General features: G+C 63.3%; 95 protein-coding genes, 1 tRNA gene and 1 pseudogene (2 of these 97 only partly in view). 55 read left to right on the plus strand and 42 right to left on the minus strand.

The window, feature by feature from the left end:
- Positions 1 to 352, plus strand: partial view of a lipopolysaccharide heptosyltransferase II gene (gene waaF / locus GJA_RS04560; RefSeq protein ID WP_038489217.1) — the final stretch only. Its footprint begins 707 nt before the window's first position; 352 of the gene's 1,059 nt are visible here — the last part of the coding sequence; its start codon lies beyond the left edge, outside the window; its stop codon occupies positions 350 to 352.
- Here waaF and GJA_RS04565 read toward each other — a convergent pair.
- Complete coding sequence (locus tag GJA_RS04565; protein WP_169803235.1) at positions 349 to 1,512, minus strand: O-antigen ligase family protein; 1,164 nt, start codon at positions 1,510 to 1,512, stop codon at positions 349 to 351. The genes waaF and GJA_RS04565 overlap by 4 nt on opposite strands.
- A gap of 263 nt (positions 1,513 to 1,775) precedes the next feature.
- Between GJA_RS04565 and GJA_RS04570 the strand changes: the two genes are divergently transcribed.
- Positions 1,776 to 2,747 (plus strand): glycosyltransferase family 9 protein, encoded by a 972-nt coding sequence (locus GJA_RS04570; protein ID WP_051780286.1) that lies wholly within the window; start codon positions 1,776 to 1,778, stop codon positions 2,745 to 2,747.
- A 93-nt stretch (positions 2,748 to 2,840) separates the two neighbouring features.
- Here the strand turns inward: GJA_RS04570 and GJA_RS04575 are convergent.
- A pseudogene (locus GJA_RS04575) lies at positions 2,841 to 4,079 on the minus strand (malic enzyme-like NAD(P)-binding protein); the annotation flags it as partial.
- A 201-nt stretch (positions 4,080 to 4,280) separates the two neighbouring features.
- Here GJA_RS04575 and GJA_RS04580 point away from each other — a divergent pair.
- The gene (locus GJA_RS04580; RefSeq protein ID WP_038489223.1) at positions 4,281 to 5,318 is read left to right on the plus strand and encodes a LacI family DNA-binding transcriptional regulator; all 1,038 of its coding nucleotides are present in this window, start codon (positions 4,281 to 4,283) and stop codon (positions 5,316 to 5,318) included.
- A gap of 119 nt (positions 5,319 to 5,437) precedes the next feature.
- Positions 5,438 to 5,929: a hypothetical protein gene (locus GJA_RS04585; RefSeq protein ID WP_051780289.1), complete on the plus strand. Its 492-nt coding sequence runs from the start codon at positions 5,438 to 5,440 to the stop codon at positions 5,927 to 5,929.
- Between the two features lie 9 nt (positions 5,930 to 5,938).
- Here the strand turns inward: GJA_RS04585 and GJA_RS04590 are convergent, their stop codons facing one another.
- The gene (locus GJA_RS04590) at positions 5,939 to 6,973 is read right to left on the minus strand and encodes a polysaccharide deacetylase family protein (RefSeq protein WP_051780292.1); all 1,035 of its coding nucleotides are present in this window, start codon (positions 6,971 to 6,973) and stop codon (positions 5,939 to 5,941) included.
- 175 nt (positions 6,974 to 7,148) lie between these two features.
- Here GJA_RS04590 and GJA_RS04595 point away from each other — a divergent pair, with 175 nt between their 5' ends.
- From GJA_RS04595 to GJA_RS04610, 4 genes are all read left to right on the plus strand, one after another.
- Positions 7,149 to 8,078, plus strand: a complete 930-nt coding sequence (locus tag GJA_RS04595) for a LysR substrate-binding domain-containing protein (protein ID WP_038489226.1) — start codon at positions 7,149 to 7,151, stop codon at positions 8,076 to 8,078.
- Between the two features lie 54 nt (positions 8,079 to 8,132).
- On the plus strand, positions 8,133 to 8,348 hold the full coding sequence (locus GJA_RS04600; RefSeq protein ID WP_038489229.1) for a hypothetical protein: 216 nt from the start codon (positions 8,133 to 8,135) through the stop codon (positions 8,346 to 8,348).
- Between the two features lie 59 nt (positions 8,349 to 8,407).
- A complete protein-coding gene (locus GJA_RS04605; RefSeq protein WP_051780294.1) occupies positions 8,408 to 8,968 on the plus strand; it encodes a TetR/AcrR family transcriptional regulator in 561 nt (186 codons plus the stop codon).
- Positions 8,969 to 9,091: 123 nt separating this feature from the next.
- Positions 9,092 to 10,027, plus strand: a complete 936-nt coding sequence (locus GJA_RS04610; RefSeq protein ID WP_206778342.1) for an alpha/beta fold hydrolase — start codon at positions 9,092 to 9,094, stop codon at positions 10,025 to 10,027.
- Between the two features lie 15 nt (positions 10,028 to 10,042).
- On the opposite strand, the gene GJA_RS04615 is transcribed toward GJA_RS04610, so the two are convergent.
- The 13 genes from GJA_RS04615 to GJA_RS04675 form a co-directional block, all read right to left on the minus strand.
- Positions 10,043 to 11,065, minus strand: coding sequence for a hypothetical protein (locus GJA_RS04615; protein WP_038489235.1), 1,023 nt, complete (start codon positions 11,063 to 11,065; stop codon positions 10,043 to 10,045).
- 186 nt (positions 11,066 to 11,251) lie between these two features.
- Positions 11,252 to 12,337, minus strand: a complete 1,086-nt coding sequence (locus GJA_RS04620) for a type VI immunity family protein (protein ID WP_197539780.1) — start codon at positions 12,335 to 12,337, stop codon at positions 11,252 to 11,254.
- 8 nt (positions 12,338 to 12,345) lie between these two features.
- Positions 12,346 to 13,056: a VRR-NUC domain-containing protein gene (locus GJA_RS04625; protein WP_038489238.1), complete on the minus strand. Its 711-nt coding sequence runs from the start codon at positions 13,054 to 13,056 to the stop codon at positions 12,346 to 12,348.
- Positions 13,053 to 13,616: a PAAR domain-containing protein gene (locus tag GJA_RS04630; protein WP_051780296.1), complete on the minus strand. Its 564-nt coding sequence runs from the start codon at positions 13,614 to 13,616 to the stop codon at positions 13,053 to 13,055. Before GJA_RS04630 ends, GJA_RS04625 begins: the two co-directional genes overlap by 4 nt.
- A gap of 212 nt (positions 13,617 to 13,828) precedes the next feature.
- Positions 13,829 to 15,292, minus strand: a complete 1,464-nt coding sequence (gene rng, locus GJA_RS04635) for a ribonuclease G (protein WP_038489241.1) — start codon at positions 15,290 to 15,292, stop codon at positions 13,829 to 13,831.
- Positions 15,293 to 15,347: 55 nt separating this feature from the next.
- Complete coding sequence (locus tag GJA_RS04640; RefSeq protein ID WP_038489244.1) at positions 15,348 to 15,968, minus strand: Maf family protein; 621 nt, start codon at positions 15,966 to 15,968, stop codon at positions 15,348 to 15,350.
- 22 nt (positions 15,969 to 15,990) lie between these two features.
- Positions 15,991 to 16,461, minus strand: coding sequence for a 23S rRNA (pseudouridine(1915)-N(3))-methyltransferase RlmH (gene rlmH, locus GJA_RS04645; RefSeq protein ID WP_038489247.1), 471 nt, complete (start codon positions 16,459 to 16,461; stop codon positions 15,991 to 15,993).
- Positions 16,462 to 16,467: 6 nt separating this feature from the next.
- The gene (gene rsfS / locus GJA_RS04650) at positions 16,468 to 17,169 is read right to left on the minus strand and encodes a ribosome silencing factor (RefSeq protein ID WP_038489249.1); all 702 of its coding nucleotides are present in this window, start codon (positions 17,167 to 17,169) and stop codon (positions 16,468 to 16,470) included.
- Positions 17,170 to 17,823 carry a nicotinate-nucleotide adenylyltransferase gene (locus GJA_RS04655; protein ID WP_051780298.1) on the minus strand — a complete coding sequence of 218 codons (654 nt, stop codon included), beginning with the start codon at positions 17,821 to 17,823 and terminating at the stop codon, positions 17,170 to 17,172.
- Positions 17,820 to 18,734: an oxygen-dependent coproporphyrinogen oxidase gene (gene hemF, locus GJA_RS04660; protein ID WP_038489256.1), complete on the minus strand. Its 915-nt coding sequence runs from the start codon at positions 18,732 to 18,734 to the stop codon at positions 17,820 to 17,822. The genes GJA_RS04655 and hemF overlap by 4 nt, the downstream gene beginning before the upstream one ends.
- 97 nt (positions 18,735 to 18,831) lie before the next feature.
- Positions 18,832 to 20,115, minus strand: a complete 1,284-nt coding sequence (locus tag GJA_RS04665) for a hypothetical protein (protein WP_038489259.1) — start codon at positions 20,113 to 20,115, stop codon at positions 18,832 to 18,834.
- A gap of 152 nt (positions 20,116 to 20,267) precedes the next feature.
- Positions 20,268 to 21,536, minus strand: coding sequence for a phosphoribosylamine--glycine ligase (purD, locus tag GJA_RS04670; protein ID WP_038489262.1), 1,269 nt, complete (start codon positions 21,534 to 21,536; stop codon positions 20,268 to 20,270).
- A 58-nt stretch (positions 21,537 to 21,594) separates the two neighbouring features.
- Positions 21,595 to 22,320 carry a YebC/PmpR family DNA-binding transcriptional regulator gene (locus tag GJA_RS04675; protein ID WP_038489265.1) on the minus strand — a complete coding sequence of 242 codons (726 nt, stop codon included), beginning with the start codon at positions 22,318 to 22,320 and terminating at the stop codon, positions 21,595 to 21,597.
- Positions 22,321 to 22,539: 219 nt separating this feature from the next.
- Here GJA_RS04675 and GJA_RS04680 point away from each other — a divergent pair, with 219 nt between their 5' ends.
- The 4 genes from GJA_RS04680 (at position 22,540) to GJA_RS28470 (ending at position 25,027) form a co-directional block, all read left to right on the plus strand.
- Positions 22,540 to 23,460 (plus strand): DMT family transporter, encoded by a 921-nt coding sequence (locus tag GJA_RS04680; protein ID WP_038489267.1) that lies wholly within the window; start codon positions 22,540 to 22,542, stop codon positions 23,458 to 23,460.
- 70 nt (positions 23,461 to 23,530) lie between these two features.
- On the plus strand, positions 23,531 to 23,923 hold the full coding sequence (locus tag GJA_RS04685) for a methylglyoxal synthase (protein ID WP_038489269.1): 393 nt from the start codon (positions 23,531 to 23,533) through the stop codon (positions 23,921 to 23,923).
- Between the two features lie 10 nt (positions 23,924 to 23,933).
- Positions 23,934 to 24,908, plus strand: a complete 975-nt coding sequence (locus tag GJA_RS04690; protein WP_038489271.1) for a quinone oxidoreductase family protein — start codon at positions 23,934 to 23,936, stop codon at positions 24,906 to 24,908.
- On the plus strand, positions 24,905 to 25,027 hold the full coding sequence (locus GJA_RS28470; protein WP_277914392.1) for a hypothetical protein: 123 nt from the start codon (positions 24,905 to 24,907) through the stop codon (positions 25,025 to 25,027). Before GJA_RS04690 ends, GJA_RS28470 begins: the two co-directional genes overlap by 4 nt.
- 69 nt (positions 25,028 to 25,096) lie before the next feature.
- Here GJA_RS28470 and GJA_RS04695 read toward each other — a convergent pair whose 3' ends face one another.
- Positions 25,097 to 25,729 (minus strand): DUF4136 domain-containing protein, encoded by a 633-nt coding sequence (locus GJA_RS04695; protein WP_038489273.1) that lies wholly within the window; start codon positions 25,727 to 25,729, stop codon positions 25,097 to 25,099.
- A gap of 236 nt (positions 25,730 to 25,965) precedes the next feature.
- Here GJA_RS04695 and pepN point away from each other — a divergent pair, with 236 nt between their 5' ends.
- The 3 genes from pepN to GJA_RS04710 all read left to right on the plus strand — a co-directional run bounded on the left by pepN (position 25,966) and on the right by GJA_RS04710 (position 29,874).
- Positions 25,966 to 28,614, plus strand: a complete 2,649-nt coding sequence (gene pepN, locus GJA_RS04700; RefSeq protein WP_038489276.1) for an aminopeptidase N — start codon at positions 25,966 to 25,968, stop codon at positions 28,612 to 28,614.
- A 42-nt stretch (positions 28,615 to 28,656) separates the two neighbouring features.
- Positions 28,657 to 29,658 carry a class 1 fructose-bisphosphatase gene (locus GJA_RS04705; protein ID WP_038489279.1) on the plus strand — a complete coding sequence of 334 codons (1,002 nt, stop codon included), beginning with the start codon at positions 28,657 to 28,659 and terminating at the stop codon, positions 29,656 to 29,658.
- A 140-nt stretch (positions 29,659 to 29,798) separates the two neighbouring features.
- Positions 29,799 to 29,874, plus strand: a tRNA-Thr gene (locus tag GJA_RS04710).
- A gap of 373 nt (positions 29,875 to 30,247) precedes the next feature.
- Here the strand turns inward: GJA_RS04710 and GJA_RS04715 are convergent.
- Entirely contained in the window at positions 30,248 to 31,030 is a 783-nt protein-coding gene (locus tag GJA_RS04715) for an alpha/beta fold hydrolase (protein ID WP_038498737.1), read from the minus strand.
- A 341-nt stretch (positions 31,031 to 31,371) separates the two neighbouring features.
- Between GJA_RS04715 and GJA_RS04720 the strand changes: the two genes are divergently transcribed.
- The 24 genes from GJA_RS04720 (at position 31,372) to GJA_RS04830 (ending at position 67,645) form a co-directional block, all read left to right on the plus strand.
- A complete protein-coding gene (locus GJA_RS04720) occupies positions 31,372 to 31,632 on the plus strand; it encodes a hypothetical protein (RefSeq protein ID WP_144241423.1) in 261 nt (86 codons plus the stop codon).
- 362 nt (positions 31,633 to 31,994) lie between these two features.
- Positions 31,995 to 32,321 (plus strand): hypothetical protein, encoded by a 327-nt coding sequence (locus GJA_RS04725; protein WP_038489282.1) that lies wholly within the window; start codon positions 31,995 to 31,997, stop codon positions 32,319 to 32,321.
- 56 nt (positions 32,322 to 32,377) lie between these two features.
- A complete protein-coding gene (locus GJA_RS04730; RefSeq protein ID WP_038489285.1) occupies positions 32,378 to 33,025 on the plus strand; it encodes a hypothetical protein in 648 nt (215 codons plus the stop codon).
- Between the two features lie 7 nt (positions 33,026 to 33,032).
- Entirely contained in the window at positions 33,033 to 33,683 is a 651-nt protein-coding gene (locus GJA_RS27715) for a hypothetical protein (RefSeq protein ID WP_051780300.1), read from the plus strand.
- Between the two features lie 64 nt (positions 33,684 to 33,747).
- Positions 33,748 to 34,485 (plus strand): hypothetical protein, encoded by a 738-nt coding sequence (locus GJA_RS28475; protein ID WP_051780302.1) that lies wholly within the window; start codon positions 33,748 to 33,750, stop codon positions 34,483 to 34,485.
- On the plus strand, positions 34,482 to 35,996 hold the full coding sequence (locus GJA_RS04745; protein WP_038489287.1) for a lipase family protein: 1,515 nt from the start codon (positions 34,482 to 34,484) through the stop codon (positions 35,994 to 35,996). The genes GJA_RS28475 and GJA_RS04745 overlap by 4 nt, the downstream gene beginning before the upstream one ends.
- A gap of 11 nt (positions 35,997 to 36,007) precedes the next feature.
- The gene (locus GJA_RS28480; protein WP_051780304.1) at positions 36,008 to 36,967 is read left to right on the plus strand and encodes a hypothetical protein; all 960 of its coding nucleotides are present in this window, start codon (positions 36,008 to 36,010) and stop codon (positions 36,965 to 36,967) included.
- Between the two features lie 48 nt (positions 36,968 to 37,015).
- Entirely contained in the window at positions 37,016 to 46,579 is a 9,564-nt protein-coding gene (locus GJA_RS04755) for a DUF6603 domain-containing protein (RefSeq protein ID WP_038489291.1), read from the plus strand.
- Between the two features lie 20 nt (positions 46,580 to 46,599).
- Complete coding sequence (locus GJA_RS04760) at positions 46,600 to 48,156, plus strand: hypothetical protein (RefSeq protein ID WP_144241424.1); 1,557 nt, start codon at positions 46,600 to 46,602, stop codon at positions 48,154 to 48,156.
- A gap of 51 nt (positions 48,157 to 48,207) precedes the next feature.
- Complete coding sequence (locus GJA_RS04765; protein ID WP_038489296.1) at positions 48,208 to 49,245, plus strand: hypothetical protein; 1,038 nt, start codon at positions 48,208 to 48,210, stop codon at positions 49,243 to 49,245.
- Positions 49,242 to 53,036, plus strand: a complete 3,795-nt coding sequence (locus tag GJA_RS04770; RefSeq protein WP_038489299.1) for a hypothetical protein — start codon at positions 49,242 to 49,244, stop codon at positions 53,034 to 53,036. The genes GJA_RS04765 and GJA_RS04770 overlap by 4 nt, the downstream gene beginning before the upstream one ends.
- Before the next feature lie 45 nt (positions 53,037 to 53,081).
- A complete protein-coding gene (locus tag GJA_RS04775; RefSeq protein ID WP_038489302.1) occupies positions 53,082 to 54,449 on the plus strand; it encodes a hypothetical protein in 1,368 nt (455 codons plus the stop codon).
- A 46-nt stretch (positions 54,450 to 54,495) separates the two neighbouring features.
- On the plus strand, positions 54,496 to 54,768 hold the full coding sequence (locus tag GJA_RS04780) for an acyl carrier protein (RefSeq protein ID WP_038489304.1): 273 nt from the start codon (positions 54,496 to 54,498) through the stop codon (positions 54,766 to 54,768).
- Complete coding sequence (locus tag GJA_RS04785) at positions 54,761 to 56,005, plus strand: beta-ketoacyl-[acyl-carrier-protein] synthase family protein (RefSeq protein ID WP_051780305.1); 1,245 nt, start codon at positions 54,761 to 54,763, stop codon at positions 56,003 to 56,005. Before GJA_RS04780 ends, GJA_RS04785 begins: the two co-directional genes overlap by 8 nt.
- Positions 55,996 to 57,240 (plus strand): beta-ketoacyl-[acyl-carrier-protein] synthase family protein, encoded by a 1,245-nt coding sequence (locus GJA_RS04790; protein WP_051780307.1) that lies wholly within the window; start codon positions 55,996 to 55,998, stop codon positions 57,238 to 57,240. The genes GJA_RS04785 and GJA_RS04790 overlap by 10 nt, the downstream gene beginning before the upstream one ends.
- Before the next feature lie 9 nt (positions 57,241 to 57,249).
- Positions 57,250 to 57,999 carry an aspartyl/asparaginyl beta-hydroxylase domain-containing protein gene (locus GJA_RS04795; protein WP_051780309.1) on the plus strand — a complete coding sequence of 250 codons (750 nt, stop codon included), beginning with the start codon at positions 57,250 to 57,252 and terminating at the stop codon, positions 57,997 to 57,999.
- Between the two features lie 10 nt (positions 58,000 to 58,009).
- The gene (locus GJA_RS04800; RefSeq protein WP_051780311.1) at positions 58,010 to 58,765 is read left to right on the plus strand and encodes an SDR family NAD(P)-dependent oxidoreductase; all 756 of its coding nucleotides are present in this window, start codon (positions 58,010 to 58,012) and stop codon (positions 58,763 to 58,765) included.
- A 117-nt stretch (positions 58,766 to 58,882) separates the two neighbouring features.
- A complete protein-coding gene (locus GJA_RS27120) occupies positions 58,883 to 59,143 on the plus strand; it encodes a hypothetical protein (RefSeq protein WP_144241425.1) in 261 nt (86 codons plus the stop codon).
- Between the two features lie 192 nt (positions 59,144 to 59,335).
- Positions 59,336 to 59,671, plus strand: a complete 336-nt coding sequence (locus GJA_RS04805) for a hypothetical protein (protein WP_038489307.1) — start codon at positions 59,336 to 59,338, stop codon at positions 59,669 to 59,671.
- Between the two features lie 169 nt (positions 59,672 to 59,840).
- The gene (locus GJA_RS04810; protein ID WP_038489310.1) at positions 59,841 to 62,282 is read left to right on the plus strand and encodes a catalase; all 2,442 of its coding nucleotides are present in this window, start codon (positions 59,841 to 59,843) and stop codon (positions 62,280 to 62,282) included.
- Positions 62,283 to 62,465: 183 nt separating this feature from the next.
- A complete protein-coding gene (locus GJA_RS04815) occupies positions 62,466 to 64,163 on the plus strand; it encodes an MFS transporter (protein WP_081905258.1) in 1,698 nt (565 codons plus the stop codon).
- A 2-nt stretch (positions 64,164 to 64,165) separates the two neighbouring features.
- On the plus strand, positions 64,166 to 65,332 hold the full coding sequence (locus GJA_RS04820) for an HlyD family secretion protein (RefSeq protein WP_422567929.1): 1,167 nt from the start codon (positions 64,166 to 64,168) through the stop codon (positions 65,330 to 65,332).
- The gene (locus GJA_RS04825) at positions 65,329 to 66,732 is read left to right on the plus strand and encodes an efflux transporter outer membrane subunit (protein WP_038489313.1); all 1,404 of its coding nucleotides are present in this window, start codon (positions 65,329 to 65,331) and stop codon (positions 66,730 to 66,732) included. The genes GJA_RS04820 and GJA_RS04825 overlap by 4 nt, the downstream gene beginning before the upstream one ends.
- 166 nt (positions 66,733 to 66,898) lie before the next feature.
- Positions 66,899 to 67,645 (plus strand): hypothetical protein, encoded by a 747-nt coding sequence (locus GJA_RS04830; protein WP_038489316.1) that lies wholly within the window; start codon positions 66,899 to 66,901, stop codon positions 67,643 to 67,645.
- 1 nt (position 67,646) lies between these two features.
- Here the strand turns inward: GJA_RS04830 and GJA_RS04835 are convergent, their stop codons facing one another.
- The 11 genes from GJA_RS04835 to GJA_RS04885 all read right to left on the minus strand — a co-directional run bounded on the left by GJA_RS04835 (position 67,647) and on the right by GJA_RS04885 (position 80,362).
- On the minus strand, positions 67,647 to 68,570 hold the full coding sequence (locus tag GJA_RS04835) for a hypothetical protein (protein WP_038489319.1): 924 nt from the start codon (positions 68,568 to 68,570) through the stop codon (positions 67,647 to 67,649).
- 141 nt (positions 68,571 to 68,711) lie between these two features.
- Positions 68,712 to 68,891, minus strand: a complete 180-nt coding sequence (locus GJA_RS04840; RefSeq protein WP_038489322.1) for a hypothetical protein — start codon at positions 68,889 to 68,891, stop codon at positions 68,712 to 68,714.
- A 40-nt stretch (positions 68,892 to 68,931) separates the two neighbouring features.
- Complete coding sequence (locus GJA_RS04845; RefSeq protein ID WP_038489325.1) at positions 68,932 to 72,033, minus strand: efflux RND transporter permease subunit; 3,102 nt, start codon at positions 72,031 to 72,033, stop codon at positions 68,932 to 68,934.
- The gene (locus GJA_RS04850; RefSeq protein WP_038489328.1) at positions 72,030 to 73,178 is read right to left on the minus strand and encodes an efflux RND transporter periplasmic adaptor subunit; all 1,149 of its coding nucleotides are present in this window, start codon (positions 73,176 to 73,178) and stop codon (positions 72,030 to 72,032) included. The genes GJA_RS04845 and GJA_RS04850 overlap by 4 nt, the downstream gene beginning before the upstream one ends.
- Positions 73,179 to 73,211: 33 nt before the next feature.
- On the minus strand, positions 73,212 to 74,627 hold the full coding sequence (locus tag GJA_RS04855; RefSeq protein ID WP_051780314.1) for an efflux transporter outer membrane subunit: 1,416 nt from the start codon (positions 74,625 to 74,627) through the stop codon (positions 73,212 to 73,214).
- Positions 74,624 to 75,316 (minus strand): CerR family C-terminal domain-containing protein, encoded by a 693-nt coding sequence (locus GJA_RS04860; protein WP_038489330.1) that lies wholly within the window; start codon positions 75,314 to 75,316, stop codon positions 74,624 to 74,626. Before GJA_RS04860 ends, GJA_RS04855 begins: the two co-directional genes overlap by 4 nt.
- 368 nt (positions 75,317 to 75,684) lie before the next feature.
- Positions 75,685 to 77,040, minus strand: a complete 1,356-nt coding sequence (locus tag GJA_RS04865) for a hybrid sensor histidine kinase/response regulator (RefSeq protein WP_038489332.1) — start codon at positions 77,038 to 77,040, stop codon at positions 75,685 to 75,687.
- Positions 77,041 to 77,297: 257 nt separating this feature from the next.
- Positions 77,298 to 78,032 carry a 2OG-Fe dioxygenase family protein gene (locus GJA_RS04870; protein ID WP_038489334.1) on the minus strand — a complete coding sequence of 245 codons (735 nt, stop codon included), beginning with the start codon at positions 78,030 to 78,032 and terminating at the stop codon, positions 77,298 to 77,300.
- 86 nt (positions 78,033 to 78,118) lie between these two features.
- The gene (locus tag GJA_RS04875) at positions 78,119 to 78,598 is read right to left on the minus strand and encodes a MarR family winged helix-turn-helix transcriptional regulator (RefSeq protein WP_051780317.1); all 480 of its coding nucleotides are present in this window, start codon (positions 78,596 to 78,598) and stop codon (positions 78,119 to 78,121) included.
- Between the two features lie 76 nt (positions 78,599 to 78,674).
- A complete protein-coding gene (locus tag GJA_RS04880) occupies positions 78,675 to 79,499 on the minus strand; it encodes a sugar phosphate isomerase/epimerase family protein (RefSeq protein WP_038489338.1) in 825 nt (274 codons plus the stop codon).
- A gap of 14 nt (positions 79,500 to 79,513) precedes the next feature.
- Positions 79,514 to 80,362, minus strand: a complete 849-nt coding sequence (locus tag GJA_RS04885; protein ID WP_038489341.1) for a phytanoyl-CoA dioxygenase family protein — start codon at positions 80,360 to 80,362, stop codon at positions 79,514 to 79,516.
- A gap of 131 nt (positions 80,363 to 80,493) precedes the next feature.
- Here GJA_RS04885 and GJA_RS04890 point away from each other — a divergent pair, with 131 nt between their 5' ends.
- The gene (locus GJA_RS04890; protein WP_038489344.1) at positions 80,494 to 81,432 is read left to right on the plus strand and encodes a LysR family transcriptional regulator; all 939 of its coding nucleotides are present in this window, start codon (positions 80,494 to 80,496) and stop codon (positions 81,430 to 81,432) included.
- 11 nt (positions 81,433 to 81,443) lie between these two features.
- Here GJA_RS04890 and GJA_RS04895 read toward each other — a convergent pair whose 3' ends face one another.
- Positions 81,444 to 82,508, minus strand: coding sequence for a M29 family metallopeptidase (locus GJA_RS04895; RefSeq protein ID WP_038489347.1), 1,065 nt, complete (start codon positions 82,506 to 82,508; stop codon positions 81,444 to 81,446).
- Positions 82,509 to 82,735: 227 nt separating this feature from the next.
- Here GJA_RS04895 and GJA_RS04900 point away from each other — a divergent pair, with 227 nt between their 5' ends.
- Together GJA_RS04900 and GJA_RS25990 are read left to right on the plus strand one after the other, a co-directional pair.
- On the plus strand, positions 82,736 to 83,182 hold the full coding sequence (locus GJA_RS04900; protein WP_038489350.1) for a hypothetical protein: 447 nt from the start codon (positions 82,736 to 82,738) through the stop codon (positions 83,180 to 83,182).
- A 107-nt stretch (positions 83,183 to 83,289) separates the two neighbouring features.
- The gene (locus GJA_RS25990; RefSeq protein WP_144241426.1) at positions 83,290 to 85,380 is read left to right on the plus strand and encodes a toxin-antitoxin system YwqK family antitoxin; all 2,091 of its coding nucleotides are present in this window, start codon (positions 83,290 to 83,292) and stop codon (positions 85,378 to 85,380) included.
- Between the two features lie 19 nt (positions 85,381 to 85,399).
- Here GJA_RS25990 and GJA_RS04910 read toward each other — a convergent pair whose 3' ends face one another.
- On the minus strand, positions 85,400 to 86,902 hold the full coding sequence (locus tag GJA_RS04910; RefSeq protein ID WP_038489353.1) for a hypothetical protein: 1,503 nt from the start codon (positions 86,900 to 86,902) through the stop codon (positions 85,400 to 85,402).
- Positions 86,899 to 87,768, minus strand: coding sequence for a hypothetical protein (locus GJA_RS04915; protein ID WP_038489356.1), 870 nt, complete (start codon positions 87,766 to 87,768; stop codon positions 86,899 to 86,901). Before GJA_RS04915 ends, GJA_RS04910 begins: the two co-directional genes overlap by 4 nt.
- Positions 87,769 to 88,163: 395 nt before the next feature.
- Between GJA_RS04915 and GJA_RS04920 the strand changes: the two genes are divergently transcribed.
- From GJA_RS04920 to GJA_RS04935, 4 genes are all read left to right on the plus strand, one after another.
- Positions 88,164 to 89,708 (plus strand): hypothetical protein, encoded by a 1,545-nt coding sequence (locus tag GJA_RS04920; protein ID WP_038489359.1) that lies wholly within the window; start codon positions 88,164 to 88,166, stop codon positions 89,706 to 89,708.
- Entirely contained in the window at positions 89,708 to 91,216 is a 1,509-nt protein-coding gene (locus tag GJA_RS04925; protein ID WP_038489362.1) for a hypothetical protein, read from the plus strand. Before GJA_RS04920 ends, GJA_RS04925 begins: the two co-directional genes overlap by 1 nt.
- A gap of 24 nt (positions 91,217 to 91,240) precedes the next feature.
- Entirely contained in the window at positions 91,241 to 91,708 is a 468-nt protein-coding gene (locus GJA_RS04930) for a hypothetical protein (RefSeq protein WP_051780323.1), read from the plus strand.
- Positions 91,709 to 91,912: 204 nt separating this feature from the next.
- A complete protein-coding gene (locus GJA_RS04935; protein WP_038489364.1) occupies positions 91,913 to 95,566 on the plus strand; it encodes a tubulin-like doman-containing protein in 3,654 nt (1,217 codons plus the stop codon).
- Positions 95,567 to 95,666: 100 nt separating this feature from the next.
- Here the strand turns inward: GJA_RS04935 and GJA_RS04940 are convergent, their stop codons facing one another.
- On the minus strand, positions 95,667 to 96,053 hold the full coding sequence (locus tag GJA_RS04940; protein WP_038489367.1) for a hypothetical protein: 387 nt from the start codon (positions 96,051 to 96,053) through the stop codon (positions 95,667 to 95,669).
- Here GJA_RS04940 and GJA_RS04945 point away from each other — a divergent pair.
- Together GJA_RS04945 and GJA_RS04950 are read left to right on the plus strand one after the other, a co-directional pair.
- A complete protein-coding gene (locus GJA_RS04945; protein ID WP_038489370.1) occupies positions 96,013 to 96,924 on the plus strand; it encodes a hypothetical protein in 912 nt (303 codons plus the stop codon). The genes GJA_RS04940 and GJA_RS04945 overlap by 41 nt on opposite strands.
- Positions 96,925 to 96,948: 24 nt before the next feature.
- Positions 96,949 to 97,641, plus strand: a complete 693-nt coding sequence (locus GJA_RS04950; RefSeq protein WP_038489373.1) for a hypothetical protein — start codon at positions 96,949 to 96,951, stop codon at positions 97,639 to 97,641.
- A gap of 12 nt (positions 97,642 to 97,653) precedes the next feature.
- On the opposite strand, the gene GJA_RS04955 is transcribed toward GJA_RS04950, so the two are convergent.
- On the minus strand, positions 97,654 to 99,810 hold the full coding sequence (locus GJA_RS04955) for a molybdopterin-dependent oxidoreductase (protein ID WP_038489375.1): 2,157 nt from the start codon (positions 99,808 to 99,810) through the stop codon (positions 97,654 to 97,656).
- Positions 99,811 to 100,136: 326 nt separating this feature from the next.
- On the opposite strand from GJA_RS04955, the gene GJA_RS04960 reads away from it, so the two are divergent.
- A complete protein-coding gene (locus tag GJA_RS04960) occupies positions 100,137 to 100,481 on the plus strand; it encodes a hypothetical protein (RefSeq protein WP_038489377.1) in 345 nt (114 codons plus the stop codon).
- Positions 100,482 to 100,498: 17 nt separating this feature from the next.
- On the opposite strand, the gene GJA_RS04965 is transcribed toward GJA_RS04960, so the two are convergent.
- From GJA_RS04965 to GJA_RS25995, 4 genes are all read right to left on the minus strand, one after another.
- On the minus strand, positions 100,499 to 102,628 hold the full coding sequence (locus tag GJA_RS04965) for a tetratricopeptide repeat-containing diguanylate cyclase (protein ID WP_339325648.1): 2,130 nt from the start codon (positions 102,626 to 102,628) through the stop codon (positions 100,499 to 100,501).
- A 190-nt stretch (positions 102,629 to 102,818) separates the two neighbouring features.
- A complete protein-coding gene (locus GJA_RS04970) occupies positions 102,819 to 104,651 on the minus strand; it encodes an ABC transporter ATP-binding protein (protein WP_051780327.1) in 1,833 nt (610 codons plus the stop codon).
- The gene (locus tag GJA_RS04975) at positions 104,641 to 106,392 is read right to left on the minus strand and encodes an ABC transporter ATP-binding protein (RefSeq protein WP_038489378.1); all 1,752 of its coding nucleotides are present in this window, start codon (positions 106,390 to 106,392) and stop codon (positions 104,641 to 104,643) included. The genes GJA_RS04970 and GJA_RS04975 overlap by 11 nt, the downstream gene beginning before the upstream one ends.
- Positions 106,393 to 106,574: 182 nt before the next feature.
- The gene (locus GJA_RS25995) at positions 106,575 to 107,420 is read right to left on the minus strand and encodes a phasin family protein (protein WP_051780329.1); all 846 of its coding nucleotides are present in this window, start codon (positions 107,418 to 107,420) and stop codon (positions 106,575 to 106,577) included.
- Positions 107,421 to 107,719: 299 nt separating this feature from the next.
- Between GJA_RS25995 and GJA_RS04985 the strand changes: the two genes are divergently transcribed.
- The 3 genes from GJA_RS04985 (at position 107,720) to GJA_RS04995 (ending at position 109,879) form a co-directional block, all read left to right on the plus strand.
- The gene (locus tag GJA_RS04985; protein WP_038489379.1) at positions 107,720 to 107,971 is read left to right on the plus strand and encodes a DUF2164 domain-containing protein; all 252 of its coding nucleotides are present in this window, start codon (positions 107,720 to 107,722) and stop codon (positions 107,969 to 107,971) included.
- Positions 107,972 to 108,015: 44 nt separating this feature from the next.
- Positions 108,016 to 109,290 carry an amidohydrolase family protein gene (locus tag GJA_RS04990; protein WP_038489381.1) on the plus strand — a complete coding sequence of 425 codons (1,275 nt, stop codon included), beginning with the start codon at positions 108,016 to 108,018 and terminating at the stop codon, positions 109,288 to 109,290.
- A 70-nt stretch (positions 109,291 to 109,360) separates the two neighbouring features.
- Positions 109,361 to 109,879, plus strand: a complete 519-nt coding sequence (locus GJA_RS04995; protein ID WP_038489384.1) for a GNAT family N-acetyltransferase — start codon at positions 109,361 to 109,363, stop codon at positions 109,877 to 109,879.
- Positions 109,880 to 109,941: 62 nt separating this feature from the next.
- On the opposite strand, the gene GJA_RS05000 is transcribed toward GJA_RS04995, so the two are convergent.
- Positions 109,942 to 110,577: a DUF1109 domain-containing protein gene (locus GJA_RS05000; RefSeq protein ID WP_038489386.1), complete on the minus strand. Its 636-nt coding sequence runs from the start codon at positions 110,575 to 110,577 to the stop codon at positions 109,942 to 109,944.
- Positions 110,574 to 111,137: a sigma-70 family RNA polymerase sigma factor gene (locus tag GJA_RS05005; protein WP_051781363.1), complete on the minus strand. Its 564-nt coding sequence runs from the start codon at positions 111,135 to 111,137 to the stop codon at positions 110,574 to 110,576. Before GJA_RS05005 ends, GJA_RS05000 begins: the two co-directional genes overlap by 4 nt.
- Positions 111,138 to 111,346: 209 nt before the next feature.
- On the opposite strand from GJA_RS05005, the gene GJA_RS05010 reads away from it, so the two are divergent.
- Entirely contained in the window at positions 111,347 to 112,198 is an 852-nt protein-coding gene (locus GJA_RS05010; protein ID WP_051780332.1) for an alpha/beta fold hydrolase, read from the plus strand.
- Between the two features lie 417 nt (positions 112,199 to 112,615).
- On the plus strand, positions 112,616 to 113,350 hold the full coding sequence (locus tag GJA_RS05015) for an iron-containing redox enzyme family protein (RefSeq protein ID WP_038489388.1): 735 nt from the start codon (positions 112,616 to 112,618) through the stop codon (positions 113,348 to 113,350).
- Between the two features lie 33 nt (positions 113,351 to 113,383).
- On the opposite strand, the gene GJA_RS27725 is transcribed toward GJA_RS05015, so the two are convergent.
- Both GJA_RS27725 and GJA_RS05020 read right to left on the minus strand, forming a co-directional pair.
- Positions 113,384 to 113,539, minus strand: coding sequence for a hypothetical protein (locus GJA_RS27725; protein WP_156484112.1), 156 nt, complete (start codon positions 113,537 to 113,539; stop codon positions 113,384 to 113,386).
- Entirely contained in the window at positions 113,521 to 113,760 is a 240-nt protein-coding gene (locus GJA_RS05020) for a hypothetical protein (protein WP_038489390.1), read from the minus strand. Before GJA_RS05020 ends, GJA_RS27725 begins: the two co-directional genes overlap by 19 nt.
- A gap of 359 nt (positions 113,761 to 114,119) precedes the next feature.
- Between GJA_RS05020 and GJA_RS05025 the strand changes: the two genes are divergently transcribed.
- A protein-coding gene (locus GJA_RS05025; protein ID WP_061301581.1) for a putative bifunctional diguanylate cyclase/phosphodiesterase crosses the window boundary here: on the plus strand, positions 114,120 to 115,343 show its 5' portion. The gene runs 648 nt beyond the window's last position; only the first 1,224 of its 1,872 coding nucleotides appear in the window; it begins with the start codon at positions 114,120 to 114,122; the stop codon falls past the right edge of the window.

Consider the following 115,343-nt stretch of genomic DNA (forward strand, 5'->3'; position numbering starts at 1 on the left):
GCGGCCAGGTGTCTCCAACCTGGCCGGCGCCACCAGCCTGGCCGAAGCGGTGGCCTTGATCGCCCAGGCAGGCGCGGTGGTCAGCAACGATTCCGGCTTGCTGCATATTGCTTCAAGCTTGAACCGGCCGGTGATCGCCCTGTATGGTCCGACCGACCCGGATCACGCACCGCCGTTTTCCGACCGCTCGCGGGCGCTGTCGCTGCGTCTCGAATGCGCGCCGTGCCGGCAGCGCGAATGTCCGCTGGGACACCAGAATTGCATGCAGCAGATGGGGGCCGGCATGGTGTGGCTGGAGCTGGGCGCCTTGCTGGAAGCGGCGCCGGCGACAGTGCCGGCCGCCGGCTTTTAAGCTGGTTGGCCGTTAGCCGTGGTCGTCGATTTGCCGGTCAGGCAAAAACCGACGAGGATGCACAGCATCATCACATAAAAGCTTTTCGGAACCATCAGCCAGAACATCACGTCGGTCAAGCCGAATATCATAAAGCAAATCACCAGCACCACGCCGCCCAGTGCCGGTGAATGCAGCTCCGTGTTATCGCTGCGCAAGGCTTTAGTGAAGAAGGCCAGTGGCGCGAAATACATCAACAACAAGAAACTGAAATCGACCAGGCCGCCAGTGGCCAGGAAGTGCAATGCATCGTTGTGGCTGCTGCTATAAGCCAAGGCCATCGACTCTTGCAGCCGGCCTTGATGCAACAATGCATAGAGGCTCTCCTGGAATACGCCGCGTCCCACTCCGAGCAAGGGATGGTCGCTGAACATCATCCACGATGCTTTCCAGAGTTCCAGGCGTGTGCCGACCGAGGTGGCGACTTGATTGTTGGCGTAATAGCCGTGCACATCGCTGAAGACCATGGCGATACGCTGCGCCGCGGTGCTGTTTTTCTCAAGGAGCAACAGCACGATTAATGCCACAGTCGATAAAACTCCATATAGCAACGCTTTTTGATAGCGGATGCGATGGTGGCGCAACAAGGGAATCACGGCAAACGGCAGCGCTACCCATCCGCCGCGCGAACCCGACAATATCGATGCGATGAGCGCGAAAGCAAAGGCGACCCAAGGCAGCCAGGAAATTTTGCTTTTACGAAATTCCGGCCAGCCGCACAGTGCCAGCAAACCGGTGGCGAGCGCCAAGTCACCATAAGTAATCGCATGGCTGGTGAACCCTTCGGCACGCTCCATGCCGAGCCAGCCGCATTGAACTAAAGCAATAATTCCAGCGACGATTGCTGCAAGGCAAATACCTAGCCAAAAAGAGCGGATGCTTGGTTTGAGGAAGCCGACAAAACCGATGCAGCTCAATCCGAACAGTAGCCGTGAAGGGCCGTCCAGCCAATGCACAGATTGTGTGTCGAACAATACACGTATCAGTGAAAGCAGAAAATAGCCGGCAAAACCCGTGACTATCCACACGATTGCCGGCCAATGATTAGCGTAGAATCGGCCCATGCCGCGATGCGCGAGCAAGATTGCAGTAAGCAAAATGATAACTTGCGTCAATGCCATGCCGAATGATGTGGCAAAACATAGTATAGGGAATAAGAATACGACTGCAGAGGCAAATTGCCATGTCTTTTTGTTATTGTTGTGCATTTGATTGATTAGATCGAAATTTATTTGATTCAAAAGTGCCAAGGACAGGCCGTTGACTGTGTATTATATAGAACCGAACTTACTAGGCTTGAATGTCGATACAATTGTTTCATATTATTATTTCCCGAACCGACAATATAGGTGATGTCGTTTTGACATTGCCATTGGCGGGATATTTGAAGCACTTATATCCCGGCGTGCGCATCGATTTTTTATGCCGCGCCTATGCCGCCCCAGTCGTGCGTCATTGTCGTTTTGTGGATCATGTCGTCACGGTCGAATCGCTGGAAGATGATCCGCAGGCTTATTTTGCGGCGTCCGGCGCCGACACCGTGGTGTTCGCCTTTCCGAAGCGTCAACTTGCCCAAGCCGCTAAAAAGGCCGGCATCCTCAACCGCGTCGCCACCAGCCATCGTCTGTATCACTGGTTCTTTTGTAACAAGCTGGCGCATTTTAGCCGCGCCAGATCGATGTTGCATGAAACTCAACTTAATTTGAAGTTGCTGCAAGGACTGTGCATCAAATCCGATCTGGCGCTCGATCGCATTCCGGCTTTTTATGGCTTGTCGGCGCCGTCCAATGCGATGGTTGACGCACTGTTCGACGACCATCCATTCAACCTGGTCTTGCATCCCAAGTCGAACGGCAACGGCCGCGAATGGCCGATTGCGCATTACGCCGAACTGGCCCGGCTGCTGCAGGCCGATGCGGGAATTCATGTATGGATTACCGGCAGCATGGCCGAAGGAGAATGGCTGGCGACGCATGGTACGGCTTTGCTGAGACTGCCAAACGTGACGAATTTATGCGGCAAGTTTGACCTGGACGGCTTGCTTGCCCTGATAGGCGCCAGTGACGGATTGGTGGCCAGCGGTACCGGACCTTTGCATATTGCCGCGGCGCTGGGCCGGCCCACGCTGGGACTGTTTCCACCGATAAAGCCAATTGATATTACGCGCTGGGGGGCGCTGGGCGAGCGCGCGGCATCGATGGAAAGCGAGAACAAGTGCGGGAAATGTCTCGACGTGAATACCTGTTCTTGCATGCAAGCTATTATACCGGCACGGGTGCAGCAGGCGGTACTGGCCTGGCGCCATCAGGCCACGGCGCCGCTGGCGCTGGCTGGCGACGCCGAAGCGACGGTATGACGTCAACCCTGTCCGATCAGGTAGGCAACACCTGATCGGACAGTTTCTTCAAGCTCGGTTCGCGCGTGCCTGATGTCAGGCCGGCTGTTGCGCGCGGGTCGCCACGCCCGAGTTGATTGCCGCCAGCGACACTGCCGGCGCCACGCGGGCGCGCAGGCGCGGATCGAATGGCGACGGGATCAGTTGCAGCGGATTCAGCGCGCTGTGGCTTTCGCCCGGCAGCGGTTCCTTGGCCAGCGCCGCGATGGCGCGCACGCAGGCCAGCTTCATTTCTTCATTGATGGTGGTCGCGCCGACGTCGAGTGCACCGCGGAAGATGTACGGGAAGCACAGCACGTTGTTGATCTGGTTCGGGTAATCCGAACGGCCGGTGGCGACGATCGCGTCGCTGCGCACTGCATGCACGTGTTCCGGCGAGATTTCCGGATGCGGATTGGCCAGCGCGAAAATCAATGGACGTTCGGCCATCGACGCGACCATCGCCGGCTGCACCACGCCGCCTTTCGACACGCCGATGAAAATGTCGGCGCCGACCATCGCATCGGCCAGGCTGCGGTCCGAGGTGTCGTTGGCGTAGCGCGCCTTGTTCTCTTCCATATTCGCATCGCGGCCCGGGTAGATCACGCCCTGGCTGTCGCACACTTTCAGCAGCGACTTGTTCAAGCCCAGCGAGACCAGCAGGTCGAGGCAGGCGATCGACGCCGCGCCGGCGCCGGACACCGCCACGCGCACTGCGCCGATTTGCTTGCCGACCAGTTCCAGGCCGTTCAGGATGCCGGCCGCGACGATGATCGCGGTGCCGTGCTGGTCGTCGTGGAACACCGGAATTTTCATGCGCTTGCGCAATTCCTGCTCAATGTAGAAGCAGTCCGGCGCCTTGATGTCTTCCAGGTTGATGCCGCCGAAGGTCGGCTCCATGCGCACCACGGTATCGATGAACAGGTCCGGATCGTTCTCGGCCAGTTCGATGTCGAACACGTCGACGCCGGCGAATTGCTTGAACAGGCAAGCCTTGCCTTCCATCACAGGTTTGCTGGCCAGCGGGCCGATATCGCCCAGGCCCAGCACCGCGGTGCCGTTGGTGATCACCGCCACCAGGTTGCTGCGCGATGTGTACAGGCCGGCCGCTAGCGGATCGTCGACGATCGCTTCGCAGGCGTAGGCCACGCCCGGCGAATATGCCAGCGTCAGCGCGCGCGCGTCGTCCAGCGGCTTGGTCGGCACGACCGACAGCTTGCCGGCGCGCGGCAAGGCGTGATAAGCCAGCGCGGCTTCTTTTAATGACAGATCGGCGGATGGCAAGGTTTGTTGCGTGGTATCAGAGGTAGACATAAGGATGAGCAGAGCGGTCGCGGGACCGGGGTGAGTGGTAAGTCGAAAGCATGGTATGCAAGCGCTTGCACGCTGTCAAGTACGGATTTCCGTAGCTTGTTATAAGAATGCTATAACTGTGCGGACTTTGGTCGTGCAAGCGTTTGCTGTTCCCGGACCCGCGAGTGCGTTAAAATCGCGACATTGCCATCAGAGAATTCCATGTCCAACAAAATTCCCACCTTAAGCGATGTCGCCAGGGCCACGGGCGTGCATTTTTCGACCGTGTCGCGCGTGATGAACCCGGAAACCCGGCAGATGGTCAGCGCCGAGGTGGCAAAACGGGTGCTGGCCGAAGCGGGGCGGCTCGGCTACCGGCCGAATCGCGCCGCGTCGACCTTGGTCACGCGCAAGTCGCACATCATCGGCGTGGTCTTGCCCGACATTACCAACGCAGTATTCCCGCCTATCCTGCTGGGCATCGAAGAGGGACTGCGCAAGCATGGCTACCTGTCCATCGTCGCCAATGTCGGCGCCGACGAGGAAGAACAACTGTTTGTCATCAACCGCTTGCTGGGCCAGCAAGTCGACGGCCTGATCCTGGCCACGGCGCGGCGCCACGATCCGGTGATCAAGATGTGCATCGGCCAGAACGTGCCGGTGGTGACCGTCAACCGCAGCGACGAAACCGGCATCGCCTCGTGCGTCGTCAGCGACGACGTGTACGGCATGCGGCTGGCGGTGGAACATTTGCTGGGGCTGGGACATCGCCACATCGCCCACATCGCCGGCCCGGAAAACCTGTCGACCGGCCACGTGCGCCGGCTCGGTTTCCTGGCGGCGATCCAGGCCAGCGAACTCGATCCGTCGCAAGCGTTTGTCTTTGAAAGCAGCGGTTATTCGCGCGAATGCGGCAAGGCCGCGTTGCTGGAATTGCTGCGCCAGTCGCCGCGGACCACGGCGGTGGTGTGCGGCAGCGACCTGGTGGCGATCGGCTGCTACGATGCCTTGAAGGAACTGGGCCTGAGCTGCCCGGAAGACATTTCCGTGGTCGGCCATAACGACATGCCGTACATGGACATGATACGGCCGCCGCTGAGCACGATCCGCATCCGCCACCACGGCATCGGCACCGAAGCGGCGCGGCTGATTTTGCAAACCATCGACAACCCCGGCAGCGCCGTGCTCGACGTGCGCCTGAAACCCGAAATCGTGCTGCGCGAATCGACAGCGGCGCCACGGTCTTGCCCCAGATCTTGAGCCCGCCGCACTTGATTTGATCTTTCGCTCTCTTTGTATCCGTATGCCAACAATTGAATAGACTGTGTTCTAATCTGTTTCATATTGATTAAGGTCAAGCGGCTATCCGGGAGTGGAACGTGGTTCAAAAAACACTGCAACAATTACTGCCGAAACATTTCGGCATGCCGGGCAATTCCTGGCGCTATGCGCTGGCCAGCGATTACGGTTATTGTTCGCCGCTGCTGCAAGGCATCGAATTTGAAAACGACTGGGTCACCATCCACGAATGCAATATCCGCATCAGGGCCGGTTATGCGTGGGATGGCTGCTCGCCGTGTTTCAGCGTGCTGGGTCTGTTTTATCTCGGCACGCCGGATGGCGCCCAGCACCTGGGCTTGCCGGCCACTTACCACGCCAGCCTGGTGCACGACGCGCTGTGCCAGTGGCGGACCGAGATTCCGGTGACGCGCGACGTCTCGATCGCCATCTTCCATCAATTGATGAAAGACGTGAAATTTCCGCTGGCCGGCCTGTATGCCGCGGCGGTATTCCTGTTCGGGCCACGGCGCTTTTTTACGCCGCCAGCGTGCAGCCAGGAGGCCGCCGAGCCGCGCCATTTACGGCAATAAGGTAAGGCGTCAGATGGTTTCGCTTTCGCGCAGGCTCAACGGGCTGGTCAGCGTGTAGCGTGCAATCTCGTCCTTGCGCAGGAAGGCGACGCCGGGCTTGCTTTTTGCATAGCGCAAAAAACTGTCCCACACCTTGACCATGTGCGGCGCACCGCTGATGCGGTCGTGCGCGCTGACCGACATCATGCGCCGGCGCGTGCCGGCCTCTTCGTAGAGCTGGTCGAAATCGAACGTGATCTGTTCCAGGAACTGGCTCGGCGAATAATTGCGTCCCTCGATCAGCAGGATGTCGTTATTGCGCAGCGTATAGGGGACGACCACGAAATCCTTGCCGTTGACTTGTTCGATAAACGGTTCGTCGCGGCTGATATCGTCGATATGGTAGAGGTAGCCGAGTTCCTGCAACAGCGCCAGCGTATTCGGGCCGCGCCGCAGCCAGTTGCAGTTATAGCCGACCGGAGTCTGGCCGGTGATGGCCTTGAGCAGGTCGCGCGAATCGGCGATGAACTTCTTTTCCTCGTGGCGGCTCATCGCATACTGCGCACTCCAGCGCAGGCCATGGTCAGCCGCCTCATGGCCGCGCGCAACGATTTCGCGCGCCAGTTCGGGATGGCGCCGCGCCGCCTCGCCGATGATGTGCGACGTCACCTTGACGCCGTGCTTGTCCCACAAGTCGAGCATGCGCGGGATGCCTTCGCGGTAACCGTAGGCGAACCAGGTATTGGTGGCCGGGTCGGATGGCATGCTGGCCGGAAAAACGATGTTCGGGAAGGGACTGTCGGTGCCCTTCGGCGGCTGGCCGCCGGCTTCGAACTGCATCGAAATCGAAATCGGCAGGCGGATGCCATCCGGCCAGAATGGGCCGCCAGCGCTTGCCGCCAGACCTGAAGGCGCTGGCGTTTGCGCCGCTGCGCCAGCGGATGCGCCGAGTGCCGCGCCGGCCGCCAGCAGCGGCAGGCTGGCGCCGGCCCGCGCCAGGAATTGGCGGCGGGATGGCTGGATCGCCGGCTTGTTTTGCTGGTTGAGAATGGTTTGATCGTTCATCGTGGTTTCCTTTGGTGGGTGAAGGTAAATGGTGGTGGCCGCCGCTGAGCCAGCCGATGATCAACCGGCTGACGAAGCCGGATAAATTGGCTATCGAATAATCAAGGAGCGATTATGGCGATGTCTAATTGCAACGTAAAATGATCTATCAAGACGCAATACATAAGGAAAATTTATGCGACAACTGGCCGACCTGCGCCTGCTGAGAAGTTTCATCATGGTGGCCCGGCTGGGCGGCGTAACCCGGGCGGCCAATGCGCTGAACCTGACGCAGCCGGCGCTGTCGCAGCACTTGCGCGAACTGACCCGGGTGACCGGCACGCCGCTGCTGGAAAAAAAAGGCCGCGGCGTCGCGCTGACGCCGGCCGGCGCGCTGCTGTGCGAAGAGGTCGGTCCGCTGCTGGAACAGCTCGACCTGAGCCTGCAATCGATCCAGTCGCGTGGCGACCTCGTGCGCGGCCGCTTGCGCGTCGGCGCCATCGCCAGTTATGCGCGCAGCCTGGTGATCCCGGCGATGGCGCGTTTGCTGGGCCGCTACCCGCAATTATTCATCTCGGTGGTGGAATTGACCGGCGCCGGCATTGACCGCGCGCTGATCGACGGCGAGATCGATATCGGCTTGTCCTTTTCCAATCTGTCCAGCAGCGGCATTTGTCAGCAGCAACTGTTCGAAGAGCGGCTGCTGCTGATCGGCACGGCCCTGCGTCACCGGCGGCTGGCGCCAGCCGAGCTGGCCGCTTATCCGCTGGGCTTGCTGCGTCCCGGCTTCGCGATGCGTCGCCAAATCGACCAGTTTTTCGCCAAGGCCGGCGTGACGCTGGACTTGCGCATGGAAGCCGACAACGTCGACACGCTGCTGCGGCTGGCTGGCAGCGCCAATGGCGCCGCCATCACGACGATTGCCGGTGCGCTGGCGGTGCATGGCATGGGCGGCCTGGATGTGGCGGTCATCGACCAGGCCGGCTTGTCCCGGCTGGCCGCATTGCGCTGGAGAAAGGGACGTTCGCTGAAAGCGGCGCTGGGCGCGTTTATCGATGAGGTGCGTGTACAGGTCGAGCACATGGCGTTACAACAAGGGGAAGACTATTTCCGCAAGACCGGCTAGAGTGCCGGGCCGGCGTGACCGCCAGCAGGGCTATACCCCTATACCCGCTCGTATGTGGTCGATAGCAGCCGCAACGGCAATGGCCCGGTCGAGCACCTGACCGGCGGGCAAGCCGAAATGCAGCTGTGGATCAAGGCTCCCGGCAATGCCGACGGCTGCGCGGCGGCGGGACTCTTCGTTCCCGAACTGGCCTGGCAGCTTGCATGGCGATTGAACCTGATTGGCAAATGCTGCAGCGGCATCGATTGCTCTAAAATGCGCCATACATAAAAAAGAGGAAATCAACGATGTCTGCGAGAGGCCGTCCTGCGGGGTTCGACAGGAATACCGTGCTGCACAAAGCCATGCTGCTGTTTTGGGAAAAAGGCTACCAAGCTACGGCGATGAGCGACCTGGTCGCTTGCATGGGTATCCAGTCCGCCAGTATCTATAGCGCATTCGGCTCGAAAGAACGTTTGTTCAACGAGGTCGTCGAACTGTATTGCCGCTCCGTCGGCAGTCAGATCTGGGGACCATTGCAGCAGCATGCCCAGGCCCGCGACGGCATCGAGGTCATGTTGCGCACCAGCGCCAGACTGATGCAGGCAAGCGCCGGTCCGGGCGGTTGCCTGGTGAACCTGGGCGCCATCGAAGGCGGGGCAGCCGATCCGGTGACGGCAAAGTTACGCGCGCTGCGCCATCGCTCCGAACAACAGATTGTGGCACGGATTGACAAGGCAAAGCATGACGGCGAAATCGCCGCGACCGCCGATGCCGGACAGGTCGGCATGTTCTATGCCGCCATCCAGCAATCGATTGCGCTGCGCGCGCGCGACGGCGCCAGCGCCGCTCAGTTGACGCAGCTGATCGATATGGCCATGAGCGTGTGGCCTCGTATCACTGGCAAATAGTGCTGGAGGTAATTTCTTTGTCGATCGACTAAAAAATGCGTTGACGCAGGTGCCGGCGAACGTGTAGCCTATTTCTTTGTCGATCGACAAAAAATAAACCATTCAACCGCCGAGCAACTCACCATGATCACCATGCGCACGTCACACCTTCAAGAACTCACCGGCTTTGGCACCGTATCCGGCGTCCCCGGCCTTGCCGCAGGCTTCGCCGACATCTTCAACAGCTACCGGATCAAGCTCCCCGATCTTGCGCTGCATGCCGTCATCGGCGGCGACGGGCCGCCATTATTGCTATTGGGCGGCTGGCCGCAGACCTGGTATGCGTGGCGCATGGTGATGCCGGCGCTGGCCCGGCACTACACCGTGATCGTGATCGAGGCGCGCGGCTTCGGCCGTTCGGACAAGCCGCGGGACGGCTACGATTCGGCGACGGTGGCGGCCGATCTGGTCGCCGCGATGGACCTGCTGGGGCATCAGCGGTTCGCCGTGGTCAGCCACGACATCGGCATGTGGGCCGCCTATGCGATGGCCAGCGATTTTCCGGCGTGTGTCACGCGGCTGGCCGTCATCGATGCGACGATTCCGGGCATTTCGCAGTCTCCGCCGCTGATCGCCAACCGGCAGTTAAGCGACTTCCTTTGGCACTTCAACTTCAACCGCGCGCTGGTGATCAACGAGCAGCTGGTGCAAGGCCGAGAAGACATTTATTTTGGCTACCAGTTCGCCACCAAGGCCGCCACCGCGACTGCTATCGCGCCGGCCGCGGTGGCGCATTATGTCGATACGCTCAAGGATAAAGAGGCGCTGCGGGCGAGCTTTGAATATTGGCGCAGCCTCGATCAAAGCATGGAGCAACACATCACATGGCGCCAGAAGACGCTGGCCATTCCGGTGCTGGCGATTGGCGGCGCAAAAGCCGTCGGCGCCAGGGTGGAACAGGAAATGCGCAGCCTGGCCGATGACGTGACCGGGGTGGTGATACCGGACTGCGGCCACTTTGTCGCCGAGGAAGCGCCGCATGCGCTGCTGGCGGCGCTGGAGCCGTTTTTGCGGGCGTAGCTTGGTTATTTATAGCTATCTTACAACAATGACGTAAAGTGCGTGAAGTATGCAGATTGCTAAGCCTACACCAGTACTGGCTAGGCAATATGTCCGGATTTTTAGAGTATCGCGCATCGAATCTCGCTCCTCAGTCAAGGCGGTATTTGCATTTTTCAGGTTTACGATAGTGCTTGCGTCCGTGGTAGTTTGTTTGTTCAGCAAGGTGAGCGTGGTTGTCAGTGATCCGTTGTGACCGGCTAACGCTGCTATTTCACCTCTAAGTCTTCCCAATTCCCTTTTGAAGATTTCTACTTCGTCACTCCGGGCTGCAGCGAGCTTCGTATCTCGAGCCATTTGAGCGTTCATGATCCGTATCTTTTCCTCCAGATACTCCATGGAACTAGGATCACTGATTGCTTTACCAGTCATAAATTCCTCCAGACGCCCTACCAAATAGACGATGTGCTTCTCTTCCCGTTCGGCGTTCGTGGTATCGCCATCGTAACGGTATCTGAAGAATTCGGAGACCTTCACTTCAACAACCGGGACGCGCTTGTCTCGCAGGCCAATGATCTTCATGGGCGGTGCACGATGTGTATGCCAAACCTCAAAGCAGACCTCTCCACCCCATTTTATTGCCAGATAGCCATCGGATTCGAACTTGCAATATACGTCGACGACGCGGTAGCCTACAGCCAACGAAATGGTCTTCTCGAGATCCGCATGCGTGATGCGGATCTCATGAGTCTCGCCATTGGGAAACCGTAGTTGGGTCTTGCTGAGTCGAGCAATTGCGTGCTTGAATAGTACGTGAGACAGAGACTCGCCGCCATCACCTTCATGCGGCATCGAATCATTCATATACGCAAAAAACGGCTTCGTATGCGGTCTCTGCATTTGCTTGACTTTCTTTCGCTCGCCTTTTCGATGCTGGCTCCAATACGTCTTTCCGAGCGGCCCGCCACCGAGTAGGTCGCGCTGCCGTTTTACCTCCCAAGCAGTAATGCGTTGGGGGCCAAACTCGGTTACATACGCCCATCCTTTGGTTTCACTCATTCACGACCCCGTTGTCCATTAGGTTGAGACCTTAGGTCCTCGCTGAAAGTGTTCACAGTTTCAATTCTCGTATGCCCCGTGGAGGTAGGGCGGCGCATTTTGTTCTACTAAGGCAGCACTTTGCGTGAGTCAATCCGCCACAAGCGCTGGCTATCGACAGATCGCCGATTACAGGAGCCTGGTTGCTCAGAGCCGGTTCGGTAGCGTGGTTTCCCTGGTCAGCTTGGGTTCGTCCAGCAGCTTGGTTTTGTAGCTCAGCAGGTCGTCCTCGGAGATATCAAAACGCTTGAGCCACTGTTCCGCAGCCCAGCCAATGATGCGAGGCTCACCATTCTTCGATGCATAGTGCACGCTGATCTTGGGAGCCCGGACTTCTTTCAATAGCATATTCGGGAGCACCAGGCGTGCCGGTTTGGGATCGGCATCGACCGGAGCGGCCTCGGGCTTCGGCCCGGCCTGAATCACCAAGCCGACCCCGTAATCGTACAGCGCGAACCAGTCCATCGGCAATTCCGAGCGGATTGTGCTTAGCCCGCCGATTTTCTTGATCATCTCGTGGTTCACCGCCGTCAGCCAGGAAACAGTTTTGATACCCTCATGGGCATGCGTCGCGCCGCTGACCGGGTGGCCGACATCAAGGCCGTTGAGCTTGTCAGCCAAAAACGCTTCAAAAGGCTGGTTATCGTTTAAACGCACTGCAGACAGAACCAGACCATGCCCGCCGTAGCCGTGGATCGCTTTTAAGCGATGCGCGAAGCTCACGAACATGGCCTGGAAGGCTGTGGGATTTTCCTCGACGTATAAAATGGGCATGGAAAATCGCAGTGCGCAGAGTCCCCAAGTACCCATCTTGGCTTTCCATCCGCGAATACCGAATACCTGGAATTCCCAATCGCTCGCATCATGATCTTTCTCGCCGCTGATATAGGTGAAACTGACCAGATCATTTTCCGACATGCGCTTTATCATCTCGCGCAGGGGTTTGGCCTTTCCATAAACCATCTTGTCCGGCCCTTCAGGTGGCTCGGCACGCCATAGCCACGTCAGCTGATTCTTGGCGATGGCTTGGTACTCGTCGAAGCAGGCACAGATGGCTTCGCGTACCTCCGACAAATGAGCGTCACTGAAGAACAGAGTACCGGTGACGGCCGGCACGCTGCCCACGTAGTCTTGCGGACCGTGCTTGGTAAGCAGGCCTCCGGGGATACGCATTTTTTCGGGATGCTCGCGCATCAGTTGGATAGGATCGAATGGCAATGTGTTCATGATCATGAACTTCCTTAATACGCAGGCAAAGGCAGTGGGCGCTTTGCCAGCAACATGTAGAGTAGAGCAGCGGCAGCGGCGGCAGGGCCAAGTTGCTCGACGGGAATTTTAGGGTGATCGGGATCTGGCTGGCCGCAGTCGCAATCGCTTGGCCCTACAACGACCAGCTTGCTATCGCCGCCGGCAATTCGTGCGTAGTCCGTTAGCTGATCACCGGTGGCAGTATCTGGCGGAAATTTGATTTCAACAACCTGCTTGATGTTGTCCTGCGTTGGCGGCTTGGCCGGGTCGTTGACGATGACCACGTCGGGGCGCCGCACCATGCCTTCACGTGCCTTGAAAGGTGGTCGTGGGCCGCTCTGCCGATCAGGTATATCCCACCATTTTTGAATCCAGCCAGGCAGCCAGTCATGGCCTTTCGTTTCCAGAGTAGAATCCATGATGGGGGCGGGCGGCTGTTGTGTCATGTCGTAATTGATTTCGGGTTTATAAATGCTGTGGTGCTTTAGCGCCTGGTCCAATCCCTTGAGCCTGGTCGATACGCAGGACTGCTTGAGCGAGCGGCCATCCTTGCCGATGCCTGGCGTGTCCTTACACTTGCAGATGGCCGAGCACAACACTTTCTGGTCGATCCTGTCCAGGTTGGGCCGGTTGATCTTGACGACGGTTGTCGTGCCTTGCGGCGACATGCCACCGGTGGCCAGTGGCGTCAGGGGTTCCGTCATGGCTGCTGCTGGATCAGGTCGAAGGCAAGCGCCTCGGTGGCGTCCCGTTCCACCCATTGCGTGTAGCCATCGGCATCGGTCGTGTTGCTAAGGTACTGACCGCCAGTGGAACGTACACGCGCCTGCTGGCCGGCCACCGGCTCGCCCGAGGTTTGGTCCAGCACCTGAAAACGGCCCCGGAAGCGCTGACCGGCGTCATCCAGAGGCTCATCCTTGTAGCCGGCAAGCAAACCGGCGCCGATGACCCCATACCGGTTGGCAATATCGCTGGTGGCCGCGCAGCCGGCACCGGCCGATGGCACGGTGGTGGTAAAGTTCTGGCTGGCGATGAGCGTCGCGCCACAGGCTACTTTGCAGCCGTGGTAGGCCACTGGTTTGCCGTCATCGGTCAAACTTGCATCGCCCTGGCTGATGGGGAAAATACCCTTGCAACGTGGGCAAGACACCATATCGCCCATGCGAGCCCATCCTTTGCCAAGGGTGTCACTGAACGGCGAAGAACTGATGACTGTGCCGCCGTGACTGGTTGTATCTCCGTGAACGATAAGTGCTTGACCCAAAGCAATTCTCCTGAGTTGTTGGCAGGGGGGAGGTCCCGGTACGGATCGTTCCGATAAAAATCGAAGCTGGTCACTCCCAAATTGTACCGTTGACCAAGCTAAAGTTATCAGCCTTGGTGGAATGCCGATGTTGCTACAAGTCAATGAGCACGTTGATCGATGGTGGGTGTCGGATTAGTCGTCCGAACAATGGCCACATCTGTTTAATCCGGCTACATCAAAATCACATCATACTGTTCCTGATGATACGCATTCTCCACCTGCAATGAAATCTTCTTGCCGATGAAATCGCCCAGCATCGCCAGGTGCTGCGATTCTTCTTCGAGGAACAGATCGACCACTTCCTGCGACGCCAGGATGCGGAATTCGCGCGGGTTGAACTGTTTTGCCTCGCGCAGCAGTTCGCGCAGGATTTCGTAGCAGATCGTGCGCGAGGTCTTGACCTGGCCCTTGCCGGAACAGGCCGGGCACGGTTCGCACAGGATGTGCGCCAGCGATTCGCGGGTGCGCTTGCGCGTCATTTCGACCAGGCCCAGCGCCGAGAAGCCGCTGACCGACACCTTGGTGCGGTCGCGCGACAGCGTGCGTTTCAGTTCGGCCAGCACGGCGTTGCGGTGCTCGGCGTTGTCCATGTCGATGAAGTCGAGGATGATGATGCCGCCCAGGTTGCGCAGCCGCAGCTGGCGGGCGATCGCGTGCGCCGCTTCCAGGTTGGTCTTGAAGATGGTGTCGGCGAAGTTGCGTCCGCCGACAAAACCGCCGGTGTTGACGTCGATGGTGGTCATCGCCTCGGTCTGGTCGACGATCAGGTAGCCGCCCGACTTCAGGTCGACGCGGCGGCCCAGCGCGCGCAGGATTTCTTCTTCGACGCCGTACAGGTCGAACAGCGGCCGTTCGCCGGTGTAGTGCTGCAGGCGGGTCAGTTCGCTCGGCGTATAGGTTTGCGCGAATTCGCGCAGCTTGGCGTAGTTTTCGCGCGAGTCGACCTGGATCGTCGCGGTGTCGTCGTGCACGAAGTCGCGCAGCACGCGCTGGGCCAGGTTCAAGTCCTGGTGCAGCAGGCTGGTGGCCGGGCGGGTGCGCGCGCCGTGGGTGATCGCGGCCCAGGTCTTGCGCAGGTATTCGACGTCGGAGGCCAGGTCGGCGTCGGACGCGTCCTCGGCCATGGTGCGCACGATGTAGCCGCCTTTTTCATCGGCCGGCAGCAGGCTTTGCAGGCGGCCGCGCAGCAGTTCGCGCTCCGATTCCTTTTCGATTTTCTGCGAGATGCCGATGTGTTTATCCTGCGGCAGGTAGACCAGCATGCGGCCGGCGATCGAGATCTGGGTCGACAGCCGCGCACCCTTGGTGCCGATCGGGTCCTTGATCACTTGCACCGTCAGCACTTGGCCGTCGAACAGGATTTTTTCGATCGGCGTCGGGGGCGCGTTCTGGCCGTCGTGGCCGCGCGCTTCCCAGATGTCGGCCACGTGCAGGAAGGCGGCGCGCTCCAGGCCGATATCGATGAACGCCGATTGCATGCCCGGCAGTACCCGTACCACCTTGCCCGAATAGACGTTGCCGGCCAAGCCGCGCGTCAGCGTGCGTTCGATGTGCAATTCCTGCACCGCGCCTTGCACGATCAGGGCGACCCGGGTTTCTTGCGGGGTGATATTGATCAGGATGTCTTCGTTCATGAATCTCGGCTGGCGTCTGGTAGGGGAGTGGGGGCGAACGCCATCATACGCGGGTTCACGGGAGCGGCAAGCCGGCCTGGCGCAACAGTTGTGCCGTTTCAAACAGCGGCAGTCCCATGATGCCGGAATGGCTGCCTTCGATGTGTTCGACAAATACCGCGGCGCTGCCCTGGATGCCGTAGCCGCCGGCCTTGTCGTACGGTTCCGGCGTGGCGCAATAGGCGGCGATGGCGGCCGGTCTCAGCACGCCGAAGCGCACTTGCGACACTTGCGTGATGTGCGCCGCATAGTTCTGGTAATGCACGGCGATCGAGGTCAGCACCTGGTGGGTGCGGCCCGACAGTTGCTGCAGCATGGCGACCGCTTCGGCCAGGTCGGCGGGCTTGCCGAGGATGGCGCCGTCGATGGTGACGGTGGTGTCGGCCGCCAGCACCGGACGCGGCGTCAGGCGGCGCTTGCCGACCACGTCCCAGGCGAACGCCGCCTTTTCATTGGCGACCCGCGCCACGTAGTCGAGCGCCGACTCGCCGGGATGGACTTCTTCGGTGACGTCGGGACCGCGCGGCCCGTCGCTGCGCAATAATAATAGTTCGAAATCGATGCCGATCTGGCGCAGCAGTTCGCGCCGGCGCGGGCTTTTGGAGGCCAGGTAGATTTTTTTGTCGGCAGGTTTCATGCTGGCTCCCGGGGCCTCGAAATCAGACACGGTGATAGGGGTGGTTTTGGGTGATGGTCCAGGCGCGGTACAACTGCTCGGCCAGGATCACCCGCACCACGCCGTGCGGCAGGGTCATGCTGGAAATGCGTATCATGCCTTCCGCGCGCGCCTTCAGCTCGGGATCGAGACCGTCGGCGCCGCCGATCAGGAAGGCCGTGTCGCGCCCATCCTGCTGCCAGTTCATGATTTGCTGCGACAGGCCGACGCTTGTCAGGTCCTTGCCGCGCTCGTCGAGGGCGATGATGCGCACGCCCTTCGGCAGGGCGGCCTCGATGCGTTCGCGCTCCAGCGCCATCGCGGTAGCGGCGGTCTTGCTGCCGGAACGTTCGACGGGCTTGATTTCCTTCAGCACGATGCGCAATTCCGGCGGCATGCGCTTCGCGTATTCGGCGAAGCCCGTCTCTATCCAGGCCGGCATTTTATGGCCGACCGCAGCGATGATGAGCTGCATCGCGCCTTACTCGGCGGCTTTTTTGACGATACGCTTGATCACGGTCTTGGCCGGAGCGGCATCGGCCGCCGGTTTCACCGCTTTCGGCGCGCGCACGGTTTTCGCCGGCAGCGCCTTCAATGCCTTGACGGCCGCGGTTTCGGACTTGGTTGGCGCGACCTTGACGGTCTTGCCGACGGCTTTCGCGGCTGGCGCTTTTTTCGCGGCTGGCGCCTTGGCCTTGGCGGCGCTAGTACTGGCGGCGGCTTTTTTGGCCGGCGCTTTTTTCTCGATCACCGGCACCGCATCGACTTTTGCCTTGCTAGCCGCCAGGTGGCTGCTGGTCTTCTTCGGCTCGTCGCCGGCGGCTTTTTTAGGCGCGCGCTTGGCGGCGCCCAGCTTGACCGGCTTGTCGCCCCAGATTTCTTCCAGGCGGTAGTAGGCGCGGATCGGCGCCTGCATGATGTGGACGATCATGTCGCCCAGGTCGACCAGCACCCATTCGCCGGTGTCTTCGCCTTCCATGCCGACGATGTCGCCGCCGGCGTCCTTGACCTTGTCGCGCACCGAGGCGGCCAGCGCCTTGGTCTGGCGGTTCGAGGTGCCGGAAACGATGGCGATGCGGTCGAACAGGCTGGTCAGGTGGGTCGTGTCGAACAGGGCGATGTCCTGGCCTTTGACGTCTTCAAGGGCGTCGACGACGAGGGTTTGCAGTTTTTTGATGTCCATTTAGCTTTTGTATAGATTATGTTGTTCAATATAGTCTAGCACTAGTGGGGAAATAAGCGAATCTGCCGTAGCGCCCCGTTGTAGTGCCGCGCGTATTTGGGTGGCGGAGATATCCACCGCGAAGTCCCGTGCCAGATAAGTCAGACCGTGCGGCGTGTTGCGGATGTGTTCCAGGGTGCCCAGGCGGCGCGCAAACTCGTCCGCCACTGCCTTCGGCACCTCTGTCCCGTTCAGCGCGAAACCCGGACGGGCCGCCACGCAAAAATGGGCGTAATCAAATAATGCCTGCCAGTCGCGCCAGGTATCGAGGCGCTGCAACTGGTCGGCGCCGATCAGGAACACAATCGACGCCTGCGGGCCGCATTCGGCGCGCACTTGGCGCAGCGTGTCGATGGTGTAGGTCGCCGTGCCGCGTTCGATTTCCTGCCGGTCGAACGTGACCGGCAAGTCCAGGCCGGCAAACGCCAGCCTGGCCATCTCGATACGTTGCCGCGGCGATGCCTGCAAATGGCCTTTTTGCCATGCCGATCCCACTGGAATCACGCGCAATTCGTCCACCGCCAGCAGCCTGGCGAAATAGCCGCCGAGCGCCACGTGGCCGTTATGCACCGGATCGTAGCTGCCTCCCAGCAGCGCGATACAGCGTGCCGTCACGCGCCGAGCCAGTCTTTATGCGGCAGGAAGTCGGTGTACAGCGCCGCTTCGGGCGTGCCCGCCTCGGGCTGCCAGTCGTAGCGCCATTTTACCAGCGGCGGCATCGACATCAGGATCGCCTCGGTGCGTCCGCCCGATTGCAGGCCGAACAGCGTGCCGCGGTCGAACACCAGGTTGAATTCGACGTAGCGGCCGCGCCGGTAGGCCTGGAAATCGCGTTCGCGCTCGCCGTAGGCGTGATCCTTGCGGCGCGCCAGGATCGGCAGGTAGGCATCGATAAAACCGTCGCCGACGCTGCGCACCATGGCGAAGCTTTGCTCGAAGCCGGTATGGTTGAAATCGTCGAAGAAAATCCCGCCGACGCCGCGCGCTTCGCGGCGGTGCTTCAGGTAGAAGTAATCGTCGCACCACTTCTTGAACTTGGCGTGCAGCCCCTCGCCGTACGGTTCCACCGCATCGCGGCAGACCTGGTGAAAGTGGCGCGCATCGTCGGCGTTGCCGTAATACGGCGTCAAGTCCATGCCGCCGCCAAACCACCATACCGGCGCGCCGCTGGCGTCGGTGGTGGTAAAGAAGCGCACATTCATGTGCACCGTAGGCGCGTGCGGGTTACGCGGATGCAGCACCAGCGACACGCCCATCGCTTCCCACGGCTTGCCGCCCAGTTCAGGACGCGCCGCGGCGGCCGACGGCGGCAGCGCCGCGCCGGTGACGTGCGAAAAATTGACGCCGCCCCGTTCCAGCACGTTGCCTTCCTCGATCACCCGCGAAATTCCGCCGCCGCCTTCCGGGCGCTGCCAGGCGTCGCGCGCGAACGGCTTGCCGTCCAGCGTTTCGAGCGCGGCGACGATACGGCTTTGCAGGTCGAGCAAATATGCCTTGACGGCTGAAGGGGAGGGGGCTGACGACATCGTGGGGGGCCGCAACGGGCGGAATAAAAATTGAGGGTGGATTGTACCCTGTTGCGGATTTTTGTGATAGCAAAACAAGCGGCGCGGCGTTTCCAGCTTAGTTTTCTGTGGCGCGGGCGCGCGCCAGCTCGCTGGCGAAACGGCTGGACATGGCCCACGGCTGGCCGGCGGCGTCGCGTTCCAGCGTGAATTCGCCTCGCAACAGTTCGCGCCGTTCGGCGTGTAGCGCCACCAGCACAGGGCAGGCGTAGCGCATGCCGGTCCTCACCGCGCGGCAAGGCCCCAGCGGTTCCAGGTCGTCGATGCTGACCGCGGGGTCGTGGCTGACTGTGTACGACAGCTGGTCGTGCACCGCGCCGGGCGGGCTCCACTCGCCGCTGATCCCCGCGCTGGCGGTCCTGAACGCGGCCAGCATCGCGTCGCGCCCGAGCGGCACGCCGCTGCGCAGGAAATCGCCGTTCTTGTCCAGCTTGCCGAAGCGCGCCGTCAGCAGTTCCGGCCAGGCCAGCGCGATGTCGTACCAGTCGTTCTTGATCGAGGCGGCGATGGTATAGCCCTGGCTGGCCTGCGCTGCGCCGGATTGGGCGCTGACGATGCACGCGCGTATCCGTCGGCGCGGATTGTAGCCGGCTTCGCTGATGTCGCCCGGCTTGAACGACGGCAGCAAGCCGGCAATCCTTTCTTGCGCCATGCCGGAATCGCAGTCCGGCACGTCGTGATCATGGGTCTGGCTCCAGACGATCGCGGCCAGCAGCGCGGGCAAGCCGATCAATCCCAGCCAGTGGCGGCCGGGCGTCACGAGGCGGGCCAGCCAGGGACGCTGTTTGGCGAGCCGCTTGGCGGTCGCATGGACGATGATCACGGCCAGCCCGGAGCCGCCGCTGCGGGTGCGGGCCAGCAAGGCATTGAATTGTTTGGCCGTCAGCTTGCCCTGGTTGACGATCAATAACAGCGCGTCGACCGGCGAGGCGACCAACTGGCCGGCCGGCAAGCTGTCGCCGGCGGCGTCGCGCAGCCACGGGTCGATCAAGTCTTCGTCGTACAGGATTTTCAGGGCCGCCTGGTGCACGTGGCGCAGCGTCTGTTCGATCAGGTCGCGGCGCCTGGACAAGGCGTCGCCTGCATGGTGGGCGGGCAGTGTCTGCAGCGTTTGCCGCAACCGATCGGCCGGCAAGACCTGGGTGGTCAGCAGCCATGCGAGGGTGTCGATCAGGCTCGGGTTCGCCTGTAGCAGGTCCAGCTCCAGGCCGGCCAGCTGCGGATCGTCGAGGTCGATCTGGTGCTGTTCCAGCTCGTCCAGCGCATCGTCGCGTTCTTCCACGCTGATCAGGCCCAGTTCGTGGATGGTATTGATGGAAGTAATGCGCGGGTCGGCGGTCATCGCTGGAGAGCTTTCAAGATCGGGCTTTCAAGAGGAATGAGACCGGCAATCTTATGATAAAAGCTATTTCCTTGGCGCACTACAGACCTCAAAGGGGCCGGGCGGAATAGATCCGCGCCGGCCCCGCTGTTTTACCGCAAGCGATCTGGCGCTCAGTGCTTCAAGCCGCGCCAGCCGATGTCGCGGCGGTACTGGGCGCCGTCGAAATGGATTTTTTCCAGCGTTTCATAGGCCTGTTTCTGGGCCAGCTTGACGCTGTCGCCGAGGCCGACCACGCACAAGACCCGGCCGCCGCTGGTGTACAGCTTGCCGTCGGCCTGGCGCGTGCCGGCGTGGAAGGTCACCGCATCCGGCGTTTCGGCCGGGATGCCGTCGATCAGCGTACCCTTGATTGGATCGTCCGGATAACCGGCGGCGGCCATCACCACGCCGACGGCGGTGCGACGGTCCCATTCCAGTTCGACCGCGTCCAGCGTGCCGTTGACGGCGTGTTCCATGACGCTGACCAAGTCGGTTTTCAGGCGCGACATGATCGGTTGCGTTTCCGGATCGCCCATGCGGCAATTGAATTCCAGCGTTTTCGGATTGCCCTTGTCGTCGATCATCAGGCCGGCGTACAGGAAGCCGGTGAACACGATGCCATCCTTGGCCATGCCGGCGATGGTCGGGTTGATGATTTCGCGCATCACGCGGGCGTGCATCGCCGGCGTCACGATAGGCGCCGGGGAATACGCGCCCATGCCGCCGGTGTTCGGACCCTGGTCCTGGTCTTTCAGGCGCTTGTGGTCCTGGCTGGTGGCCAGCGGCAAGATGTTCTTGCCGTCGCACATGACGATGAAGCTGGCTTCTTCGCCGGCCAGGAATTCCTCGATGACGATGCGCGCGCCGGCGTCGCCGAACTGGTTATCGGACAGCATCTGGTCGACCGCCTGGTGCGCTTCTTCCAGGCTCATCGCCACCACCACGCCCTTGCCGGCGGCCAGGCCGTCGGCCTTGATGACGATCGGCGCGCCATGGGCGTCGATGTAGGCGTGCGCCGGAGCGACTTCCGAAAACGTCCGGTAGGCCGCGGTCGGGATGCCGTGGCGCTGCATGAACGCCTTGGCGAAGTCCTTCGACGATTCCAGTTGCGCCGCTTCCCTGGTCGGGCCGAAAATCTTCAGGCCGCGCGAGCGGAACAGGTTGACGATGCCGGCCGCCAGCGGCACTTCCGGGCCGACCACGGTCAGGCCGATGTGTTCCTGCTCAACGAAGTCGGCCAGCAACTGCGGGTCGCTGATGTCGAGGTTGACCAGGCGCGCATCGCGCGCGGTGCCGCCATTGCCCGGCGCCACATACACCATCTGGATGCGTTCCGATTGGGCCAGTTTCCAGGCCAGGGCGTGTTCGCGGCCGCCAGAGCCGACTACCAAAATTTTCATAAGAACCGTTCGTTCAGAGTAAAGGAGGCGCATTGCGCCTCCGGGCCATACATATCGATTAGTCTTCGATCAGGGCGTTGGAAAACACTTCCTGGACATCGTCCAGGTTTTCCAGCGCGTCGAGCAGCTTTTGCATCTTGATGCCATCGTCGCCGGAGAACACGGTTTCGGTGGCCGGTTTCATGATCACTTCCGCCACCTCGGCCTTGAAGCCGGCCGCTTCCAGCGCTTCCTTGACGGTTGCGAAATCGTGCACCGGGGTCAGCACTTCGAAGCCGCCTTCGTCATCGGCCACCACATCGTCGGCGCCGGCTTCCAGCGCCGCTTCCATCAGCTTGTCTTCATCGGTGCCCGGCGCGAACAGCAACTGGCCGCAATGCTGGAACAGGAAGGCGACCGAGCCTTCATTGCCCATGTTGCCGCCGTTCTTGTTGAAGGCATTGCGGACTTCCGCCACGGTGCGCACCTTGTTGTCGGTCATGCACTCGACGATGATCGCCGCGCCGCCGATGCCGTAGCCTTCGTAGCGCACTTCTTCATAGTTGGCGCCGTCCACGCCGCCGCTGCCGCGGTTGATCGCGCGCTGCACGTTATCCTTCGGCATGTTCGCATCGGCCGCCTTGTCGACCGCCAGCCGCAGGCGCGGGTTGGTGAGCGCGTCGCCGCCGCCCATGCGCGCGGCAACCGTGATTTCCTTGATCAGACGGGTCCAGATCTTGCCGCGCTTGGCATCGGTCGCGGCTTTTTTATGTTTGATATTGGCCCATTTACTGTGTCCAGCCATGTCGAATCTTCCTTAGACGGTGTGCAATTGTGGCCGACATTTTAGCATAGGGGCATGTCGAAAAAATCTCGGCCATCGCCTGGTATCAGGCGCTTTTGTGCGCTTGCACAACAACTATATGATGCAATAGTATCAAAAGTGCAATGCGCTGGTCGAGTTCTTATTGTTTGCTGGCCATAGACCACAACGACCTTCAGCTTTTGCCCTTACAATTGATACATGAGTACAAGTCCAGCCCAATCCCCCTCCCAGACACTGTCCCGTTCAACGTATCTTGGCGGCCTCGCCATCGCGGTGGGCGGCGCGGTATTGTTTTCCACCAAGGCCGTGGTCGCCAAGTTGTTATACCGCTATCAGATCGATGCGGTGACGCTGATCGCCTTCCGCATGATTTTTTCGCTGCCGGTGTTCGCCGCGATCGCGCTGTGGAAGATGCGCACCGAGGCGCCGCTGGCGGTGGCCGACCGCTGGCGCCTGGTCGGGCTGGGGCTGGTTGGTTATTATTTGTCGAGTTTCCTCGATTTCCTCGGGCTGCAATATATTTCGGTCGGCCTGGAGCGGCTGATCCTGTTCCTGACGCCGACCTTCGTGCTGCTGATTACCACGGTGGTGCTGAAGCAGCGCATCAGCCGCCTGCAATGGGTGGCGCTGGTGACGTCGTATCTCGGCATCGTGCTGGTGTTTGTCCACGATTTGCAGGGCGGCGCCAGCAATGTGGTGCTCGGTTCGCTGCTGGTGCTCGGTTCGGCCAGCGCCTATGCGGTCTACCTGCTGGGCTCGGGGGAGCTGGTCAAGCGCATCGGTTCGCTGCGCCTGGTGTCGTATGCGATGTGCGTGTCCAGCGCGGCGTGCATCGGCCAGTTTTTCGTGTTGCGGCCGGCCGAATTGCTGATTCAGCCGATGCAAGTGTATGGCTTGTCGCTGATTAACGGCATTTGCTGCACCGTGATGCCGGTCTTCATGACGATGGTGGCGGTGGAGCGCATTGGTGCGCCGACCGCTTCGCAGGCGGGTATGATCGGTCCTGTATCGACGCTGTTCCTCGGCGCCATGATACTGGGCGAGCCGATCACCAACTGGCAATTGGCGGGCACCAGCCTGGTGCTGGCCGGGATTTACATATTGTCGAAAAAGAAATAGCCCGTCACAGTTTGCCGCTTGGCGCGGTTAACGATGCAATGAGTCAATTTAGTCAAATGAAAGCACGCCCATGAAAGCACGGATCGCCCTGATTGCCCACGACAAGAAAAAAGACGACATGATCGCGCTGGCCGCCGGCTATGCCGATTTCCTGCGCACCTGCGAATTGTCCGCCACCGGCACCACCGGCGGCCGGCTGATCAACGAGCTGGGCCTGGCTGTCGAGCGCAAGCATTCCGGGCCGTTCGGCGGCGATTTGCAGATCGGCGCGCTGCTGGTGGAAGGCTTGATCGATTGCGTGATTTTCTTGCGCGACCCGATGACGCCGCAGCCGCACGAGCCGGACATCAACGCGCTGGTGCGCGCCTGCGACGTGCACAATGTGGCGTGCGCCACCAATCTCGCGTCGGCCCATCTGGTGCTGTCGCAATTGCAGGCGCGCCAGGCGCAGGCATCCAGCTAGGAGTACCGCGATGACCAAGGCAATCAGGATCAACCGCACCGGCGGTCCGGAAGTGATGGAATATATCGACGTCGATTTGCCGCCGCCGGGTCCGGGCGAGGCGCGCATCCGGCATGAAGCGATCGGTCTCAATTTCATCGACGTGTATTTCCGCACCGGCTTGTACCCGCAGCCGTTGCCGGGCGGCCTGGGCGTCGAGGGCGCCGGCATCGTCGAAGCCATCGGCGACGGCGTCACCGAAGTCAAGCCGGGCGACCGGGTGGCCTACGCGGTGCGCATCAATGGCGCGTATGCGCAGGCGCGCAATATCCCGGCCGCGCAATTGCTGGTGCTGCCGGACCGGATCGGCTTCGACACCGCCGCCGCGATGATGTTGCAAGGGTTGACGGTGCAATACCTGTTCCACCGCACCGTGGCGCTGAAGGCCGGCGACACGGTGCTGTTCCACGCGGCGGCCGGCGGGGTCGGCCTGATCGCCTGCCAGTGGGCCAGGGTGCTGGGGGTGAACCTGATCGGCACCGCGGGTTCGGATGAGAAAACCGCGCTGGCCAAGGCGCATGGCGCCAGCCATGTCATCAATTACAACACCGAGAATTTCGTCGAGCGGGTGCGCGACATCACTGGCGGCAAGGGCGTGTCGGTGGTCTACGATTCGATCGGCAAGGATACGTTTACCGAGTCGCTCGATTGCCTGGCGCCGCTGGGGACGATGGTCAGCTTCGGCAATGCGTCGGGACCGGTGCCGCCGTTTTCGCTGACCGAACTGGCGTCGCGCGGTTCGCTGTTCATCACCCGCCCGGCGTTGTTCGCCTACGCGAATAACCGCAAGAACCTGGAAGAGATGTCGGCCTCGCTGTTCGGCGTGGTCGGCAGCGGCGAGGTGCAGATCGAAGTGCGCCAGCGCTATCACCTGGCCGACGTGGCCAGGGCGCACACCGAACTGGAGTCGCGCAAGACGGTCGGTTCGTCGATCTTGCTGCCGTGAGCGGCCAGCCGGACTGCGGCGACGGCGCGCCGAAATTCGGCCGCCTGCTGATCGTGCTGGTGCTGGCGGTGATGCTGATCGGCGTGATCACCCTGTCGGCCGAGGCCTACTACTCGTAAAAAACGCCACAGACGTAAAAAAAGCCGGCGTGCATGACAGGCAAGCCGGCTTTTTTTATCTGCACCGTGTTATTCGACTTTCAAGTCGATCCGGTGCGGCACGCCGTTCTGGCCGGGGAAGTTGGCGAAGGCGCTGGCCACCATCGCCGGCATCACCACTGCGGTCGATGCCTTGCGGCTGGTGTTATGCACGGTCACGTCGAACAGTTTTTTGCCATCCGTGCCATCAATGGTAACCCGCAACTGGCGCTCGAAATTGTGGCGTACCGATTCTTCAAATGAAGGTCCATACAGGAATGGGTCGTAGAATGGCGAGCGGTAGCCGTACCAGCCGCGATAGCCCCATGGTCCGCCGTAGCCGTAGCGGCCGCCCCAGTAGCCCGGGCCATAGAATGGGTCGGTGGCTTCCAGCACGCGCACCGGCAAGTCGGTGGTCGAGAAGTTCATCACTACCTTGAGTTTCGCCGCATCGGCGCGATCCACTTCGCGGAAACCCAGCTTGGCCAGTTCGCCGCGCACCAGGTTCAGGTAACTGCGGTATTCCAGCGTATCATGTTCCGGCGCGGCGGCCTGGAAGGTATAGGTTTTTTCCTGCAATCCCACCGGCCATTCGTTAAAGGCGGTGACATCGCTGCGGATGGTGGTGGCGCAACCGGACAGCAGCAGCGTCATGGCGGTTGCCAAAATGGCGAGGTATCTCATCGCATTGATCTCCTACAAAGAAAACTCAAGTATCCGATTCACAGTCTACGTCTTGATGTGACAATACGTTCGATTATTACAGATTGTTACCCGCTGTGTCTGTCTTTATACATGGCTGACTACAAGGCTGACTACAAGGCTTCTCCATGGCCAGCCGCAGTATCAGCGCAGTATCGGACATATCAGGGGCTGGTATTGGTAAAATAGGCCTTTGCTCCCGCACTCATACAATCCCTATGCGCACAGACAGCCCTCAGACGATTTACCGCAAAGACTACACCCCGCCCAGCTTCCTGGTCGACAGCGTGGAACTTGGTTTCGATCTCGATCCAGCCCGTACCGTGGTGGCCAACCGGATCCGCATGCACCGCAATCCGGCCGCCGTCAGCCGCGCCATCGAGCTGCACGGCGAGCATATCGAACTGGTGCGGGTGACCATGAATGGCAAGGTGTTGAAAGCTTCGCAATACAAGCTGACGCCGACCGGCCTGACCATCCCGAAAGCGCCGGATGAGGTGATGCTCGACATCGAAACCTTGCTGGCGCCGCAGCAAAACACTACGCTGTCCGGGCTGTATGTATCGAATAACAACTTCTTCACGCAGTGCGAAGCCGAAGGCTTCCGCCGCATCACCTTCTTCCCGGACCGTCCCGACGTGATGGCGAAGTACACCGTCATGCTGCGCGCCGACAAGGAAAAATATCCGGTGCTGCTATCGAACGGTAACCTGATCGAAGAAGGCGACCTGGGCGATGGTCGCCATTACGCCAAGTGGGAAGACCCGTTCAAGAAGCCGTCCTACCTGTTTGCCTTGGTCGCGGCGCGCCTGGTGTGCCAGGAGCAGCGCTACACGCTCAAGTCCGGCCGCGAAGTGCTGCTGCAGGTGTGGGTCGAAGAGGGCAACCTCGACAAGACCGACTATGCGATGGAATCGCTGAAAAACAGCATCCGCTGGGATGAGGAGCGCTTCGGCCTGGAACTCGACCTGGACCGCTTCATGATCGTCGCCGTCGGCGACTTCAACATGGGCGCGATGGAGAACAAGGGCCTCAACATCTTCAACACCAAATACGTGCTGGCCAATTCGCGGGTCGCCACCGATGTCGATTACGCCGGCATCGAAGCGGTGGTCGGCCATGAATATTTCCATAACTGGACCGGCAACCGCGTCACGTGCCGCGACTGGTTCCAGCTGTCGCTGAAAGAAGGCTTGACGGTATTTCGCGACCAGGAATTCTCGGCCGACATGATCGGCACCGACACCGGCCGCGCCGTGACCCGCATCGACCAGGTGCGCACGCTGCGCCAGGCCCAGTTCCCGGAAGACGCCGGCCCGATGTCGCATCCGGTGCGCCCGGATTCCTTCGTCGAGATCAACAATTTTTACACCGTGACGATCTACGAAAAAGGCGCCGAAGTGGTGCGCATGTACCAGACCCTGGTTGGCCGTGACGGCTTCCGCAAGGGCATGGACCTGTACTTCGAGCGGCATGACGGCCAGGCGGTCGAATGCGACGATTTCCGCGCCGCGATGGCCGACGCCAACGGCCGCGATTTCAGCCAGTTCGAACGCTGGTACAGCCAGGCCGGCACGCCGGTGCTGAGCGCGGCCACTCAGTACGACGCGGCCGCCAGGACCTACGACATCACCCTGAGCCAGCGCTGCCCGGCCACGCCGGGCCAGGCCGACAAGCTGCCGTTCCATATCCCGGTGGCGGTCGGCTTGCTGGGCGCCGACGGCCGGGACTTGCCGCTGAACGTAGACGGCCGGCGCAGCACCGGCAGCATCGTGCTGGAATTGACCGAGGCGAGCCGGACCTTCCGCTTCACCGATGTGCAGGAAGCGCCGACGCCGTCGCTGCTGCGCGATTTCTCGGCGCCGGTGGTGCTCGAATACGGCTATACCGATGCCGAACTGCTGCACCTGTTCAAGCACGACAGCGACCCGGTCAACCGCTGGGAAGCGGGCCAGCGGCTGGCCATGGAACGCTTGCTGAAACTGACCGCGGCGGTGGCGGCGGGCGACACGCTGACGCTGGATGCGACCTTCATCGAGGCCCAGCGCGCGCTGCTGTCCGACGCCGCGCTGGACCCGGCGTTCCGCGAGCTGGCCTTGATTTTGCCATCCGAAACCATCATCGCCGAACAGCTGGACGTGGTCGATCCGCAAGCAATCCACACGGCGCGCCAGTTCATGCGCCGCACCATCGCCGCCGCGCTGAAAACCGAATTGCTGGAGCAGTACCACGCCAACCAGACGCCGGGCAAATACAGCCCGGACGCGCTGTCGGCCGGCAAGCGCGCGCTGAAAAACCTGGCGCTGTCGTATTTGCTGATCGCGCCGCAAGCGCAGCAACTGGCATTGGCGCAGCAGCAGTTCGACACGGCCGGCAATATGACCGACCGCGCAGCAGCGTTGTCGGCGCTGATGCACGCCGGTTCGCCGCAGCACGCGGCGCAGGCGCTGGCCAGTTTTTACGTCGATTTCAGCAATGAAGCGCTGGTGGTCGACAAATGGTTCGCGCTGCAGGCGGCGGCGCCCGGCACCGACGTGGCGCGGGTGCGCGAACTGATGACGCACCCGGCGTTCACGCTGAAAAACCCGAACCGCGCGCGCAGCCTGATCTTCAGCTTCGCCAACGGCAATCCGTCGCAATTCCATGCGGCCGACGGCAGCGGCTACGCCTTCTGGGCCGAGCAAGTGATCGCGCTCGACGCGCTGAACCCGCAAGTGGCGGCTCGGCTGGCACGCAGCATGGACCGCTGGCGCCGCTACACGCCGGCGCTGCAAGCCCATATGCGGCGCGCGCTGGAACAAGTGGCCGGCAAGGCCAAGCTGTCGAACGATGTGCGGGAAGTGGTCAGCAAGGCGCTGGCCAATTAAGCAAAACAATAGATTTAACACATCCATCATCAAAGGGAAGTCATGAAACGCGTCAGTCTCACGCAATATCTGGTCGAAGAACAGCGATCGCACAACAGCATTCCGGCCGAATTGCGCCTGTTGATCGAAGTCGTCGCGCGCGCCTGCAAAACCATCAGCCATTCGGTCGGCAAGGGCGCGCTGGGCGATGTGCTGGGCAGCGCCAACGTCGAAAACATCCAGGGCGAAGTACAGAAAAAACTGGACGTGATCTCGAACGAAATCCTGCTCGAAGCGAATGAATGGGGCGGCCACCTGGCGGCGATGGCGTCGGAAGAAATGGAATCGATCCACCCGATCCCGAACCGCTATCCGAAAGGCGAATACATGCTGTTGTTCGACCCGCTCGACGGCTCGTCCAACATCGACGTCAACGTCTCGATCGGCACCATCTTCTCGGTGCTGAAAGCGCCGGAAGGCATGGCCGAACCGACCGAACAAGACTTCATGCAGGCGGGTAGCAAACAGGTGGCGGCCGGCTACGCCGTGTACGGCCCGCAAACCATGCTGGTGCTGACCTTCGGCAATGGCGTCAACTGCTTCACGCTGGACCGCGAGATGGGATCCTGGGTCCTGACCCAAAGCAATATGCAAATCCCGGCCGCGACCAAAGAATTCGCGATCAATATGTCGAACGCGCGCCACTGGCACCCGCCGGTCCAGCGTTATGTCGATGAACTGCTGGCCGGTAAGGACGGCGTGCGCGGCACCGACTTCAACATGCGCTGGATCGCCTCGATGGTGGCCGACGTGCACCGCATCCTGAACCGCGGCGGCGTCTTCATGTACCCGGCCGACACGTGCGACACCTCGATGCCCGGCAAGCTGCGCCTGATGTACGAAGCGAACCCGATGGCCTTCATCGTCGAGCAGGCGGGCGGCGCGGCGACCGACGGCAAACAGCGCATCCTGGACATCGCGCCGCACAAACTGCACCAGCGCGTACCGGTCTTCCTCGGTTCGAAGGACGAAGTGGCGCGCGTGACCAGCTACCACGCCGAGTAAAGCGATCGGCCGCAAGCCAGCAGAAATGCGGCTTGCGGCGCACTTTGACGGCATTATGCTGGTCTGTCGCACACAAATGACAAGAAAAACGCAGAGTCACTAGCAAATGTTCCCGTTTCTTTGTTAGAATACGAGCCGTCGCCGTTGTAGCTCAGTTGGTAGAGCAGCACATTCGTAATGTGAAGGTCGCCAGTTCGATTCCGGCCTGCGGCACCAAGTACAAGAGCAGCAATGCTTGAAAAAACCCAGATCAACCTGCTTGCAGGGGAAGCTGGGTTTTTTTACGTCTGAATTTTTGTTTAAGGCGAACCGCGATGGTTATCGACAGCCATGGATGCAGGACTTGCTGATCTGGAATCGCGATCAGTTATGGCCTTGGCCGAAGTGGCTTCCGAGATCGGTAAATCACCGCGCGCAGTCGAGCGGGCCAGGACCAAGCTCGTCAAAGAAGGCAAACCGCTTCATCACGGCTCGCGCAAGGGGGCTTATTGGGCGATATGAGAAGTTTTGAAATGAGTCATCTCGCTCAAATCTGAAACTACCCAGGCCGCCCCGATATCCTGTTTTTGCGGAGCCTGGGCCATGTTCCTTACAAACCGGCCGCCTTTTCAATCAGCGTGGCGATTTCCTGCGGATGCGAGATCAGCGCCAGGTGGCTGCCCTTGACTTCGATCGTTTGCGCATGCATGCGCTTGGCCATGAAACGCTGGAAGTCGGGATTGATGGTACGGTCTTCGGTCGACACGGCGTAATAGGTCGGCTTGACGTGCCAGGCGGCCTGGGTGGTGCGCGCCGAAAAGATCGATTGCGATGCCTGGCCTTGCACGGCATACAGCGTGCGCGCCTTGGCGCTGTCGAGGTCGCCCGCGAAATCATGCAGGAAAGCCTGTTCGCTCAACTGGGCAAAACCGTCGGCCGACTTGATCAGGCCGGCGCTGGCGGGCGCGGCCGGGAATTTGGCCGCCAGCGCGCCGTAGTCTTCGTTGGCGTCGGGGCCGCGCGCCGCTACATACACCAGCGCCGACACTTTCGGGTCGCTGCCGGCTTGCGTGATGACCATGCCGCCGTAGGAGTGGGCCACCAGCACGGTCGGGCCATCCTGCAGCGCGAGGATGCGGCGGGTCGCTTCGGCATCGTCGGCCAGCGACGTCAGCGGATTTTGCACGGCGGTCACATGCAGGCCGGCCTTTTGCAGCAGCGGAATCACTTCGGACCAGCTGGACGCATCCGCATACAGGCCGTGCACCAGCACGACATTCTTGGCCGCGGCCGGCTTTTGTGCAGGCGCGGTCTCGGCGGTCTGGGCCATGGCGTTGCTATAGGCGAACAGCGCGCCGGCAGCGATGGCGACGGAGAGGAAACGACGTTGCATGATGATGTCCTTTAAAGAAGTGGTTTCGATAAGGATAGTATGCCGATCCGCCTGCGACAGGATCATGACGCACTTATTACAAAAAAATGACAGTGGCACGCTACGGTTTTGCGAGTTGCTCTTTTCCAGGCGGAATCCATCCGAACTGGCGAACGCCATTGCATGAGTTTCAGATTCAGCCGCCACTGCTTGTGTCCTCGACCCGGCGTGCCTGTCGCTGACAGCGGATTCACGGCGATTGCCTTGTGATTGCGTTCAAATCGAATTTAACATTTCCGCTATGAAAAATGTTTCGCAATTGTTGGAATTTAAAAAATATAAATTTCCAAATGGAAATTGCCGTGAATATTAATGCATTTTTTGAATTGAAGTATTGGGCAGGCAATCACATGGAAAAATCAGGAGTGAAATATATTCATTGTTTTAATCGGGCGATTGAATGTGACATTGAAATTGTCATGCTGTCACAAATGAGCTATCGCACTTTACAATTGAGAAAAATCAAATGTCAAATAAAAAGCATGGGTCTACAATCGATGGAGATTCGCGGCAGCTCCGCTGCCTGCATGACTGTTATGCCCTTGAAAGTGGTGTGTCAGTAGTATTTCTATGACGGAAATTCCAACTTTGCAATAGCTATTTAATTAGTATATTTTTATTAATAATGTAATGATTGGCGAAATTAATAATGGAATCTGAGTCGTGATGATTGGTGAGATTCCTTGATGAAATATGTTGGTATATTCTCCAGGCCATTAACGATGGCTTCCAAAATAAGCGTCATTTAATGCAAGATAATATTGTTCTTGCTGGCGCTAGCTTTTATATTTTTATTTGATTCACCAGCAAAATGTCAATGCCGTTGATTTTTTGAGGCTGATAGCTCCCCTAGCCGACTTGATTTAGTCATCAATAATATTCTTATCTGCATTATTAACTTCGTTAATTTTATAGGAGGATCGAGATGAAAAAAATTCTTGCCTGTGCCATCTTGTCGCTGTCGTTCACCCCGGCTGCCTACGCCGACGATTATAAAAAATCATATTGTTCCAACCAGGAATACGTTACCCAAGGCAGCAAGTATCCACACTTGCATTGCGCTAAAGATTTTTACGTGTATTCGGAAAGCAGCAGCAATCACAAGTACATGGCGCAAGGCAGTGAAATCTATTGCGAACGCACGCGCGCCGCGATCGACGATGTCAAGGCCCGTGGTCCGAACGGCGTGATTGGATATCAACAGGTACTGGATAGCTTGCTGAGTTTCGCAAGAGTCTATTGCAAGAAGTGATAGTTCGCGGCGGGGTATCGCGCCCCGTCTCCCCTGGATCAATTTGATGGAGTGCGATGATGACAAAATCTTTTAAAGACTTGACGAGCGACCAGTTGGCGCGGTTTACCGCCACCTGCCAACACTTTGGCATCGATCCCGGCAGCGTTCCGGCGCAAGTCGACACCGCCAAGGTCAAGGATGGCGTGCTGTGCGGCCACCCGTCCGGCAGTGCGGAATTTCCAGTCAGTAAAATTCACGATGTCAACACTATCGCCGAATTGAATGCGCTCGGCGGCTGCAAGGACGATAGCTACACCAAGGGCGTGGCCAGCGACAGTTTTGTCAGCTATCCACCGTCCGCCGCCAGCCTGGGATTGCCCAGCCTGGCCGCTTGCGGCGGCGATGTGTGCAAATTGAAGGACAGCATGACGCTGGACCAGCACGAAGCCGTCGCCAAGGCGATGAATGCCTATTTGATGGGCAATTCGGCCAAGGTCAGCGATTACGAAGAGCATATCAACGCGATCCACTTCCCGATGCAGGTGGTCAGCCACGCGGCCCAAAACATCGTCATCGGACCGAACAATCCGCTGATCATCAACAACCCGAGCGGCGCGCCGACGAATGTCGTGGCGGGCACCATCACGGTGCAGCGCGGCGGCTACATTCTGGTGAAAACGCCATTGAGCATGAATAGCCAAATTTTCACGGTACAAAAGTGAGGGACGGATGATGACGTTCAATATCGAGGGAGCGAATGGGCAGAGTGGGAGTCCCGGCGGCGCCGGCGGCACCGGTTCCACTGGCAGGAGTGCGAATGCGGGCAGCTCCAGTGGCGGCAAGAATCCAAGCTGCTCCGGCGGCTATGCCGCCGATCCTGGCGGCACCGGCGGCAATGGCGGCACCGCCTCGGGCGGCGGCAACGGCACGATTTCCGGCAGCGGCATTTTGCGTCTGGGCGAGATCGTCGGCGATGTGGTGATCAGTTTTAGCGGCGGCAGCGGCGGCGATGGCGGTGCCGGCGGCGCCGGCGGACGCGGTGGCGCGGGCGGCGCCGGCGCCACCGGTTCCGGTCCTTGCGCTTCGCGCTCGGGCGCAAGCGGCGGCAGGGGCGGCAACGGCAGCGCGGGCATGCCTGGGGGCAAGGGAGCCGATGGTCCCGCCGTGGCGGTGTTTTATACCGTCCTGAGTCCGAGCGCCAATGTCACCTTCCAAAACCAGCGCTTGCAAGGCGGCAGGGGAGGCTTGGGCGGCGCGCCGGGCGCCGGCGGCCCGGGCGGTTCCGGCGCCTCCAGCGGCAGTCCGGGCACTACCGGCGGCGCCGGCGCGGCGGGCGCCAATGGGCAGCCGGGCAGCTTTTCCCTCAACCCTGAAACTTGACGATGGCGCGCTGTCATTTAACCGTTCCCGGCGCTGCAAGGACCGGGGGCAAAAGGAGTTTTTGATGACCATATTTGATACGGCAACGATACGCGCGGCTGGCGCCAGTGCGGCCCCCCAGCCCGCCGCTTCCGCCGGCGTGGCGGGCGCCAACGGCGGCAATGGCACGGCGGGCCATCTGAGCGGCCCGAATGCCTGTCCGACCTGCAATTGTTCGACCAATGGCCAGGCCGGGCAAGGCGCCGGCGGCGGTGCTAGCGGCAATGCCGCCGGCGCGGCTTATCCGGCGCCGGCGATCAGCCTGAGCATCGATACGCTGTACGGCGCGCTGGTGATCACCTCGGTGGGCGGCAATGGCGGCGCCGGCGGCGCGGGCGGCCATGGCGGTCAAGGCGGCCATGGCGGCAACGCCGGCCAGATGACCGGCAATGCCGACAGTTCTTGCCTGGGCGGCAGCAAGCCGAAGTGCCAGTTGGCCAGCGGCGGCAAAGGCGGCGATGGCGGACCTGGCGGCGACGGCGGCAATGGCGGCGCGGCCGGCAACGGCGGCGACATCACCGTCGATATCCAGGATCGCAGCCAGGGTTCGGTGACAGCGCATTCGGTCTCGGGCGAAGGCGGCCTCGGCGGCGCCGGCGGAGCGGGCGGCCAGGGCGGCCAGGGCGGCGCCAATGAAATTATCCAGGGTGGCACTCCCGGCAACGCGCCCGCCGGTACGCCGGGAAATGCCGGCGCGGTTGGCGCGACCGGGCCGCTGGGTTCGTCCGGCACCGTGATCAACAAGAATTCGGTGACGGCATGAGCGGCGGCGCCGGTCCCACAGCTTACGATGCGCCGCTGGCGGGACGCCTGGCGCCGTTGACGACGCTGGCCAACCAGACCTTGAGCAATCTGATGCTGCCGTCCGGCTGGGCGCTGCTGTACCAGTATTCGGCGTCATCGGCATTCGGCGGCGCGCAGTATTTCCTGGCGGCGTATCCTGCATCGGCGCCGACCGTTTGCGTACTGGTGCTGGGCGCGCCATGGAGCCGCTTCATTTCGTTTTACGTGCCCTTTGTCAACCATGCGCTGGACCCGGTCAGCAGCGCCATCGTCGGCAATGGGACCCGCATATCCGCCGATCTCGGCTTCAATTCGATGTACAAGGCGGTGCGCAAGCAATTGTGGCTCGATATCGCCAGTGTCAGGCAAACGGTGCCGGCCTTTGCGGTGAATTTGCCGATGATTACGACCGGCATCGGTCCGGGCGCCGCGATGGCGCAATTGGCGGCGCTCGATTTGCGTCCCGGTAAGCAAAACAGTCCATCCGAGGTATCGCAACTGCAATCGTATGTGTATTCCTGCCCGCCGTTCGGCGATGCGGCGTTCGCGCAGTTTTTTGCCGCGCAGATCGGCGACGGCTACCGCTTGCAGGCGCAGGCCGATTTCTTTCCGACCAGCCCGGCGGCGGGCAGCGGCTATGTCCAGGCCGGCGCTGCGCAAAACCTGCCCTTGAAAATCCCGACCTACGATTCGCCATGGGTCGAACGCGACGGTCCGTATTACCAGCAATTGCTGACTGGCGCCGAGCCGGCGGCCGATAGCGCCGGCAGCCTGGACATGTCGAGCGGCATCGATGCGATGCTGGCCTTCAGCCTGTCCAAGCTGAGCGCGGTGGCTTACCAGATGGCCCAGCATCCCGGCAGCACGGTCGCCTTCGGCTACGACCCTTACGTACTGAAAAGCAATGTCACGCTGCAGGGCAGCGTCTGGGCCAGCGTGTTCGAGGGGCCGGATACGCTGGTCATCGCGCTGCGCGGCACGATTAGCTGGCAAGAATTATTTACCCTGGTCAGCGACGCTTTTCCCGCCACGCCGGACTGGCTGGCCAGCGGCCATGGCCAGTATGCGAAAGGCCTGGTGGCCTTGTACGGCGCCGGGCGCGACACCTTGCGCGCCGCCTTGTCGGGACTGGGCAACAAGCCGGTGCTGCTGACCGGCCACGATATCGGCGGCGCGCTGGCCAACCTGATGGCGGTCGACTTGTCGCAAAACCCGCTGCCGGGGCAGCGTCGCGTCGCGGCGGTGTACACCTTCGGCGCGCCGCCGGCCGCCAGCAATCCGTTCGCCGCCAGTTACGACACCGGCCCATTGGGCGCGCTCAATTACCAGGTGGTTCGGCCAAACGACGTGATGCCGCGCATGCCGCTGTCCGGCATGCTGTTTACGCTGGGAACCCGGGTGGCGTTGTCGGGCGGCGATTTCGATTCCTACAACGGCAGCACCTGGCATGGCTTGTATAACTACATCAATTTGCTGAACCCCCACGTTTGACGGAGATTTTGATGGAAAAGCAACAGCAGCCAGGAGCGGCCGCGGCAGCCTTTTTTACGAAGCAGCTCGCTTATCACAAGGTCGGCCGCGAGCAACTGCTGGCGGAACCGGTGCGCCTGGCCGCCGGGCAAACGGAACTGGTGCTGGACTGGTATCCGGAACGCTCGGCGCTGGCGCCGCTGCGGATCGAGCGCAACCATGTGGCGGTGTTTGCCTGGAGCAAATTGATCCTGGAAGCGGGCCAAAAACTGATCGTGCACGGGCCGCATCAGGAACGCAGCTTGCTGGTCATCGAACACCTGCACCTGGCGGCCGGAGCGCAACTGCAACTGCACATGCCGACCGAACTGGTGGTCGCGCGGTGCGACAGCGCCGCCGTGGCCGGCCGTGCCGGCGAGGCGGTGGCGGCCACCATCGTGGTGACGGCGGCGTCGGGCGCAGCGGGAATGAATGGCCCGCAAGGCGGCGCCGGCGTGCCCGGCAGGGCACCCGGTTCGGCGGGCGGCAATGGCGCGCCGGGCGGTGGCGGCAGTCCCGGCGGCAATGGCAGCAGCAGTCAGACCTCGAATCTCCATATCGGCATGATGTTTGGCCACTATGTGTTTGAAATCAACGGCGGCGATGGCGGCGATGGCGGGGCCGGCGGGGCCGGCGGCAATGGCGGGGCCGGCGGCATCAATCCGGCGACCCACCAGATGGGGATGGGCGGCGGTGGCGGCTCGGGTGGCCCGGGCGGACCCGGCGGCAACGCCGGTAATGGCGGCGTGCTGCGCGTCTTTACAGAAGGGATCGCGCCGGGCACCACCTACGAATTGCGGCAACCGGTGCCGCGCGGCGGGGCTGGCGGGGCCGGCGGACGCGGCGGCATACCGGGACTGGGCCATCCCGACGGCAGCCCCGGCATGCCCGGCGTGAATGGTCCGGCCGGCAGCGACGGCTGGCCCGGCGTGATTGAAATACGGGTGATCTAGGCACGATACGGCGCGGCATCAGGACCAATCGGAACGAGGGGAACCATTATGGCAACTGGCAATTTCTCGGCACTCGGCGCCGAGGCTGGCGCGGGGCTGTTCGACGCGACTCAATTGGCGCCGACGCTGGTCAAGCTGGGCGTTGCAGTCGGCCTGCTGCGGGCGGTGCCGGATACGCCGGATGCGTACGTGCTCAACGCCGCATGGTTTGAAAATCCGCTGAATGTCACCGGCGACAACCTGGGCCGCAACGGCGCGACCATCGCACTGCTGTTCGCCGAATTGCTGGGCGAAGTGTCGGCCGGCGCGCTGGGCCTGGCGGCCCAGGACCTGGGGGCGATGGGCGTGTGGAATCCGATCCCGAATCCGCAGAATGGCAAGGCTACCGGCTTTTACCTGGTCAACTATCCGGTCGATGCGGCCCGGCCCGACGGCGACCAGGTGTTTGGCATCGGCATTTTGCACCAGTGGCAGTTCCAGCCCGGCGGCGCGAACGCGGGTGCCGGCGACATCGCGGTGCGGGTCTGGGGCTTGCTGCCGGTCTTGAGGATCGGCCAGGGCGGCATGGCGCTGGTATTGGGGCAAAGCAGCTATCCCTTGAACATGGGCCTGGAATTCGCCGCGCCCGGCAGCGACAATATGATCGACAGCAATGGCTTGTCGTTCAACGGCGTCAAGGTCAGCGCCCAGTTGAGCCTGGCGCCGTCGCCGGCGGTCGACTTGTCTGTCGTGATATTGAAATTGAAGCTGCCGACTGAAGTGACGGCAAGCGACCGCAACCTGGGCCAGATCGCGCAAATCACGCCGCAGGAATGGCTTAGTACGGTATCCACGCTCTGTGTCACGGCCTTGCAGCGCGTGTTGAACCAGGACCAGCGGCTGGCGTATCTGTTGCCGATCTTCGGCTTGTCGCCGGTGCTGCCGAACAGCGCCTTGCGGCTGCCCTTGCTGGGCTGGGAACAATTACTGTCGCTGGCCAGCGCCGGCCAGCCGATGTATACGCCATTCGTTGCCTGGTTCAACCAGTTGCTGGCGCAACAAGACGCCTTCGCCGGCTGGATGGGCGCGATCGCGGCCTTGCTCGGCATGCCAAGTGCCACCGTCGATGGCGCCGGCAGCCAGGCCGATCCCTATCGCGTGGCGTTGTTGCAAGACAGCCAGTTCGGCACGCTGCTCTTGACGATGGTCAGCCGGGTCGATGCGGCTGGCACGCGCTATTTGCTGCCCGGTCTCAATTTCCGCGCCAAGCCGCAAGTGCTGGGCAGCGCGCCGGCGCAAATCGGCCTGCATGCGCAGCTGGACCTGGCGCAATTTTCGCTGGCCACCAGTGGCAGTGCCGGCATCCAGACCGATTTCCTGAACCTGGTCATCGGCTTTGCGCTGACCAATACCGATGCCGATAAACCTTTGTTTGAAGGTAATGTCGGTTCCGCCGCCTATGTATTCGGCAGCTTGACGGCGGGCATTTCCGTGTTGCAGGGACAAAATGCGGCGCTGAAAGTGGTGCCGGCCTTCCAGTTGAACCATGTCAGCACGCCGAATGGCGCCTATGCGGTGATCGACCTGACGCAAGCGGGCGACTTGGTCGACCAGGCATTGCAGGAATTATATGGCCTGGTCGACGCAGCCCTGCAAGCCGTGTTCGGTGTCGCCGCTGGTTCGACCTATGGCGCGCAGGCGGCGGTACTGCTGGGCGTGATCGCCCCCGCGCCCGGCGCCGGTGTGCGCTGGCCGGCCAGCCTGGCGCCGCCGTTCAGCGCGGCGCAACTGGTGCGCTCGTTCCAGAATCCGGTCGCCGCGCTGGCCGATTATTATGCGGCGCTGGTGCACGGCGAGGCGCTGGCCGGCGGCCATGCACCCGTGTTTTATGTGTTGCAGGCGCTGGGCGGCTTGCTCAACAGTACGGCCGGCCCGACCGCCGCCAGCGGCAGCGGCTCAGTGACAGATCCGTGGCTATTCCCGCTGGCCGCGCCGGGCAGCGGCGATTTGCCAGCCTCGCTGCTGGCTTATATCGATACCTCGCCCGACGCCAAGCGCCGTTTGACGTTCGGTTTGCAACTGGCGCCATCGATCAGCTTTGGCAGCAATATCAGGCTCGACGCGATATTCAGCGTGCAGGCACTGAGCCTGGAACTGCCAGTGGCCAACGATGGCACGGCGCTGGTGGCGCGCATCTTCCCTGGCCTGGCTGTGCAGTTGGCCTTGCCGCAAGGATTTACCACGCCGCAGGTGGCGGGCGCGGCGGTCAGCGTGGCCAGCGCCGGCTTCACCGGCGGCTGGTCGCCGTATGCCGGCTGGCACTGGAACATGACGGTTGGCCAGCCGGCCGTGGTGGTCGACGGCAACCGTCTCGATGTCGGCCAGGGCATGGTGTTCAGCGACAGCGATTCGATGCAACAACTGGTGACCAGGCAGGCCGCCAGCTTTGCGCCGGTGGTGGTGGCGCTGATCGGCGTGGCGGTGTACCGCACCGGCAACCGGCCCGGCCTGGCCTTGAACGGCGTCCTGGGCTTGCTGCCGCAACTGGGACCGTTCATGCCGGCCGGCCTCGCATGGCCGGCGCAGATGCCGCTGCTGCAGCCCAGCGGTTTTTCCGACCCGGTCGGCGACCTCCAGCGCCAGCTGTCGGCATTGCTGGCGCACGCCGATAGCAGCCGTGCCGCGCTGGCGCTGCTGGGCTGGTCGGTCAGCAATGACGCGGCCGTGCCGCAAGTCGATGGCGACGGCAGTGTCGAACAGCCGTTCGGCGTACCGTTCGATTTGCCCGGCGGCGTCGAGCTGGCGGTGTGGACCAGCGGCCAGGGCCAGACGCTGGGCGCCGGCTTGCGGCGCGACTTTGGCTTGACCGCCGGCGGCATTGTCGCCGAGACTGGATTGCTGCTGCGCCTGATCGAGCTTGGCTTGACCGGCGGCGTACCGGCCAGCAACGTGGTGCCCAGCTTGCGCTTGCGCAGCACGCTGACCCCGGCGACGGCCTTGTCGATTCCCGGCAGCGGCGGCAATAGCCTGGTATCGATCAGTTTCGGCCTGGAACTGGGTCTCGGCAATCAAGTGCTGGCGCTGCAGCCGCTATTGCATGTCGTGGTGCGGGAAAGCGACGGCAGCTTGGTCGACTATGATTTGCAACAATTGACTGGCGCCAGCAGCCAGTGGCTGGCGGCTTTTTATGGCACCGTCAACCTGGGCTTGAGCCGCCTGGTCACGCCCCTGCTGGCCAATTCGGCGGTCAACAATGCCTACCGCGTCCTGCAACTGATGAATCTGGTTTTGCCGCTGGACCAGGCCCATGGCCAGGCCGCGATCAATGCGGCCGGCTGGAGCGCGATGCTGTCGGCGCCGCTGGAATTTTTCCGCCAGCGCGGCATCGCCCTGTTCAGCGACAGCGCCAGCCGCGCGCTGGCCGTCGCATTGCTGCAAGATATCTGCGGCATCGCCTTGCCGCCGGTGCCCTTGCCGCTGCTGCAAGTACTGCACGCGCTGCAACTGGTCGAGGGAGAAGCCGGCGGTTACGCGCCGCGCATCTACGATCTGCTGCAGACCGCGGCACAGCCGGCGCAGCAATTAAGACAGCGCTTCACGGCGCTGGTGCACAACGATGTGCTGTTAGCCGAACTGGTCGGCCAACTGGACCAGCAACTCGAAGCGGTGGACTTCGGTCCGCTGCAACTGGCGATATCGCAGGGGGCGCTGTTCAGCATCACGCTGGGCCACGGCGACGCGCTGATGCTGGGCAATCTGCTGCAAATCAAGGGGGCGCTGCGCTTCGACTTGCGCACCAGCCAGCTGGCCGGCGACCTGGAACTGTATTGCGCGCAAATCCAGCTGGCGCTGCGATCGCAACTGGCGCTGGCCGTCAATCCGGCGCAGGACTTCAGCTTCGGTGTCGACCTGGCGTGGGGCGACGGCAGCCAGACGATGCCCTTGCCGCTGCGTGTGTATCCATTTTCCGCCGCGTTATTCCTGGAACAAATCCAGGTGCTGGCGCCCGATTTCGCGCTGGCCACTTTCTTGAGCCAGGTGGTCGATGCGCGCTTGCTCAATACCTATCCAGTCGCGCGCACCGCACTGACCGCGCTTGGCCTGGTCAGACATGACAGCGGTAGCGAAAAATGGTTCATGAGGTCGCCACTGGGCCTGTTCGGCGATCCGCTGCAATGGCTGCTTGGCGACGCGGTGCTGGGCCGCAACGGTCAATTGAATATCGCCACCCTGCGCGACGTGTTCGCCACCATCACCAGCAGCAGCCAGGCGGCCAATGGCGTCGGCATCGCACCGGTGACCGATGGCGTGCGGATCTTCGGCTTGCCTTACGGCCAGCAAATCACGCTGGTGGCCGATGTGGACAGCCAGCAATTCACGATCACGCCGGGCTTGCCTGAGAGTATCAGTTTGCCGCTGCTCGATGGCGTCATGTTGCAAGACTTGTCGTTCGCGCTGTCGCTGGGGCCGAACTTCCAGCCCGGCGTGGCGGGCTCGGTCGGCGTCAGCGGCGATATTTCCGCCGGCAACACCTTGTTGGTGACAGCCGGCTACCGGCATGGTTTCCTGCTGTCGGCGGGCTTGGTGCAAAGCAAGCAGACCTTCCAGGTGCTGCCGTTCCCCGGTTGGCAAACGCTGGTGCTGGAAGCGGCGGCGCAAGCGGCGCAAATGTTGCTGAAGCAATTGAACACAGTGTTGCTGGACCAGTTGGCGGCGGCCGGCGCGGCCGATTTCGTGGCGCGGCTGCGCAGCGCCGGCAGCCAGTTGCAAGTCGCCGACCTGATCAGTGAACTGGCGGCCGCCGGCAGCCAGGGCGCCGATGCGGTCGGCACGGCGGCGCTGTCCTGGCTGACCGGGCGCTTGTCGAGCGCCCATGCGGCCAATAGCGTGGCGGCGGTGGTGACCTTGCTGCAGCCGTATTTCCCGCAAATCCAGGCGCAGGGGGCGCTGCTCAGCTACCGGCCATCGGACAGCTTGCCGGTGACCTTGCTGAGCGGCGTGCAAACCCTGGGCGGCGTCTCGCAACTGGGGCTGTGGACGGCACTGGAGTTGCCGGCCAGTACCAGCCTGGTGCTGAATATCGAAGCCACCGGCATCGGCATTCCGCTGCAGGCGGATGGCCAGCCGGCGCCCGGCCTTGTGCCGCGGCCCCACTTCCAGTTTTCCGTGCTGGCGCCGCTGCAAGACCAGTTGGGACCGAAGCTGGAGATGCATTTCGATGTAGCGCAAGGCAAGTTTGTACTCGGCATCGACCCTGCCGGCGGCAGTGGCGGCGCCCACAGCGAGTATTACCGCGAGTTGCTGCCGATGTTCTTCGGCGAGCCGGATGCGTCGAAGTGGGGCGGCGCCGTGCTGTCGTGGCTGGAAGCGCTGCTGCTCAACATCGTGCCGCGTTATGTGTCGATCGTGGTGCTGAACCAGTCCAGCGTCAAGGAGTGGATGGCGCAGCCGCTGTTCCCGGCCGGCTCCGCCGTGAATCTCAACAGCGCCAGCAGCGGCGGACCGAGCGCGGCGCAAATATTGATGGCGGCGCAATTGCTGATACAGTCCGGCGCCGATCAATTGTATATGCTGAACAGCCTGCAAGCGTTGCAGGCGCTGACCATCGAATCGTTCCTGGCCGGTTTCTTGCGCGCCTTGCTGGCCGATGAATTCCAGCTGATCAGGATCGGCGCCGAGGGCGGCATCTGGGTCGGGCCGCGGGTGGCCGGCGACGATTATTTCGGCTTGCGCGTGATGCTGCCGAATATGTCGCTGGCGGCGGTACCGTACGTCACGTTCCAGCTGGGCGACGCCGATACCGGCTGGATTTCCAGCGCCGGCGGCGACGCCGACTTGAAGGGCGGCATTTCGCTGTATGTGCCGATCTCGGCCACGGCGCCGGATTTTGCGCGCACGGTGCTGGAATTCGTCAATATCGGGCTGGATTTTGTTGGCAAGCAAAAACAGAACCTGGTGCAATTGCAGCGCTTCTCGATGCGCGCGATCCAGCCGCGCGGCTTGATCACCTTCGATTTCGGCAACAGCAATCCGGTCAGCGGCTACGGCGGCGGGATTACCCTCAGCGATATCGGCATGTCGCTGGCGCCGAATGTGGCCACCGGCGGCGGTAATGCGGTGGCGCAAAACCTGCTCGGTTCGGGCAGCTCCGAGGCGCCGCAACAAGACAATCCGGCCGCCAATCCGACCTTTTCGGTGCGCACCTCGTACGTCAAGCAATTGTATGTCGAATTGTTCAATGGCGAAGACAAGGGCACGTCGCAAATCTGGTTCCCGGTGCAGCGCAGCTTCGGCCCACTGTACGCCAACAAGATCGGCGCCGGTTGGCAGCAAAGCGATTATCTGCTGCAAATGCTATTCGACGGCAATGTCAGCCTGGCCGGCCTGTATATCGGCGTCGATACGCTGTCGGTCGGCGTGCCGGTCAAGAACCCGCTCGATTTCAGCGCCTACCAGCTCGACCTGGCCGGCCTCGACATCAGTTTCAAGGGCGGCGCGGTGGAAATCAACGGCGCCTTCCTGAAACAGGACAGCCCTTTGCGCTACGACGGCGCGGCCACTGTCAAGGCGGCCAGGTTCGGCTTGTCGGCGCTCGGTTCCTACGCCGAATTGCCGGTCGATCCAGCCCAGCCGGACGGCGCCAGCGTGACGTCGCTGTTCGTGTTTGCCAACCTGAATATTCCGCTCGGGCCGGATCCGGCCTTTTTCATCAATGGCCTGGCGGCCGGTTTCGGCTACAACCGCAATATCCTGATCCCGGAACCGGGCGAGATCGCCGAGTTTCCATTGGTCAAGGGCGCAATCAGCAGCAGCGTGTTTGGCGGCAAGGCGGCAACGCCGGATTCGGCGCTGGAAGTGCTGTCGCACGTGGTGTATCCGGAAGTGGGCCAGTATTGGGGCGCCGGCGGCATCCAGTTTTCCACCTATCAATTGCTGAATAGTTTTGCGTTGCTGATCGTGCGTTTCGGCCGCGAATTCGCGATCGACCTGGTCGGCATCACCAGCGCCTCGTTCCCGCCCAAGGTCGCGCCGTCGAGCGCGCTGGCCTATCTGGAGCTGGGCTTGCTGGTGTCGTTCCGGCCGTCGCAAGGGATGGTGTCGGTGCGTGCCCAGTTGACGCCGAATTCCTTCATCCTGTCGCAGGATTGCCGGCTGACGGGCGGCTTTGCGGCCGTGCTGTGGTACCAGGGCGAACACGCGGGCGACTTCGTGCTGACGCTGGGCGGCTATCATCCGGCGTTCAAGGTACCGGAGTTTTATCCGGTGGTGCCGCGGCTCGGCTTCAACTGGCCGATGGAAGTGGGCGGCGCGATGTCGCTCAATATCGCCGGCGGCAGCTATTTCGCGCTGACGCCATCGGCCGTGATGGCCGGCGGCTATTTGCAAGTGCTGTTCAAGGCCGGCCCGCTGCGCGCCTGGTTTAATGCCGGCGTCGATTTCCTGATCCAGTGGCAACCGTTTTACTTCATGCTCAACGGCTATGTCTCGGTCGGCGCCGGCATCGAAGTGACGATAGCCGGCGTCAGGGTCAGCCTGTCGGCCGAGATCGGTGCGCGGCTGCTGATGTGGGGACCGCCGATCGCCGGCCTGGTCAACGTCAACTGGTATGTGATTTCGTTCAGCATCCCGTTCGGCGACAGCGATCAATCGAAACCGAAGGTGCAGCCGTTGGCCTGGGATGCGTTTCAGAAAAATTTCCTGCCGCCGCTGAGTATTGCGGACCCTGCCGGCCAGGCCCACCTGCGTGACGAGGCCGCCAACCCACGCCTGCACCCGCAATTGCGCTTGCTGCAAAGCGGCATCCAGCCGCCGCCAGTGATCAGCCAGGCGTATGCGGTGCTGAAGGCGCAGGTGGAGCAAGGCTTGCTGGACGATTTCGGCGCGGCCGGCTGGGTCGTCGCGACGCCGTTCATATTCAATATCAATACCGTGATCCCGTCCACGCTGATGCGTTTCGATGGCGCGGCCGCGACCTTTACCGGTCCGGCGATCGGCATCCAGCCGATGGCCCAGCCATCGGTGACGACGCCGCTGACGCTCAGCGTGCTGGGCTGGGATACCGCGTCGAATAGCTGGGTGGCGGTCGACCTGGACCAGCGCCGTATCGCCATCGCCAGCCTCGGCAACGGCGTGCCGGAGGCGCTGTGGTCGAAACAGGCGTTCGATCCGAACGGCGTGCCGCAGGCGAAAGTGATACCGGATGGTATCGTCGGCGCCAGCATCGCCGGCTTGAGCGCGCTGCTGTACGCGCCGGTCGGGCCAATGGACCTGACCACGCTGGCTTATGTGACGCTGGGGCCGTTGCCGCTGCCGTATGCGTGGACGCCGCACTATCCGCAACAGCCGGTCGGCAGCCAGCAAAACCGCGCGCACATCATTGCCGCCAGCATCATGGCGCCGGCCGTGGTGGAATTGCGCGATGCAATCTACGCGGCGCTGCGCGACTTCGGCCAGCCGGCGCTGCGCAGTCCCGACTTGACGGTGCTGGCGCACAATGTCGGCAATATCTTCCAGTCACCGCCCAGCCTGGCTGCGCTGGGCGCGACCCTGCTGCCGCCGGCCCGTGCGGCCTTGCGCAGCGGCCGCAGCGTGCCGCAACCGGCTCGCCGCCAGTCCGCGCCAGCCGCGCCGGTCCAGGTCGACACCCATCTGGTCGGCAGCAGTTGGGCCTATCGCAGCGGCGTGGCCAGCGCGCTGGCGGCCACGGCGGGACGTGCCGGATTGCCGCTGACGCGTTACCGCAGCCGCGCCAAGTGGCTGCCCGGCAATGCGCGCGCCAGCCTGCAGGTGCAGGCGGCAGCCAGCCTGATCGTGCGCGGCGGCGCCGGATTGCCGCTGCGTTTGCTGGAAGGCACCACCAGCATCGTGCGCCTCGGCAGCGATGCGCAGGGACACTTGCGCTTGCAGGGTGGCTTGCCGTTGCGGATCTGCAGTTTCAACCAGTACCAGGAGCCGCTGGCGCAGCAATTGCTCGATCCGGCGCAACACAGCCAATACCAATTGCCGCCCAGCACCGAACAAGTGGTGGCCATCGCCCAGGGCGACGAGAGCGGCGGCGTGGCCGGCTGGTACCGCGACGGCGACTGGACCCGCTTGAACCATTATTACTTCCATGCCGGCAATAGCCTGGTGCGCCCGCAAGCGATACCGAATATCGGCGACGGCAAGCATGGCGCCATCCTGGCCGGCACCGTGCTCGACAGCAATCAGGTGCAAACGGCCGATGGCGGTTTGGCGAATGGCTGGCTGGAAACCTTGTTCCTCGACCAGGTGCAAACCGTCGCCGTGGTCATCGACGGCGCCGCCGTACCCCGGGTGCAGCTGTGCTGGAGCGGCGACCTGGCCCATCCAGCCTATGCCGGCGATGCCAGCGCCAGTTCGATGCGGCGCAGCGGCGATCTGCACATCCATCTGTTCGACGTGCCGCCGCGTCCGCATGGCGCCGGCCATGCCGCGCTGGCCGTGCTGGTGTTTGCGGCGCGTCAGCACGGTCATGCCAGCCTGCAAGGCGTGCTGGGCTGGAACCAGCCGCAAGCCACGCTGGCCAAGGCGGGCATCGGCGGCCAACTGGCCTCGCATGCGGCGTCGGCCGGCCATGCGGCGCCGCGCGCCACTCTTTTGCAGCTCAGTTAATCATGAACCAGGGACACACCATGAACGATATCGCCGTCGCCGCCGCCGACACGCCTTTGCAGCCCGGGCAAGTACGCTTTTATTGCGCCGCCCAGCCGCCGCTGCAAGCCGGCGGTTATTGGCTGCAGGCGAGCCAGATGGTGGCGGGCTTGAAAGAGCAGCCGGCCGACAATCGCTACGGCATGCAGCAGCCGTTCGCGGTCAGCGGCGCGCGGTTCCGCCTGCCGCCGCAAGACTTGCAACTGGTGTATCCGCCGGCCAACCAGCTTGGCGATTACGAGGAATCGCTGCCGCATGTGGTGTTGCGCACCCGTACCTTGCCATGGGTGCGGCAAATCGACGGCGGCACTTCCGGCGCCGGCGATGACAACGGCGACGTGCCGCCATGGATGGGACTGCTGACCGTGTATCCCGCCGAACTGGGCAACGCGGCGCCATTCACCACCACGGTCGGCCGCCTGATCGAACCGGAAGCGGTGAATATCCTGGGGCCGTCGCTGATCGACGCGGCGAGCCTGACGCAGGCGGAGAAAGAGGCGCAATTGCTGGCGATCGACCTGGACTTGCCGGTGTTCTGGGCGATCGCGCCGCAATTGCAGGAATTGCCGTGGCTGGCCCATGTGCGCGAAGTCAATACCGACCAAAAAGAAATCATGCAGATGGTCGAGGATGGCTGGTTTTCGGTGGTGGTCGGCAACCGCCTGCCGCAAGCCGACGCTGAAAATACCTGCTTCCTGGTATCGCTGGAAGGACAGCAGGCGCACTTGAACGGCGGCCCGCCTATCGACCCGCGCTATACCAAGATCCGGCTGGCTTGCCTGGCCAGCTGGAAATTCAGCGCCGCGTCGGCGCGCGGCAGTTTTCTCCACATCATGCAAAGCCTGCAAACGCGCGGCGGGATCGACTTGCTGCAGCCCACCCATGGTGCTTTCCCTGACCAGTTGGGCCCGGCGCAGCAGCAAGCGAAGGAAGCGCTGGAGATCGGCTTTTTACCGATGCTCAATGTCACGCGCGGCGGCGAGCCCACCACTTCCTGGTATCGCGGCCCGCTGGCGCCGGTGCCGACCAGCAGCGACAGCCTGGGGCCGTATTTCTTCAGCGACCGGGCGATCCGCTACGACCAGGCCAACGGCCTGTTCGACATGAGTTACGCCGGCGCCTGGCAAATCGGCCAGTTGCTGGCCTTGTCCGACGCGGCCTTCGCCAAGGCGCTGTTCGACTGGCGCCTGCAATCGTACCAGGGCCGGCAGCAGGCGGTCGCGGCCGACCATGTGCGGGAACTGGCCGGCGATTGCCAGGTGGACCTGGCCCAGGTGCGGCAGCAGGGACCGGCGCCGGTGCTGCACGGCGTGCTGGCCAGGCTGGCGCAACGCACGGCGGCGCTGGAGGGCGCCGCCGCCGAGGATGAGGCCGCGCCGGCGCCGCTGCCGAAGATCCAGCCGCATGCCTGGCGCGATGCCGCGCAATTGCCGGGCGTGATGTCCAGCGCCGCCTGGCAAGACGGCATGCGCCAGGGACTCGACCCGCTCGGCTTGCTGTACCGGCATGTGTACCGGCAAGGCGGGGCGCCGGAATGAGTTGGGCATGAATCGGTGCGACATGAATAACGCGGCATGAAAGGAAGCGCGATGACGATCAGGGAACACAGCAGCGCCAGGGCGCAATTGCTCAAGGTATTTAAACAGTCGATCCAGGCCACGCCCGGCGCGCGGGCGCAACTGGCGCAGCATGGCGTCGCGCCGCAAGCGGATGGCGGCGAGGCGCGTCCGGACCGGCAGCCGCTGGGTGATGAAGCATTGGACATTCCGGAAGCGATCGTCGCGTGGCTGGCGCAACTGACCTTGCTGTATGGCGTGCCGTTCGAATACCTGGTGCCGGACGCCGACATGCTGCCGCCCGAATCGATCCGTTTTTTTTATCTGGACCAGAACTGGACCGATTGCCTGGTCGACGGCGCCGTCAATATCGCGCTCGGTTCCACGCAAGACTATGTGCATATCCTGACCACCTTCGAAGAAGTGGCGCGGCAGGCGGCGCTGGGACAAAACAATGTGCGCGCGCAATTGCGCAAGCAAGCGTTGCCGGCCAACGTGCAAGTCGACGGCACGCTGACCGGCGTACTGCTGCGCTCGGCGGTGGTCAGCGGCTGGCCGGGCCTCGAAGTGGCGGCCTTCGCCGACGCCGCAGGTACGCTGCCATTGCCTTTGTTGCGCATCGACCGGCTGTCCGACAATGTGCTGATTTGCCTGTTCAATGGGGTGCCGCAACTGGTCGATTTTTCGGAACCGCCGGAAGGCTTGCACTTTGGCGTCATCGGCGGCAGCAGCGGGCCTACGCCTTATCAAGTGGCGTTGCGCGGCGTCGGCGGCAAATATGTGGCTGGCGCGCAAATCAACGATGGCCAAGGCAAGGCGTACACAGCGCCGGTGACCTTGCGCGGCGGTGCGGCCTCGGCCGGCGTGCTGAACGTGGCGCAAACCGGGCGCGACCTGATCGCCAATCTGGATCAGCTGGGCGCGCTGCAACAGCAGGACGGCAAGCCGCTGTTCACGGCGTCGCAGTTTGCCGTGCAAATGGTGCGCGGCGCGGGCTTGCAACAATTCAAACCGATTCCGCCTGAAGCGGGGCGGCAACTTTCTTCTTCCGATACAGCGGTGAACGCATGAGCACGCCTATCAATAATCCGACCTGGGCCGGCCCGGCCCTGTTCACGCCGCTATACCTGGAAGCGTTGATGGTGGGGCAAAAAAACCAGAATGGCGACTGGGCCGCGGTGGCGGTCGATTACGCCCAGCTCGGCATCCGCGGCGCCAGTCCGCAGCCGACCCCGTTCCAGGTGGCGGCGACGGCGCCGACCACCGGCATCCATTTGCTGTGGACCGCTCCGTCGGCTTTGCGCCATGGACAGGTTGGCGACCATGGCGACATGCGCTTGCCGCTGTTGCCGAACCGCTGGCTGGTCACGCGCAGCTTTATCGCCCAGCCGGGCGATGTGCCGCGTTATACGGCGTGGGTGCTGGAAAGCGATTTCCTTGGTACGGCGGCCGACGGCACCCATCCGTATCCCGATCCCGATGGCGGCAGCCAGCGTTATTTCATTGGCCGCCGCTACGATATCGGCGCATGGAATGGCGCGACCTCGCAATATCACCAGGGTTTCTTGCGGGCGATGGGACCGGGCGACCCCAGCTATGTCGCGGTGTATGACAATATGACCAATGTCTTGTCCTTCCTCGACGATATGCGGCAAGCCGGCAACGGCCTGTACAGCTATAGCGTGTGCGGCTGGTATGGCACGCCATCCTACGATATCTTGCTGGGCGTCGATGCCGATCATCCGCAAGGTTTTACCACTGAGCAAGAGTGGCAAGACATCATGCACAAGCTGTTGTGGAGCGTCGGCGATGCCGCCGACCAGGCTGCCGCCGAACAGGATTGGTCGGACTGGCTGGTCGCCCATCCGGTCTCCGGCGGCCCGCCGCTGACCGATGCGCAAAAGAATTGGCCGGGACAAAACCTGTGCCACGGTTTTTTATACAATCTGCAATGGCAGGGAGCGGCCGCGTTTTATCCGATCAATCCGATCTTGCAAGGCACCACGCCGCCGACCGTCGCGATCGGCGCCAATGCGGCCGAGGCGCTGGCGGCCTGGCTGGGCAAGGAGGCCGGCAGCGCCGGCGCCGAACAAATGCTGCTGGCGTTCCAGCAAGACATGATCTTCGATTATGTGCGGGACCCCAGCGTGTTCCAGGCGCGCACCCATCAAGCCCGTTTTGCGAACCACAACGGCGGGTCGCTGTGGGTGGTGTACCGCGCAGACCAGACTTCGTCGGCCACCGAGATTCCGCAAGGCAGCTACACGGTGCCGCTGGACGAAAACGCGACGGCGGCGCTGACCCAGCTCAACCGCAGCCAGTTCCAGCTCGACGCCGCCGAACAACTGCAAGTGTCGCTGCAATCGCAGTTGTACGATGCGTATTGGAAATTGGCCAATTATCCGCGCACCACGCCCGGCTTGCAGGCCCAGATCCAGCAGCACATCGACAGCCTGACGCCGCAAGTGCAGCAAATCGGGCAACAGATTACCGGCTTGTCAGCCACCGTCGAGCGCGAACGGAATGCCTTGTTGGCGCTGGTCGGCCCGTTACAGCTGAAACTGAACCTGGTCAACTTGCCGCGCTACGAAGCGCGCCAGGACCCGGTGGTGCTGATCGCCGGCGCCCAGCAAGATACCAAGTTCGCGGCGCCGGGCGCGCATGAAGAAGAGCAAGTCTTGTTCACCCGTTTCACCGGCCAGACTATTTCCGCGATCCATGTGCTGTATGACAGTGGTTTGAGCCTCGACGTGACGCTGGCCAGCGGCGACTTTCCGCAAATTATCTGGCCGAGCGGAAAATTGCTGCCCAAGGAAATCAACGATTTCTGGTTCGAGACGTTTTTACTCGACACCAATAATGCACGCCTGATCGCCCGGACCGCGTTCGCCAAGGGGGGCATCACGCCCAGTAACGAGCAATGGGACGATTTGACGGCGCAAATCCAGCGCCAGCAAACCTTGCCGTGGAATCAGGAGGCGCGCTCGCTGATCGATGCGCGCACCATTGCCGACACCGCCGGCTTGCTCGGCGTGCCGCCGGCCAAGCTGTCGGTCGCGGCCTGGTCGGCGCCGTGGGCGCCGCTGTACCTGGACTGGGAAATCGCATGGCATCCGAGCGCCGCCACGCCGCAACAGATGCTGGCCAATTGGGACCTGGCGGAATTCGATTTTGTGTGGAACCAGGCCCGGGCCGGCGGCAATGTCGGGCCGGCGGCCGGTAATTATGTCGGCCGCAGCTTGCTCAACGCGCAAATCGCGCAAGGCCTGAGCGACAAGCTCAGCGATTTCCTGCAACACGATCCGAACGCCGCCAGCCTGCCCCAATACCAGCGCGACCAATTGCAGGCGATGGCCGACGACATCGCCGAATACGATGTGCTGACGCAATCGATGTCCGGCCTGATCGAGCAATTGCTGATGCAGCAGTTGCAGATGAGTAAGTTGAGTACGGCCCAGGCGCCTGGCGTGGCCGAATTGCTGCAACACGCCAGCTCTTCGTTGCCGGCCGCCGGCAGCGACTTGTTTTACCCGATCCACGCCGGCCATTTCCGCCTGGTGCGCTTGAACGTGGTCGATGCGTTCGGCCAGATACTGCGCGGCTCGCAATTGGGCGACCAGTTGCAGCCGATACGCAGCAGCAGCCTGGTCACGCAGAATTTTCCGCAATACATGCAATTGACGCCGCGCATTACCCAGCCTTTGCGTCTCGATTTGCGCATGGTGCAATACAACGACGATACCGTCCGCAGCAATGCGTCCGACTTGACCAGCGCCATTTGCGGCTGGGTGATACCCAACCATATCAATCACAGCCTGATCGTGTTCGATCCTGCCGGCAACAACCTCGGTGAAGTGCTGATGATCGATAACGGCAACGATGGCGGCGATAGCGGCACGGGCTTGCGCTGGGATGCGGTGCCCGGCAGCGACGGCGTGCTCGGCGCGCCGCCCGAATTCGGTGCGTCGCTGCGGCATTTGAACGACTTCGTCAACGGCTTGCTGTTGCGTGGCGCACAGGGTGTCGGCGCGCTGGAAAGCTTGCTCGATGTGATCGATTCCAGTCTGTGGAATATCGATCCGCTGGGCCAGCCGATGCAGGGCAACCTGGCGATCCTGCTGGGCCGGCCGATCGCGCTGGTCAGGGCGCTGGCCACGCTGGGCGTCGACGGCACGCCGGCTTACAACCAGTCGTGGCTCGATACCGGCAAGAACGTCACCGGCGACTTCACGTCGGTGCCGCTGCCGGTGCGCATCGGCGACTTAAACCTGAGCAATAACGGCTTGATGGGCTATTTCCTCGACGATGATTACAGCCGCCTGTTTCCGTATCGCGGTTTCGACCGGCAACTGGCGATACCGCGCCGCGTGATCGCCGACCACGGCATCGCGCCGCGCGCCAAATTGGCGCACATGATGCAGCGGCTGGATGCGGCGGCGCTGGCGGACGCGGCGGCCGCCGGCGATGGCTACCTGGTGGACGATCCCGGGTTTACGCTGAAACCGGACGGCGTCATGACGCGCAGCCTGACGATGCTGGTCGATCCGCGCGGCTGGGTGCCGGCGCTGTCCGGTTATTTGCCGGTGCAATGGCTGGCGTTGCCGCCGGGGCCGGTCAACGCCGCGTTGAGCAATATGTTCGTCACCTTCCGCAGCGGTCCCTTATTGCTGGAAGAGTACAAGAGCAGCATGCCGCTGCCGGCCACGATCAAGGGCAGATGGACCTGGGTCGAGCGTTCCGGCGTGACCACCTGGAGCGAGAGCGGACCCCTGACGGCCAGCGATGGCGTGGCGGCATTGCCGGCCGCGCGGCCGGTCCTTAGCGAAGGCTGGCTGAAGTTGAGTGGTGCGCAAGGAAAATAAGGCCCGACGGCGGGTTTCGATGACATCACAGACAGGACGAGCGACATGGCCAATACCGTATTCACGTATCAATTCACGCCCGGGGCGGTGCAGGCGAATACCCGCGGCGGCTTCAATTTGCAGTTGACCAACGGGAGCAGCGCGATCGCCTTGACGCCCGACGATGAAATCTACCTGGCGCTGGCGGTCGGCGACGGCGGCAGCGACCTGACGCCCAACCTCAGCGATATCGGCAGCCAGCCGCCGAATAATGACTGGCGCTTCAGCAAGAACCCGTCCGGCGGACAATACAATTTCATCATTTCGCCGCTGGACAACATCACGCTGGCCGCCAATGCCAGCCTGTCGTTCACGCTGAGCAGCGTCATCATCAACCCGCAAGCGGGCACCAGCGCAGTGTTGTTGCAGGAATTCGTCGCCGGCGGCGACGCCGGCAAATCCTTCCCGGTCAGCAAGAGCGAAGCCAAGCTCAGCATTGTTGCGCAGGCGATCCCGTCGAAGGTCGGCAAGACCCAGGCCACCACGCTGAAATGGAGCGCGACGAAGGCCGCTTATGTGACGATCGCGCCGCTCGACCTGCGCGTCGACACGCGTGGCCAGATCGACACCGTGCCCTACCTGGATGTGACGCCGCCGGCGCCGCAAGTGTCTTACACCTTTACCGCATGGACCCAGGACCAGCAATTCGCGACCGACATCGTGGTAGTCACCATCAGCCCGCCGGTGATCCGCGATTTCGGCCCGCAAAACCTGGCGCCGATCAATTACGACGATAGCGTGACGCTGGCCTGGGCGGTCGATTATGCGGAAACCGTGATGCTGGTCTTGCCGCAAGGGCCGGTGTTGCAGCCGCCGGTCGCCAGCCTGGCGGTGCAGCCGAAGACCATGCTGAGCGGCAATTCCAGCACCGCCACCTATACCTTGCGCGCCACCGGCACCGGCAATCCGGTGCTGGCGTATGTGAGGATACCCTTCAAGCCGGTGGCCATCGATTATTTCCGTTATCCGGGTTTCGGCCAGACCTCGTCGTTCCAGTTCCATGTCACCAACGGCAATGGCCAGGTGGTGCTGCTGCAGGGCGACCAGGGGCCGTATTACCGCTTGACGGCCAGCGGTCCGTACGGCCCGCTGGTGCAATACCTGGGTAATTATCCGCAAGTGCAGGTGCAGGTCTTTATCGTCACGCCGGCGGGCGGCGCGCCGGGCGCCGCGCTCAAGCTGGAATGGCAAGTCTGCCTGGCCAGCAGCTTGAGCCTGGAATTCGACGGCGCCAGCCACGCCATCGCCGCCGGCCAGATCGCGAAGGGGAGTTTTACGGTGACGCCGCAAGCGAGCACCTTGTACACGCTGAGCGCCACCGATACCGGCGGCCGTGTCGTCACCAGTTCCCTGCTGGTGACGATTGCCGGCTGAAGTTTGATCGAGGTTTGTTTTTTAATCAACAGGAAAGAGGCGTTTTATGGAAGAAATCTACCGTGTCGTCTATGGCGCGATCCGCAAGGTCAAACCGGCGCTGCTGGAAACCGAATTGACCCCCGCCACCCGCTTTGACCTCTACCATATTTCATCGATCGAGATGGCCATGATCGTGTTCGAAGTCAGCGATTATTTCGATATCGAAATCGAACCCTATTTGCTGATGAGCCTCGCGACGATCGGAGAAGCTTGCACGGCCTTGCACAAGATCGTGCAGCAGCGCCAGCCGGCGCGGGCATTGTCATCCGATGTCTGACGCGGGCCAGGCCGGGCTGGCCGAGCATGAACGGGTGGTGATCACCGGCCTCGGCTGTGTGTCGCCGCTGGGGATCGGCGTGGCGCCGTTCTGGGACGGCGTGCTGCACGGCCGTTCCGCGCTGCGCCTGGTGACGCGTGGCCAGGCGGGGCTGGAAATCAGCGCGCCGGCGGCCGTCGTCGACGATTTCCAGTTGCAGCGCCATGTGCAGACGCCGCAGCAGGCGATGCTCGACCCGTTTGCCCAATATGCGCTGGTGGCGGCGCAGGAGGCGATACTCGATGCCGGCTGGCCGCTGCCCGTGGCCGAGCCGCATGAGGTGGCGGTGATACTCGGCTGCACCAGCGGCGGTGAGTCCAGCCGCGAGACGGAAGCCGTGCGCTTTTTCCACCAGGGCAAAAGGCGCTGCAACCCGGCGCTGGTGGCGCGCACCAATCACCAGGCGGCGGTCGGCATCATCTCCATGCATTTCGGCCTGACCGGACCGGCCTTCATCGTCCACAGCGGCTGCGCATCGGCGACCCATGCGATCGCGCAGGCCTACCTGATGGTGCGCCATGGCCAGGTTCGCTATGCGATCACCGGCGGCTGCGAAGCGAACGTGATTTTCTCGACCATGACGGCGTTCCACGGGATGGGCGTGGTGGCCAGCGACACTTGCCGGCCGTTTTCACTGCACCGCACCGGCATGGCGCTGGGCGAGGGCGCGGGCGTGCTGGCGATCGAAACGCTGGCCAGCGCGCGCCGGCGCGGCGCGGTCATCCATGCCGAACTGGCCGGTGTCGGCATGAGCGCCGATGCGCTGGACCCGGTCAATCCATCGGCGCGCGGCTCGGCGCAGGCGATGCAGACGGCGCTGCGCATGGCGCGCCTCGAACCGCGCGATATCGGCTATATCAATGCGCACGGTTCCGGCACCCAGTCCAATGACGCGGTCGAATGCGCGGCGATTCGCCAGGTGTTCGGCGCCCATGCCGATGCGCTGGGCATCTCGTCGACCAAGGCGGTGCACGGCCATGCGCTGGGCGCCAGCGGCGGCTTTGAAATGATCGCGACCGCGCTGGCGCTGCGTCACGGCTTGCTGCCGCCGACCGCCAATTTCGTCGAGCCCGATCCGTGCTGCGCGCTGGACGTGATTGCCAACCATGCGCGGCAACGGCAAGTGTCGGCGGCGCTGTCCAATTCCTTCGGACTGGGCGGCGTCAACGCGGTGCTGGCGGTGCGCCGATGGACATGAACGCGCGGCGGGTGGTGGTGACCGGCATGGGCGTGGTGTCGGCGGCCGGCAACGACTTGTCCAGCTTCTGGGATCAGTTGAGCGCCGCGCGCAGCGGCATCCGCACGGTATCGCACAGCGACGACAACTGGGGCGCCACGCCGCAGCGCCCGGAACGCCTGTTGGCCGGCAAGGTCGAACTGGCGCCGCTGGACGGCTTGCCGGAGATGCTGGCCGAGCCCTACCTGGACGATTTCTCGCGCTTTGCGCTGCATGCCGCCGGGCAGGCGCTGGCCCAGGCCGGCATCGCCGCCGGTACGCCGCACGCGCGCGGCATCGGGGTCATTCTCGGCACCGCGATCGGCGGCGACGAGGCGTATAACCAGGCGGCTTACCGGGCGTACGTAAAACGGCGCCCGCCGGCGCCGCAAACCATCCTGCGCGCGATGTACAACGCCGCCGCCAGCAGCGTGACGATGGCGTATGGCTTGCATGGGCCGTCGATGGCGATTTCGAGCGCCTGCGCGTCCGCCAGCCACGCGATCGGCCAGGCTTGCCTGATGATACGCAGCGGCCTGGCCGAGCGCATGCTGGCCGGCGGCAGCGAGCAATTGCCGTCGTATGTGCATTACGGCGCATGGCGCCAGATGCGGGTCTTGTCGCCCGACGGCTGCCGGCCGTTCTGCGCCAGCCGCAACGGCATCGTGCTGGGCGAGGGCGCCGGCCTGCTGCTGCTTGAATCGCTGCAGGCGGCGCGCGCGCGCGGCGCCGCCATCCTCGGCGAAATTTGCGGTTTCGGCCTGAATGCCGCCGCCAGCGACTGGCTGCGGCCGGACGCGGCCAGCATGGCCGACTGCATGCGCCTGGCGCTGGACCAGGCCGGCTGGCATGCCGGGCAAGTCGGCTTCATCAATGCGCATGGCACTGGCACGGTGCTGAACGACCATGCCGAGGCGCTGGCGATCCGCCAGGTGTTTGGCGACCACGCGGCGCATGTGCCGGTGTCGTCCAGCAAGGGCATGCATGGCCACGCGCTGGGCGCCAGCGGCGCGCTGGAGTGCATCGCCGCCTTGCTGTCGCTGGCCCATGGCCAGGCATTGCCGAATGGCGCGCAGCATCAGCCGGACCCGGAATGCGCGCTGGATATCGTGTCCGGCGCCTGCCGGCCGCTGGCCGCGCGGCGCGCGCTGAGCAATTCCTTTGCCTTCGGCGGCCTGCATGCGGTGCTGGCGTTGGCGCTTCAACCAACAGACTGAAAAGGATCGATGATGTCATTTACGAACCTGCTGTATCTCGCCAAGCGCCGCTTCGTCACCTACAAGATCGTCAGCGTTTTCAATCCGCTGTTCAACCTGTTCATCGGCGGCGATCGGCGGCCGATTTATTTCGATATCGACCAGACTTTCCCGGCCTTGCGCATCTTCGAACAACACTATGCGGAAATCCGCGCGGAGCTGGACAACCTGCTGCCGCACCAGCACCAGATGCCGCGGTATCACGATATCGACGATGACTTGCTGTATGCGTCGGGACGCTACAACCGCGACAAGCACTGGAATGTGTTCATGCTGTACTGCTATGGCGAAAAGCCGGAATTCAACCGCGAGCTATGCCCGCGCACCTGCGAACTGCTCGACGCGATACCGAACCTGTGCCAGGGATTTTTTTCGATCCTCGACGCCGGCAAGTCGATCCCGCGCCATACCAGTCCGTCGCGCTATTATCTGCGTTACCACCTCGGCTTGAAAGTGCCGCGCGAACGGCCGCCGGCGATCCTGCTGCGCGATACCCGCTATACGTGGAAGGAGGGCGAAGCGGTGCTGTTCGACGATAGCTGGGACCATGAAATCGTCAACCATGCCAGCGAGCCGCGCGCCGTGCTGATCGTCGACGTGCTGCGCCCGATGCCGCAGCCGGCCCATGCGCTGGGACGCTTGATCATGCTGCTGGCGCGCTGGGTGTACGCGGTCAAGACCCATAAACGGGTCAACCAGTTCTCGTGGAATCCGGATTGAGGAGCGCGCCATGAACCAGCAAGCAACCGTCAATGCGGCGGGCGCCGTGATCATCAGCGGCGGCAGCCGCGGCCTCGGCCTGGCCTTGGTGCGCGACGCGCTGGCGCAGGGCCGCATCGTCGCCACCTGCAGCCGGCATGACACGCCGGCGCTGCGCGAACTGCGCGAAGCGGACCCGGAAGAGATGCGCTTCATGTGGCGCGCGCTGGATGTCACCGACGCCGCCGCCAGCAAGCAATTCGTGCGTGCCGTGGTGCAGCGCTACGGCACGATCGCCGGCCTGGTCAACAATGCCGGCCAAAGCGATGGGCAGTTCCTGTCGCTGACATCGGAAGAACTGGTGCAGCGGCTGTTGGCGGTCAACCTGGAAGCGGTGATCCGCATGACCCGGCTGGTGGCGCCGTATATGTTGCGCGAAAACGGCGGGTCGATTGTCAGCCTCGGATCGATTTCCGGCACGCGCGGTTTTGCCGGCCTGTCGGTATACGGCGCCACCAAGAGCGCGCTGGACGGCTTCAGCCGCTGCCTGGCCCGCGAACTGGGTACGCGCCAGGTGCGCGTCAATGTGGTCGCGCCGGGCTTGCTGACCACCGACATGGCGGACGCCACGACGGAAGCGGAAAAGCGGCAAATCGTTGCGCTGACGCCGATGGGGCGGCTCGGTTCGGTCGACGACGTGGTCGGCATCGTACGCTTTTTGCTGTCGCCCGACGCGGCTTTCATCAGCGGCCAGAGCATCGTCGTGGATGGCGGGTTTACTTGCTGATATTGATATAGATCAACAGTGCGGCATATTTTTTCAGCAGGCTGTTATTGTCGGGACAGTGACAGCCCAGCCGCTTGTGTTGCATGGGCGCCGCCCATCCCCACACGCAGGCCGCCCATGTCCGGGCAAGCTGGTGATGCTGATGAACTATCTGCTGACCCGGTTCGGCAATGGCAAGACCAAAGTGGAGCAGGCACTCTTCTCCCGACAGCGGGCTGGCGGAGCGCCGCCGCAGGAGCCGACCAGGCTGCTACACACGATTTGTTTTTGATCCGTAATAAATTACTTAAAACCAATACCCGAATCGGCACCGGCCAGCACCGCTGCGTGAGCCAGCGCACGGTAGGCAAGTTGCATCTGGATTATTGTATCTTTTAATGCCCTTTTGTTTTGCATAAGCAAGCAGTTCCGGTTGCGCAACTAGATCAGTGGCGATGGCCGGTTTGATGTAAAGCAGCAAAGCAGCATCCATTCGTTTTCCTTTTGCAGGCAAACGCGGAGAATCATGAGGCCGGTCAGTGGATCGAAATCATGATTTAGTTTTCTCATTATTTATTAAAGGAAATCATCATGAGCGCACTTGAAAAATCCAGCACCGAACTGAACAAAGTTGCCAAGGATACCCGCGAAGAATTGCACAGCGCCATAGACAAGGCCGCCGACAAGGTGCAACCGCTGACCGAGCGCCTGGCCAGCAGCGCGCATGACGGCGTCGATTACGCCGGCGACAAGATCGAAGATGTTTCCAGTTCGCTGGTGGCGCGCGGCAAGCAACTGGGTGCGGCCTACAATCGCTTTGCCGATACCGGCCGCGGTTATGTGCGCAGCAGTCCCGCGGTATCGCTGCTGGTCGCGGTCGCCGCCGGTTATGGCTTGTCGAAATTATTGGGGTCGCGCAGTAAATAAACTGGCGTCAATACCGCCCCGTCGCGATGAGGCAGACGGGGCAGCAGGGGATGGCGCTGGTAAAACAACACGATGCGGTGCGTTGTGATGTGGGGTTGTTCCAGTGAGATTTTCCATCCACCATCATGCGGCTGGTTTGCCGGTCGCATGCATACCTGCGAGGTAGAGTATGGCCACGAATAAAAAGACGCCGTCGGTCGACGGCGCAGGCTCCATCCTGAGTACCGTATCCGGGCCGTCGGAGCAGGCGCCGCCAGCCAGCCTCGGCGGCAAGGACCACCATCATGATCAGCACCCGGCCGCCTTGCTGCAAAAGGCGGTTGCCGGCCAAAAATTGGCCGAGGCGATGCCATTCAATCCGCTGACGGCCGGCCAGCATGGCGAGGCGGCGCGGGTGCCGCAAACCGGTCCCGGCGTGACGCCCTCGGCGGTGTCGGCCACCGCCAGCACCATCACCGAAAACAATGCGTCGCCGAAGGCGGGCGACGGTATCGCGCCGCAAGGCAGCAGTCCGCTCAGCACCTCGCTCGACCCGGTGCGCGGCGACGATGGCGGCAAGATCCTGACCACCAACCAGGGCGTCGAAGTCGGCGACAACCAGAATTCGCTGAAGGCGGGCTTGCGCGGCCCGACGCTGATGGAAGATTTTATCCTGCGCGAGAAAATCACCCATTTCGACCATGAGCGCATACCCGAACGGGTAGTGCATGCGCGCGGTTCGGCGGCGCACGGTTATTTTGAAAACTACCGTGATCTCGCTGCGCTGACCCGCGCCGCGCCGTTTTCCAAGGCCGGTAAGCGCACGCCGGTATTCGTGCGCTTTTCGACCGTGGCCGGCGAGCGCGGCTCGGCCGACGCGGTGCGCGACGTGCGCGGTTTCGCCGTCAAGTTTTATACCGACGCAGGCAACTGGGATTTGGTCGGCAATAACATCCCGGTGTTTTTCATCCAGGATGCGATCAAGTTCCCTGACCTGATCCACGCCGTCAAGCCGGAGCCGAACCATGGCATGCCGCAAGCGGCCAGCGCGCACGACACCTTCTGGGATTTCGCCTCGCTGTCGCCGGAGACCGCGCACATGCTGATGTGGGTCATGTCGGACCGCGCGATCCCGCGCAGCTTCCGCACCATGCAGGGCTTCGGCGTGCATACCTTCCGCCTGGTGAACGCCCACGGCAAGTCGGTGTTTTGCAAATTCCACTGGCGTCCGCTGGCCGGCACCTATTCGCTGGTGTGGGACGAGGCGCTGCGCATCAACGGCGCCGATCCCGACTTCCACCGGCGCGACCTGTGGGAAGCGATCGAGGCAGGCGCTTATCCGCAATACGAACTGGCGTTCCAGGTGTTCACCGAGGAACAGGCCGATGCATTCGGTTTCGACGTGCTCGACGCCACCAAGCTGATTCCGGAAGAACTGGTGCCGTTGACCCCGGTCGGCAAGCTGACGCTGAACCGCAATCCGGACAATTTTTTCGCCGAGACCGAGCAAGTGGCGTTCTGCGCCGCGCATATCATTCCGGGCCTCGATTTCAGCCACGACCCGCTGCTGCAAGGGCGCATCCACTCGTACATCGATACCCAGATCAGCCGGCTGGGCGGCGCCAACTTCCATGAAATCCCGATCAACTCGCCGCTGGCGCCGCTGCACAACAACCAGCGCGACGGCATGCACCGCCAGACCGTCAACCGTGGCCGCGTCGCGTACGAACCGAATTCGCTGGCCGGCGGTTGTCCATTCCAGGCCGGCGCCAAGGGTTTTAACAGTTTCCCGGCGCCGCCCGATGGCGACAAGGTGCGCGCCAAGCCGGAGAAATTCGCCGACCATTATTCGCAGGCCAGGCTGTTCTGGATCAGCCAGTCGGCGCCCGAACAAAACCACATCGTGCATGCCTTCCGCTTCGAGCTGACCAAGGTGCAGACGCCGGCCGTGCGCAAGCGCGTGGTGGCGCTGCTGCGCAATGTCGACCGGGACCTGGCGCAGCGCGTCGCCGACAGCATCGCGATCCCGCTGCCGCCGCCGCTGCCGGACCAGCCGCCGCTGCCGGTGCCGGACTACGCGCCGTCGCCGGCCTTGTCGCTGCTGCACTTGCCGGGGCAAACCGGCATCGCCGCGCACAAGGTGGCCATCCTGGCCGCGCCCGGCAGCGACGTGGCCCAGCTGCGCACCGTGTACGCCTCGCTGCTGGCCGACGGCGCCGTGCCGCGGGTGGTCGGCAGCCGCCTCGGCAGCTTGCCGGCGAATGGCAACGGTGCGGGTGCCGCGCCGGCGGTCGAGATTTCGCTGGAAACCGGGCCGTCGGTATTGTTCGACGGCGTCGTCATCGCCGATGGCGCGGCCGGCGCCGAACGCCTGGCGCAGGACGCCAACGCGCTGGAATTCGTGCGTTTGCAATACCGCCATGGCAAGCCGATACTGGCGCTGGGGGCCGGCAAGGAGTTGCTGTCGAAGGCCGGCATTCCGCTCAGGCTGCCGGATGGCAAGCCTGATCCGGGCCTGATCATCGCCGATGGCGCCAGCCCTGGCGACCTGGCGCGCGCGGTGGCCGCGTTCAAGGCGGCGCTGGCGGCGCACCGCGTGTATGCGCGCGAGACCGATCCTCCGCTAGTCTAAAGTTCACCCACGGCGGCGGCCGGACTCTGCTCCGCGCCGCCATATTCCGTGCCTGCCTGTTGTTTCTCCCACACTCTTGCCAAATGAAACAATAAAAGCGCCGGGCAATGCTATGCTCGTTGCCAAGCTGTACATTTTGTATTCATTTGCGATGGACTGACACACACGATAGCGATCAAGCGCATGGATCAGGATCCGTACCAACCCCATAGCTGGCAGCCGCACGAACGTCCGTCCTTGCCGGGCTCGCCGTCGACGCCGCTGCATTCGCGCCGGCGCCGCTGGGCGTATTTCGCGGTCGGCCTGATCGTCGCGCTGACCGGCGGCCTCGGGAATGCCCTGGTCACCGCCAACCTGGTCAACCTGCAAGGCACCATGGGCGCTTATGCGTCCGAGATGCTGTGGCTGCCGGCGGCGTATGTGATGACCACCGTGTCGATGAATCTGCTGCTGGTGAAGTTCCGCCAGCAATACGGCCTGCGGCTGTTCACCGAAGTGTTCCTGGTGCTGTATGCGCTGGTCACCTTCGGCCACCTGTACGCCAACCAGCTCGCTTCCGCGCTGGCGGTGCGCGCCGCGCACGGCATGGTCGGCGCCGCGCTCGGCACGCTGGGGCTGTATTACACCTTGCAGGCGTTTCCGGCCCGGCACCGGCTCAAGGGGCTGGTATTCGGGCTCGGCTTCGCCCAGCTGGCGCTGCCGCTGGCGCGCATTTTCACGTCGGAACTGCTGGAAATCGGCGAATGGCGCGGCCTGTATCTGTTCGAGCTGGGCCTGACGCTGCTGGCGCTGGGCTGCGTGATGGCGCTAAAACTGCCGCCGGGCGACCGCTTCCAATCGTTTGAAAAACTCGACTTCGTGACCTTCGTACTGTTCGCGCCCGGCGTCGCGCTGTTATGCGCGGTGCTGGCCCAGGGCCGCACCGCGTGGTGGCTGGAAGCGCGCTGGGTCGGTATCTGCCTGGCCGCGTCGATCGCGCTGATCGCCGCATCGCTGGCGATCGAGCATAACCGCGCCAATCCGCTGCTCAATACGCGCTGGCTGACCACCGCCAGGATGACCAGGCTGGCGCTGTCGGTGCTGCTGTTCCGCATCGTGCTGTCGGAATCGACCGGCGCGGTCGGCTTCCTGCAGGCGCTGGGCTTCAACACCGACCAGATGCAAACCATGTTCGCGGTGGTCTTGTCCGGCAGCGTGGCGGGGCTGGTGTGCAGCGCGCTGCTGATCAACCCGGCGACCTTGCACCGTTCGCTGATGTTCGCGCTGGTGCTGATCGCCATCGGCGCGTATATCGACGGCCACGCCACCAGCCAGACCCGGCCCGCCAATATGTATCTGAGCCAGTTCTTGCTGGCCTTCGGCGGCACCTATTTCCTCGGTCCGACCATGGTCGCCGGTTTCGGCGCGGTGATCGCCGAGCCGCGCAACCTGGTCAGTTTTTCGGTGATGTTCGCGATTACCCAGAACATGGGCGGCTTGCTCGGCACCGCGATTGTCGGCACGGTCCAGACCGCGCGCGAAAAATTCCATTCCAGTTACCTGGTCGAGCATTTGACGATGCTCGACCCGCAGGTGGCGGCACGGGTGCAATCCGGCGCCGGCGCGTATGCCGGGGTGCTGGCCGACCCGGTGCTGCGCAGCGGGCAAGGCGTGGCCCGGCTGGGCGCGATCGCCACCCGCGAAGCCAATGTGCTGGCCTATAACGATGTGTTCCTGCTGATCTGCGGCGTCGCCATCCTGACCTTCCTGTGGCTGCTGCTGACTCAGTGCCGGGGCACGCTGGGCAAGCGGGCGCATGCACTGAACCGTGCACTGGCGCACGCGGCCGGCGTGCATGCCGGCATGGCCAATGTTTCTATCGCTAATTCGGAACCTCGATGACACTGCCAGACTCAACGCCGCCGACTCCACCCGCGACTGAGGCCGCTCCGGCTGCCGCGCCGTTGACGCCGCCGCAGCCGGAGCGGCGCCGTCAGTGGTTGTCGGGCATTTTCTTTGCGTCGGTAGCGCTGATCGGCGTGCTGATCGTGTTGTATGCGTGGCGCTTGCCGCCGTTCAGCAGTCCCATGGTCAGCACCGAAAACGCCATGGTGCGCGGCCAGGTGACCATCGTCGGCAGCCAGTTGTCGGGTTATGTGGTGGACGTCAAGGTGCAGGATTTCCAGATGGTGCAACAAGGCCAGTTGCTGGTGCGGATCGACGACCGCATCTACCGCCAGCGCTACGACCAGGCGCAGGCGCAACTGGCTGCGCAACAAGCCGCGCTGGCCAACTGGGCGCAGCAGCGCAACAGTGCCGGGGCCAACGTCGCGATGAGCCAGGCCGCGCTGCTGAATGCCGAGGCGCAGGCCCGCAAGACCGGCGCCGACCTGCTGCGGGTCGATGCGCTGGTGGCCGACGGTTCGCTGTCGCGACGCGAGCAGGACCAGTCGCAGGCTGCCAAGGCGCAATCGGCGGCGGCGCTGGCCCAGGCCAGGGCCGGTCTCGACATCGCGCGCCAAAACGTGCAGTCGGTAATCGTCAACAAGGCGGCGCTGGAAGCGGCGGTGGCGAATGCGCAGGCGGCCGTCAAGGCGGCCAGCATCGACCTGGACAATACCCGCATCACGGCGCCGTCCGACGGCCAGCTGGGCCAGGTGACGGTGCGCCAGGGCGCGTACGTCAATTCCGGCGCGCAGCTGATGGGCGTGGTGCCGCGCCAGATGTGGGTGATCGCCAATTTCAAGGAAACCCAGATGAACGGCGTGCGGATCGGCCAGGGCGCAACCTTCCATGTCGACGCCTTGAACGGCGCCGCGCTGACCGGCCAGGTGGAACAGATTTCGCCGGCCACCGGTTCCGAATTCAGTGTGCTGCCGGCCGATAACGCGACCGGCAACTACCTCAAGATCGCCCAGCGCATACCGGTGCGCATCCGCATCGATCCGGGCCAGGCCAACGCGCGCCGGCTGCGGCCCGGCATGTCGGTGGTGGTCAGCGTCGATACGTCGGCGGTGCTGAACGACGCCGCCGTCAATCCACCGCCGCCCGGCAAAGGAAGCAAGCCATGATGCGGCGCGGCGTAGTGGCATGCACGATGGCGGCGATGCTGGCCGGCTGCGCCGCGAATGCGCCGCCGGCACCGCCATCGTCGCTGCAGGTGCCGGCCGAGTTCCGCTCGCGGGCCGGGCCGGCCGCGAATGGGCCGGCGCTGGAGCGTTGGTGGTGGCAGGCGTTCGGCGATCCGGTGCTGGGCGCGCTGGTCGATCGCGCGCTGGCCAATAACGGCGACCTGCTGGTGGCGCGCGCCCGCGTCGCCGAATACCGCGCGCGCCTGGCCCAGGCCGACAGCAGTCGCCGGCCGGCGCTGTCGTTCGACAGCGCGCCGACCCGCGCCCGCACGCTGGCCTACAACGGCGAACCGTATGTGAGCAATGTCTTCCAGGCCGAGCTGCAGGCCGGGTATGAAATCGATGTATGGGGCCGGCTCGCCAGGCTGAGCGACGCGGCCGCCGCCAGCTACCGCGCCGAGCAAGCCAGCGCCGACGCCGCGGCCTTGTCGATCGCCGCCAGCGTGGCGGCTGGCTACCTGAACTTGCGCGGCCTCGACGCGCAGCTGGAACTGGCCCAGGCCACCTTGACACTGCGCCAGCAGTCGCGCGACCTGGCGCGGCGCCAGTTCGAGGTCGGCTACAGCTCGCAGCTGGAATGGCTGCAGGCGCAATCGGAATACCATGCGGCGGCGGAACTGGTGCCGCAATTGCAGCGCGCCATCTTCGAACAGGAAAACGCGCTGGCCATCCTGGCCGGCGGCAATCCGGGGCCGGTCGCGCGCGGCATCCCGCTGGCCGACTTGAACCCGCCGCCGGTGCCGGCCGGCTTGCCGTCGGACTTGCTGCGCCGCCGGCCCGACATCGCGCGCGCCGAATTGAATTTGCTGGCCTCGAATGACAGCCTGGCCGCGATCCGCGATCAGTTGCTGCCGTCGTTCAAACTGACGGCGGCGGGCGGCGTGCAAGCGGCCACCTTGACCACCTTCCTGAACGCGCCGCTGGCCTTGTGGAAATTGACCGGCATCGTGGCAGGCCCGATCTTCGACGGCGGCCGGGTGCAGGCGCAAACCGATGCCGCGGCGGCCCGGCGCGACCAGCTGGCCCATGCGTATGAAGACACGGTGCGCGGCGCGTTTGCCGAAGCGGATAACGGCATCGGCGCGCTGGCCAGGTTGCGTGAACAGGCGCAGGAAAACGATGCGCGCCGCGCCACCGCCGCCGACACGCTGCGCATCGCCCGCAACCGCTACCGCAACGGTTATGCCTCCTACCTGGAAGAGCTGGACGCCCAGCGCACCTTGTATAGCGCCGACGTCGGCCGGCTGCAATTGAAGACGCGCATGCTGGTCGCGTCGGTCGACCTGTACCGCGCCATGGGCGGTGGCTGGGCCGCGCCGCCACCGATTCCCGCCCCCTGATTTGCGGTTCCGTTTCTCCTCGTTTGCCCGGCTTGCCGGGCTTTTTTTGGTCAGGCCGCATGGGCGTTAATTGGAGATTAAGGATCTGGAGGTGTAATATCCCTGCCAGGAAAAAGCCTGGCTTGTGGCCGGCTACATCTTGTCATTGATATCAAGAGGTTAGTAAATGGAAATTTTTGGCATAGGCGGCATAGGCATACATGTATTGGTCGCCTTGTTTTTTGCGATACATGCGATCCGCAACGGCCAGCCGATTTTCTGGCTGTTCGTGCTGTTTTCATTCCCGCTGCTGGGCAGCCTGGTGTATCTGTTCGCGGTCTACCTGCCCGCTTCGAACTTGCGGCACGGCGCCGGCAAGGCCGTGTCGGTCGCCGTGAAAACGCTGGATCCGGGCCGTGAATTGCGCGAAGCCCGCGCCGCCTTCGACTACACGCCGACCGCGCAGAACCAGATGCGCCTGGCCAGCGCCTTGCTGGAAAACGGCGCCGCCGAAGAAGCGGCCGGCGTCTATGAAACGTGTTTGCAGGGCGTGTTTTCGTCCGACCTGGAAATCCGCTACAGCGCGGCGCGCGCGTGGCTGGAGTCGGGCAAGGGCGCCCATGCGTTGCCGCACGTGGAATTCATCCGCCGCAACGACGTGCATTTCCGGGCCGAGAAAGTATCGATCCTGATGGCGCGCGCGCTGGCCGGCGCAGGCCGCCAAACCGAGGCCAAGGCGGAATTCGACGATGGGCTGCAGCGTTTCGGCAGCTTCGAGTGCCGCGCCGAATATGCGATCTGGGCGGCCGGCAATGGCGAGCACGCATTGGCGGCGCAACTGCGCGCCGAGCTGGACCAGGCGATGCAGCGCTGGAGCCGCCACACCCGCGAGATGTACCAGCCCTTGCTGCGCCGCCTCAAGACCGCCGCCTGAATCAAAAGCCGTGCCTGATGTTGTTTTCGCCTTCGACCAGCTGGTATTGTTTGCCGTCGTAGGCGTAGCGCGCCCATTGATTGATTTTGGTGACGACGCGCCCGGCCTTCTTGGTGCTCGGCTCCGGTGCATTCTCTTCCTGCTCAGGGGCGTTGGCTTCCTTGGCCGCTGCGCTCTGTTCCTGCTGCGCCGCGTCAGTTTCCTGGGCGAGCTCCGATTTGCCTGAAATAAGCATCATCACATCGTCGTAGGGGCCTGGCTTTTGAGGGGCGACAAAGTGGTAGTCGCCGGTCACATTCCAGCATTTATTGGCGTCCGGGTGGTCTTCAGGGTCACAAGCCACATCGTTATCCGCATGTATGGCGAATCCAGCTACCTTCCGCACTTTCTGGTCGCTCAAATCGTACAGCACCGTGCTCGTGCTGACGTTGCCATAGTAGACCAGGCTGTTGATGATTTCCATGCCAGGCTTGTCGGCGCCGAGCTTGATCCACTTGACGTCGCCGACGTAGCCGCTGTTGCCGATGGCGCCTTCTTCATGGCGCTTCAAGACTTGCCATTGATCGCCGTCCTGTTTCATGAAAAAGACGTTTAACAAGCCTGGCGTGTCATGAATCGCCGTGGATTGGCCGTCGGCGCCGGCCGGCTGCGCGTTCACCACCAGTACCGTGACGCCATCCGGCAACACCGTATGGGCGATCGCCTGCAGCAAATACCGGCCGCGCTTGTTGTGCTTGTCCGGGTTGTTCCAGGTGGTCAGCGCATCTTTGCTGGCGGGGCGGTAATTCTTGCCAAAGATGGCGACCATCAATACGCCCTCGTCTATTTCGCTGGCCAGCGGCGCCGGTTTGCCCGAGCAGGCGGCCAGGGTGGCGGCCAGCAGCAGGAGCAGGGATGTTTTGAATAAGGTTGTGGTGATGCGCATAATTGTCATTAAATAAAATAATGGCGCATTATGTCATGCCGTATTTGCTGGCGGGCCGGCTATTTGTCTCAAATTGATAGCAAGATCAGGGACGCTCGCCGGTCACACGCCCGGCACGATGTTTTCGCCTTCGACCAGCCGCTATTGCTTGCCGTCGTAGGCGCAGCGCGCCTGCCCCTTGAGCTTGCTGGTGTCGCGTGCGATGTCGTCGGCGTCCGGCTGCGGTGGGCTGTTTTCGCTGGCGACCGACGATTCGCCGCTGACTACCAGCAGCAGGTCGTCATACGATGCCGCCGGCCAGTTCCAGCAAGGGCTCGCCACTCAAGTCGAACGGCGCCAGCTGGCTGATTTAGGGCCGGTTTTACTTGTCCAGCACCACCCTGGCGCCGTCATTACGCCGCAGCTGCTTCCTGAAGCGTCCCAGCCAGTGCTCCAGGTCGTCGATATAGGTGAACACGGCCGGCACCACCAGCAAGCTGAGCAAGGTGGACGTGATCAGGCCGCCGATCACGGTGATCGCCATCGGCGAACGGAAACTCGGGTCGGCGCCCCAGCCCAGCGCCAGCGGCATCATGCCGGCGCCCATCGCGATGGTGGTCATCAAAATAGGCCGGCTGCGCTTGTGGCAGGCGTCGACCAGCGCGTCGACGCGGTTCATGCCGGCCTGGCGCGCCAGGATCGCATAATCGACCAGCAGGATCGAGTTCTTGGTGACGATCCCCATCAGCATGATCAGTCCGATCATCGACGGCATCGACAGCGCGCGGCCGGTCAGCAGCAGCGCCACGAAGGCGCCGCCGATCGACAGCGGCAGCGCGGCCAGGATGGTGATCGGCTGCATGAAGTCCTTGAACAGCAGCACCAGCACGCAAAAGATGCACAGCACGCCGATCAGCATCGCCAGGCCGAAGCTGGCGAACAGCGACGCCATTTCCTGGGCGTCGCCCAGCTCGGCGATATGCACCGACGGCGGCAGGTTTTTCATCGACGGCAGCGCGCGCGCCTCCTTGTTCAATTCGCCCAGCGAGCGCTGGCCCAGCTCCACGTCCAGCGTCACGTTGCGGCTGCGGTTGAGCCGGTCGATCTGCGCCGGGCCGCTTTCCATGCTGATGCCGGCCACGTTGGCCAGCCGCACCGGGCCATTCTTGCCGGGCACGGTCAGGCGCGAAATCGCGTCCAGGTCGGCCCGCACCGCATCCGGCAGCTTGACCCGGATCGGCACCTGGCGTTCCGACAGGTTCATCTTGGTCAGGTCGGTGTCGTAGTCGCCGGCGGTGGCCACGCGCACCGTTTCGCCGATCGCCGTGGCGGTCACGCCGAGGTCGGCGGCGCGCGCGAAGTCGGGCCGCACGATGATTTCCGGGCGCACCAGCGAGGCGCTGGAACTGACGTTGCCGATGCCTTTCAGGCCGCGCAGTTCGCGCTCCACTTTTTGCGCCGCGCCGGTCAGCGCGACCGGGTCTTCGCTGCGCAAGACCAGCTGCATCTTGACGCCGGTGTCGGGCGGGCCGACGGTGAAGCGGGCGCCGGGGATGCCGTCGAGCTGATGCCGCAGCTGCGCTTCCAGGCCGGCCATCGATTCCTTGCGCTTGGTACGGTGCAGCGTGGTCAGCGTCAGCACCGCGCGGCGCGCCTCGGCCGCCGCGCCGGGCGCGAACGCGTCGCCGGCCGAGCCGCCGCCGATCGAACTGAACACGCCGGTGATGCCAGGCACCCGCAGCGCCGCCGCGCGCGCCTGCGCCGCGACCACGCGGGTTTCGGCCAGCGTCGAGCCGGGCGGCAGTTCCAGGTTGATCTGGGTCTGGCCGCGGTCGGCGGCCGGCACGAAGCCTGTCGGCAGCAGCGGCACCAGCATGATCGAGCCGGCGAAGAACAGGCCGGAAGCGATCGCGGTGACCAGCCGGTGGTGCAGGCACCAGCGCATCACGTTCAAGTAGCGCCGCATCAGCCAGCCGTCTTTTTCTTCCTTGTGCTTCAGCGGTTTCAGCAGGTAGGCGGCCATCATCGGCGTCAGCAGCCGCGCCACCACCAGCGAGGCCAGCACCGCCAGCACGGCGGTCCAGCCGAACTGCTTGAAGAACAGGCCGGGAATGCCGCCCATGAAGGCGGTCGGCAGGAACACCGCGACCAGCGCGAAGGTGGTGGCGATCACCGCCATGCCGATTTCATCGGCCGCTTCCATCGCCGCCTGCATCGGCGTCTTGCCCATGCGCAGATGGCGCGAAATGTTTTCGATCTCGACGATGGCGTCGTCGACCAGCACCCCGACCACCAGCGCCAGCGACAGCAGCGTGACGGTGTTGAGGGTGTAGCCGAACCAGTAGATGCCGAGGAAGGCCGGCATCACCGACAGCGGCAGCGCGGCGGCGGCCACCAGCGTGGCGCGCCAGTCGCGCAAGAACCACCACACCACCAGCACCGCCAGCAGCGCGCCTTCGTACAGCAGTTCCATCGAGCCTTCGAAGTTTTCCTCGACCGGGGAGGCATTGTCGATGGCTTGCTGCAGCACGATGTTGGGATGGTCTTTCCGCAGTTCGGCGACCGCCGCGCGCACGCCCGCGGCCACCGCGACTTCGCTGGCGCCCTTGGTGCGGAACACGTCGAAGGCGACCACCGTCTTGCCGTCCTGCTGCGCGATCGAGCGCGGTTCGGACACCGTGTCGCTGACCCTGGCGACCTGGTCGAGCCGGATGTGGCGCCCGTCCGGCAGCGGAATGTCGATGCGCGACAGTTCAGCGGCGCTCTGCACGGTGGCGATGGTGCGCACCGACTGTTCGGCGCCGCTGACGTCGCCGCGTCCGCCCGGCGCTTCCCTTTGCACCAGCCGCAGCTGGCGCGACACGTCCAGCGCCGACACTTTCAGCGCCGCCATGCGTTGGTCGTCGAGTTCGACGCGGATTTCGCGGAACACGCCGCCGACCCGGTTCACCGCGCCGACGCCGGGCACCGCCAGCAGCCGCTTGGCGACGGTATTGTCGACGAACCAGCTCAAGTCTTGCGGGTCGAGCGGATTGTCGACGCCGTCGCGGGCGGTGGCGCTGAAGGTCAGCACCACCCGGCCGGCGGTGGAGATCTTGGTCACGGCCGGGTCGCGCAGCTCGGCCGGCATGTCGGCCTTGACCCGCGCCACCGCGTCGCGCACGTCGTTGACGGCTTCGGCGATCTGCTTTTCGAGGATGAATTCGACCGTCACGACGACCGTGCCGTCGAGCACCTTGGTATAGATATTCTTGACGCCTTGCAGCGTCGCGACCGAGTCTTCGATCTTGCGCGCCACCTCGGTTTCCAGCTGGGCCGGCGCGGCGCCGGGCAGCACCGCGCTGACGGTGACGATCGGCAGTTCGATGTCGGGAAAATCCTGCACCGGGTTGGCGCGGTAGGCCAGCAGCCCGGCCAGCGTCAGCAACGCGAACAGCATGATGGCCGGGATCGGATTCTTGATCGATAAGGAAGAAAAATTCATGGCCGTTCCTTGTTTGGCGCGGCTGCCGCTGCCACATTGCGCACCAGGTCGCCGTCGTTCAGGAAGCCGGCGCCGCTGACGACGATGCTGGTATCGGGCGTGATGCCGCCGAGGATTTCGATGCGGCCGGCCAGCCGGCGGCCCGGCTGCACCTTGATCTGGCTGACGCGCTGGTCTGGATTGAGGCGGAACACGTAGCTGAAGCCGTCGCGTATCGCGATCGCCTGCTGCGGCACGGTGATCGCGTCGGAAGCGCCCAGTTCGAACTGGCCGCTGGCGTACATGCCGGCCTTGAACGGCGCTTCCTTGCCGGTGGCGGCCGGCAAGTCGACGTACACCAGCGCTGAGCGGGTTTGCGGATCGACGGTCGGTGCGATCATGCGCACCTTGCCGTTCAGCACGCTGCCGTTGGCGGCCGTCACTTGCGCGCTGGTGCCGGGTTTCAGGTTCAGCAATTCGGCGGCGGTGACTTCGGCGCGCCATTCGAGGCGCCCCTGGCGTATCATGCGGAACAATTCGGTGCCGGCGCCGACCACCGACCCGACGGTGGCGCTGCGCGATGAAATCACGCCGCTGTCCGGCGCCACCACCTGGGTATATTTCAGGCGCAGCTGCTGGCTGGCCAGTGACGCCCTGGCCGACGCGATGCGCGCGTTGGCGGTCTGTTCGGCGGTCAGGTACTGGCTGATTTGCTGGGCGCTCAGCGCGCCGCTGCTTTGCAGCGTGCGCGCGCGGGCCGCGTCGGCCACCGCCTCGGCGGCATTCGCCTCGGCTTCCATCACGGCGGCGCGGGCTTGCGCCAGGTCGGCGTTGACCGTGTCGCTGGAAAACAGCGCCAGCACTTGGCCGCTCCGCACCATGTCGCCGACGTTGACCTTGACGTCGGTCAGGCGCAAGCCGTTCGATTCGCTGCCGATCACGGCTTCCTGCCACGCGCTGACGTTGCCGTTGGCGCTCAATTTGATCGGCAGCCGCGCCGAGGAAGGCTTGGCGGTGGTCACGGTCAGCGCCGCTTTCTGTACGCCGGCCTTGCCTTTGTCGTCGGCGGCGCTGGAGGCCGGCGCATACGCGCCAAAGCCGATGACGGCCAGGCTGGAGACGGCGGCCAGCGCCAGGGCGATCGGTTTGATGGTCAGTTTTTTCATGATGGACTCCGCTGAGGGTTCGCTATCGGATGGTCAGGGGGCGCTGCCGCTGCCGGACGCGGCGCCTGCCGCGGGCGCGCTCCAGCCGCCGCCGGCGGCGCGGTACAGCGCGATCCAGGCGGCGCTGCGTTGCTGCTCCAGGTTGACCACGGTGTTTTCGGCCGCCAGCCGGCTGCGCCGCGCATCTTCCAGTTCCAGCAGGCTGGCCAGGCCGTTCTTGTAGCGGTCTTCGGTCGCGCTGAACGACGCGCGGTAGCCGGCCAGCGCGGTTTGCGCATCGCCGCCGCGTTCCCCGGTGCTGTGCAGGTCGACCAGCGCCTGTTCCACTTCGCGCACCGCCTGGCGCACCTTGGCGCGGTAGGCGAGCACGGCTTCGTCGTAGCGCGCGGCGGCCGCGTCGACATTGGCGCGGCGCCGGCCGGCGTCGAATACCGGCAGGCTGACCGACAGCGGGCCGATGGTCCAGGTGTCGGCGCTGGTATTGACGCCATCGCTGCGGAAGTTGGCCGCGCCGACCGAGCCGGACAAAGTCAGGCGCGGGTAGCGTTGGGCTTGCGCATTGCCGACTTCGGCACTGGCGGCCGCCACTTCACGTTCGGCGCTGAACACGTCGGGCCGCTGGGCCAGCACTTGCGCCGGCAGGCTGGCGATGGCCAGTCCCGCCGGCGCCACCGCCGCATGGGCCGCCAGTTTCCGGCGCAGTTCGGTTTCCGGCACGGCGCTCAGTTCGACCAGGCCCTTGATGCCGCGCTCGCACGCGGCGCGCTGGTCGATGGCGCGGCTATTGCCCTCGGCGGCGCTGGCGCGCGCCAGCGCGGCGTTGGCCGGCGACTGGAAGCCGGCCTTGGCGGTCATCTCGGTCAGGCGCGCGGTATCGGCCCGCGACGCCGCATCCTGCAGCGACACGGCCAGCAATTGCTGGCAGGCGCGCAGGCTGTAATACTGGTTCGCCACTTCGGCCGCGACCGACACGCGCGCATCGTGCCAGCCGGCTTGCGCGCTGTCGAGCCGGGCCTGGGCCGCATCGCGGGTGGCGCGGTTGGCGCCGAACACGTCGATTTCCCACGACGCCTGCAACGCCGCCTGCGAGGTGGTGCCCAGCGGCTGCAGCGATTGCTGGCTCATGCGGTTGACGCTGGCGCTGGCGTCCAGCGACGGCAGCAGCGCCGCGCCGCCGGCGACCCGGTCGGCGCGCGATTGCACGATGCGGGTGCGCGCGCTGGCGATGCCGGGACTGACTTGCTGCGCGGCGCCGATCAGCTCGACCAGCAGCGCATCGCCCTGGCCTTGCCACCAGCTTTGCAAGTCGCCCAGCTTGCCGTTGTGCGGCAGCGGCGCCTGCCATCCGGCCGGCGCCGGCGCCGTCACCTGCGGCGCCGGCCCCCGCAGCGCGCAGGCGCTGAGCGCCAGCGCCGCGCATACGGCCAAGGCAGGTCCCTGTGTCTTCATGCTGTTTTCCTTTGCAGTCGGTTTTTTTCCACCGCGATGATCGCCTCGGCGTAGTCCACCAGGCTGGCCGCCCATCGTTCGACGGCTTGCGGCGTGGCCAGCAATTGCGGCCGTATCGATTCGACCACGTCGCGCGTGGCCATCGCTTTCCATCCCATGCCGACGATGGCGAACGCCAGCCGGTGCATATCGTCGTTCGGCGGGCTGATACCGACGTGGCGGCTGACCATGTCGACCAGCGCCAGGTGCACCGGCTTGATGCCGCGCTGGATCTCGTTTTGCCACAGGCCGGTCGGTTCCAGCAATTCGCGCAGCCACAGGCGCACGCGCAGCTGGGTCAGGTCGCCCTGGTGCATATAAAACACCACTTTTCCGAAAAAAATATGCAGCGCCTCGCGCAGCGGCAAATCCGGCTGGGCCAGGGCGGCGATGGCCTGTTGCGGATTGTTCGACTGGTGCTTGAAACAGCTGCGGTACAAGCCTGCCTTGTCGCCGAAGTAGTAGCTGATCGCCGCCACGTTGGTGCCGGCGGATAGCGCGATTTCGCGGGTCGACGTCTTGGCATAGCCTTGCTCGCCGAACAGGCGGATTGCGCTCAGCAGCAAGCGTTCGCGCGACTGTTCGCCGTCCGAACGGGGTTTGCGGCTGTCTTCGGTCCGTTCCGGTTTTGGGGGGGCTTTTTCTGTCATGCAAGCATTTAATCATATATTTCAAACGATTGATATAAGTAAATCAGCCGTTTGATTTATATGATGGACGAGCGTTATCCGCGATGCTGCAGCGCACGCGGGACGGCCCGAAGCTGGCGATCGATGAGGGAGAGGGCGGGGCGGGGGAGTGTTACGGGCAAAAAAATGCCCGCTGACCTTGCGGTGCGGGCTGAATCCAAAGTTCAGAGAACGGTTTGGAGGAGACAGGGCTACTATAACCCAAAAAATGTTGCGGTGCAATACGGTAAAACTACCATGTTGTCACACTGCTGTCTCCTCGCATCAAGCGACGATTGATAGGGCATGTCGATTTGTCCATGTTGCAGCGCACATCGATCCATGCAGTCTCAGGCATTCGCGCGCAGCGCCAGCGTAAAGGTGCTGCCGGAACCGTAATCGCTGCTGAAAAACAGTGCGCCGCCGATCACATTGGCCAGGTTCTGGCACAGGTACAGGCCGAGGCCGGCGCCTTCGACGTGGCGCGTCGACGTCGAATCGAGCTGCGAAAATGCCTGGAACAGCTTGGCCTGGTCTTCTTCCTTGATGCCGGCGCCGCTGTCGGTGATGCTCATCTCGGTCAGCACATGGCCATCCTCTTCTGCGCGCTGCGACAGGCTGATGTTGACCGTGCCCTGTTCGGTAAACTTGATCGCGTTGTTGAGCAGGTTGATCAGGATTTGCGTCAGCGCGCGGCGGTCGGTGTCGACCGAGATCGGCTGCGGCGCCAGTTCGACGGTCAGCGCCAGGCCTTTTTGCTGGGCCAGCGGGCGCAGCGTTTCGGCCACTTCGGTCATCAGGTCCTGGCATTGCACCGGCTCGATCGACAGCGTCAGCTTGCCGGCCTCGATCTTGGCGACGTCGAGGATGTCGTTGATCAGCGACAGCAGGTGGCGCGCGCTGGCGCGGATGGTGTTCAACTGCTTGTCCTGGTCCGCGGTCAGCGGTCCCGGCAATTTCATCAGCAACGCGCCGGTGAAGCCGATGATGGCGTTCAGCGGGGTGCGCAATTCATGCGACATATTGGCGATGAAGGCCGACTTCATGCGGCTGGCCTCGGCCAGTTCCAGGTTTTTCAGCGCGATTTCGCGGTTGATGGTTTCCAGTTCGGCGGCGTGGTGCGCCAGCCGCATGTTCAGTTCGATCACTTGCCGTTCGCGGGCTTGCAATTCGCCGTTGACCTGCACCGCCTGTTCATAGGTCGAGATCAGCAAGTCGAGGATTTGCTGGCGTTCGGCGTTGATGAAATGCTTCTGGTCGCCGAGGTACAGCGCGATGCCGATTTCGACATTCTGGTTCTTGCGCAGTTTCTGGTTCATCAGCATGTGGCTGATGCGGTTCAGCAGGTAGTCTTCGGCGTACGGCTTGCGGATGAAATTGTCGGCGCCGCACTCGATGCCGCGGATGATGTCCTTCGGGTCGTTCAGCGACGTCACCAGGATCACCGGGATGTCGCGCAGCGTCGCGTCGGACTTGATCGCGCGGCACAGGTCGTAGCCATTCATTTCAGGCATCACGATATCGGACAGCACCAGGTGCGGCTTGCGCTCGCGGATCGCGGCCAGCGCCAGCTGGCCGTTGGCGGCCACGCGCGCGTTGTAATGCAGCGACTGGATCAGGCGGCGCAAGCGCTCGGCCTGGGTTGGACTGTCTTCGACGATCAGGATTTCGATTTCGTCGGGCTTGATTTGATTACTGGAGTCCACAGACCATCTCCTGGATTCAATGTGATTACGGTGTTGCGGCGTGCCACGGATCAACTGGCTGTAACCGATTACATCGGCTGGTTCGTGGCGACGCGGTGTATATATGTGATGTGACTATATCGGATTTATGGCGAAAACAGTAAAAAATCCTTTTATGAAACTTTTTTAATGTTTGCGCGCCGGGCAAAACGTGCAGTACAAGGCAAGGCAACGCCGCCATGGATGTTTTGCCCGGCGCTGTGCGCCGCGCGGGTCGCTCAATAATCGCCCTGGAAGCGGCCGGCCCGGTAAGTCAGGACCAGCGTATCGCGGTGGCCGTGCGTTTCCAGCGGCTGGATCGGCGTCGATTCATGGATCACGGTGGCGTCGTCGAGCAGCAGCAGCGACCACGGTTCGGTCAGTGTGAAGCGCTTGCCGTTCGGTCCGTCGGCTTCGAAGATGCGGGTTTCGCCGCCCTTGATATTGGCGCGGCCGATCAGCAGCACGGCGACAAAATCGACGCCGTCGCGGTGCGCGCCTTCCGGCGTCGGGCGGCCGATGCCGTCGGTGGTGTCGATGCGGAATTGGTGCGCCTCGATGAACCATGGCTGCTGGCCGCGCAATGCCGAGCACACATGGCCCAGCGTGCCGAGCAATTGGATCCAGGCCGGGCTGGCCGCGATGGCCGGCGCGATCGGCTCGAACAGGCGTTGCATGCCGCCGTGCAGCGCGTTGTATTCCAGCGGCTGCCAGTGGGCGCGGTGTTCGGTCTGGGTCAGCTGGCGGCCATCCTGGATGAAGCAGGAGTGGCGCCGGCGCCGGTAGCGGCCGCCATCCTTCAGGTAATTGTCGAGCGCCAGATCGTCCCAGGAGGGGATCAGCGCGGCCAGCGCGGCGCCATCGCAGCCGGCCAGCGCGGCAACATGCTGCGGCCGCAGCACGGCGTAACCGTCGTTGCGCAACGCCTGGATGACGAGATCGGGATCGGTGAAAATCGGTGCGGAAGTGGTCATTGTCGCGCGGTGCCGTAAAGGCCGGTTCAGGTTGTCGGGCCTGTTATTTTACGATGCATCGGGCAACAGCGTTTTATCCTTCACCATCAGACGTTTTTCATCAGGCTGGCACGCAAATCGGTCAGTTGATTTTTCATGCCTACCACTTGATCGATATTGCAATTTGTTGCATTCAATATGCACTCCGGCAACAGCGCAGCTTGATGGCGCAACTGGTCGCCATGCGGAGTCAGCGAAATGATCACCTGGCGCTCATCGCTGGCGGCGCGCACGCGGGTGATCAGGTCGGCGGCTTCCATACGCTTGAGCAAGGGCGTCAACGTGGCCGAGTCGAGGAACAGCCGTTCGCCGATATCCGACACGGTCAGTTCATTACGCTCCCACAACACCATCATCACCAGGTATTGCGAATACGTCAGGTCGAGCTTGCGCAACAGCTTGCGGTAAAGCTTGCTCATCGCCAGCGACGTCGAATACAGCGCAAAGCATAACTGGGCGTCCAGTTGCGGTACCTGATGCAGCGGATTGGCGCTGGCAGGCGGTGTCGGGGCGAGTATGGTATCCATGCCCACAGTATATATAGTGCGCTATTTAATTGCAAGGCGAGACTACCACCGGGGTCAGCCCCGGTGGGGCATAGGATTAGCGGCTGCGGCCGTAGCGCAGGCGCAACAGATCCAGCATGGCGACGTTGAGCTCCCACGCATTGCTGACTGGTTGTTGCGTGTACGGCAAGGCTTGGGTATAGGGCAGCGGGCCGAATTCCGGCGTCATCGTCATTTGCCGGGCGCCGGCCGCTTTGCGCAGGGCGACGATCTGGTCCCACCACGCCAGGTGCTGTTGCAGCGCCGCCTGCGCTTCCGGGGCGCGGAAGTCGGCCACTTGCGGGCCTTGCTGGTGGCCGACGCGGGCGTGGATGTGGCGCACGTGCGGCAAGGTGCGGGCCAATGTTTCCGGCTGGTCTTCCAGCAGCGATTCGCAGGCGCAGCACCAGTGCGACAAGTCGGCCGTCAATTGCAAGCCGGGATCTTGCTCCAGGTACGGCAGCAACAGCATCGGATGGCCGCTGAAACGGCTGCGGTGGATTTCATGCACAATCGGCACGCCATGCCTGGCCGAGATGTGGTCGGCCAGCGCGATCAGGTCGCGGTTTTGCGCCGGCGTGTAGAAATCCTTGCCGGTATGCGAGTTGACCAGCAGCGGCCGCGCCGCGCAGGCGTTGTCGAGCAGCGTGGCCAGCGCCGCGCGGTGTTCGTCGAATTGTGGATGGAACACGGTTTCCCATTGCTGCGCGATCAGGCCCAGGCCGGCGTCGGCGATGCGGCTGGTCCAGTCGTCGCGCTGGACCGGGTCCAGCGGCAGCGACATTTCAATGCCGTCGAAACCGGCCGCCAGCACGCGCTCGATGAACACTTGCGGCGCCAGTTCGTTACTGCCCCAGTGCGGGGCGAAAATCAGGATATCCATGCTCGCCCTGACTGTCAGATGAAGCCGCGTACCGGGAACGACGCGTCGCGCTGGATCCAGTTGGCCTGCGAGTACGCGGTGTTGCCGTCGGTGGCGTGCAGCGTGTAGGCGTGGCGCGACACCGGCGAACGGTTCGGCGCGCTGTAGTGCGGCAGCAAGCCGTGGAAGCAGACCAGCGCGCCGGCCTTGACTTCCAGCGGCACGGCGGTGCTGTCGTCGGGCCATGGCATGTCGCTCAGTTTTTCGACCCGCACCTGGTCGCGCGCCGCGCCTTCGCGCAGGAACCGTTCGCGCAGCGGGCCGCGATGGCCGCCCGGTTCGGCCCACAGGCAGCCATTGTCCAGCGTCGCGTCTTCCAGCGCGAACCAGAAGGTGGTCACGCTGATCGGGGTGGTGTCGAAATAGGTCGCATCCTGGTGCCAACGGACTTCGCCGCCGATGCCGGGCTGCTTGAAGATGTACATCGATTGCCACACTTGCGCGTCGGCCAGGCCGACGTCGCGCGCCACCTCGGCCAGCCGCGGGTCGCTGGAAAACGCGCGGAATACCGGGTCCAGGTCGTGCATCGCGTGGCCGATCTTGTTGATCGACAGCGACTTGGCTTGTTTTAATTGGCCGTCCGGGCCGAAGGCTTCTTCTTCGAAAAAGCAGCGGATGGTGTTGTCGGACGACAGGAAGAAGTCGTTGGTGTTCCTGGCCTGGTCGCGGGTGGTGAAAATCGACTGGCTGGCGCTTGGGTCGAATTCATTGACAATCTGTTCAGCACGGGCGCGCAGCGCGGCGATCTCTGCGGCGCCTTTGAAGCCGGGCACGATCAGGTAGCCATCACGTTGATATTGTTCTTTTTGGTCGTTGCTCAGCATGGCGATGGCTCCTGAAAGGGATGGAAACAGCTTGGAAGTAATGACAATGAAGACATTGTACGGCGCTGGGCAGGCCGCAACAATCGCCAAGTTGTTGACAGATTGTCGTCAAAACATTGACAATCAAGGCCATGGACCAATTACGCGCAATGGAAATTTTTGTCGAAGTGGCGCGCTTGCGCAGCTTTACCGCCGCCGGCGTGCGGCTCGGGTTGACGCGCGCCATGGTCAGCAAGCACATCATGCAGCTGGAGCAGCGTCTCGACGCGCGCTTGCTGCACCGCTCGACGCGCGAAGTCAGCCTGACCGACGCCGGCCGCGCCTATCTGGCGCCATGCATCGCCACCGTGACCCAGGCCCAGGAAGCGGCGCGGGTGGTGGCGCACGCTGGCGCCGAACTGGCCGGGCCGCTGCGAATACAGGCGCCGTCCAGTTTCGGCAGCGCGTGGCTGGCCGACGCGGTGGCCCGTTTCAGCTTGCAACATCCTTTATTGACGCCGGAATTGTTTGTCGACGATGCGCTGCTCGATCCGATCAAGCACGGTTTCGACTTGACGATACGGGTCGGCGGGATTCCCGACAGCAGCGCGCTGGCGATGCGCCGGCTGGCGCCCTGCCGAGGTTTGCTGTGCGCCAGTCCGGCCTATCTGGCGCAGTGGGGCGTGCCGCACACGCCGCAGGATTTGATGCAGCATCAATGCCTGCATTTCAGTCATTTGACCGATGGCACCAGCTGGCATTTTGTGCGCGGCGACGAAAGCAGCACGGTGCGGGTGCGCGCCGGGTTTACCGCCAATAACGGGCTGGTGCTGCACCAGGCGGCGCAGCGCGGGCTCGGCATCGGCTACAGCACGACATTCCTGGCGTGGTCCAATTTGCTCGACGGCACGCTGGTGCCGGTATTGCCGGAATGGTCGCTGCCGCTCAATTATCTGAGCGCACTGTATCCGGCCAGCCGGCAATTGTCGCCCAAGGTCAGGGCGCTGATCGATTTCCTGGTCGATGAATACCAGCCGGCGCCGCCGTGGGACCGCGCGCTGGACGCGGCCGGCTTGCTGCCGCGTGCCTGACGCCGATCAGGTCAAACCACCCATGCGCCGTTGTGATACACCAGCTTGTCATCCAGGTAGACGCCTTCGGTGACGGCGAAAATATCGACGTGGTAGCGCGCATCCTTGCGCTTGAATTGCGGTTTTGCGTAGACGCCGTGCTTGGCGCCCAATGACAGATGGATGCCGCACATGCGTTCGAAGGTGCCGATGTCGTTGACCATCTGCTCGCGCGAAAAGGCGCGGTTCATGCCGAAGCCCAGTTCGCGCACCCACACTTCGCCTTCATGGGCGCGGATGATGTCCAGCATCGCCTCGAATTCCGGCGTCGCGTCGACGGTGCCAACCACGCGGCCTTTTTCGATCACCAGCGTGATCGGCTTTTCCGGCTGGTTGACCCTGAACGAGGTGTCGCCGAACACGAAGATGCGCACCCGGCCATTCACCGCTTCCAGGTCTTGCGCTTCGGTGAACACTTCGCCGAGCGGGAATTGGCCGCCGATATTGTTCATCCCGCTGTAGTCGCCGATGTTCAGCTTGGCCTTTTCAAACGGCGATGCAAAAATCAGTTGTTCGCCGCCGCTGTCGACCATGCCGTGCTGCGCGTGATCGATGCGTTTTTTCAAGGCGTGGCCGACGCCGCGGTAATACTCCGGGTCGTAGGCCAGCGAGGCGATGTAGTGCAAGCCCTGCACGCCGGGCATGCGCGACAGGTGCACGTGTTCGATCACTTTCAAGCCGCGCTTGAACAGTTCGATGCGGATGCGGAACGCTTCCAGCCGGAAGCTGGTCGACTGTATCAGCACCACCAGGCTGGAGGCCGGCAATGCGGCGAACGCGGCCAGCACGTGCTCCGGCGTCACCTGGTCGAAATCGATGAAGGTGGCGTGCGGCAGCGCGATGCGGTACGCCTCGGTCAGCACGATGTTGAGCCAGCTGCGCGTGTCGCACACCACCAGCGCCGGTTCTTGCGGCGTGTGCTGGATCGCCAGCGCCAGCAAGTCGCCGACATGTTGGGCCGCCATGGCCACCGCCGCGGTGCTGATGGCGTCGAGGCGGCTGCTGTCCGGATTGCTGTCGTCGATAGCTTGCGTCATGATGGTTGAGTGAGTGTCCTGGAGTGGGATGTTGCGGATGAGCATAGCCGTGCATTATAAAGCCTACTTGATGGCCGCAGCCCCAGCTTATCGCTTGTGGAGTGCTTTACGGCAATGTATTATTTGACAGACCGGCACGATGGCGAGACGATTGCCCGGGCTGGGCATTAGTTGCAGCGTCCGTGACAGTGTAACTCCGCAGCCTAACTCCACAGCGAGACATTTTGATGAGTGTGATTGGACAAGACATACCGATGGAGCGGCCCGATACGGATGGCAGGGCCGCCGTGTTCGTGCCATCGGCCCATGTCAAGGAAGATGTGCTGCTGACCATCCGCAAAGGCGCGGCGATCGTCGGTTTCGCCAATCATGACCGCACCATCACCGTGTATTTCGAAAGCAACCGCTTTGACGATCCGCTGCTGGCCAAGTGGGAACACAAGGCGCGCAAGGCGTACGACCGATTGATCGATAACGCGCCGACGGTGTCGAAGCTGAACGTCAGTCCCGACAATTTCGAGCAAATCGGCTACATCAACGGCAAGGGCATCACGATACGCCGCATGGAAAGCCTGAAACGCTGGCTGACTTATTCGGATGCGATGGCGTCTTGCCCGGACAGCGAACTGGTGCCGCGCACCGTGCTGGCCAAGGTCGAGGTCGGCAAGGTGTAAGCTCTTGCAACCGTGGGCGGCAGGCGCGCACGACAGGCGCGCATTTGCGCGGAGTGGCAAACGCAGGCAGAATCGTGGCCTTTTCGACATTATGGCGCCTGCCTCCGATGATACGACCGCTCTTGCCAGCATTCTTGCCCGCGCTGCTGCCTGTGCTGCTGCCGCTGCTCTTCAGTTCCATGCCGGCCCAGGCCGCCCCGTTCTACACCGGCAAGACCCTGGCCCATCCGGCCATCAGCGCTGCCCAGGATAGCGCTGCCGACATCGCCTTCATCAAGGAAAAGGATGGCGTCAACGGCTACTACTGCGAGTGCGCCGGCAGCAGTTCGAAACCTTTGCTGCTTGACAAGTTCGGCACTGCCGTCATCCGCTCCGTCTTCTATGCCGCGCTGGACAGGGAAGCCGACAACAGCGTGCAAACCATGCTGGTGCTGCTGCGCCAAGGCGACAGGAACGGTCTGCGCGCCTACCGCTACGAGCGCCATTCAGGCCGGTACCGGCGGCTCGATGATTTGCAGCCGGCGCTCGACCGCATTGCCGCGCAAGGTCTCCCGCCGAATGCGGGCCAGGTCAAGGCGGCGCTGGCCAGGCTGGCGCCGATGGATTACAGCGTCCAGCGGGGCAAGAGCGGCGATGCCGATATCGACGCCATCGACCATACGCTAGGCAGCGTGGTCGGCTACTACGACGACGAAGACAAACCCGTGGCCGCCGGCGACAAGCATGCCGTCACCTACAAGAAAAGCTTCCAGAAAAAGGGCGACCGTTATCTGACGGCCAGCTATACCCTGTATAGCGACCTGGATGCGGGCACGCTGCCCAACTACCGGCTGTGGCAAGTCACCTGGGAAACGGCGCCGCAGCAGTTCAGCGGCAGCGAAGAGGGGCCTGCCGTGATCTACAGCCGGGCCTGGGACGACGGTGCGGTGATCGAACGTGGCCAGTTCCGCAACGGCAAGCGCGAAGGCTTGTGGCTGCGCGATGGCATGCATGAAGGCAGGACCAAGGGCGGTTATGTGAATGGCTTGCCCGAGGGGCCATGGCATATCGAAAGCCCGCGGCAAACCGAGGATGGTCTGTACCGCAACGGTAAGCGCGAAGGCCGCTGGACGATCGCCAACTATGCGGATGAAGACGAAGCGACGGGCTTCGATACCTATGTCGCCGGTCAGCTGAACGGCCCCCATGAACGCAGCATCGGCGGCAAGTTGCGCGAACGCGGCGTGTTTGGAAACGGCACGCGCCAGGGGCCGTGGCTGACGGAAGAGGGGAGCGGCAGCTATGTGGATAGCCAGCGCGACGGGCCATGGAAGCTCAGGCTGAAGGACGGCGCCATGCAAAGCGTGCGCTACGTGAAAGGCAGGAAGCAGGGCGAGGTCATCGACACGGACGCCGAGGGCGCGCTGCGCCTGCGCGACCATTACCAAGCCGACGTGCTCGACGGGGCGCGCACGCGTTATCTGGGGCCTGCCGGCAAGGAAGTCGTGGTCTACACGGCCACCTTCCGCAACGGCCAGCTGGATGGCCGCGAACAGGCTTTCGACGATAGCGGAAAAATCCTGCGCCTCGATACGCTCTGGGACCATGGCAAGAAAAATGGCCTCGACGCGCGCTACTACCCGGACGGCAAGCCGGAGCGCCTGGCCGACATCCAGCAGGGCCGGCTGGCCACGCGTCTGCGCGACTACTACCCGGACGGCACACTGCTGAACGATATCCGCCGCTGCTACTTCACCGAAGATGGCCGCGAGCGCGATGGCGTGTGCGACTACCACCGCACCTACTTTCCGGACGGCACACCCGAGTACGACTATGTCTTTTTATATGGCGATCGCCAGCAAGGACGCACTTACTACAAGAATGGCAAGGTGCAGCAGGAACTGCTGGTCGACCGCGCGGCCGACACCTCCGTCTTCAATACCTATTATGAAAGCGGCCAGCTCAAATGCACGGAACCGCGCCGCGGCCACGGCAAGCGCACGGTGAATGGGCAAGCAATCCAAAGCTACGGCGCTGCCAGCCGGGATGGCGACAGCATCTGCTATCACCCGAACGGCAAGATGTCCAGCATCCGCAGCTACAGCAAGCGGCTGGCCCTCAATTGCGGCAAGCAGTTCGACACAGCGGGCAAGCAAACCTTCCCCGGTCCGGAGGGCTGCCCACCGGTCAGGAAAGTACCGTTCATCTTCGGCGAATAGTCCGGCAAGTCATGATTGGCTACACCACGATGATGCTGGCCTGCGCCTTCAGCGGGCAGGGCAGGCTGTCGTCGAAGGTCAGCTCGATCGCGCTGGCGACAAAAAAACCGCCGATATGCTGGGCCGCGATTTCCGGCGGCGTGCCGGGCTTGGTCAGGTTGACGTCTTGCGCAAAGATAAAGATGCGCCACACGCCATGGACATCTTGCCCTTGCTGCAGCAGCAAGCGGTAAGCCCGCTTCAGATCGAGGTCGGCGGCATAGGTGCCGTCGTTGGCGCCCGGGTCGAAACCGAGGCCGTCGTCGGTCAGCGGCTCGACAAAATACAAGCCTTGCGGCGCCTGGAACAGCACAAACGCATACAGTTCATTGCCCTTGAACAGGCTGCCATCGGTTTTCTGGAAGCGGCTGCGCACCCACAGCGGTTCGAGGGCTGGCACCACCGGCGGCGTTTCGCTGGTCACCGGCCCGGCGACATGGAGGTTGACCTGGGTTTCGCTGACCGCGTGATGATAGGCGGCGCCGCTGGTGTAGCGGTCGTAACTCCAGCTGATGTCGGCCGTATAGGGCACTCCCGCGTTCGGCGCTTCCGGCAAGCTCCATTTAGCGACCACCCGCTCGCCGAGCGTCAATTCGCCTGGCGCCGGCGGGGTTGCTTCCTGGCCGCGCCAGAACGGATCGGCCGCGTCGGAACAGGCTACCACGAGCGCGCCGGAAGCGATCGCCGACGCCACCCCGGCCACGGTGAATTCCGGCTGGCCGGAACCGGCGCCCTTCAGGTCGCAGCAATGCACGCTGGGATCGGTTTCCTCGAACGTGCCGCCGACGCTGAAGCTGGCCTTGCCCGCTCCCTGGGCGGCGGAAATGAGGGCCACCAGCGCCGCGATCAGCAGGATCAGGATCGCCAGGATCTTCCACCACGGGTCGGCAAACGGCAGTTCGCCATGCACGCCCGTGTAGGCGGGATTCGGCGTCCACACCATCGTCAGGCCGGTCGGCACCACCGGGCCGTAACCGGGCGGGCAGCGGCAATCCCGGCCCTCGCCGCCGGTGCCGCCCCAGCGCTTGCCCGGCAAATGGCCTTGCAGGTTCGACACGTGCAAGGTGCCTTCCTCGACGGTGCAGGTATAGCTGTTGGTGGCGCTGTTGAAACGGGTTTCGGCGACGAACATTTGCTGGATCGAGCGGCGCGACGTAAAGCCGTCGGCTTGCGCGACGAAGCTGACCAGCGGCTTGCCGGGCGCCGCATGCTGGAAGTTGGCGTCCCACGTCACCAGCATCGCGGCGCCGGCCGGGATGCTGGCAAAGAAAAAGGTGCGCGCCACCGGGACGATGCCGGGATCGCCGACGCTTTCCAGGTAGACGGTGACATTGCTCAGCGGGCTGGACGACATATTGGTGATGTGGGCGGCGATGCGCAAATTGTAGATGGCGTTGTCGAAGATGCCGTCCGGCAGCATGATATTGGTGACCGGCTCGATCGCGAACGGCCGCGTCAGCACTTGCAGTGGGGTGGTGCTCATGGCGCTTGCTCCTCATGGGGATTGACGATGAGATAGGTCACGCCGCCCAGCAATTTCTTGTCCTGGCGTTCCAGCACGCGCAGCAATTGATATTGGCCGTACGGCAGCTTGCCGGCGCGCACACTCAGGTACACCGCCGTGGAGGTGCCACGCGGCAGCTCCACGGTCAATTCCTGCGCCCCCTCCTTGGGGTTATTGTCGCCTTCGCCGCCGCCATCCCCGCAATGCGCCTCTCGGCTGAGCCATGCTTCCACCACGGCTTGCGTGGCCGGCGTCAGTTTTGCCAGGCCCAGCGCTTCCAGCAGGCGCGGGTCGATGTCGCCGCCATATTCCAGCGCCACCTGGACCCGCTTCGGCGCGCGCGGCAAGGCGTTGACGGCGAGCGTCAGCAGGCGCGCGAACCTGGCCGCCAGCACGATGTCGACATTGTGCTGGGCGATCTGTTCATGCGCGGTCGGATCGAATACGTAGCCGTTGGGCAGCGGATCGGGGATCGGATTGATGTCGTTGGCGCCATGGGCCACCGCCAGCAGGCATTCGTGGCCATTGTTGACGATCACCGGCAGCCATGGCACCAGGCAGAGCACTTCCTGGGTCTCGCCGGGCGCCAGGTCGGCGAAGGCCGAGCCGATCTGGGTCGCGTTGCCGACCGCGATCTGGGCGCTCGGGTCGGCCCAGTAAAAGTCGATGCGGACGCCGTTGGCCTGGCTGTTGCCGCTATTGGCCACCCGCGCCCACAGGTAATTGGTGGTGCCGGCGATGGGCGCGCCGGGCGCGCCGTTGGGATCGCTGCCGGGAACAACCCAGATGTCGGGGCTGTCCCACCAGTACGGCGAACCGTCGTGGATGATCAGGTGTGCGGACATGATGTGCTTTCTTATCAGTGTGAATCCAGCCTTTCCAGCTTAGGACGCGATCCGGCGATCGGTTTGCGCCACCTCAAAACTCACGCTGCTCAAAAGCGTGGTTTTTTGATCCTAAACTTGGTCAATGTGGAAACCCGGTTAAAAGCTATTATTGATAGTTGATTACTATTTTCGGCAAAGCGCCAGGCCGGCCTGTTTTTAAGCGCCGCGTATCGATTTCCCTATGGGAATGGGCATGAAAAGTCACGCCGCGGACGCAACTTGCGTTATTATTGGATTGGTAATGGAGCCTCGCGGCGCGAGTTTTTCACGGTATTGCAAGTTTTAAATCCGGTGCCTTCCTCCGCTTTTTAAATTTTGCTAATGCCAGGTATGGATCTGGATTGAATAGCAACATGGCATATAGATGGGAAACGAGCGATAGCGTTTGGCTGGAAGATGAGCACAGCGGCCAGTTCACACTGACCAGCAGCAAGGGCCTCGGTTATATCGACTGGGCCAGCCTGGCGCCCAACCGTTTCCCCGATGTGGCGCAATTATTGGGCGCGGCGCTGCCGGGCGGCTGCACGCACAGCCACATCTATCCGGAAGGTTTTGCGTTTTGCCCGTCTTGCGGCAAGCCGCTCGATACCAGCCCGGTATCGGCGGCCGGCACGCCGCCGGCCTGGTGGGGCGCGACCAGCGCGCTCTTGCCGGCCAGCGCTTATTCCTTGCCGAAACATGTGCCGCATGGCTTGACGATCACCGCGCTGCCGCTGGCGGCCGCGCTGGAAACCCGCCCGCCGGAGCCGGAAGTCGGCATGCACGATGTGCGCATCCCGAAACCGCCGAATGTGCCTTGCGTGTTCGCCGCGTCGCATTTCGGTTTCAAGGCGCAGCGCCTGCTGGCGCTCGCTTACAGCCGCGACGTGCTGCAATACTGGGACCCGCTGATGTCGAGCTGGCACATCATCAGCGGCGAGGACGGCGCCGCCGACCTGAAGTTCAGCGCCTCCGAGTATGCCTGGCTGCCGGCCACGTCCGGCCGTCCCGGCGATGTGGCGCTGGTGCCGACCGGGCAGGGACTATACCGCCTGACGATCAACCCGGTCGGCGAAACCTACCGCACCGAACTGGTGTTCGCCGCGCCGCTGGCCGCCGCGCCGGGCGCCGTGCTGCGCCATATCGCCTGTCCGTATGTCGACGACGACGGCAGCATCGGCATCTGGAGCGCCAGGTCCGACGCGTCCGGGCAAGAGTTGAGCAAGGTCGGCGCCGCGCAATTGTTGGTGCCGCAAGCGGGCTGGCTGGCGCCGCTGAGCTACGATGAACGGCTGATCTGGCTGCACGCCGAAGGCCAGTTGATCTGGCAGGCCGGCACCGATCCGCTGTGGCTGCGCTGGCCGCAGGGCTGGAGACCGCGCCTCAATTTCGGCGGCGCGACGCAAAGCCGCGATGGCCGGCTGTGGCTGGCCGGCCACGATGGCGTCAGTTATTCATTCCTGGAACTGGGCCGCGACAACGGCCAGATCGAGCGCATCGATGGCGCCCGCCTGGGTTTCGGCAAGCTGCTGTTCCGCCGCGGCCACCAGGTCAAGGGCGATCCGTGGGATAGCGAAAACGTCGAAGACCACAGCAAGAACGACGCGCTGGTGCTGCCGCTGATGCAGAATTTCATCGCCGACCGCGACGAGCCGACCGGCCTGGTGCTGCGCATCGACCGCTATACCGGCAAGGCCGAGGCGGCGCTCGATGGCGGCCCGTTGGGGGGCCCGCTGGGGGGCCCGTTGGGGGGCCGCACCTTCATCGAATGGATAGGCTTGCGCAACGTGATCCTCGGCGAAGTGATCGGCATGAGCCATCCGGCCGACTGCGTCCCCTTCGTCTACGACAATCATTTGTGGCTGCACCATCCGAAATGGAATGAAATCCGTGGCTGGCACTTGAAGGCGCTGGTCTGATGCGCCCCATCCTGGCAAGCCGGGCCGCCGGGCTCGGCATCGTGTGGTACGCTGCGGCTGCGGCGGGATCGGCGCTGGCTGCGCCGGTGTCGCAGGTATTCCTGGTGCAAAACTCGGGCTGGATGGAGCCGTTCTATACCGACCCCAGCTCGCAATACAAGGCGCTGGTGACGGAGGTGGTGATGGCCGCGACCCAGGCCGACGACTTGATGGTGCTGGCCTCGTTCAACCAGGGGCTGCCGGGCGCGCCGTCGCCGAAAGCGTTGCTGGCCGAAAAAGTGGTACCGCAGACGCAGCGCGCGCAACTGGCCCGCGTGCTCGACAGCCTGACTACCAGCAAGAAGCCGGGCAGCAATGCGCTGGCCGACACCGACCTCGGCGAAGCCGTCAGCGCCGCCATCGGCAGCGCGCTGAACCACAAGCCGGGGCTGGTCTGGCTATTCACCAATAACAAGAACAGCCCGAATAACGACCAGGCCACGGCGCTGCGCAACCGCGAGTTTTATACGCTGATACACCACGGCGCCGACATCAAAAAGGCGCTGGCCTTCCCGTTGAAAATGCCGGTGAAGGGCGAGCGCTACAGCGCCAACGGCCTGATGGTGTATGTATTCGCCATCCAGGACCAGGGCGCGCGGCAATTGGACGATTTATTGCGTTCCGGCCGCTTGCAAAAAATCATTACCGAAACGCCGGCCCGGCTGAAACCGCTGGACCAGGATACCGTGCGCCTGTCGCCGACCAGGGTCGAAGGCGCGCCCGGCGTTGAGTTATCGATGGCGCCGAACGGCATGCTGCGCGCCGACGTGCAGTCGGACGCCAGCGCGCCGAGCGCGCGCATCCACTGGAAGCTGGAAAACGCGATTTATCCTTACACCATCAGCAATGCCCACCTGGCCGCGCGCTCGCTGCTGGCCGGCCAGGACCAGCCGATCGCGCTGGGCAGCGACCAGGTCAGCGCGCTGGCGCCGGGCAAGGGCTTGCCGCTGTCGTCGGTGATGCAACTGCCGGTGGGCAAGCTGCCGGGAAAATGGTCGACGGCGGCGATTGCGTCGGCCGGCTCGGCGGTCATCTTGCCCGGTTCGATACAAGTGCAATTGAGCGAACAGTCGCTGGAATTGTCGCAGGCCTTCACGCAGCGCATGGGCGACTTGTTCCCCGGCGATCCGCTGCCCGACATCTTCACGCCGCCCAGCCAGGTGCAGGGTTCGCGCGCGGTGCTGCCGATCCAGGTGCGGGTGCATTATGGCATGGCGCCGCTGCTGACGCTGATCGCCGCGCTGCTGGCCTTGCTGGCCGCCGGCGCCGTCCTGCTGATGGCGCTGACCCGTTCGCGCCGGGTGCAAGTGACGGTCGAGGGCGAATTGCGCACGCTGCATGTCAAGGCCGGCGGCCGCCAGCCCTTGTATGACAAGGCCGGCAACAAGGTTGCGGAATTGAAAACCACTTTATTTGGCAATACACTGACGGACTTGCGCGAAGGCGCCCAGGTTCGTCTGGGCCGTTGACGCTTTATCCAGGAAAATACCATCATGTCCAATACAAATAATCCGCGCACCATTTTGCTGGCGCAAGCCAATACCGACCCGGGCTTCAAGGTGCCGGGCGCGGCCAGTGCATCGGCCAGCGCCAGCGCCCAGTCCGACGCGGCCGCCGCCAATGCCGGCATCGAAGTGGCGCAAACGCCGCTGGACGGCGCGCCCGTCACCGATACCTCGTCGCGCGAGCTGGCCATCGGCGGCGGCATTTTTATCGTGCTGCTGGTGATCTTCTTCTTTGTCCGCAATGCGTATTCGAACCAGCTGGTGCGCAAGCGCGTGGCGCCGTCGTCGGCCGAATCGTCGGGCTGGCTGCTATTCGTCGGCATGTCTTTTGTCGCGGCGGCGGCGGTGCTGGCGCTGATGAATCCCGCTAAATTCCTCAGCCTGGCCGTCACCGGCACGCTGCTGGTGGTGGGTCTCGGCTCGCTGATCGGCGCATTTTTCGCCGGCCGCCGCTAATGACACCTCGACAAACCTGCTGCGCAGCCCACTTCCGGGTCTGGGTTGCTCGCTGACTCGGCGTCCCCGTACCTCCGTACAGCTGCGCTACTTGACCCGGCATTGAGCTTGCTCGCGACGGTTTTTCGAAGTGTCCTCAAGCCGGCCCATTCACCGTTCACCGTTCAGCGTTCACCGCTTACCGCTCATTCGCGAAAGATATTCATGGCAGATTTCCCCAGTTCAGGCGCCGAAAAAAAGGCTGAATTAAAAGTCGATTTACGGCCCACGCTCTTCATCGGCGCCGGCGGCACCGGCATGGAAGTGATGATGCGCATCCGCCGCCGCATCCTGTCGGAAGTGTGGAATCCGCACAATCCGACCCGCGTCGATTCGATCGGCCAATTCCCGGTGGCGCGCTTTTTGCACTTCGACCTGGACAGCGGCGCGGTGATCGACAGCGGCAAGTCGCAGCGCACCGACCCGTGGTATTCGCTGGTCAAGATGAGCGATGAGGAACGCCTGATCGAACATATCGACTTGCAGCAGTACCACGAATCCGACGACAGCCTGGCGCGTTTTCCGCTGATCGAAAGCTGGATGCCGCTGCGGCCGAAAAAACTGCGCTCGCTGGGCATCGACCCGACCAAGGGCGCCGGCCAGATCCGCGCCATCGCGCGGCTGTACCTGTACGATAAATATCCGAAGCTGCGCAGCCGCATCAAGGGCGCGCTCAATTCGCTGAGCAGCAACGCCGGCAATGAGCGCAAGGAAGATTACCAGCGGCTCGGCTTGCGGGTCGATACGTCGAAGTTCCGCATCGTCGTGATCGCCTCGTGCGCCGGCGGCACCGGCGCCGGCAGTTCGCTCGACATGGGCTGGATCGCCAAGGCCGTCGCGCGCGAGGAAGTGTCGAGCAGCCAGGTCGACCTGGTGATGTTCCTGCCGTCCGGCTACGCCAAGGCGAACAAGGAGCGCACCGAAGCGAACGCCTACGCCACGCTGATGGAGCTGGAAACGGCGATGCGCGACATGAGCGCGCAAGTCAAATGGGCCGACCCGGACAGCCTGACCGGCAAGGGCGCGCCGTTCGACGACGTGTATTTCGTCGACACCGCCAACCTGTCGAACAACGCCACCCAGGACGTGCGCGATGTGTACCAGATGGTGGCCGATTCGCTGTTCGAGGATTTCGCCTCGGCCGACTTCGCCAACAACAAGCGCTCGATCGCCGTCAACCAGCAGCAGCACAAGCTGGGGCCGTTCAATCCGCGCGTGCCGGAACAGCGTTTCGGCGACATGCGCCTGTCGTATTCGCGGGTCTATTCGGCGTTCGGCCAGGCGGTGCTGGACACCCAGCAAAACCTGCGCGAAGACATCCGCGCGTATGAATTGTCGGGCCTGATGGTGAAAGCCTTCTTCGGCATCATCGGCAGCGACGGCAAGCCGGCGCGCCGCGCCGGCGACACCGAACGCGACATGTTCATGCGCGAGCACATGGCGATGAGCGAACATCCGTTCGACCGATTCCCCGACTTCAAGAAGGGCACGGTCGACATCACGCCGTTCCAGGAATACGCACTGACCGACCTGCTGCTGATGGACAAGGACGAGCGCTCGCTGCTGGAGCGGGTCGAGAGCAAGGTGCAGCTCGAAATCGACCGCATCATGGGCGCCTACGAACTCAATATCTGGCGCGAAAAGGTCGCCGAACTGCTGCCGCAGCTGGAACGCGACGCGATCCGCGAAGCCGGCGCCACCGCCGAAACCAGCGAAGACCGCATCAAGCGCCATACCGTCGAACTGCTGACGCGGCTGAAGGGCCGCGCGCGCGACCAGCTGTATGCGCTGCTGGACGACCGCAAGCAGGGCGGGCTGGAATTCGTGCTGTCGCTGCTGGAGCAGGTCAAGGCGCGCATTGCCCAGCGCGACCTGGTCACGGTGGAGCGCAACGGCAAGCGCTACCGCGACATCCGCGACGCGCTGCGCACCCGCCAGGTGGAAGAATCGCTGGCCAACCTGGGCCAGGCGGCCGGCAAGTTCTTCGGCCGCGACGCCCAGGCGCGCGAAGTGATGGGCCACTTGAAGCGCGACATTTCCGACTACCTGCGCTTCCACATGCGCGCCGTCGCGGCCGCGCAAGCCAGCGAAGTGCTGATCTCGCTATCGAGCTGGCTGGGCGAAACCAAGTCGGTCGACGACAACGGCCAGGCGGTGTGGAGCGGCGTGGCCGGCGAATTCCAGGATGGCCGGCGCTGCGTCGAGGCGATGCTGGCGGCGGTCGACCAGCGCATCGACCAGTTGCGCGCCGATGCGCGCCACGAACATGCGACCTACATGAAACTGGCCAGCGACGCCTTGCCGGAACCGGTCCAGCTGACCGGCGACATCAGCAGCTGGAGCGAGGAAGTGCTGCTCGAATTCGGCGGTTCGTCGCGCTTGTTCCCGCAATTGGGCGATGAAGCGCTGCGCGCCTCGCTGCTGCTGAAACTGTTCCGCCGCGCGCAAGTGCAGCTCAGTTCCCGCAGCGACGACGCGCCGCAGGCCGATCCGCTGCTGGAACGCCTGTCGGCGATGTCGCCGCAAGAGCGCCAGCGCATTTTCAGCGAATGGATCAAGAGCGCGATGCCGTGGGTGAACGCGCGTTTCAGCGCCGAATTCACGCCCAAGGAAGACCAGTTCAAATGCTTCATCGGCGTCGGCGACGCGGCCGCGTGGGGCAAGATGCTGACCGAAATCAAGGCGTCGGTGCCGTCCGACCATTTCAAGGGTGACTTGATCAGCCTGGTCAATTCCGGCGTGCCGGGCCGCGCCGTGTGCTACATCGAACTGTCGGGCTACCCGATGACGGTGCTGCGCGGCTTGCCGACCTGGCGCACCTCGTACCAGATCGAAAACCCGAAAATCCCGACCCACCTGCATTTCGATTCGACCCGTTTCCGTCACCCGATCGTGCCCTCGATGGATGAGCTGAACCGGCTGGCCGACGATTACGAATACTTCCTGCAAGCGGTGGCGCTGGGCGTGATCAGGCGCAAGCCCGACTTGCAAGACCGCGAGGCGCTGTTCCAGCCGCGCGGCCAGTACCTGTTCGAAGTCGAAGCGGGCTCCGGCGAATGGCTGCAGATCGGTAATGAATTCGCGATCCGCTCGAACGGCTTGCCGTCGTATTACCGCAACCAGGTGGTCAGCGCGGTGCAGCAGCGGCTGACCCGCATCGGCGCGGCGCAAATGATGTTATTGGCCGAATTGATGCGGCATTACCAGTTGCGGGTCTATGAACCGAAGCTGGAACGCGATGAAACGGGCGCCGAAAAAGGCTCGCCGTCGCTGCCGAACATCACCGCCAAGCGGCTGCATGAAGCGTGGCTGAAGCGGGCGCTGGCGATGAATCCGGCCTTCAGCCACGACACCCTGCTGCGCGCGCGCGACATAATGCCGAACTGGAGCGAGCAAGTGAGCGATTCGTCCAGCGACGCTTACCGCTGGGAAGTCGAGAAAGTGGTCGACAAGCGCGTCATCCGCGCCGAATACCTGGCCAATGAAGCGGCGGCGGCCGGCGTGTTCGCCGCGGCACCGGCTACCGCACCGGCTACCGCGCCTGGAGTGGCGCCGCAGGCCGCGCCGCTGCGTCCGGCGGCCGTAGCGGGCGCCAGCTATAAAGTGTTCCTGAACAAGGTGCAGCATGGCCCGTATTCGTTCGACGAATTGGCGGCCCGTATCGGGCGCGGCGAAGTCGAGCCCTCCACCAAGATCTGGAATATGGTCTGGATACCGCGTGTCGATCAATGGAAGGTGGCGGCTGAAATGTCCGAGTTTGCCGCTTTGTTCGCCGCCGATATTCCTGATCCGGATGACGAGATTCCCGATCCGGAATGAGCTTAAAATGACGCGGGCCGCGCTGTGCATTGCAGTGTGGCCGGGGTCCTATCAAGAAACAAGGTCATGTTGTGGTTGATGAAGTAAATTACCGTTGCATTCATGGTGCTTGCCAGCGGGCTTTGCCGCGGCAGGCATCGTTTTGCCCTTTTTGCGGCACGCCGCAGCATGGCGCGAGCGCAGCGCCGCCGGTGCCGCAGCCGGTTCCCGCAGCGCCGCCGGTGCGGCAGCCGGCCCCGGTTCCGGCCCCGGTTCCGGTCCCTGTCCCTGTAGCGGCCGAAGCGGCGCCGCAGCCAGCGGCCGAACCTGCAGCGCCTCCCGCGCCGGCGCCGGCAACACCGAAGCCGGCACCGGCCGCACCAAAGCCCGCCGCGCCTGCCAAACCCGCCGCGCCATCCAGGCCGAGGCCGCCGGTACGCAAGCCGATACGGCTGCGCACCTGGGTCATGTCGCTGATCGCGCTGGCGGCGGTGTGGCAGTTCGTCAAGCCCGGCCCTGGCGACTCCAGTCCGCCCAACCTGGGACCGCGCCTGGACAGCGCGCTGGTGATGACGGCCGATTGCAAGCTCGACGAGGCACGCAAGGAACTGGCGGAGCTGAAAACCGCCCATGCGACGCCGGAACAGTTGAAACGCCTGCAAAAGGCGATCAACGACAATGGGCCGCCGTGCGAGCAAAAACGCTTGCGCCGCAAGGCCTGGACGGAAGCCGAACCGGCCATCAACGCGGCCTTGCAAATCGATGCGCTGGACCGCGCCGCCAGCCGCCTGGCCGCCTTTGTGCGGCGCTGGGACGACGGTCCGGAGACGCGCAAGGTCGCCGACAAGATCGACCTGCGCAAGGCGCAGGGCTTGCTCGACGAGGCCGAGACCTGCCTGGCCAGGTCCGATCGCGGCTGCCTCGAAAACCGCCTGATCGCCGCCGAGCGCTACAACCGTCCGGAACTGGCCGGGCGCATCAGGACCCTGCGCGAGGCCTTGTCGAACTTGCTGGCATCGACCTTGCTGGGCGGACATACCGTATCGGCCGCGCCGGCGCAGCCACCCCAGGTATTGAACAGCGAGCCGCCGCGCCAGGCGGTGCCGGCGCCGTCGCGCGTAATCAGCACGTCCCCTGCCGCCGCGCCGGCGGTCGGCCAAAGCGCCCAGCAGGCGCGCAAGATATTGAGCGATGCGGAACGTGAGCTGGGTCAAGGGAACTATAAGAGCGCGATGGACAAGGCCGATATTTGCGCCACAATGATCGACGCGGGCAACCGCGAATGCCTGGCGCTGAAGCAAAAAGCCGAGCGCCTGAACCGCGACATGCTGCGCTGCGTCGCCAACGGTTCCGACTGGATCAACGATCGTTGCAACTAACTCGATAAGAACAGGGGAAAGAACATGAAAAAAACCACCATCATCGCCATGGCGGGCGTGCTGTTCGCCAGCGGCTGCGCGACCCAGAACGGTGGCGGGACATTGGGCGGCGGCGACAGCAGCGGCGGCAGCGCCGCGCAAAATACCGCGGTCGGCGCGGCGGTCGGCGCGGTGGCCGGTTGCGCGCTGGCGCGGGTGCTTGGCAAAAGCTGCGCCGACGGCGCGGCCATCGGCGGCGCGCTGGGCGCGGCGATCGGCTGGTCGACCTATTCGGAAAAAGTGGCCACCGCACAAACCGTCAACGCCCAGGCCAGGCGCGAAGGCCTGGCGGTGCCGGCCAATGAAATCCGCCTGAAGGATTACCAGTTGCGCCCGTCGTCGTCGGTGGCGCAAGCCGGCGGCGCGCCGCTGCAGGTGGTTGGCGACATCCAGCTGTACGGCCAGTCGCGCCGCGTGCCGGAGGTGGTGCAAAGCATGACCTTGTATAAAAACGGCCAGAAAGCGTCCGACACGCCGCAAATCGCCAAGGTCGAAAAAGTCGACGGCGCCGGCCAGTACCGCGCCATCGGCGTCTACAAGATCCCGCGCGGCATGGAGCAAGGCCAGTACAGCGTGCAAAGCGTGCTGACCATCGATGGCCGCGAAGTGGCGCGCCGCGACGCCGGCTTCCAGGTCGCGCTGCGCGACGGCCGCACGGTGCTGCTGGCGCTGAACTGACCGCGCAGGCAGTTATTCCAGGCGCTGCATCTGCACCGCCACGCCCGACAGCACCGCATTGCCGGACAGCGGATCGCGCAGGTTTTCATCGAGCAGCGCATTCAGGTTGACGCCCGGCCGTGCGCTCGCCAGCGTGGTCCGGGTGCCCGCCAGGTCATGGCCCCAGCCATGCGGCAGGCTGACCACGCCCGGCATCATGTCGGCGCTGATTTCCACTTGCACCGCGATTTCCCGCGCGCCGTTGCGTATCAGCGCCTGGCCGCCTTCGCTCAGTTGCAGCCTGGCCGCATCGTCCGGATGCACCAGCGCCGTGCAGCGGTAGGCGCCCTTGGCCAGCACCGGCAAGTTGTGCATCCAGCTATTGTTCGAACGCAGCTGGCGGCGGCCGATGATGACCAGCGGCGGCGCCGGCGTGGCCAGGTCGGCCGCCACCCGCCGCAGGTCGGCCAGCAGCATCGCCGGCGCCAGTTCGATCTTGCCGGAAGGCGTGCGCAGCGCTTCCGGGATGCGCGCCGTCATCGGCCCCAGGTCGATGCCGGACGGCGCCGCCTGCAGCGCGGCCAGCGACAGGCGGTACGGGCCGTCGCGCAGCGCCAGGTCGAGCAGCCGTTCCGGTCCGCGCAGCGCGCCGGCGCTGCGCCGCGCCTCCGGCGCCAGCGCGGCGTCGTCGAGTTGTTCGATATCGGCGCCGGCGCCATGTCCGCCGACGATCGCGGCGATGCGCAGCAGGCTTTGCCATTCATCGGGCTGGCCGTCGGTGCGCTCCAGCACCGGCGGGCTGTAGCGCGCATGGTTATGATGTGAAAACTGGCTGAAGGTGACGTCGTAGTGGCTGTCTTCCAGCGGCGACGGGCCGGGCAGTATCACGTCGGCGTGGCGCGAGGTTTCGTTCAGGTAGATATCCAGGCTGACCATGAAATCGAGCTGCTGCAGCGCCGCCGCCAGCCGCGCGCCGTTCGGCGCCGACAGCACCGGATTGGCGGCGATCGCGATCAGCGCCCTGACCTGGCCGGGACCGGGAACATCGATTTCTTCGGCCAGGCAGGTGATCGGCAATTCGCCGGCCATTTCCGGCGCGCCCGAGACCCGGCTGTGATGCCGTCCGCTGACGATGCCGCGGCCGCCGCCCGGCTGGCCGCGGGTGTTGGCGGCGAACGCGGCCGCTTTCGGGAACATCGGACCGCCTGGCGCATCGAGGTGGCCGGTCAAGACGTTCAGCACGTCGATCAGCCATGAACACAGGGTGCCGTATTGCTGGGTGCAGGTGCCGATGCGGCCATAGGCGGCGCCCGCGCCGGCGCCGGCCAGTTCGCGCGCCAGCCGGCGCATGGTGGCCGCATCGATGCCGCAGCGGGCCGCCATCTGTTCCGGCCGGTACGCGCCGACGGCGCCGGCCAGCGCCTCCAGTCCATTGATGTGCGGCGCCAGCCGTCCCGGGCGCGCCAGTCCCTCGTCGAACAGCGTGTTGACCAGGCCGAGCAGGAAAAACACGTCGCCGCCGGGGCGGATGAAATGGTGTTCGTCGGCCACTTCGGCGGTTTCGCTGCGGCGCGGATCGATCACCACCAGCTTGCCGCCGCGCGCGCGCATGGCCTTGGCCTTGCCGCGGAAATCCGGCACGGTCCACAGGCTGCCGTTCGACACCATCGGATTCGCGCCCAGCATCAGCAGGTAGTTGCAGCGTTCGATATCGGGCACCGGCACCGACAGCCAGCTGCCGAACATCAGGCCGACCGACAGCATTTTCGGCACCTGGTCGATGCTGGACGCGGAAAACAGCTTGCGCGTGCCGAGCGCCTTGGCCAGGCGCGGGTAATACAGCGTCAGGCCCATCTTGTGCGAAGTTGGATTGCCGAGCACGCTGGCCACCGCGTCCGGCCCATGTTGCGCAATGATGGGCGGCAAGCGTGCTTCGATTTCGGCGTAAGCCTCGCTCCAGCTGGCTTTTTCAAAGACGCCGTTGCGCTTGATCAGCGGCGTGCGCAGGCGGTCCGGGTCTTCGTGCAAGTCTTTCAGGCCGATGGCTTTCGGACACAAAAAACCTTTGCTGAAGACGTCGGCCTGGTCGCCCCGGATGCGGCCGACCTTGCCGCCGTCGACTTCGATTTCAAGGCCGCAGCTTGCTTCACAAAACGGGCAGATGCGGCGGACGACGGCGGGCTGCGGCATGGCGATCCTTTAAAGAATAAAATCGAACGATCGTTCTATTGTCAATAGAAACTGCAATCTTGTCAACTTGGGTTTTAGAACCTATCCCAGTAGAGAGAGTCGCCGGATGGTTGCTCATCAGCAGCGCGGGCAAGGCGCGAGAAGGACGCATGGCGAGCCCTGCTACGACGAGCAACGAAGATCCATGCTGTTGAGGGGCTGTCAGCCGGCGATATATTCTCTGCTGGGATAGGTTCTTATGTGCGCCAGCGTACGTACTAAAAGAAAGATAACGGTTATTCTGCGGCCTGATCCATGGTTTTTAGATAACAACGAAAGGGAATATCATGAAAGCAAGCAAAAAAGTAATGGCGTTGCTGGCGGCAGGCTTGATGGTCGTATCGCTGGCCGCGTGCCAGAAAAAGGATGACGTCACCGATAAAGGCCCGGCCGAAACCGCGGGTCAGAAGATCGATGAAACCGCCGCCAAGGCCAACCAGGAAATCAAGGATGCGGCCGACAAGGCGAGCACCGAACTGCACAATACCGCGCAGGAAACCGGCGCCAAGATCGACCAGGCCGGTGAAGACGCCAGCAAGAAGCTCAATGACGCGGCTGAAAAAGTCGGCGCCAAGGTGGAAGCCGCCGGCCAGAAAATCCAGGATGACGCGGCGGCCCGCAAACAGCAGTAATTCAGCCAGCTGCCCTCTCAGGCTCCGGCGCGCTTGGCGCCGGGCTTGAGTATGATCACATTGTCCGGTACTGCCAGCAGGGCATTGGCCGGCGGCGGCTGCTCCGGCGTGCCGCCCAGCACCACGCTGAGGTCGACAAAGCCGGCGCGCCACGCGCGCTCCAGGTCTTGTTCGACGGCTTCCATCGACGTGTGCTGGAAATTGTCGAAGCGGCGCACGCCATAGGCCCGGTTGCGGCCATGCGACTTGGCCAGGTACAGCGCCATGTCGACCAGGTTGACCGCCCGTTCCCACGGCAGCGGCTGGTCCAGCGGTATCAGCGGATACGGCGCATAACCGAGCGACACATTCACCTGGATCTGATGTTCCTGGTAGTCGATGACTTGTTCCGAAATGCCGTTCAATACCCGGCGCGCGATGTCGTCGACGCCGCCGCGCGGCACCGCCGGCAGGAACGCCAGAAACTCTTCGCCGCCCCAGCGCACGATCATATCGGTTTCGCGCAGCAGCACATGCAGGCAATCCGAAATGGTCTTCAATACCAGGTCGCCGGCCGCATGGCCGTAGCGGTCGTTGATATGCTTGAAATGGTCGACGTCGAGCAGGAACAGCGCGCCGACGATATCCTCGCCGGACACACCGCTGCCGCGCCGTTCCGGCTGGTGCTTGTGGCCGCGCATGAATTCCTGGAAATGCCGCCGGTTATACAGGCCGGTCAACGGGTCGCGCGCGCTTTGCTGCTTCAATTCCTGGTTCTTGACGTGTAATTGCACGTTGGCGTGGCGCACTTTCCGGTACAGCAAGCCGATCACCGCCGTCACCAGCGTGAACACCAGCGCCAGCAGCCACCAGACGCGCTGTTGCAGGCGGCGGTTGTCCAGTTCGGCGCTCTTGACCTGGTTTTCGCGGCTCAGCAATTCGATCTGGCGCTGCTTCTTTTCGGCCTCGTATTTTTCCTGCAATTCATAGACGGCTTGCTGGCGCTGCTGCTGGAACAGCTCGTTTGAAATCGCCCGTTCGCGGTGGTAGGCGGCCACCGCGGCGCCCATGTCGCCGGCCCGTTCCAGCGCCGCGCCGTATTCCAGCAGGGTCGCCTGGAGTTCCGGTTTGCTGCCGGCCTTTTCATACACCGCCAGGCCGCTGGCAAATACCTTCTTGCCCTCGGCCAGGTGGCCGGTGCCGATCAGGGCCTGGCCGATATTGATCCTGGCGGTCGCTTCGATGGCGTTGTCGTTGATGATGCGCGCGGCGGCGATGGCCTGGTTGGCGTATTGCTGGGTCTTGGCGTAATCGTATTGCTTCAGATAGCTGTCGGACAGGTTGACCAGCGTGTTGGCGATCATGCCCTTGGCGTCCAGCTTGCGCTGCAAGTCCAGCACCACCAGCAACGCCGACAAGCCCCGTTTCGGCTGCCGCGAATCGAGCGACAAGGTGTATTCGGTGGTCTTGGCGATGGCCATGCGTCCCGGCGATTGCAGCTTGGCCGACACGTCCAGCAATTCGTCGAGCACCACGAAACCCTTGTCGTACTCATGCATCTGCTTGTACAGCACGGTCAGCGCGTTCAGTGCGCTGGCCAGCGGGCCTTGCTCGTCGATTTCGCGCGCCAGGTCGACCGCGCTTTGCAGCTTGAACAGCGCGGCCGGGAAGTTGCCCTGTTCGGCGCGCGCCTGGCCCGAGGTGATCGCCGCCTGCACCCGCAGCGGCAAGTCGGTGGTGCGGTTGGCCAGGGTTTCGCCCTCGAAGGCCAGCACGTGCGAGGCCTTGCGTTCGCCCATCGAAAACAGCACATACGCCTTGGTCAGCAAGCCCCTGGCCATGGTCGCCGGGTCTTGCTGCAGCCTGGCGTAGGCGATCAAATCCTCGGCCAGGGCCAGCGCGCCGGGCTTGTCGCCGATGCGCATCCTGGCGATGCTCAGTTGCGCCATGAATTCGCCGCGGGTGGCCGGCGGCGCCGCCATCGCCTCGCTTTCCACCTGCTGCAAATCGCGCAGCGCCCGGTTCGGCGCAAAGCGGCTTCCTTCGCGCGCGGCACTGATGCGCCGGTCGATTTCCGATTCCGCCTGGGCCAGCCATGGCGCCATGCAGGCGGCGGCCAGCAGCCAGCGTGATCCATGCAGGGCAAGCGTATGCGCAATACCAATCAATCTGCCGTCTCCAGGAGTTCCGCACCGCTGTTGCGATGAATATATGCAAGGAATTATATTCTTGTTGCAACCAGGAAAGATTGTTTTCTATAGCCTTTTTTATAAAAAGTCACAAAATGATCAATATAACAACAGAAAGCTGCCTCAGTAGAGAGCGGCGCCTGATGGGTGCTGTTGATACGCCGCTGGCTCACGCTGCGCCGGCCTCTCCCGGCGCCAGTTGCTGCAGCAAATACAGGCGCTGGTACAGGCCGCCGTCGATCTGCATCAGCGCGTCGTGCGGCCCGGCCTCGGTGATGCGGCCATGGTTCAGCACGATGATGCGGTCGGCCTCGCGTATCGTCGACAGGCGGTGCGCGATGGCGATGATGGTGACCTTGCCGCGCAACTCGTTGAGCGCGGTTTGCACGATTTGCTCGGTCTGGCTATCGATGCGCGACGTGGCTTCGTCGAGCAGCAGGATGCGCGGCTGGCCGGCCAGCGCGCGGGCGATCGCGATCAACTGTTTTTGTCCCGACGACAGCCGCGAGCCGCCTTCGCCGAGCGCCGTGTGGTAGCCGTGCTCCAGCGCCATGATGAAGTCGTGCGCATGCGCGGCGCGCGCCGCCGTCTCAATCTCGGCCTGCGAAAATCCCCGGCCCATGTCGATGTTTTCGCGCGCCGACGCGGCCAGCAGGAACGGGTCTTGCGGCACTAGTCCGACGTCGGCGCGGAAGTGCTCGTTGTCGATCGCGTCGAGCGCGATGCCGTTGATGGCGATGCTGCCGTGGCGTGCCGGATAAAAGCGCAGCAGCAGCGACAGCAGCGTCGACTTGCCGCTGCCGGTATGGCCGACGATGCCGAAGAACGCGCCTTGCGGAATCTGCAGCGACAAGTCGTGCAGCACGGTCTGGTTATCGATATACGCGAACGACAAGTCGCGGATATCGACCGCCGGCACCGAACCGTCGTTGGCGCCATGGCGCGGCGCCGGCGCGGCCTTGCCGGCCAGGTGTTCCGGCGCGCCGGCTTGGTCGAGCAGCGCCGACACGCGCGCGGTGGCCACCACCGATTGCTGCAGCTGGCTGAATTGGGTGGTGATCTGGATCAGCGGTTCGATCACCCGCGCGATATAGCTGATGAAGGCGTACAGCACGCCGACTTCGATCGCGCTGATGCTGCGCTGGCCGAAGCTGAAGATGACCACGGCCAGCAGCACGATGTTGAGCAAGTCCAGCGCCGGGCGCAGCAGCCAGGCGTTGGCGCGCAATTCATGCATGCGCGCTTCGTAATGGTCCTGGTTGACGCCGCGGAAGCGGAGCCCGAAGCGCAGCGCCGCATTGTTCGCCTGCAGCACGCTCATGCCGCCGATCGATTCGGCGATCTGGCCATTGATTTCGCTGCGCAGCGCGCGTGCCCGGGTGACTGCCGGCGCGCTCCAGCGCTGGTACAAGAACACGATCAGCAGCACCGCCGGCACCAGCGCCAGCACGATCAGCATCAGGCGCCAGTCCAGCCACGCCATCGCCGCCATGGTGCCGACCAGCACGATGGAATTGTCGAGCATGACGAACAGCACTTGCACATACAGCGACTTGACGGCTTCGGTATCGTTGGTGACCCGGCCCACCAGCTGGCCGGTGATGGCGCGGTCGAAAAAGCTCATCGGCAGGCGCAGCACGTGGCCGTAGACGGTTTCGCGCAGCCGGCGCACCGAGCGCATCGCCAGGCCGGACAGGCGCAGCAATTGCAGGTAGCGCAGGCCGCTGGCGATCCAGCCGGTCAGCAGGCAGCCGGCCAGCAGCAGCGCCATGCGGGTCCAGTCGAGGTGGCGCGGCAGCAGATGGTCGTCGATCAGTTTTTTGCCGAGGATAGGCCCGGAGACTTCCAGCAGCGCGGCCAGCACCAGCCACATGCTGGCCCAGCCGAGGTGGTGCAGATCCGGCTGCGCGGCGCGGCGCAGCAGCGCGACCGCCTGGCGCGCCTGGCCGCCCGCCGAGGCCGGCGCTTTCTTATGATTGGTTTGCTGGGTGTCAGAGCGCATCGAGGCTGGCCTCCAATTGTTGATAGCGCCATTGGCTGGCGTACCAGCCGTCTTGTGCCATCAGGCTGTCGTGGTTGCCGGTTTCGGCGATGCGGCCGTCGCGCAGCACCAGGATCAGGTCGGCGTTGAGCACCGCGCTGAGGCGGTGGCTGGCGATGATGGCGCTGCGTTCCGGGCGGTTCCGGCGCAAGTCATCGAGGTGCTGCAGGATTCGCGTTTCGGTGCCGGTGTCGACCGCCGACAAGGCGTCGTCGAGCAGCAGCATGGCGTTATCGGCCAGTAGCGCGCGGGCGATCGCGACGCGCTGGCGCTGGCCGCCGGACAGCGTGATGCCGCGCTCGCCGACGTGGGTCCGGTAGCCGTCGGGGAACAGCAGGATATCGTCGTGGATATCGGCCAGGCGCGCCGCCTGTTCGACTTCCTGCTGCGTCGCGTCGGGCCGCGCCAGCGCGATGTTGCTGGCGATGGTGGCCGAGAACAGGAACGATTCCTGCGGCACCCAGCTGATCGCCGCGCGCAGCGCCTTTAATGTGTAGGTATCGAGCGGGTGGCCGTTCCAGCGCACCTTGCCGGCGTGCGGCGTCAACTGGCGCAGCAGCACCCGCAGCAAGGTCGACTTGCCGCTGCCGGTGGCGCCGACCAGTCCCAGCGTCTGGCCCGGCTGCAAGGTCAGCGTGATGTCGTGCAGCGCGTCGGCGCCCTGGCCCGGATAGGCATAACACAGTCGCTGCATGGACAAGGGGCCCGCTATCAATTGTTCCAGCGTGCCGTGGTCGTCGATCACCAGCGGCGCATCGAGCATCGGCTGCAAACGGGCCCACGCGGCGCGGCCCCGCTCGATCAGCGACAGCACCCAGCCGGCCGCGAACATCGGCCAGATCAACTGGCCCAGGTACATCGAAAAGCTGGTCAGCGCGCCGATGGTCAGCTGGTGCTGCCACACCAGGTAGCCGCCCAGGCCCAGCGTCAGCGCGCTGGCGGCGGTCAGCGTCAGGCCGACCGCCGGTTCGTAGGCGGCTTCCCAGCGCTGCGCCGTCAGGCTGGCGCTGGCGGCGTGGCCGGCCAGCTCCGAGAATTGCTGGCTGCTGCGCTGTTCCAGTCCCAGCGCGCGCAGCGTGCGCACGCCCGACAGCGACTCTTGCACATGGTCGTTCAGCGCGCCGAAGCGTTTCAGCGAATCGGTCGAGGCGGCGTGGATATGGCTGGAAATACGCCAGAACGCCAGTCCCATCAACGGAAACGGCAGCAGCGCGATGCAGGCCAGGCGCCAGTCGACGCCGAGCAGCATGACGCCAAGCACCATCACCAGCGTCAGCATGCCGTCGAAGCCGGCCAGCATCGCTTCGCCGGCCGCCATTTCAATCGCATCGATATCGTTGGTCGCCAGCGCCATCAGGTCGCCGGTGCGCTGGCCCTGGTAAAACGCCGGGCCTTGCAGCGACAGGCGCTGGTAAAAGCGGGTGCGCAGCATCACGCCGAGCTGGTAGGCGGCCTTGTACAGCGTGGTGCGCCAGCCGACCCGCAGGAAATAGATCGCCACGCCGATGGCCAGCAGCGACGCCAGTTCCTGCCACAGGTCGTTGCCGCCGAGGCGGTGCGCGGCCATCGCGTCGATCATCGCGCCGATTTTTCGGGGAACCCAGACGGTCAGTGCAGCGACGCCGCTCAGCATGACGGCCGCCGCCGCGTAGGCGCGCCAGTGCTGGCGCACGAAGCTGGCGATTAGCTTCGATAAACTCATGAAATACCTTTGTGTATATGGGACGTCGCGCTGCGGAGGGACAAAACGCGCGTACGGGAACAGGCGTAGGATACAACATGCTCCGCAAGCTCGCAGCAGGGACTGCTGTCCGTGCTGCTGGCAGGCACCGGCGGCGGAAGGCTCCGCCGCGTATCGATGCCTGTTAATACATTAGTCTGGAATTATTTTTTAGGCAATGGTTTGGTCGCCGGCTTGACTGTCAGCATATCCAGCTGTTTCGGTTCGCGCGCCGCTGCCGACGCCGGCTTCGATTGCGCCGGCTTGGCGGCGACCGCTGGTTTGGCCGCGGGCTTCGGCGCCGGCGCCGGGGGTGCCGATCTGGCGACCGGCGGCTTGACCGCGGCCACTGCCGGCCTGGCTGGCGCTACGGCGGTCTTGACCGCTGCCGGCGCTGGTGCCGGCCTGGCCTTGACTGCAGGCTGGGCTTCAACTGTGGCGACGGTTTTCGGCACCGGCCTGGCCTTGACCTCGACCGGCGCGGCCACCGCCTTGACCGGCGCCGCAGGCTTGGCGGCTTCCAGCGGTGTGGATGCAGCCGGTGCGGCGACTGGCGCTACCGCTGCTGGCGCAGGGGCCGCGACCACCTTGGGGGCTGCGGCAACCGGCGCGGCGGCAGGTGCAGCAGCGGTCGGCACTGGTTTCGGCGCCGGCGCTGGAATCGCCACCGGCGCGGCGGCATCCGCGCGGGACTTGGCCGATTGCAGCAAGTGAGCCTGGGTGCCGGACGCGATGCCGAACAGTTCGCGGCTGTAGGCCAGCACGCTATCGATATGCGGCTTGGCCTGGTTGGCGCTGACACTGAAGAAGTCGCGCGGGTCTTTGGTATCGAGCAATTGCCTGGCGGCGGCCGAGCCGGTTTCCAGTGCGGCCTTGCCGGCGCTGATGTTCAGGGCGATGATTTTTTCGGCGCTGTCGAAGGCTTTGCTGGTCAGCGTGTCGAGGATCTTGAACTGCGCTTCCAGCTGGGATTTGGCGACGCTTGAAAATTGTTCGGGAAGCGGAAACATATTTACTCCTTTGTACGGATTAAAATGCTGGCAAAACGCTCTGCAAATCCCGGAATCCAGACTTGGCCGCGTTTTGTGGATGGTTCATTCAATTTTGATGCAACGCAATACGAATATTCTAGCGGTGAATTCAGTTGGTTGAAAGTTATTTTTATTTGTGGTGCTGGCCGGTTCGATAGCCAAAGTCGGCGCTCAGAAGTTTGCGCTACCGCAATACGCTGCGCACTAGATTGTGCAATGAACTAAAATATCCGTAAAATTCTTGCAGTGCAGCATTAACGTTATTATCCAAGGTAACTATGGCAATCAAATTGAATCAAGAAGTGGAAAGCCGCTTGCTGGGCTCGATCCAACGCTACTGCGCGAGCAACATGGATGAAGAGGTGGGCGAACTGAAGGCCAAGTTGCTGCTCGACTTTTGCCTGCGCGAAATCGGCCCATCGATCTATAACCAGGCCATCCTCGACGCCCAGTCGGCGATGCAAGACAAGATCGCCGAAATCGACACGGTCTGCTATGAAACCGAATTCAGCTACTGGAACAAAAAATAAGCGCCGGCGCCGCTGCACACCATCAACACTCACCGGGAGTCCCCATGGATCTGGTCATCCGCAACGCCACCCTGCCTGACGGCCGCACGGCGGTCGATATCGCGATCGACGCCGGCCGCATCGCCGGCACCGGGCACAGGCTGCCGGTGCAGGGCGCAACCGAAATCGACGCCGCCGGCGACCTGGTCGCGCCGCCGTTCGTCGACGCCCATTTCCACATGGACGCGACGCTGAGCTACGGCTTGCCGCGCGTGAACCAATCCGGCACGCTGCTGGAAGGTATCGCGCTGTGGGGCGAGCTGAAACCGCAGCTGAGCCAGGACGCGCTGATCGAGCGCGCGCTGCAGTATTGCGACTGGGCGGTGGCGCGCGGCTTGCTGGCGATTCGCTCGCACGTCGATATTTGCGACGATCGCCTGCTGGCCGTCGAAGCGCTGCTGGACGTCAAGCGCCGGGTCGCGCCGTATCTCGACTTGCAACTGGTGGCGTTTCCGCAAGACGGCCTGTTGCGCAGCCCGACCGCGCTGGATAACCTGAAACGGGCGATCGGACTCGGCGTCGATGTGGTCGGCGGCATTCCGCACTTCGAACGGACCATGGCCGACGGCGCCGAATCGGTGCGCATCCTGTGCGAATTCGCGGCCGAGCGGGGCTTGCTGGTCGATATGCATTGCGACGAATCGGATGACCCGCTGTCGCGCCATATCGAGACGCTGGCCTTCCACAGCCAGCGTCTCGGCATGCAGGGCAGGGTGACCGGTTCGCACCTGACGTCGATGCATTCGATGGACAATTATTACGTCAGCAAATTGCTGCCGCTGATACGCGAGGCGGGCGTGGCGGCGATCGCCAACCCGCTGATCAACATCACGCTGCAAGGCCGCCACGACAGCTATCCGAAACGGCGCGGCATGACCCGCGTGCCGGAACTGCTGGCGGCCGGCATCGATGTCGCCTTCGGCCACGATTGCGTGATGGACCCGTGGTACAGCCTCGGTTCCGGCGACATGCTGGAAGTGGCGCACATGGGGCTGCACGTCGCGCAAATGACGGGGCAAGAGGCGATGCATGCGTGCTTCCTGGCGGTCACCGAGACCCCGGCGCGCATCCTCGGCCTGCAAGGGTATGGCTTGAGGCCGGGCTGCCACGCCGACCTGGTAATACTCGACGCCGGCAGCACGGCCGAAGCGATCCGCCTGCGCGCGGCGCGCCGGCTGGTGCTGCGCCGCGGGCAAGTGGTCAGCGAGGCGCCGCGCGGCACCGCCCGGCTGGCGCTGCCGGGCCGGCCGGGCCATGTCGATTTCCGGCTGCGGCGCTGATGCCGGGCGCGCTAGACTTGCCCGCTAAAATAAATCACAATCCCTTACTCATGATTCCGCAGGAGCTGTCTTGAAAGAAATCGAAATCCGTCCTGCCCAGGAAGCCGACTTTGAGGCGATGTGGGGTATCTTCCAGCAACTGGTGGCCAATGGCGACACCTACACCTTCGGCCCGGATACCAGCAAGGAGCGATGCCACGCCTACTGGTTCGGTCCCGGCGTGCAGAGTTTTGTCGCCGTGATGGGCAGCGAGCGATTGCTCGGCATGTACAAGCTGATCCCGAACCAGGCCGAGCTCGGCAACCATGTCGCCAACGCGTCGTTCATGGTCGATCCGGCCGCGCAAGGCGTCGGCGTCGGCAAGCTGCTGGGCGTGCACTGCATGGAACAGGCGCGCCAGTCAGGTTATCTGGCGATGCAATTCAACTTCGTGGTCAGCACCAATATCGGCGCGGTGATGTTATGGAAAAAGCTGGGTTTTACCATCATCGGCACCTTGCCGATGGCGTTCCGCCACGCGCAGCTGGGCTACGTCGACGCGTATGTGATGTACCAGTTGCTGAGCGACCCGAGCCACTGGCCGGGCTAGCACCTGCATCGGCCATGCCGGCTGGCCAGGACGCAGGACGAATGCAGACGGGATTTTTTGGCTCACCAGCGCAATATCCAGCGTGAACAGAGCGCACCCGCGATGGCGGGCAGCAGCATGCCGATAAAGAACCATAGCGACCAGAATGGCACGCTCATTTCGTCGCAGGTAAAGCAATACACCAGCGCGGCAATCGCGCCGGCCAGAAAACCGGCGACGAAACCGGTGATGCGAAAGCGCGTCGTCGCCAGGCCGCGGATGCTCCACATCAGGGCCAGCCAGACGGGGATCGAAATCGCGGCGATATTGAGCGAGCAGCTTTTCCAGGTTGCGCCAAACAGCAGCGCGTGCCGCTCAGGCGCCGCCAGCAGCACTTGCGCCGCGATCAGCCACGCCACGATGAACGGCGCCGCCACCAGCAGCCATTCATGGCGCGACGACAGGCCGGGCCGGGCCAGCCGCGACGTCAAGAAATACGCGATGGCGATCACCGACAGCATGAACGCCATGCGCCACAGGAACGGCGCGGTGGCGAATGCCGACGCCAGGTCGGGACGCGGTCCCCAGCCCAGCAGCATCACCAGCAGCGCGCCCACGGCGCCCGCGGCCAGCGCCTTGGCCAGCCATTTAAAAACGCCGTGCGGTACTGCCGTCTCGCTGCCGGCCGCTAAAAAATCAATCAGTTCTTCGGTCTTCATGGTCGTTCCTGTATTTTCCTGGCCAGCGTGCGCAAACCCCGGTGCACGCCGATTTTGACTGCGGATTCGGAAAGCCCGGTCAGCAGCGCGGTTTCCTTGACCGACAAGCCTTCCAGCTTGACATGCCGGATCGGCAGGCTTTGGCGCTCCGGCAATAGCTGCAATAACTCGCCGATATCGCGCTTCGCTTGTGCCGGCTGGTCATCGGCGCCGACAAACACGTCGGCATAATCATCGAGCGGCTCGTTCAACGCCGCATGGCGCGCATGGGAGTACAAAAAGTCCATCAGCTTGTATTTGGCGATCGCGTACACCCACGCTGTCAGCGGTTGCCCGGTGTCGTAAGTGTGGCGAGCGTTATGCACCGCCAGCAGCGTTTCCTGCAATACGTCTTCGACATGGTCCGGATAATTCAACAAGCGCCGTTTCAGGAATGCCCGCAGCCTGCCGCTCAAGGCACGCAGGAAAGCGCGATAGGCCGCGCTGTCGCCGTTCAAACCGGGCAACAGCAAGCTTTTCAATTGTTCCTCGACGTAGTTCTTATTTGTTATCGACACGATACCCTCTTGAAGCAGATCCACCGTACCGGCACGTTTTGCTTTCTCGTTTTGCTTTCCACTTGATAGCTATTCTCCGTGGGCGGCGTTCTGGTTACACCTCAAAAAAATTTATTTTTTTATCCGTCCCTGTAACCGGCGCGGCATTTCGGGAGAATTTACCTGTCGCAGGCTGATGCCGCTCTTTTTTTCACCTTACCAAGGATTTGATGATGTTGACTACTTTACGCCCAATTATTTGCGCCCTGTTACTGACCGGTTTGCTTCCTGCCAGCCACGCTGCCGAGCGCTGGCAGACGTTGCCGGACACTCCCGCCCCGATAGCCGCCGAACGCAGCGGCAAGGCCCGGGTCAATGGCATCGACCTGTATTATGCCGTCGCCGGCAAGGGCGCGCCGGTGATCCTGCTGCATGGCGGCCCGGCGAATTCGGATTACTGGTCCGGCCTGGCCACGGCGCTGAAAAAAGACCATACCGTGATCCTGGTCGATAGCCGCGGACATGGCCGCAGCAGCGACGACAGCCGGCCGCTTTCCTATGACCGGATGGCGGACGATGTGGTGCAACTGATGAATCACTTGAAAATCGCCAAGGCCGATATCGTCGGCTGGAGCGATGGCGCCAACGTCGGCCTCGATATCGCGTTGCGGCATGCGGCGCGGGTCGGGAAAATTGTCGCGTTCGGCGGCAACACGAACACTAGCGGAACGATAGCCGACGCCGATAAAAATCCCAATTTCGCCGCTTTTTTAGCCCGCGCCGAACAGGAATACATCAAGTTGAAGAAGACCACGCCGCAATCCTACGCGGCCTTCGTCGAAAAGATTTCGGTGATGTGGGGCGGCCAGCCGAATTGGACCGACCAGCAGTTGGCGTCGATCAAATCGAAGGTGCTGGTGATGGACGGCGATCACGACGAAGCGATCAAGCTGGAACATACCAAGTATATCGCGGCCAAAATTCCGGGCGCAAAACTGGTGATCTTGCCGAACACCAGTCACTTCGCCTTCCTGCAGGATCCGGTCGCTTTTAATGATACGGTGCGCGCTTTCCTGGCGAATTGACGCACGCTGACCGACGCCGGCCGGCAGCGATGGCCAGCCGGCGTTTTGAGCAACATAAATTTTTCGCGCAGCGTTAGATTTCGAGAGTCTTATTGATTAAACGCAATGTTAGTATTTCTACTGAGCAACGCCAATCGTTGCTCCGGTCACTTTCTGACTACCTGACCGTCCCCCAAGCTGAAGTTCGCAGGCCCTGATCTTTACCCGTGCCATGACGCAAGACGCTGCAGCGTCATGTTCCCGCGGTAAGAGGCGCGTTGTTCCCATGTTGTACAACGCCGTTTAAATTAAGCAATTGCTATCGTGCCATGGACAGCGCGCCGTCCATGGATAGTCACGCTTGATCGGCAATCATGAAATTCCTGACCATTCGACCGTGCTGCAGCAGCAGTTTTCCCATCATAAGGAGGTTGACACATGAGTAATGAATTCAAACGACGAGGTCCGTTAAAGGAAGCGGAAAGCTATCCTCCCTGGTTGCAGCAAGTCTTGCGGGACACCTCGCAGGCGCGCCAACTGGTGGCCGGACACGGGGTCTTCGCCGGCATGCGCGACGCCAGGCTCGGTGCGCGCGAATTCTACGCGTTTTTCGTCAATGGATGGCCGGTGGTTGAACAATTCCCGCAATATATGGCGATGAATTTGCTGAAGGCGCGTTTCGGCCGCTCGGAAGGCGAAGACATGGCGCGCCGCTATTTGACGCGCAATATCCGGGTCGAACAAAACCACGCCGATTATTGGGTCGACTGGGCCGGCATGCACGATGTCTCGAAAAGCACCTTGCTGCGCGCCGAAGGTCCGCCGGCCGCGTTCGCGCTGAGCCACTGGTGCTGGAGCAGCAGCAGCGCCGACTTGCTGGCGCAAAGCATGGCCGCGACCAATTACGCGATCGAAGGCGTGACCGGCGACTGGGCCACGCTGGTGTGCAGCGCGTCTCATTATGAAGACAGTTTTCCCGCCGCCAGCCGCAAGAAAGCCATGCGCTGGCTGCAGTTGCACGCCCATTACGACGATGCGCATCCATGGGAAGCGCTCGATATCGTCGCCACGCTGCTGGGCAGCGAACCGTCCCAGGAGTCCATCGACGGCGTGCGCAACAGCATCCTGACCAGCTTCAGCCACTTCAAGGCCAGCCTCGATTGCTGCGTCTGAGCGGCCGCTGACGCCCCCGCGTTTTAGCCTGGCTCAGGCTGATGGGGGCTGCGGATTGGCCGCGTTTTCCCAACCACCACCGAGTGCCTTGTACAGGCGGATCGCCGTCAGCGATACGTCGGCGTTGCAACGCAGTAGCGCGGTCTGCGCTTCCAGCAGATTGCGCTGCATCAGCAGCACGTCTGGCAAGGCGCGGCGCCAGCCTGGTAGCGGGCCAGCGCCGCATCATGCGCATCCTGATGATGGACGATGGTGTCTTGCGGGATGGCGCGGCGGCGTTGCACGGCGCCGTAGGCCAGCAAGGTGTCGTCGATTTCATGCCATGCGGTCAAGACGGTTGGTTGATAGCGGATCGCCGCTTCCTGCTGTTCGTCAAGCGCGCGCTGCAACTGGAAATCGGCCGCCAACAAGAACCTATCTCAGTAGTGAGCGTCGTCTGATGGCTGCTCGTCCGGAGCGTGGCCAAGGGGCGAGGAGGACGCATGGCGAGCCATACGACGAAGCAAGTCATAGATGAAGGCCGTATCCACGCTGTTGAGGGACTGTCAGCAGGCGATGTATTCTCTACTGGAATAGGTTCTAAGACGGGCGCGGCGCTGCCGTGCGTCGCTTTCGCGACGCCGCGCGGTACTTGACGTATTTCCATGACTGTTGCCCGTTGACACCAGTCAAGCTGGCTTGAAACAGCCTTTTCGACGGCGGCGATTCTTATACTATTTCCTTAGGCAAACACTTAGGCTCACAACATCGTGTCGCGAAAAGGAAATGCATGCCGCAAATTTCTTTGCAACTGCTTGTAACCGCGCTGTTGCTGCTGTGCTGTGCCGCGCTGGCGGCGCTGGCGGCCAGCCAATGGCGCGCCGCGCGGCAGTGGCGCGGGCGCTGCCTGGGCCGCGCCGAACCGCCGGCGGGAATGGGGGCGGACGTCACGGCGGCCGGTGCGATGCTGCATGCGCTGCCGGCGGCCGTGATCGGCACCGACCGCGGCGGCATGGTGTCTTACCTGAATCCGCGCGCCGCGCTGATGAGCGGCTGCGCGCCGGAAGACGCGATCGGCAAGCCGATGGGCGAATTGCTGGTGATGTACCAGGATGGCGTGGCCGTCGATCCGGGGCTGCAATTGCAGGAATGCCTGCTGCGCCACGATGTGCTGGAAGCGGCGCGCGGCGCGGTGCTGTTGCGCCGTTCGGACGGCAAGCGCATCGACGTGCAATACACTTGTGCGCCATTGACCGAAGAACAGGGCGGCGCGCTGCTGCTGCTGCACGACGTGTCGGCGCGCCGCAGCGCCGAGGCGCGGCTGGAATTCATCGCCCACCACGACGGCTTGACCGGCTTGCCGAACCGGCTGCATTTCCAGATCCGCTTCGAGCACGGCATCGCGTATGCGCGGCGCCATCGCGGCTTGCTGGCGGTGCTGTTCGTCGATATCGACCGCTTCAAGGCCATCAACGACAGCCTCGGTCATGACGTCGGCGACCAGGTGCTGATCGAATTCGCGCACCGCATCCAGCAATGCGTGCGCAAGGTCGATACGGTGGCGCGCCAGGGCGGCGACGAGTTCATCATCCTGCTGACCGAAATGCACACGCCGCAAGACGCAGAACGGGTCGCCGAAAAAATCGTCAACGCGATCGCCGCGCCGTTCGTGATCGGCGAATACAGCCTGTCGGTGGCGGCCAGCGTCGGCCTGGCGATCTATCCGGACGACGACGACGACGTCCATGCGCTGATCGAAAAAGCCGACCTGGCGATGTACGCCGCCAAGCGCCGCGCGCCCGGCACCTGTTTGCGCTACGCGCCGCGGATGCAGGCGCAATCGCCGTCGTATATGCGCACCATCCTGGAAACCGCGCTGGGCCACGCGCTGGAACGCGACGAATTCGTGCTGTATTACCAGCCGCGGCTGGACTTGAAGGCGCAGCGCATCAGCGGCGTCAAGGCACTGATACGCTGGAAGCATCCGGACCTGGGGCTGGTGATGCCGCTCGAT

Origin of the sequence: Janthinobacterium agaricidamnosum NBRC 102515 = DSM 9628 (assembly GCF_000723165.1) — a bacterium.
GTDB classification, from domain to species: domain Bacteria; phylum Pseudomonadota; class Gammaproteobacteria; order Burkholderiales; family Burkholderiaceae_D; genus Janthinobacterium; species Janthinobacterium agaricidamnosum.

What these genes read in the sequence shown, in the direction of transcription:
- GJA_RS04565 (WP_169803235.1), bottom strand. Translation starts at nt 1,512, where the DNA reads ATGGCATTGACGCAAGTTATCATTTTGCTTACTGCAATCTTGCTCGCG.
- GJA_RS04580 (WP_038489223.1), top strand. Translation starts at nt 4,281, where the DNA reads ATGTCCAACAAAATTCCCACCTTAAGCGATGTCGCCAGGGCCACGGGC.
- GJA_RS04590 (WP_051780292.1), bottom strand. Translation starts at nt 6,973, where the DNA reads ATGAACGATCAAACCATTCTCAACCAGCAAAACAAGCCGGCGATCCAG.
- GJA_RS04595 (WP_038489226.1), top strand. Translation starts at nt 7,149, where the DNA reads ATGCGACAACTGGCCGACCTGCGCCTGCTGAGAAGTTTCATCATGGTG.
- GJA_RS04610 (WP_206778342.1), top strand. Translation starts at nt 9,092, where the DNA reads ATGATCACCATGCGCACGTCACACCTTCAAGAACTCACCGGCTTTGGC.
- GJA_RS04615 (WP_038489235.1), bottom strand. Translation starts at nt 11,065, where the DNA reads ATGAGTGAAACCAAAGGATGGGCGTATGTAACCGAGTTTGGCCCCCAA.
- GJA_RS04620 (WP_197539780.1), bottom strand. Translation starts at nt 12,337, where the DNA reads ATGATCATGAACACATTGCCATTCGATCCTATCCAACTGATGCGCGAG.
- GJA_RS04625 (WP_038489238.1), bottom strand. Translation starts at nt 13,056, where the DNA reads ATGACGGAACCCCTGACGCCACTGGCCACCGGTGGCATGTCGCCGCAA.
- rng (WP_038489241.1), bottom strand. Translation starts at nt 15,292, where the DNA reads ATGAACGAAGACATCCTGATCAATATCACCCCGCAAGAAACCCGGGTC.
- GJA_RS04640 (WP_038489244.1), bottom strand. Translation starts at nt 15,968, where the DNA reads ATGAAACCTGCCGACAAAAAAATCTACCTGGCCTCCAAAAGCCCGCGC.
- rlmH (WP_038489247.1), bottom strand. Translation starts at nt 16,461, where the DNA reads ATGCAGCTCATCATCGCTGCGGTCGGCCATAAAATGCCGGCCTGGATA.
- rsfS (WP_038489249.1), bottom strand. Translation starts at nt 17,169, where the DNA reads ATGGACATCAAAAAACTGCAAACCCTCGTCGTCGACGCCCTTGAAGAC.
- hemF (WP_038489256.1), bottom strand. Translation starts at nt 18,734, where the DNA reads ATGTCGTCAGCCCCCTCCCCTTCAGCCGTCAAGGCATATTTGCTCGAC.
- GJA_RS04665 (WP_038489259.1), bottom strand. Translation starts at nt 20,115, where the DNA reads ATGACCGCCGACCCGCGCATTACTTCCATCAATACCATCCACGAACTG.
- purD (WP_038489262.1), bottom strand. Translation starts at nt 21,536, where the DNA reads ATGAAAATTTTGGTAGTCGGCTCTGGCGGCCGCGAACACGCCCTGGCC.
- GJA_RS04675 (WP_038489265.1), bottom strand. Translation starts at nt 22,320, where the DNA reads ATGGCTGGACACAGTAAATGGGCCAATATCAAACATAAAAAAGCCGCG.
- GJA_RS04680 (WP_038489267.1), top strand. Translation starts at nt 22,540, where the DNA reads ATGAGTACAAGTCCAGCCCAATCCCCCTCCCAGACACTGTCCCGTTCA.
- GJA_RS04685 (WP_038489269.1), top strand. Translation starts at nt 23,531, where the DNA reads ATGAAAGCACGGATCGCCCTGATTGCCCACGACAAGAAAAAAGACGAC.
- GJA_RS04690 (WP_038489271.1), top strand. Translation starts at nt 23,934, where the DNA reads ATGACCAAGGCAATCAGGATCAACCGCACCGGCGGTCCGGAAGTGATG.
- GJA_RS04695 (WP_038489273.1), bottom strand. Translation starts at nt 25,729, where the DNA reads ATGAGATACCTCGCCATTTTGGCAACCGCCATGACGCTGCTGCTGTCC.
- pepN (WP_038489276.1), top strand. Translation starts at nt 25,966, where the DNA reads ATGCGCACAGACAGCCCTCAGACGATTTACCGCAAAGACTACACCCCG.
- GJA_RS04705 (WP_038489279.1), top strand. Translation starts at nt 28,657, where the DNA reads ATGAAACGCGTCAGTCTCACGCAATATCTGGTCGAAGAACAGCGATCG.
- GJA_RS04715 (WP_038498737.1), bottom strand. Translation starts at nt 31,030, where the DNA reads ATGCAACGTCGTTTCCTCTCCGTCGCCATCGCTGCCGGCGCGCTGTTC.
- GJA_RS04725 (WP_038489282.1), top strand. Translation starts at nt 31,995, where the DNA reads ATGAAAAAAATTCTTGCCTGTGCCATCTTGTCGCTGTCGTTCACCCCG.
- GJA_RS04730 (WP_038489285.1), top strand. Translation starts at nt 32,378, where the DNA reads ATGATGACAAAATCTTTTAAAGACTTGACGAGCGACCAGTTGGCGCGG.
- GJA_RS27715 (WP_051780300.1), top strand. Translation starts at nt 33,033, where the DNA reads ATGATGACGTTCAATATCGAGGGAGCGAATGGGCAGAGTGGGAGTCCC.
- GJA_RS28475 (WP_051780302.1), top strand. Translation starts at nt 33,748, where the DNA reads ATGACCATATTTGATACGGCAACGATACGCGCGGCTGGCGCCAGTGCG.
- GJA_RS04745 (WP_038489287.1), top strand. Translation starts at nt 34,482, where the DNA reads ATGAGCGGCGGCGCCGGTCCCACAGCTTACGATGCGCCGCTGGCGGGA.
- GJA_RS28480 (WP_051780304.1), top strand. Translation starts at nt 36,008, where the DNA reads ATGGAAAAGCAACAGCAGCCAGGAGCGGCCGCGGCAGCCTTTTTTACG.
- GJA_RS04755 (WP_038489291.1), top strand. Translation starts at nt 37,016, where the DNA reads ATGGCAACTGGCAATTTCTCGGCACTCGGCGCCGAGGCTGGCGCGGGG.
- GJA_RS04760 (WP_144241424.1), top strand. Translation starts at nt 46,600, where the DNA reads ATGAACGATATCGCCGTCGCCGCCGCCGACACGCCTTTGCAGCCCGGG.
- GJA_RS04765 (WP_038489296.1), top strand. Translation starts at nt 48,208, where the DNA reads ATGACGATCAGGGAACACAGCAGCGCCAGGGCGCAATTGCTCAAGGTA.
- GJA_RS04770 (WP_038489299.1), top strand. Translation starts at nt 49,242, where the DNA reads ATGAGCACGCCTATCAATAATCCGACCTGGGCCGGCCCGGCCCTGTTC.
- GJA_RS04775 (WP_038489302.1), top strand. Translation starts at nt 53,082, where the DNA reads ATGGCCAATACCGTATTCACGTATCAATTCACGCCCGGGGCGGTGCAG.
- GJA_RS04780 (WP_038489304.1), top strand. Translation starts at nt 54,496, where the DNA reads ATGGAAGAAATCTACCGTGTCGTCTATGGCGCGATCCGCAAGGTCAAA.
- GJA_RS04785 (WP_051780305.1), top strand. Translation starts at nt 54,761, where the DNA reads ATGTCTGACGCGGGCCAGGCCGGGCTGGCCGAGCATGAACGGGTGGTG.
- GJA_RS04790 (WP_051780307.1), top strand. Translation starts at nt 55,996, where the DNA reads ATGGACATGAACGCGCGGCGGGTGGTGGTGACCGGCATGGGCGTGGTG.
- GJA_RS04795 (WP_051780309.1), top strand. Translation starts at nt 57,250, where the DNA reads ATGATGTCATTTACGAACCTGCTGTATCTCGCCAAGCGCCGCTTCGTC.
- GJA_RS04800 (WP_051780311.1), top strand. Translation starts at nt 58,010, where the DNA reads ATGAACCAGCAAGCAACCGTCAATGCGGCGGGCGCCGTGATCATCAGC.
- GJA_RS27120 (WP_144241425.1), top strand. Translation starts at nt 58,883, where the DNA reads ATGTCCGGGCAAGCTGGTGATGCTGATGAACTATCTGCTGACCCGGTT.
- GJA_RS04805 (WP_038489307.1), top strand. Translation starts at nt 59,336, where the DNA reads ATGAGCGCACTTGAAAAATCCAGCACCGAACTGAACAAAGTTGCCAAG.
- GJA_RS04810 (WP_038489310.1), top strand. Translation starts at nt 59,841, where the DNA reads ATGGCCACGAATAAAAAGACGCCGTCGGTCGACGGCGCAGGCTCCATC.
- GJA_RS04815 (WP_081905258.1), top strand. Translation starts at nt 62,466, where the DNA reads ATGGATCAGGATCCGTACCAACCCCATAGCTGGCAGCCGCACGAACGT.
- GJA_RS04825 (WP_038489313.1), top strand. Translation starts at nt 65,329, where the DNA reads ATGATGCGGCGCGGCGTAGTGGCATGCACGATGGCGGCGATGCTGGCC.
- GJA_RS04830 (WP_038489316.1), top strand. Translation starts at nt 66,899, where the DNA reads ATGGAAATTTTTGGCATAGGCGGCATAGGCATACATGTATTGGTCGCC.
- GJA_RS04835 (WP_038489319.1), bottom strand. Translation starts at nt 68,570, where the DNA reads ATGCGCATCACCACAACCTTATTCAAAACATCCCTGCTCCTGCTGCTG.
- GJA_RS04845 (WP_038489325.1), bottom strand. Translation starts at nt 72,033, where the DNA reads ATGAATTTTTCTTCCTTATCGATCAAGAATCCGATCCCGGCCATCATG.
- GJA_RS04850 (WP_038489328.1), bottom strand. Translation starts at nt 73,178, where the DNA reads ATGAAAAAACTGACCATCAAACCGATCGCCCTGGCGCTGGCCGCCGTC.
- GJA_RS04855 (WP_051780314.1), bottom strand. Translation starts at nt 74,627, where the DNA reads ATGAAGACACAGGGACCTGCCTTGGCCGTATGCGCGGCGCTGGCGCTC.
- GJA_RS04860 (WP_038489330.1), bottom strand. Translation starts at nt 75,316, where the DNA reads ATGACAGAAAAAGCCCCCCCAAAACCGGAACGGACCGAAGACAGCCGC.
- GJA_RS04870 (WP_038489334.1), bottom strand. Translation starts at nt 78,032, where the DNA reads ATGACCACTTCCGCACCGATTTTCACCGATCCCGATCTCGTCATCCAG.
- GJA_RS04875 (WP_051780317.1), bottom strand. Translation starts at nt 78,598, where the DNA reads ATGGATACCATACTCGCCCCGACACCGCCTGCCAGCGCCAATCCGCTG.
- GJA_RS04880 (WP_038489338.1), bottom strand. Translation starts at nt 79,499, where the DNA reads ATGGATATCCTGATTTTCGCCCCGCACTGGGGCAGTAACGAACTGGCG.
- GJA_RS04885 (WP_038489341.1), bottom strand. Translation starts at nt 80,362, where the DNA reads ATGCTGAGCAACGACCAAAAAGAACAATATCAACGTGATGGCTACCTG.
- GJA_RS04890 (WP_038489344.1), top strand. Translation starts at nt 80,494, where the DNA reads ATGGACCAATTACGCGCAATGGAAATTTTTGTCGAAGTGGCGCGCTTG.
- GJA_RS04895 (WP_038489347.1), bottom strand. Translation starts at nt 82,508, where the DNA reads ATGACGCAAGCTATCGACGACAGCAATCCGGACAGCAGCCGCCTCGAC.
- GJA_RS04900 (WP_038489350.1), top strand. Translation starts at nt 82,736, where the DNA reads ATGAGTGTGATTGGACAAGACATACCGATGGAGCGGCCCGATACGGAT.
- GJA_RS25990 (WP_144241426.1), top strand. Translation starts at nt 83,290, where the DNA reads ATGATACGACCGCTCTTGCCAGCATTCTTGCCCGCGCTGCTGCCTGTG.
- GJA_RS04910 (WP_038489353.1), bottom strand. Translation starts at nt 86,902, where the DNA reads ATGAGCACCACCCCACTGCAAGTGCTGACGCGGCCGTTCGCGATCGAG.
- GJA_RS04915 (WP_038489356.1), bottom strand. Translation starts at nt 87,768, where the DNA reads ATGTCCGCACACCTGATCATCCACGACGGTTCGCCGTACTGGTGGGAC.
- GJA_RS04920 (WP_038489359.1), top strand. Translation starts at nt 88,164, where the DNA reads ATGGCATATAGATGGGAAACGAGCGATAGCGTTTGGCTGGAAGATGAG.
- GJA_RS04925 (WP_038489362.1), top strand. Translation starts at nt 89,708, where the DNA reads ATGCGCCCCATCCTGGCAAGCCGGGCCGCCGGGCTCGGCATCGTGTGG.
- GJA_RS04930 (WP_051780323.1), top strand. Translation starts at nt 91,241, where the DNA reads ATGTCCAATACAAATAATCCGCGCACCATTTTGCTGGCGCAAGCCAAT.
- GJA_RS04935 (WP_038489364.1), top strand. Translation starts at nt 91,913, where the DNA reads ATGGCAGATTTCCCCAGTTCAGGCGCCGAAAAAAAGGCTGAATTAAAA.
- GJA_RS04945 (WP_038489370.1), top strand. Translation starts at nt 96,013, where the DNA reads ATGTCGCTGATCGCGCTGGCGGCGGTGTGGCAGTTCGTCAAGCCCGGC.
- GJA_RS04950 (WP_038489373.1), top strand. Translation starts at nt 96,949, where the DNA reads ATGAAAAAAACCACCATCATCGCCATGGCGGGCGTGCTGTTCGCCAGC.
- GJA_RS04955 (WP_038489375.1), bottom strand. Translation starts at nt 99,810, where the DNA reads ATGCCGCAGCCCGCCGTCGTCCGCCGCATCTGCCCGTTTTGTGAAGCA.
- GJA_RS04960 (WP_038489377.1), top strand. Translation starts at nt 100,137, where the DNA reads ATGAAAGCAAGCAAAAAAGTAATGGCGTTGCTGGCGGCAGGCTTGATG.
- GJA_RS04970 (WP_051780327.1), bottom strand. Translation starts at nt 104,651, where the DNA reads ATGCGCTCTGACACCCAGCAAACCAATCATAAGAAAGCGCCGGCCTCG.
- GJA_RS04975 (WP_038489378.1), bottom strand. Translation starts at nt 106,392, where the DNA reads ATGAGTTTATCGAAGCTAATCGCCAGCTTCGTGCGCCAGCACTGGCGC.
- GJA_RS25995 (WP_051780329.1), bottom strand. Translation starts at nt 107,420, where the DNA reads ATGTTTCCGCTTCCCGAACAATTTTCAAGCGTCGCCAAATCCCAGCTG.
- GJA_RS04985 (WP_038489379.1), top strand. Translation starts at nt 107,720, where the DNA reads ATGGCAATCAAATTGAATCAAGAAGTGGAAAGCCGCTTGCTGGGCTCG.
- GJA_RS04990 (WP_038489381.1), top strand. Translation starts at nt 108,016, where the DNA reads ATGGATCTGGTCATCCGCAACGCCACCCTGCCTGACGGCCGCACGGCG.
- GJA_RS05000 (WP_038489386.1), bottom strand. Translation starts at nt 110,577, where the DNA reads ATGAAGACCGAAGAACTGATTGATTTTTTAGCGGCCGGCAGCGAGACG.
- GJA_RS05010 (WP_051780332.1), top strand. Translation starts at nt 111,347, where the DNA reads ATGTTGACTACTTTACGCCCAATTATTTGCGCCCTGTTACTGACCGGT.
- GJA_RS05015 (WP_038489388.1), top strand. Translation starts at nt 112,616, where the DNA reads ATGAGTAATGAATTCAAACGACGAGGTCCGTTAAAGGAAGCGGAAAGC.